Below are 115,343 nucleotides of genomic sequence, written 5' to 3' on the forward strand. Positions count from 1 at the left end.
TGTTTGCGCACGGCCCCTTCACCCGCGTTATACCCGGCCAAAACCAGAATCGGATCATTCCCGAACTCTTCCATCAGCCAATTGAGGTATTTCACACCCCCGGCGATGTTCTGGTCTGGCTGAAGGCTGTCTTTCACACCAAAACGAGCTGCCGTGGCGGGCATGAGCTGCATAAGGCCCTGCGCGCCTGCGGAACTGATCGCATCTACCCGTCCTGCCGACTCGACCGAGATCACTGCCAGGACAAGTGCGGGCGAAACATTCGTTCCAACAGTTGAACGCAGAATCTCTTTGCCCTGCTGCTGCGCAATGTTCTGGAGTGTTTGCAGGCGGGGCGACCGGACATTGGTCGCAGCAAGGGCGGAAATAGCCGCATCCAGGCGCCCGGCCCCACCTTGGGCGATCTCGGGCGAGATCCTGTCCCAAAACGCCTTGTACGACCCTTTAGGATCACGCTTGGGTTTTAGGTCCGGCTGAACAGGCGGGGCAACTTCGGTGCGCGCAATAACGTCCGGCACCGAAATCTCAGCCCCTGTACTGGGTGCTGAGGGCTGCGTCGCATGTTCTTCTGCAGTAATCTGTACAGTCACCCGAGGGCGCTGCCCCGGTTGGGGCGCCTTGATCCGTTTGTACACGCCGCGCGGTTCAACCTCGGTCGCATCTACAGATGTGACACCCGATACGAGAAACGCCAGTACACCGGCGCATTGGAGTGCGGTCCGGAAATTCATTTGCCTGCCTCTTGTTTTCTTTTTAGGCGATTTGAACCCCGAATCTTCGCGCAAGGCCAGAAAAACAAAGCGAAATGGGGCAATTTCGCCTCATTTGACGCAATTTTGCACCGCCCATGATAGGAAGAACTCACCCAATCGAATTTTTAATTATTAATTTTCAATATGTTACAGATTTTCTAACCAAAAAGTTAAGTTGCACGGAAAAAAATCTGCGTTTGGCCCAATTCCTGCCACGCCCCACAGGCAAACATAGGTGCATACCGAGACGGACGGGAGCGGACTGAGAGAGAAAGCTCTGGAAGACGCCGAGGTTCATTAGACTTATTTAGATCCTTTAGGAGGGACGTAACATGATCAAGTTCATCAAGAACTTCCGCAAAGACGAAGACGGCGCAGTAACAGTTGACTGGGTTGTTCTGACCGCAGCAGTCATCGGCCTGGCAGCAGTTGCATACCAGCAGATCGAAGATGGCGCCACTGGCCTGGCAACCGGCGTGAACGAAGCGCTGAACGCCGCATCGCTGAGCACCGGTAGCAATAGCACCTCCGGTGGTATCACTAGCGAAGGTAAAAGCAACTAAGCTTTTAACCTAGCAGAATTCAGAGGCCGCGCCGCATTGGCGCGGCCTTTTTCATTTAAGGTGATATGCGCGTACCCCATGTCCCGCCACAACGATACGCAGACTGAATCTTGGAGTTGGACCAGGAAACTCTGAGCGATAACCACCACCTGCCTGATGAAGGCCAGAGCAAAAAAGAAATCTGCCCAAATTCAAGCCAATAAAACCTACGTTTCGCCCAATTTCCGCCATTCCCGCGCAATCATTTTTGTCAAAACTATTGCGAACACTGTGAAAAGAAATTGGAGACACAGACATGTTCAGGTTCCTTGACCGATTCAAGTCGGACGAAGCAGGAGCGGTGACAGTTGACTGGGTGGTGCTGACGGCAGTGCTCATTGGATTGTCTGGCGCGACTTACCTTGTGATTAGCTCCAGCGTTGACAGCCTCGGCGGCAATGCCAACGAAGCCATGAACGCTGCCGTTGTCAGCACCGGCTCGAATAGCGCGCCCGGCGGTATTGTGACAGAAGGCACGGCAGGCGGCGGAGGCTAAGCCCGGTCGCATCTTGCCTGCACCTGCCTAAGCTGGATAGGGTTATCGGCGTGCTAAAAAAACGCGACGTCCTTTGGGACGTGGCGTTTTTTTTTGCGTACACTGCGAACCAAGTTCGCTCCTATAGCCCAATATCCCGAGCAGAAAATTGTACGAATTTTGGCGTAGAAACTGACAAACAGACATATTTGTCCCACATTTCGACACAATTTGCTTTTAAGAATTAGGCTGTTTCAAAGCGACCTATTGGCCGTTTAGTGTTCGACCAAACAAAATAAAGAGGTACTCGCATGCGAGCGGTATTCGGACTTGTCCTGATTGTCGGCGTAGCTCTGGCCGGTGGCGCAGTCTATATGGCGCGCAACTATATCTCGGCCTACCAGAACGAGCTGGCGCGTCAAAGGCTGGCCGCAGAAGAAGCTCTGGCCAACGCCCAGGTCGAGGTGATTCCAACGGTAACTGTCTTTGTCTCGAATCGCGCACTGAGATATGGCGAACGTCTGACCCAAGAAGACATCCGTGCTGTGGATTGGCCGGAAAACGCGATTCCGGAAGGCACGTTCTCGGAGCTCACCGCATTGTTCCCTGAAAGTGGCCCCACTGAGCGTTTCGTGCTGAGAACGATGGAAAAAGACGAAGCAATCATGGCTGTCAAAATCACCGAGCCCGGTGAAAAGGCGGGGCTGACTTCACGCTTGGAAAAGGGAATGCGGGCATTCGCAATCAGTGTTGACGTTGCCTCGGGTGTTTCGGGCTTTTTGCGTCCAGGTGACAATGTTGACATCTACTGGACCGGCACCAGCGGCACCCTTGAAGGAAGTAGCAATGGCGGGATTACCAGATTGATCGAAGCCAATGTACAGCTGATCGCAGTCGACCAGACAGCAGGTTCCGACGTAACCAGCACGACAATCGCCCGAACGGTCACAGTTGCAGCAACACCTCAGCAGGTTGCAGCACTGGCTCAAGCCCAGAACTCCGGACGACTGTCTTTGGCACTTGTTGGTGTCGCCGATGAATCTGTTGCGTCAACGATTGAAGTCGACCAACGCACGTTGCTTGGTATTCAAGCTGCTGCTCCGGAACCAGAAAAAAAAGTTGAAGAGGTTTGCACAACCCGCATCAGACGCGGCGGTGAGATCGTCAACGTGCCTATTCCCTGCACAAACTGACGCCAATTCAGAACCTTACAAGATCAGAGCCGCACCTTGGGTGCGGTTCTTTTTTTATGGTTGTTGCCAATTCTCCACATAAGGAACAATCCAGAAACCATTGATTATTGCAATAAATTTGGAATTCGCGCAGTCTGTTTTTCTATAGGGCATAAGACCCAAAAAAACGAGGCGTGATCGGAGAGGCAGGTCACATGACAATACGTTCCTGGATCAGCGCAACCCTGCTGGGGTTGTCGCTTGTTGTTAGTCCGGTTGGCGACGCCGCCTGGGCTGAAACTTTGCGCGTGGTAAAAAAGGGTACAGTGGAAACGCTGGATGTCCCAATGAACCGCGCAATCGTCGTTGAAAGCGAACAACCCTTTGCAGAGCTCAGCATTGCAAATGCGGGCATCGCGGACATCTCGTCGTTGTCGGACCGGACAATTTATGTTCTGGGCAAGGCCCCTGGCCTAACGACACTGACGCTGTTTGACGGGGCTGGCAACTTGCTGGCCAACGTACGCGTACGCGTTTCACCAGATGTTACAGAGTTTAAAGAACGCTTGCGTCAGATTCTACCGGATGAACCCATTGAAGTTCGGACCGCAAATGACGGCATCGTCTTATCCGGGACAGTTTCAGGCTCGGCCAAACTGGCGCGTGCTCTGGAACTGGCCGAACGCTACGCACCAGAACGCGTCTCGAACCTGATGTCGGTCGGTGGCGTTCAGCAGGTAATGCTGAAGGTTCGGTTTGCAGAAATGAACCGGTCTGTGGCGAAAAGTCTTACAGCGTCACTTGGTTTTGGCGGTGGCGACACGACTGGTGGCTTCAATACACTCAACAACCAGTTCGCCCTGAACAACGCCTTGAACAACAACATTCCGGCACTTCAGGCGAACACAGGTGCGATTCTATTTGGCTTTGGCGCAGGCTCGACGCAGGTTCGGCTGTTGCTGGAAGCCCTTGAAACCAAAGGTCTTGCCCGCAGCTTGGCGGAACCCAACCTGTCGGCCTTGTCCGGGCAAGAGGCATCCTTCCTCGCCGGTGGTGAGGTCCCAATTCCGGTCCCGCAAGAAGAAGGTGTCGTGACCATCGAATTTAAACCCTTCGGTGTTGAGATGGACTTTATCCCCCGCGTGGTGGATGGCGACCTGATCAACCTGGAAATGGCCACTGCGGTCTCAAGCATCGATGACAGCTCGGACTTCACCATCAACGGTGACTCGGTTCCCAGCTTCATCACGCGCCGTGCAAAAACCACGATTGAATTGCGTGACGGTGAGAGCTTTGCCATTGCGGGTCTGATCCAAGACGACTTTGCGGATCTGAGCAACCAAGTTCCGTGGCTGGGTGATGTCCCGATACTGGGTGCACTGTTCCGCAGCGCTGACTACCGACGCGAGCAGAGCGAGCTTGTGGTCATCATCACTGCGCATCTGGTCACACCTACACGCGGTGAAGCACTGGCGCTTCCAACCGACCGGGTCAAACCGCCCAGCGAATTTGATCTGTTCGTTAACGGCCAAGTTGCACGAACACAGCGTGTCGGAGCTGGAGGCGCATCCGAGGTTGCCCGTCAGGACTTCGGTAGCTCCTACGGCTATGTCCTAGATTGATCAGGAGGATCGGACCAATGCAGAAGTGGATAATCACACTGGGTCTTACGGTCGCTGTTGCCGCATGTACGCGTGAAGCAGGATACGAGATCGATGCTGGAACCTTCGGAAACGCGACACTGAACAATATCCAGGTTCAGAATGGCGAACTGACATACGCCCAGATCCTCAGCCGTCGATTTGCTGCGGATGTACCAAGCCAAGTGAACTTTGCCTTTAACAGCTCACAACTGGACGCATCCGCCCAGCGGATTCTGCTGCAACAGGCCGACTGGATCAAACAATTCCCTGAGGCCCGGTTCCGAGTTTATGGTCACACCGATGCCGTAGGCTCGACCAGCTACAACAAAAGTCTTGGTATGCGCCGGGCTCAGGCCGTCGTGAGCTTCCTTGAACGGCAAGGGATTTCACGATCCCGCTTGGAAGCCGTCGTGTCCTTTGGCAAGGCTCAGCCTTTGATCGCCACCCAGGAACGCGATCGCCGTAACCGCCGGACTGTGACAGAAGTTTCGGGCTTTGTTGATGGCAACCGACAGCTTCTCGACGGTAAATACGCCGAAGTCATTTACCGCGAGTACATAGAAAGCGCGACCGCAAAAAGCTTGATCGAAGACGTGACAGCAGAAGACGGCGAAGGTGGATAATTCACTCGAAATGGGCGGCATCGTCGCCCATTTCCCTACAATTGGTTCTTTTGCGCCCAATTCTCGCCCAACTTCAAAGCAACATTGTGAACAATAGGGTGACCTGCGGCCAAATTTGACCGTATTGGGGCGACAGCACATCAATCTGGCGGATTTCGTTCATATGACATGCTGAGCCCTCACGACGAGGATAGTGTTTATGACCAGCGCGACGCCGCAAGATGACGAAACAGCAATTTTGGCCTGCACCATCAGCCGGGATGTCCAGAATTTCGATCTTTTGATCGAAGACATGGAGGCCATTCTGGGAGAGCGTTGGGGTGATCTGGGCTTTGCCGAGGCGCTGGCCTTTTTTAGCCAACCAGAAGCTGAAACACTTGAATTCGTAGCATTGGCTATCGACGGCGAGGATGAAGACAGTCTCTCGCTGATGGGTGAGATCATCACACAAGCCAAGGAAAAGAAGATCAAAGTTGTCCTGATCGCCGAGGATGTAACTCCCGCCTCGCTGCATCAACTGCTGCGTAAGGGCGCTGACGAATTCGTCCCCTACCCGCTTCCGGAAGGTGAATTGCAGGAAGCGATTGAGCGCATGAAACAGCCCGACCCCGTCGCAGTCGCACAGGCCGCCGCAGTGCCTTTGGCCAAAGGGGACTCAAAGGAAGGAGCGTTGTTCGTCGTACACGGGCTGGCTGGCGGTGTGGGCGCGACCACTATGGCCGTCAACCTGGCCTGGGAGCTTGCCTGCGCGTCGGACAAGGATGCACCGTCTGTTTGCCTGATCGATCTGGATCTGCAGTACGGGACCGTGTCCACCTATCTGGATCTTCCGCGGCGCGAAACGGTCTTTGAGATGTTGTCAGACACAGAGTCGATGGACAATGAAGTTTTTTCACAAGCCCTTCAAACATATGAAGAAAAGCTACAAGTACTGACAGCGCCGTCCGACATGGTGCCTTTGGATCTGATTACGCCAGACGATATTCAGCGTGTCATTGACATGGCGCGTGCGCATTTTGACTACGTGATCGTCGATATGCCCAAAACGCTGGTCCTGTGGTCCGAAACCGTGTTGCAGGCAGCACATGTGTACTTCGCTATGATCGAACTGGACATGCGTTCTGCTCAGAATGCATTGCGTTTGAAACGCGCCTTGCAAGCAGAAGAGCTGCCGTTCAACAAACTGCGCTTTGCGCTGAACCGCGCGCCCAAGTTTACCGATCTCAACGGTAAGAGCCGGGTAAAGCGTATGGGCGAAAGCCTTGGTATCTCAATTGATCTGCAATTGCCCGACGGGGGCAAACCAGTCATGCAAAGCGGTGACCACGGTCTCCCGCTGGCAAACTCGGCCGCCAAAAATCCATTGCGCCGGGAAATCGCGAAACTGGCGAAATCGCTTCACAGCCTTGGTAGCAGCAGCGCCGAAGAAGCTGCGTAACAACTTACCAAAGGGGTACCTGCCGTGTTTTCAAGATATAAAAAACCGTCCGCTGCACAGCCCGTGAAAACGCCGGCACAAACTGCCGAGCCGGCAGCGCCCGTTGCAGAGGCCCCCGCGACTACGACTGCGGTTGCACGCAAACCCCAAAAGAAGAAACCCGGCGAGGTTGCGGGTTCTGATCGTGATCGCAAACGCAAGGAACGGCTGGGCGAGATCAAAATCGAACTGCACCGGGAACTGCTGGAGAACCTGAACCTTGCCGCGTTGGAAAACGCGGGCGAAGCTGAATTGCGTGCTGAAATCAGCGCAATTGCCAGTGAGGTGCTGGAAACCAGGAATATTGTTCTGAACCGCGAAGACCGGTCGCAGTTGAACAAGGAACTATATGACGAGGTGACGGGCCTCGGCCCGCTCGAAACTCTGCTGCAGGACGATACGGTCAACGATATTCTGGTGAACGGCCCCCAGCAGATTTTCGTGGAACGCGCCGGTAAGCTGGAACTCAGCGACATTACGTTCAAGGACGAAAAACACCTGATGCGGATCATCGACAAGATCGTGTCCGCTGTGGGCCGTCGTGTCGACGAATCAAACCCTTACGTTGACGCCCGACTGGCGGATGGATCGCGTTTTAACGCCATGGTTCCACCAATTGCCGTGGATGGATCGCTGGTTTCGATTCGTAAGTTCAAGAAAGACAAGCTTGGCATCGACGATCTGGTCAATTTCGGCGCGTTCACCGAAGAAATGGCAGCATATTTGCAAGCCGCAGTGTCAACCCGCCTGAACGTGATCGTTTCCGGCGGTACCGGTTCGGGTAAAACCACGACGCTGAACGCGCTTTCCAGTTTTATCGATGATGCCGAGCGTATTCTGACCATCGAGGATACGGCAGAACTTCAGCTGCAACAGACACACGTGGGTCGGATGGAAAGCCGTCCGCCCAACGTGGAAGGCAAAGGCGAAGTCAGCCCACGCGACTGCCTGAAAAACGCCCTGCGTATGCGCCCTGACCGCATCATCGTGGGTGAGACGCGTGGCGCGGAAGTGATCGACATGTTGCAGGCGATGAACACCGGCCACGATGGATCAATGACCACGATCCACGCCAACTCGGCCCGTGACGGTATTTCGCGTCTGGAAAACATGATCGCCATGGCCGGGATCGAAATGCCGATCAAGGCCGTCCGCAGCCAGATTTCGTCCGCTGTGAACTTGATCGTACAGGCAAGCCGTCTGCAGGACGGTTCGCGCCGCATGACCTCGATCACCGAGATTACGGGCATGGAAGGCGATGTGATTTCGATGCAGGAAATCTTTCGTTTTCAACGTGTTGGCCTGACACCCGACAACAAGATCATCGGGCATTTCACCGCAACCGGCGTGCGCAGCCACTATTCGGAACGCTTCCGTTTGTGGGGCTTTGATCTGCCTGCGTCGATCTACGACCCAACCACAATGTAGGAGAACCGGGTATGCAATTGCCTATGGAGGCGATCATTTATGTCGCCATCTTTGTGGGGGTTCTTGCCCTGGTTGAAGGGATTTATCTTGTCGCCTTTGGCAAGTCCATCAGCCTGAACAGCCGAGTAAATCGCCGCCTGGACATGTTGGAAAAGGGTGCCGGGCGCGAACAGGTGCTGGAACAGCTGCGCAAAGAAATGCAGCAGCATATGAAATCGCAAAGCATTCCCTTGTACTCCCTGCTCGCGGACAAGGCTCAGAAGGCGGCGATTGCGTTTTCACCTCGTCAGTTGATCATGATCATGGCTTTGGTGTCCGGCGTCGCTTTTGTCGGGCTGAGCATCGGCACAGCCACAGATACCGCGCTGCGGGCAGCAATCTCGATCGCGATTGGTATCGGCGGCGTTTACGCGTGGGTCAATCACAAGGCCAAGAAACGCATGAGTATGATCGAAGAACAACTGCCTGACGCGGTTGAACTGATGGTCCGCTCGCTGCGCGTCGGCAACCCATTTGTTTCGACCATTCAAGTAGTTTCAAACGAAGTCCAGGATCCGCTTGGCACCGAATTTGGGGTCATTGCAGACGAATGCGCCTATGGCCGCGACGTTGGCGAGGCGTTGAAAGATATGGCCGAGCGCTTGGACATGCAGGATCTACGCTTTTTGGCCGTAGCTGTTGGCATTCAGCAGCAATCAGGGGGTAACTTGGCTGAAATTCTGGCCGGCCTCGCCCAAGTGATCCGGGCTCGCTTCCGCCTCTTCCGCCGTGTGAAGGCCATCACCGCCGAGGCCCAGTGGTCCGGCAAGTTTCTGTCAGGCTTCCCGCTTGCCTGCTTGGTTTTCATCCTGGTCAAAGACCCGGGCTATTATGACGACGTATTGGACCATCCCTGGTTCATTCCCGCCTGTTTCGTTGTCGCCATTATGCTGACATTGAACCTGATCGTCATGAAGATCATCACAAACATCAAGGTCTGAGGGCGCATCATGGAATTTCTGACCAGCATCAATGACCTGTTGACCCAGCATCTGGGCGAGTTCGGGCCACTTATCGTTGTCGGCATCCTGGGTCTGATAATGATCCTCGTGGCAGTTTCTCTGATGATGAATCAGCCGGAAGACCCGTTGAAGAAACTGCAAAGATCAAACGCAGCCCCCAAAAAGCAAACAAAGGACAAAAAGGAACGGCTTCGCAACTCAAGCCGCAATGAGCAGCTTGAGAAATTTGCAACGTTCCTTGAGCCGAAAAACGAAGAAGAATACTCGGCCGTTGAACTGAAACTGCGCCAGGCCGGTTATCGGTCGAAAGACTCGGTGCGTTTCTTCCATTTCGCGCAGTTTTCGCTGGGTATTATTGGTATCCTGGTCGGAGTTCTTTTGATTACGGTGTTTTCCGGCGGTCAGGAATTCACCGGCCAACAGATGATTATCCGGATCTTTGTTCCAGGCGCGATTGGTTACTTCGCACCCAAGTATTGGATCACGCGTCGGGTAGAAGAACGGAAAGAGGCCATTACCGCAGGCTTTCCTGACACGCTTGACCTGATGCTGGTTTGCGTGGAAGCCGGACAATCACTGGATCAGGCCATCGTTCGAGTGTCGAGCGAAATGAGCGCCTCCTACCCCGACATCGCGCAGGAATTCGAAATCGTCGCCCACGAGATGAAAGCCGGTAAGGACAAAGACACTGTTCTACGTGACTTCGGCACGCGGTGTGGTGTGCAGGATGTGAACTCGTTTGTGACTGTGATGATCCAGTCGGCGACTTTTGGTACATCCATTGCCGAAGCTCTGCGGGTTTACGCTGGTGAGATGCGTGACAAGCGCGTCATGCGCGCCGAAGAAGCTGCGAACAAGTTGCCGACAAAGATGACTCTTGTCACAATGATGCTGACCGTACCGCCGCTGCTGATTATTCTGATTGGTCCGTCGGTAAGGGTCATTTCGAGTTTTGGACGCGCGGGCGGATAGAACCCTATGAAAGCTGAATTCAGGTGCTTCCCTCTCGGGGTTCGCCGAATACTCTGGGCCACCACAGTTTGCGCTGTGGTGGCTTCCTGCACGGAAGGGCCGTCATCGAACGGTCTGGATGCACCGGGTGTTGATCACAATGCCCAAGCAGAAGACAGCATAACGGTTGGCAACAGGTTAATGGCCGCCGGAGAATATGAACTGGCATTGGAATCCTTTTCCCGCGCGGCTTTGGATCAGGGTATGACAACTCAGATCCTGACGTCTCTGGGTACAGCCAATCTTGGCTTGCGACGACTGGGCCAGGCTGAAACGCTGCTGCGCCGCGCCGTTGAGGACGATCCTGACTGGCCGGTTGCCTGGAACAATCTGGGCGTTCTGCTGATGGAAAAACAGGAATACCCCGAGGCCGCACAGGTGTTTCAACGGGCGTTTGCTTTGGACAATGGCGAAAGTGACGCAATCCGAGACAATCTGCGCTTAGCACTCGCAAAAATGGAAAATCCTGTTAATACTACTGTTCAAGAACAAGAATACACACTGGAACAGCAGGGCGATGGGCAATTTACGCTCCGCAAGATCCAGTAATTGAGGCAAGAGCAGTAAAGGACGCAAAAAATGCGCCAGCAATTCTTGATTCCGACTGTCATTATCAGCGGTCTGATCCTTTCGGCCTGTGCAAAGGAAACCGAAGAGGAAAAGGTTGAACGCACCTTTCAAGAGGTGAACGTCATTGACGAAACAAACTTGAACGATGTGCTTCTGAACGCAGCAGACCCCAATGAGGCTGTGACCTATTTCCATGGTGCCGCGAGCAAGAACCCTGACCGGATTGATCTTCAGCGCGGACTGGCTATTTCACTGGGCCGGGCCAAACGCACGACCGAAGCCGCCACCGCCTGGAAACGCGTGACGACTATGAAGGGCACGAACGCCGCTGACAAAGTCGAATACGCAGACGCATTGGTTCGCAACGGCGACTGGGCACAAGCCAAGACGGTGCTGGATTCCGTTCCACCGACCTTTGAAACCTTCAAACGGTACCGCCTTGAAGCAGTGGTTGCGGATTCACGCAAAGAATGGAAGCGGGCAGATCACTTTTATGAAACCGCTGTAGGTCTGACCACTCGGCCAGGCAGTGTGATGAACAACTGGGGTTATTCAAAACTGACCCGTGGGCAATATGCCGAGGCCGAACGCCTGTTCACTGACGCTATCCGTCAGGACAGTTCTTTGTTCACTGCCAAGAACAATCTTGTCCTCGCTCGGTCGGCGCAGGGAAATTATAGCTTGCCGGTCGTTCCGATGAGCCAGATCGAACGCGCACGGCTGTTGAACACGATGGCCATTTCAGCGGTCAAGCAAGGCGACGTTACCACCGCCAAGAACCTGTTCCGCGAAGCGATCGCAACGCATCCGCAGCATTTTGACGAAGCGGTCCGCTCGCTTCGTGCGCTTGAAGGGACCTGATACATGCACATCCCCGCAGCCGCCGCGGCTTGGTTTTTGCCGTTTGTGCTGCCGATCTGTTTTTACGTCGCCTTCACCGATATGCGTGACATGCGGATCAAAAACCACGCAGTTTACGCGCTGGCGCTCGTCTTTGTGGTGGTTGGTCTGATCGCGCTTCCACCCTGGTCCTCGGAATGGCTGAGCGGAAGTCTGGGGCCTCTGTCTGTGTCGTTGCCGGTATATGGCTGGCAACTGCTTCATATCGTTGTGATTTTGCTTTTAGGTATCGTTCTGAATGCCGCAGGAGCCATGGGCGCAGGTGACGCCAAGTTTATGGCGGCAGCGTCAGCCTTTCTCTGGTCGAACGACTTCATGGTTATCGTAATGATCCTTATGGCCTGCATTCTGGCTGCTGTTGTCACACATCGGCTGGCCAAGCACACACCGCTGCGGGCCATTGCACCACATTGGGAAAGCTGGGATCGTGGCAAACAGTTCCCAATGGGTCTGGCTCTGGCAGGCTCACTGGCCATGTATCTGATTTTGGGCACTGTTCTCGGATCGTAAACTATCATCAGCACGCCTTGCGATTGCCTTTGTCCCGCCACAAAGCTGGGTCACTTTTTCTCCAAACCGCCCCCATTCGGGCATTTGGCGTGACAATTTGACGAACGAGCAACGCGCATGAATATGCAGACTTCCGCAGTTATGGCCCCCCCTGCCCCAAAAGGCCTGGGTGAAATGAGACTTCCGCTGGTGATGATGCGGGACATTATGCTGAAAACCGTCTTCCGCAAAAATGCCAGCACCGTTTCTGAAATCGCAGAAGCCATCTGTCTGCCTGGTGCTGTGACGCAGGAATTGGTCGACATAGCACGTGACCAGAAACTGCTGGAAGCGACCGGAACGCTGAATGCCAACAGTGGTAACGAGATGGGGTATCAGCTGACCGATGCCGGCAAGGCCCGTGCATTGGACGCGCTCAGCCAATCAGAGTATTTCGGCGCAATGCCTGTTCCGCTGGACGTGTATCGCGAGCAGGTCAAACGCCAGTCTATCCGCAACATCCAAGTCACCAGAGAGCAACTGGTTGGTGCAATGGGTCATCTGGTTCTGCCCGACAGTCTGCTGGACCACTTGGGCCCTGCGGTCAGCGCAGGCCGGTCGATCCTTATGTACGGCCCTCCGGGTAACGGTAAATCCTCGATTTCGAACGGTATCCGCGACGCGCTTGGGGACAACGTCTATGTGCCTTACGCCATCGAATATGCCGGTCAGGTGATCACCGTCTATGATCCGATCGTACACACTGCGATCGAGCAAGAGCCAGACGACCCCAACAGCCTGCGTCGCCGCAAACGGTTTGATTCGCGCTACGTCCAATGTGAACGACCCACGGTTGTGACCGGTGGTGAACTGTCGCTGAGCATGCTGGATCTAGTCTACAACCCGACCGCGCGCACATATCAGGCCCCACTGCAGCTGAAATCGACCGGCGGCATCTTCATCGTGGATGACCTTGGCCGTCAGGCCGAACCACCACAGGCGCTGGTGAACCGTTGGATCGTTCCGCTGGAAGAGAACAAGGATATCCTTGGCCTGCAATCGGGTGAGAAATTCGAAGTGCCGTTTGACACGCTGGTCATCTTCTCGACCAACTTCCACCCGAACGAGATCTTCGACCAAGCGGCGTTGCGCCGGATCTTCTTCAAAATCAAAATCGACGGTCCGAACCAGGAAAACTTCCTGAAAATCTTTGCCATGGTGGCCCGCAAACGCGGAATGCCGCTGGATGAGGCAGCGCTGGTGCACCTGCTGAAGGTCAAATACCCGACCATCAACAACATCTACGCAAATTATCAGCCGATCTTCCTGATCGATCAGATGATCTCGATCTGCGAGTTCGAAGGCATCCCCTATCAGATGAGCCCCGAACTGATCGACCGTGCTTGGGCCAACATGTTCGTAAAAGACGAAAAAATCGTCAAATAACGCCATGCCAATTCCTCCGCCGGGCGGGTAATCTGTGTTCATGACGCAGATTCCCGCTCGGATTGGCACATGGTTTTCCGCCAAAGGCTGGTCCATTCACCCGCATCAGCATGAGATGTTCAACCGGGCGCAAGACCCCGCGACCTTGCTGATCGCGCCGACGGGTGGCGGAAAGACCATGGCCGGGTTTCTGCCAACATTGGCAGAGCTTTCTGACGGCCTTCATCGCGGGCTGCATACGATTTATGTTTCACCCCTCAAGGCACTGGCGGCGGACATTAAACGTAATCTGCGTACGCCTGTGGACGAAATCGGCCTGCCCATCCGGATCGAGGATCGCACAGGCGACACCTCAGCCACTCAAAAGAAACGCCAACGCGTAGATCCGCCTCATATCCTGCTGACAACGCCCGAAAGTCTGGCCCTTTTGACCTCTTACGAGGATGCGCCACGTATGTTTGATGGGGTGCAGCGGATCATCGTTGATGAAATTCACGCGTTGGCAGAAAGCAAACGCGGTGATCAGCTTATGCTGGCCTTGGCGCGCCTGCAGCGCCTCAACCCCGATCTGCGCCGCGTTGGTTTGTCGGCCACGGTCGAGGACCCTGGTGCAATTGCCCGTTTTCTTGCTCGCCATCCTGACCCATGCCAGATCGTGCAAGCAGATCCCGGCCCGGACCCGGACATCCGAATGTTGGAAACGGTCGAGATGCCGCCGTGGTCCGGTGGTGGCGCGGCCTATGCGATCCCCGCCGTGCTCGAACAGGTCCGCCAACACAAAACTACGCTGATCTTTCACAACACCCGCGCGCAGGCCGAAATCTTCTTTCACAATCTTTGGCTGGCAAACGACGACGGCCTGCCGATTGGCATCCATCACGGCAGCCTGGACCGGCAACAGCGTGAGAGGGTTGAGGCTGCGATGGTCCGGGGCGACCTGCGCGCCATCGTTTGCACAGGCTCTTTGGATCTGGGCATTGATTGGGGCGATGTGGATCTGGTGATTCAGATCGGCGCACCCAAGAACGTCAAACGTCTGGTGCAACGGATCGGACGCGCCAACCACCGCTATAACGCGCCGTCCAAGGCCCTATTGGTGCCTGCCAACCGGTTTGAGGTGGTCGAATGCATCGCCGCGCTGGAGGCCGCAAAAGCCCATGATCTGGACGGTGAACCGCGTGGTCCCGGCCCTCGCGATGTCTTGTGCCAACACATCCTGATTGCCGCCTGTGCCGGACCGTTCGACGCCGATGACCTTTACACCGAGATGTCATCTGCCGGGCCTTTTGCAGGATTGGCCCGGCCCGCGTTTGACGCGTGTCTCGATTTCTGCGCCACCGGTGGCTACGCACTCAGGGCTTACGACCGTTGGCAGCGTTTACAACAGCGTGCCGACGGGCAATGGCAGTTGCGTGACCCCCGCGCGGCTTCGCGCATTCGTATGAATTTGGGGACGATTCAAGACACAGACACCCTTAAAGTGCGTCTTAAACGCAGCCGGGGCGGCAAGCCGTTGGGAGAGGTTGAGGAAGCATTTGCAGCCTCATTAACGCCCGGCGACACCTTTTTGATTGGCGGGCAAGTCGTGCGATATGAGGGCCTACGCGAAATGGTGGTCGAGGTCAGCCGCCGCGTTGATCGCAAGCCTAAGATCGCGACCTTCTCGGGCACAAAATTCGCGACCTCTACCCAGCTCAGCGACCGCATTCTGCGCATGTTTGCCCAAAGGGACTGGCCGCAACTGCCCTCTCATACTGCGGATTGGTTAGCCTTGCAGCGGCAGATCTCGCGCCTGCCCCAGCGCGACCGCTTGCTGATCGAAAGCTTTCCAAGCGACGGCCGGGAGCATCTATGCGTTTATGGTTTCGCCGGCCGCAACGCGCAGCAAACACTCGGCCTGCTACTAACCAAACGGATGGAAGATACCGGCTTGGCCCCGATGGGCTTTGTTGCGACTGACTACGCCACGCTTATCTGGGGTCTGGATGCTGTCACCGACCCTACCCCGTTGTTTCAACGCGACGCGCTGCGCGACGGGTTGGACACCTGGCTGGCTGGCAATGCCGTGATGAAACGCACCTTTCGGGCCTCTGCCACCATAGCGGGCCTGATCGAACGCAATACGTTGGGACAAAAGAAAAGCGGGCGGCAGGCGACGTTTTCGTCTGACATCCTTTACGATACCCTGCTGAAATACGATCCTGATCACCTGCTGATGCAGATCACCCGTGAAGAAGCCATGCGTGGACTGGTTGATTTTGGCCGGATCGAAGCCATGCTGGACCGGATCGGCGACCGTGTGGATCTGCTCCGCCTGGATCGTGTCTCGCCGTTGTCTGCTCCGTTGTTTCTTGAGGTCGGGAAAGTGCCCGTCAAAGGCGCGGCAGAGGAGCGTTTGCTGGCCGAGGAAAGCGCGCGTCTGATGCAGGCGGCCGGTCTTGATCAGCTTTGATCCCCTTGCGCCGGATGCAAAAACGCGTCAAGAACGTATCATGAACATATGCGAGTTTTCTTTAGCAGGACAGCGTCTCGTCGCGTTGCCATCGGGCGCACTGTGGTGGCCCGAGCGCCAACTACTGTGCGTCTCAGACCTGCACCTTGGTAAGTCCGAACGAATGCTGCGGCGCGGTGGACCCGCATTGCCCCCTTATGACACAAGCGAAACATTGGATCGGTTGGCAGATGACTTGGAACGCACCAACGCGGAAACTGTTCTATGTTTGGGTGACAGCTTCGATGACCTTGAAGCCGCGCGGGCGTTGCCTTCAGCGGAAAGGCTTCGGATTTCTACCTTGCAGGCCGGGCGCAAATGGATATGGATCGAAGGCAACCACGATCCTGGGCCGATTGAGCTGGGCGGTACACACTTGTTCGAATGGCGCTGCGATCCGCTGGTCTTTCGCCATATCGCAGAGGACCATCCGCAAGGAGAAGTCTCTGGCCATTACCACCCAAAAGCGCAAATTCGTGTGAAAGGAAGACATATCTCTCGGCCCGCTTTTCTGTTGGACAGCAACCGGTTGATCCTGCCAGCTTACGGTGCTTTCACGGGTGGGTTGCGCAGCTCAGACCGGGTTCTGGCCGACCTCATGGACCAGAATGCAACAGCAATCCTGACCGGCCCGCACCCGCACATGATACCGATGCCGCGCTGAGGTCAGATCAAACCGTCCTGTTCCAGCATTGGTTTGTACTTGCGACTGACGGGAACCAGATCGCCGTTGACCAGCTTTAGAAAAGTCTTGCCGCCTGTTTTCTCTACACCAGTGATGGAGTCATCAGTCACCCAATGTGAGCGGTGCGAGCAATGACCGGGAACCGGTTCCATCTCGGCGATGGCATCCGTAAACCGTGACCGGAGCGTAAAAACACCTTCTGAGGTCACGACATCCACATTGTGATCCCGAACAGTCAGGCGATAGATCTGCCCATCGAAATCAGGCGGCAAACGATTGACAAGTCTCGGTTTTTCATCCTTGAACGTAGGTGCCACTGCAGCCTGCAATTCATGACGCTGCACAAAAACCAGACCTGTGGCCAACAACACCCCATAAACAGCCACGGTTTGCGCCCCCGGTGCCATTTGGCCACCACAAGTGAACAAGATCCACGCCAACAGCCAAAGCGACGGCGTAAAAATTGTCAGGATCAGAGCAGCGAAGGCTAAATCACGGGCTGGAATGTTTAACAGCAGAGGGCTGTTTAGCATCAGTTTCCGAACCAGCCCAGTTACAGAAAGCGCCAGAACCATCACCCCGACCCAAAATAACAGACGCAAACCAAAATTTAGCTCGGATACAAGAAAAGGTGGAAACGCATAGGCCAGCAAAGGAAGAAAAACCACACCCGCTGTAACTCTCTGCGGAGTACATGCATTTCGAATTAAACTTAACTTAGACGTCATACTGCTTTTGTACGTACATTGCCCGAGTGCAATACACACAAGGGAAACTAACCTGTAAACAACTGAGAATACAGGCTTATCACGATTTTTCAAGCTGGGGAAGTCATTCAAAATCCGATCGCCCCTGACGCTTTGGGGCAGTCCGATCTTATATTGCGCTCAAGGGACGGGTGTTGGGCCGCTTAGCACGGCCCGACCCACAATTCGAACTTAAGCAGTCAGACCTTCAGGCTCTGGCAGACCGTTGGACCGGCAACAGGCGGTCAGAGTGTTGGCCAGTAGGCACGCGATGGTCATCGGACCCACGCCACCCGGAACCGGGGTGATTGCGCCCGCACGTTCAGCCGCGCTTGCGTAATCCACATCGCCAACCAGCTTGTTCTTGCCGTCGCGCTCGATACGGTTGATGCCCACGTCGATAACCGTGGCGCCTTCCTTGATCCAATCGCCCGGTACCATCTCGGGACGGCCGACAGCGGCCACAACAATGTCCGCGCGACGTACAACGTCCGGCAGGTCTTTGGTGCGCGAATGCGCGATGGTCACGGTGCAGCTGTCGCCCAGCAGCAACTGCGCCATCGGTTTACCCACGATGTTCGAACGGCCAATCACCACAGCATCCATACCCGACAACGAGCCATGATAATCGCGCAGCATCATAAGGCATCCCAGCGGCGTGCAGGGGACCATCGATTTCTGACCGGTACCCAGCAGACCCACATTCGAGATGTGGAAGCCGTCCACATCCTTGGCCGGGTCGATCGAGTTGATCACCAGATCTTCGTTCAGGTGCTTGGGCAGCGGCAGCTGAACCAGAATACCGTGTACGGCAGGATCGTTGTTCAGTTTGTCGATCAGGGCCAGAAGATCTTCTTCCGATGTTTCGGCATCCAACTTGTGTTCGTACGAGTTCATGCCAACTTCGACGGTCTGCTTGCCCTTTGAGCGGACATAGACCTGACTGGCCGGGTCTTCACCGACCAGAACCACCGCCAAGCCGGGGGTGATGCCGTTTTCTTCTTTCAGCTTAGCAACCTGATCAGCCACTTGCGCGCGCACTTTGGCCGCAAATGCCTTACCGTCGATAACCTGCGCTACCATCCTTTGATCCCTTCTTTCAAAAACGGATCGGGCGCAAAATGCGCCCGGTCAGTCAGTCAGAGCCGAGCACACGCTCTTCGCGGGCAATCGACCAGTCTATCAAAATACGCCAGAGTTCTTCGGCAAGATCAGGGTCCATGCCCAGTTCATCGGAACTCTTGCGCACGCGCTGTACCACTTCTTCGACACGGTCCGGGATTCGGGCGGGCAGCCCCTCGCCGGGTTTCAACTGGGACGCGCGGTCGATGTAACTGGCACGTTTCACCAGCACTTCGATCAGTTGGCGGTCCAGCCGGTCGATCTGAACGCGCAATTCCTGCATCGTGTTACAGTCTTGCGGCGGTGTCAGAGTGGGCATCGCGGTCTCCTCATGGCCCGGGGAAGTCCCCGGACCACGAGATGGTTCAAAATGCGGCTTAGAACAAGCCCTCGATCTCACCTGCGTCGTTAAGGCAGATGGTTTCAGCAGCCGGTTTGCGGGGCAGACCGGGCATTGTCATGATCTCACCGCAGACAACGACGATGAAGCCAGCACCTGCGCTCAGGCGAACCTCACGTACCGGAACCGAGTGGCCGGTCGGTGCGCCGCGCAGTGTCGGATCGGTCGAGAACGAGTACTGGGTTTTCGCCATGCAGACCGGCAGGTTACCGTAACCGGCTTCTTCCCACTCGCGCAGCTGGTTGCGGATCTTGTTGTCGGCCAGAACCTCGTCCGCGCGATAGATTCGCTTGGCGATGGTTTCAATCTTCTCGAACAGCGGCATGTCGTCGGGGTAGATCGGCGCGAAGTTCGCGGAACCACCTTCAACGATTTCGACAACCTTTTCGGCCAGCGGTGCAGACCCTTCCGAACCCAGTTCCCAGTGACGCGACAGAACCGCCTCGACCCCGTGCTCGCCGCAATAGTCTTTCACGGCCTGAACTTCGGCGTCGGTGTCGGTGACGAAGTGGTTGATGGCAACGACGACCGGCACACCAAACGACTTCACGTTCTCGATATGACGACCCAGGTTGGCACAGCCCGACTGAACTGCGTCGACGTTTTCGGCACCCAGATCGGCTTTCGCAACGCCGCCGTTCATTTTCATCGCGCGTACAGTGGCAACCAGTACAACTGCCGACGGGGCGATGCCCGCCTTGCGGCATTTGATGTTCATGAACTTTTCAGCGCCCAGATCCGCACCAAAGCCCGCTTCGGTCACGACATAGTCAGCGACTTTCAGAGCGGTCTTGGTCGCGATGACCGAGTTACAGCCATGCGCGATGTTCGCGAAGGGGCCACCGTGAACAAAGGCCGGGTTGTTTTCCAGCGTTTGCACCAGGTTCGGCTGCATCGCGTCTTTCAGCAGAACGGTCATCGCGCCTTCGGCCTTGATGTCGCGGCAGTAGACCGGTGTCTTGTCGCGGCGGTAAGCAACGATGATATCACCCAGACGCTTTTCCAGGTCTTTCAGGTCGTTGGCCAGGCAAAGGATCGCCATGACCTCGGACGCCACGGTGATGTCGAAACCAGCCTCACGCGGATAGCCGTTCGACACGCCGCCCAAGCTGGCAGTGATCTGACGCAGCGCACGGTCGTTCATGTCGACCACACGACGCCATGCGACACGGCGGGTGTCAATCTCGCACTCGTTGCCCCAGTAGATGTGGTTGTCGATCATCGCCGACAGCAGCGAGTGGGCTGAGGTGATGGCGTGGAAATCGCCGGTGAAGTGCAGGTTCATTTCCTCCATCGGAACAACTTGCGCGTAACCGCCACCTGCAGCGCCACCCTTCATGCCGAAGTTCGGGCCAAGCGAGGCTTCGCGGATACAGATCATGGCGTTCTTGCCAATGCGGTTCAGGCCGTCACCCAGACCAACAGTCGTGGTGGTTTTGCCTTCACCTGCAGGGGTCGGGTTGATCGCAGTCACCAGAATCAGCTTGCCGTCTTCGCGGCCCTGAACCGAGTTGATGAAGTCCTGGCTGACCTTGGCTTTATCGTGGCCGTAGGGCAGCAGATCCGCAGAGTCGATGCCAATTTTGGCACCGATTTCCTGAATCGGCTTTTTGTTCGCTTCACGTGCGATTTCGATATCGGATTTGTAGCTCATTGGCCGGGGTCCTTAATTGAATACCGTGCAAAGCCGACGCAAAACGTCGGCGCTGCGCATTCCATACCCTTGTGTACAATCTCAATAGCCATGGATTCCGACATTCTGGTGTCGCGAAGCGTCGTAAGGTCATTTCGTGGGTTTCTAATCGGAAACCTGACCCGTTTAAGGTGCCCAGTTGGGTTGATCCGGAACAAACAAAGCCAAGCGATCGCCAAGCTCAATCCGCCCCGGGCGTTCGATCCACCCGGTTATGCCCCGACGCCCCGCCGCAGCAGGTTTGAACGCGGCGCCATGCCCGGGTTGATCCGCCTCGATCTCGCGCCCCGGCAAAACGCAAGGCGCGTTCTCCATGTCTACAGTTATCGTCAAACCACCCCCCGCCTGTAGCCGAGAGGACGGGGGAACGTGCGAGAAATCGGGGATACCCTTCAGCACGATCGATGCACCAAGGTAAGCCGGATCAAGCGCATCTAGACCCATCTCAAGAGCAATCTGTTCAAGTTCTTCCACAGAAAGCACCGACAATTGACGGACGTTGCGGATTTCGGTGCCTTGAGAATAGAGATTCTTGACCCGCACACAGGATGCACGGTTGAGACCCGCGTGCCGTTCACCCTCCACGCCATCGAATCCCAGGTCCAGTGCTTGGACCGTTTCGGCGCGCAGCGATTGCCCAGCAGGGACATAGCCGAGCCAAACCACTTCGGCTGCGTATTCAGTTTCCCGCAAAAACGGCATGTTGTTTCCCTGTTCCTTGGCACTTACGGGCGCATATTGCCCGGCAAGGACCTGAAGAAAAGAAAAGAGACCCGGGCCTCGGCCCGGGTCTTTGGTGATTATGTGGTGGGTTCAGGCTCCATCCCGCCCTCGGGCGGGGACTTCTTTGCCTTCGTCTTGGGAATGGCCGTAACGCTGGGTGCATTGCCTTCGTCCGGCTTGTCGCCTTCGTCATCGCCTTCGGTCGGCGATTCACCATTCATGACGCGCTTGATCTCGTCGCCGGTCAGGGTTTCGTATTCCAGCAGACCTTGTGCCAAACGCTCCCATTCTTCGTTCTTGTCTGTCAGGATCTTGTGAGCGCGCTCATAGCCTTGCTGGATCAGGCGCTTCACCTCTTCTTCGATCAGCTCTTTGGTATGCGCGGACACCGAGAACCCGGCAGTGTTGCCCTGATAGCCCTCATGCGCCTCGGCATAATCGATGTTGCCCACCTTGTCTGACATCCCCCATCGCATCACCATCGCGCGCGCCAATTGACTGGCCTGCATGATGTCACCGGCGGGGCCGTTCGAGACGTGGTCTTCACCGTATTTGATCACCTCAGCCGCTTTACCGGCCATGGTCATCGCCAGTTTCTGCTCACATTCATCGCGGTGGTAATTCAGGCGGTCCATTTCCGGCAGCGAAACAACCATACCCAGCGCACCGCCGCGCGGGATGATCGTGGCCTTATAGACCGGATCGCACAGCGGCAGTTCCAGACCGACAACAGCATGACCGGCCTCGTGATAAGCCGTCTTTTCCTTCTGGTCCTGCGTCAGCACCATCGAGCGGCGCTCGGCCCCCATCATCACCTTGTCTTTGGCGTTCTCAAAGTCTTCCATGGTGACAAAGCGACGACCCACACGAGCGGCCATAAGCGCAGCCTCGTTCACAAGGTTCGCCAGATCAGCACCCGAAAAGCCCGGCGTGCCTCGTGCAATGATGCGCAGATCGACATCGGGGCCCAGAGGTGTTTTGCGCGCGTGCACGCCCAAGATTTTCTCGCGCCCTTTGATGTCGGGGTTCCCGACGGTCACGTTGCGGTCGAACCGGCCCGGACGCAGCAGCGCGGGGTCCAGAACATCTTTACGGTTGGTCGCCGCCAGGATGATCACACCTTCGTTTGCCTCAAACCCGTCCATTTCAACCAGCAATTGGTTGAGGGTCTGTTCGCGTTCGTCGTTACCGCCGCCGTAACCGGCACCACGGTGGCGGCCCACAGCGTCGATCTCGTCGATGAACACAATACAAGGCGCGTTCTTCTTGGCCTGTTCGAACATGTCGCGTACGCGGGATGCACCAACACCCACGAACATCTCAACAAAGTCCGAACCGGAAATGGTGAAGAACGGAACACCCGCCTCACCTGCAATCGCGCGGGCCAGAAGTGTTTTACCTGTACCCGGAGGGCCAACCAGCAACGCGCCTTTTGGAATCTTGCCGCCGAGGCGGCTGAACTTCTGCGGGTTACGCAGAAATTCCACGATCTCTTCCAGCTCTTCCTTGGCTTCGTCGATGCCAGCCACGTCGTCAAAGGTCACACGGCCATGCTTTTCGGTCAGCATCTTGGCCTTGGACTTGCCAAAGCCCATCGCACCGCCTTTGCCGCCGCCCTGCATCCGGTTCATGAAGTAAACCCAAACGCCGATCAGCAGCAGGAAGGGCAGCAGCGTGATCAGGAACGACTGGAACCCAGACTGCTGTTGTTTGACCGCTTGAACTGGAATGTTCTCATCGATCAGCAGCTTTGTTACCTCGGCGTCGCCGGGCTTGATGGTGACATAGGTCGCACCGCTTTCGGTGGTATAGCGAATCTGCTCGCCATCCAGCGTCACGTTTTTGACTTCACCACTTTGGACGGCACCGACAAAGTCGGAATATGTTCTCTCATTGCTCTGAAGCGTTCCGCCCGGTCCACTGAACAGATTGAACAGTGCCAGAATAAGCAGGAACAGAACGACCCAAAACGCGATATTGCGAGCGTTGCCCAAGGAAAATCTCCCAAAAGATTCGGCAGGTGAGGAACTGCCAAGTTGTCTCTTAAAATAGAGAGGATTGTTCTATGTTCAATGCGATAAAAAAGATGCGTCAAACGTGGGCCAATCCGACACAGGATCAGCCTGCCATCCATTGGCAAATCCCGCAAGTGGGGCTGCAAGCACCGTTTCACCCGCCCAAACGGCAGGCGTTGCGGTCAAAGCAAGCCTGGGACGCCCTGTGGCGCGCCAATCCGGAACCTGCTGCAACCCTTTTTCGCCCAACGCCCGGATTTCCACGTCTGGGGTATCCGGGCCGGTCAGCACCCATTTGCTATCCCAAACAGTGCCAGATGCGGCAATTTGGCCCTCCACGGCCTTAAATTCCCTGCAAATCCAAACACTCGCGCCTTTTGGCACGAGCAGACATCCGGCAATTGACACGGCTTGACCGTGAATTACCGCATCCATAGCCTGCTCCAAAGCCGACTGGCGCGGGGGATAGCCCTGCCCCGCAATCCATTGAAGTGATCCCAGCAACACGCGTCTCTGGATTTCCCGCGGCAACGCGGCAAAGCCAGCCTGGTCCACCCTCACATCGCTGTGGTCAACCTGTGCCACATTCCGCGCGGATTCCTGCGCAAACACGGCCAACGCCCTATGCGCCTGAGCCAAATTTTCCGCCACACGAGATAAAGACAGCGCATCGATTCCCAAGGACGAAAGGCTTTGCAAGGCATCGCGGGCCTTGATCCGGTCAAATCGCATGTCCTGATTCGATGGATCCTCAACCCAACTCGCTCCGATTTCAGTTAGGTAGGCGCGCAGCCTGTCGCGAGTGATCCCCAGCATTGGGCGCAGCAACGTTACCCCATCCCTTTGCCGCACGGGCGACATACCTGACAGACCCGTCACGCCAGAGGATCGACCCAACCGCATCAGCAGTGTTTCGGCCTGATCGTCTGCTGTGTGTCCCAAGGCAATTGCACCGATATCACGGGCCTTCGCCCAGTTTATCATCAGACTGTACCGCGCTTGTCGCGCTTGATCCTGAAGATTGCCTTTTTCGTCCCAACCCGACCACCTCAAAATGTCGTGCTGCACTCCAAGAGCCGCCGCCTCACGGGCCACAGCCTCGGCCTCCTGCGCGGCTTCCGGGCGCAAACCATGATCAACTGTGACTGCGTAAAGAGTGATTGCCTCGGTTTGCGCAACTGTGTGCAAAAGATGCATCAAAGCGACGGAATCTCCACCACCTGATACTGCTATCCCCAATTTGCTGGGCAAATTGTCCGGCAACCGATTCCGAAGGTCGGAAATCAGGCTGTCTGGCTGAGTGCTCAAGAACACCCCAGGGCAGTCATCTCTTGCGTGGCATTCGACAACGCGGGCGCAGAGGGGAAACGCACCCCGACCTCATTCAGCGTGATGCAAGCCTGATCGGTTTGTCCCAATCGGCCCAATGCCGCGCCCAGCTCGTACAGAGCCTCGGGGGCAAAGGCCCCCTCGGAATCACCGGTAAAGCTGGCCAAAAAGGCACGGGCCGCTTCGCGGGTGTCGCCCAGACCTTCAAGGGCGTGGCCTCGTTTAAGGTTCGCTTCAGGGGCCAGAGGGCTGCCGGGATAATTTGCCTCGAACTGCGCGAACATGGTGGCGGCGGTCTGGAAATCTCCATCGGTCAAAGCTTGCGACGCCGTATCGAAATCTGCGCGCTCGCCCACGGCAAGCTCGGTTTGGTCAGTTGCAGGTGTCGTTGCAACGTTCGCCGAGCCTGTTTCTGACACAGTGTCACCGCCCAAAGTCGATGTTTCCTCAAGCGCGGACAGGTCTCCGCCTTCCAGTTCGACCAACCGGAACTCCAGGTCACCAATCCGGTTTGTGCCGTCAGTGACGATATTCTGGACCCGTTGGTTCAATTGCTCTGTCTGGCGCGTCAGACGCTGAAGCTCTGCTTCAATCGCGTCGACACGCTCAAGCACCGAACTGCCGGACAGGTTTGGCGCAGGCGACCCGGTGGTGGAAAACTCGCGCTTCAGGCGCTGTATCTCGACATGCAGCACAGTCAGCTCCTGACGAATATCCGCCAGGGTCTGCTGATCCTGTGCCTTAGCCACACCCGCCGTCGCCATGACGGCTGCCAAAACCCATCCTGCAATACGCATCGTCTTACCCCAAAGTTGACCCGGTCAGCACCGTCACCGCGCGGCGGTTTTTGGAATAGCAGTCCTCGGTGCTGCAAATCTCGATCGGGCGTTCCTTGCCGTAGCTGACTGTTTTAAGACGGTTGCCCGCCACCCCACGGGAAATCAGATACTCGCGCGCAGCGTTAGCCCGGCGCGCACCCAGTGCAAGGTTGTATTCCCGCGTCCCCTGCTCATCCGCGTGCCCTTCGATGGTTGCAACAAAATCAGGGTTGGCCAGCAGCCATTCAGCCTGCCCTTGCAGCACGGTTTGTGCCTGCGGCGTAAGGGTGGACTGATCAACCGCGAAAAGGACACGGTCGCCAACCGTCTGCTGGAAATACGCCGGCGAACGTGGGTCGCTTGGCGAGCCCGGCACGATAGCGCCAGTGCCACCTGCGCCACCGCCCCCCAATGCGGAAGGGTCGTTATTTGAACAGGCGGCAATCACACTCAGTGCGCCCAGCGCCAGAACTTTGCTCAATACGTTCATTTCAAGTGCCTCGTGTTTTGATTATTGCCGCCTGTCTACCACAGGCGCGATTCGTTGTGAACTTTACTGCGATCAATTCTGCAATGGGCCCCATGACGGGTCGCTGCCGCCATCCGGCGTGCGTACCGGGCGCAGGTTGCGGCCCGATATATCCACTGAATATAGCGAGGCCCGCCCGCTGGCCCCCTGCGTTTCGCGGGTAAACATTATGACGCGTCCATTGGGCGACCAGGTGGGGCCTTCGTCCAGGAATGACGCAGTCAGCAACCGCTCTTCCGACCCGTCTGTGCGCATGACGCCAATGTGGAACCGGCCTTTGTTTTGCTTGGTAAAGGCAATCAAATCGCCGCGCGGCGACCAAACCGGGGTGCCATAGCGCCCCGCGCCAAAGCTGATCCGCGTTGCCTCACCCCCGTTTGCGGGCATCACGTAGAGCTGCGGCGTGCCCGACCGGTCGCTTTCAAAAACGATGCGGCTGCCATCCGGTGAATAGCTGGGTGCCGTTTCGATTGCAGGCGTGTTGGTCAGGCGTGTACTTTGACCCGAGGCCAGATCCATCTTCCACAAATCCGTGTTCCCGCCCTGAATCAGCGAATACACGATCGACCGACCATCCGGCGAGAAACGGGGCGAGAAGCTCATGGTGCCGTCCTGGGTCTTGAGTTCCTGCCGTTTCACGCGTCCGACATCCAGAACATAAATGCGCGGGGCGCCGCTTTCATAGCTGGTATACAGCAACCGGTCACCTGTGGGTGAAAAGCGCGGTGCCAGCACGATGGCGGAACTGTCGGTCAGGTACTGCACATTTGCGCCGTCGTAATCCATGATCGCCAACCGTTTGAGGCGTTGATCCTTGGGTCCGCTTTCCGACACAAAAGCCACGCGGCTGTCGAAATACCCTCCTTCGCCCGTGATCCGGCTATAGACCTGATCAGCCACCTTATGCGCCATGCGACGCCAACCATCAGTCGTACCTGCCAGTTGCAGTCCGGTGCCCAGCTCCTGACCCGAGAACACATCCCAGACACGGAACCGAACCGTCAATCTTTTGCCCGAGACATTGACTGCCCCGGTGACCAGTGCATCTGCGTTAATCGCTTTCCAGTCAGCGAACTGAACCGGCGCTTCAAAACTGCTGACCCGGCTGATGAACGCATCCGATGAGATTTCGCGAAACAGGCCTGTCCCGGTCAAATCCGCTGCCACCACACGCGAAATATCCTGCGCGTATTGTGCCGCCGAGGGGCTATCGGGCACGAAATTGGGAACCGCAAACGGCAAAGGCTCGATAATACCCTGGTCCAATTCCAGTCGCAGGGGGCCATTTTGTGCGTAAACCGGCGCAGACATCAGGGTCAGACCGACAAAGAGGCTGGTCAGAAGTTTCATCATTTGATCCGCATCCTCTCGGGATTGAATGTAATCTCAACATCCTGCCACTGAGCGTATTTGTCAGCAGGCAAGTCATATCCTTTGGCGCCACAGCGCAAAATCGCGCGTCGGGCAGCCTGGTAAGCCTGATTGGCGGCACTGGCAGACCCGCCCGAGCTGTCCAGCATCCGAATACTGCCGCCTACAACTGTACCATCACGGTTCAGCGAAAACGCAACAACAACCACCGTGTTCAGTGCATCTGTAGACAGTGAACCTACGTTCCAGCATCTGGACACAGCCAGTCGCATTGCATCTTTTTCGCCGCTGGTGAGCGGAGGACCTGAAGGCTCGGTGCCAGCACCCAGAGCCTCAGCCAAGGCATCGTTGATCGCAGTTTCGTCTGCCTGTGTTTCAGGTTCCGGGGTCGCCTCGGGCGTTTCAGCAACTTCTGGTTCCGGCGGCGGGCTGGGCCGGTTGGGGCGTGTGCGCGGACGAGGTGAACTGAGAAGGGGTTCCTTGGTCTCTTCCGCCTCGGTTACAATTTCCGGCGCGGCCTCTTCTGGCGCGGTCTGATCTTGCTGTTCCTGCTGCACCTCAGCGCCCTCACCCAAGGACACCGGTGGCGTTTCAAACTCATCCGGCGTTGCCTCGGGCGGCGGCGGCGCAATCGCCTCAGGCGCAACGCGGTCAGCAGGGCGCGGCTGCGCCTCAGGCTCGGGCTGCACGGGCTGTGCAACGGTTTCCACCTCAGGCTCGGCCAATGAAGGTGGCTCTTCCGGCAGCTCGGGCTCTGGCGGGGCTTCAACGATAACGGGCGCAGGTTCAGGGTCAGGTTCAGCAGGAACCACGGGTTCGGGGCGCGGCTGTTCCTCAACCACCGCCTCCGGAGCGGTGGTTTCGGTCTGCTCAGGTTCGGGTGGTTGCTGCAGAGCAGCCGGTACTTCGGAAACGTCAGGCGCGTCGCGCTGCGCAGTCATGGCCGCAAACTGTTCAGCGGTAATCACGGAAACATCCTGCACGGCCATCGGCAACGGTTCGGACCGGAAGGTGCCGCCAAAAAGCGCGACGCCAATCAGGCTGACATGCGCAATCGCCGAAATCTTGGTGCCGGTATCCACCGTGCGACCTCACTCTCCACCTTCATCCAGCGTCGGCCCGCCCGTATCGGTCACAAGGCCAACGTTAGAAAACCCGCCCGCATTCAGCGCGCCCATGACCTGCATCACCTGCGCGTAGGGAATTGCACCATCAGCGCGCAGGAACACACGGTCACTGCTCCGCTCTGCCGCAATCGCGCGCAGCTTGCCAATCAACTCTTCGCGCAAGACATCCGTCGTCTGGATTTGCACGCGCCCATCTGCGGTGAGCGTCACGGTCAATGGTTCCTCGTTGTCACCGGGCAAAGCGCTTGCCGCAGTCTTAGGCAGATCGACAGGAACACCCACGGTCAGCAGCGGTGCCGCGACCATGAATATGATCAGCAACACCAGCATGACGTCCACAAACGGGGTCACGTTGATCTCGGCCATGGGCTGAGCGCGCCCGCGACGCCGTCCGCGTCTGCGCCCGTTGCCACCCGAAGATTGCTGAACCGCCGCGCCCATGGTCAGCTGTCCAACTGACGCGACAGAATGGTGGCGAACTCATCGGCAAAAGCCTCATACCCGCCAACGATCCGATCACTATCCGCACTGAGCTTGTTGTAGAAAATAACCGCCGGGATCGCGGCCAACAAACCCAGACCCGTCGCCAACAGCGCTTCGGCAATACCAGGGGCGACAACGGCCAGATTGGTGTTCTGCTGCTCGGCAATTTCGATAAAGGCGTTCATGATGCCCCAGACGGTACCGAACAGGCCAATAAACGGTGCGGTCGAGCCCACCGTGGCCAAAATGGGCAACCCTTTCTGCAAGGTCTCTGCCTCTTTTGCGATGGCAACATCCATCGATCGGTCGATCCGCGCAGTTGCACCGGCGATCAGGCCACCATCATTACGGTGTGACCTTCGCCATTCGATCATACCTGCGGCAAAGATCTTTTCAGAACTGCCGTCCGGTTGCGTTCCGATCTGCTCAAACAGCTCATCCAAAGGGTTGCCCGACCAGAAACTTTCGTCGAACACCTGCGCCTCACGACGCGCGGCCCGATAGTTGATCAGCTTTTGGATGATAATGCCCCAGGACCAGATCGATGCACCGATCAGCATCAGCATCACCAATTTGACGATAAAGGTCGCGCGGGCATACAGCCCCCACATGGAGAAATCGATCTCCTGCGCCAGCGCCAGCGTTTCAGCTTCCATGAACCTGCTCTTTGTTTTTGCCTCACGGCCGTTTTCTTGGCCTTGTTTTGCCAAACGCTAACGCAGTTGGGGTTGAAAAGCCAACAGAACCACCCTTGGTCCGCAAATTGTTACATCAATGCGCGAATCTCTGCCGGAAGGCGGATCGGTTTGCCATCCTTGTTGATGCACACGGCCGTCACCGAGGCGCGAAAGATTTCGGTTTCCCCCCGCCGAACCAACTGCGCCATGGTCAGGCGCACGCCGGAAATCTCAGTCACTTCGGTTTCAACAATCAATTCGTCATCAAACTTGGCAGGCGAAAGATAATCGGCCTCAACCCGCCGCACGACCCAAACAATGCCTTCCTCGCGCATTGCGTTCTGATCATTGCCCAGATTGCGCACCCAATCCGAGCGGGCACGTTCAATGTACCGCAGATAATTCGCGTGATAGACGACACCACCCATGTCGGTGTCTTCATAGTAAACGCGAACCGGGTACGTGTGTTTCATTGTGGCAGCTCCAGCCGGGCAAACAGCCTGAGTGCATGAGACGCATCCTGCGCCGCCCCGGGTAGGACCGGATCATAAGCGGCCCGGATCAATGCAGCAATGTCAGGGCGCAGGATCGTTGCCTCGCCTGCGACAGCCAGCGGTGATTGCGTGCGAAACGCAGTATCGGACCAAAGCAAGGCTGTCTGCACCACCTGGCTAAGGGCAAGCGTTTCCGCCGGAACCTTGGACAATTCCTTGTCCATGCGTAGGAACACAAAGGCTGCGCGAATTGCGCCGTCTTCCTCAAACCGGAATATGCGATACTGATTGGCATCCGCAGCCACCAGGCGTTCCACCAATGGCCCAAGGTCCGGGATCAGTCGATCAAGATCCGGCACTTCCAGCAATTCCTGCCAGTCCCGAAAAAAGAAGACCATGCAATTGGCACCAAGCTCTGGATCGGTTTCTGCCATCTGATGCCCAGCCAAAGTGACAACGGCCTCAAACGCACCTTTCACCGTGGCCAGCGTCTCGTCTTCAACACCAAACACGATTGGCACAATCGGCCGCCCCCAGCGGGCAAACAGAAACTCACCGCTTTCGCGCGTGAACAGCGCCTCGATCTCTTCCGGTGTCACGCCCAACCCTTCATCTTTTCAAAAATACTCTCGCGGAAGGCTTAGAATCTCTGCGCCCGGGCTTCAACCAAACAGATCGCTCTGCCGCTTAGGTGCAGCCATACCCAAATGGGTCCACGCCTTTTGCGCCAACATCCGCCCCCTCGGGGTGCGTTGAATCAATCCCTGCTGCAACAGAAAGGGTTCGATAACTTCTTCCAGCGAGTCGCGGCTTTCAGACAAGGCCGCCGACATCGTCTCGATCCCAACGGGACCGCCACCATAGTTTTCAGCGATCAGCTTCAGATACCGACGGTCCGCGCCATCCAGTCCCAAATGATCCACACCCAGCCGTGTCAAAGCTCCGTCCGCCAGTTCGCGCGTGATCCGCCCGTCGCCTTCAACGATGGCAAAGTCCACAACCCGCCGCAGCAACCGCCCCGCAATCCGAGGGGTGCCACGAGACCTTCGCGCAATCTCTCGTGCGCCATCATCATCTGCAGGCGCGCCCAGCTTCCGCGCGTTGCGCGTGACGATCTCATGCAATTCATCGACCGTATAAAATTGCAGTCGCGTCGGGATGCCGAACCTGTCGCGCAGTGGAGTCGTCAGCAGCCCCATCCGTGTGGTGGCCCCCACCAGCGTGAACGGCTGCAACTCGATCCGCACGGTTCTCGCCGCAGGTCCTTCGCCGATCACCAGATCCAGCTCGAAATCCTCCATCGCGGGATACAGCACCTCTTCCACCGCCGGGTTCAAACGGTGGATTTCATCGATGAACAGCACATCGCGTGCTTCCAGATTGGTCAGGATCGCCGCCAGATCACCCGCCTTGGCCAGAACCGGGCCAGAGGTCATACGAAAGTTGACACCCAGCTCACGCGCCATGATCTGCGCGAGAGTCGTTTTCCCCAATCCCGGCGGGCCATGGAACAAGGTATGGTCCATCGCCTCGCCCCGTTGCTTGGCAGACTGGATAAAGATGCGCAGGTTAGCCCGCGCCTCGGCCTGACCGATGAATTCGTTCAGCCCCTGTGGGCGCAAGGCGCGGTCGTTGTCCTCGGGCAGAGGATCTGGGCGCAGGGTGGGATCAGCGTCTACCATTCACTTACCCTTTCGGAGCCAGAAGTCTGAGCGCGGCTCGGATCAGATCAGCCTCGCCCGCTTCGGGCTGGCTTGCCGCAGCTTCAGCTACAGCGGCTGCTGCGTCAGACGGTCCATATCCAAGATTGGCCAACGCCGACAACGCCCCGGCAGACGCTGCTGCAGCCCCCGATGGAGGTTTCGATGACCGTTTTGGCGCTGGCGCGGGTTCGGCCAGTTCCACTACCTCAAGCGCTGGCCCATCCAGCGCCTCGGCGACCGTGCCGCCCATGGCCATGACACCCGGCGCTTTGTCCTTGAGGTCCAGCACAATCCGCTGCGCCGTTTTAGGCCCTACGCCTTTGGCCGCTTTGACTGCACCCCAATCGCCCAGGGCAATGGCGCGGCTTACACCATCCGGCCCCAAAGCGCTGAGGATTGCCAATGACACCTTTGCACCAACGCCCTGAACCGAGCACAAAAGGCGATGCCATTCCTTTTCGACCAGCGACAGAAACCCATAAAGCTGCATCAGATCTTCGCGCACGACCATGTCGGTATAGATCGAGACGGCCTCGCCCACGCCCGGCAACGCGGCCATGGTCCGGTCGGAGCAATAAACGATATAGCCTACGCCTCGCACATCGATCAGAACGTGATCTGCTGCTCGGTAATCCAGCCGCCCTGTCAGTTTGCCAATCATGCCCGCACCTCTTTCACACGCGCCTGCTGTGTCTTTCCGTAATAGGCGTGACAGATGGCAATCGCCAGCGCATCTGCAGCGTCGGCACCTTTCGGCGAACACCCCGGCAACTGCAGCTTGACCATATGGATAACCTGCTCTTTCTCGGCGTGGCCAACGCCAACCACGGTCTTCTTGACCCGATTGGGAGCGTATTCGCCAACTGGCAATCCAGCCTGCGCCAATGTCAGCAACGCAACGCCCCGCGCCTGACCCAGTTTGAGCGTCCCCGCCCCATCCTTGTTCACAAATGTCTGTTCGATCGCAGCCTGATCCGGCCGGTGATCGGCGATCACCTCAACAATTTGGTTGTGCAGCGACAGCAGACGCTCACCCAGATCATCCCCATCTGACTTGCACAATCCATTGGCAATATGGCTCAGTCGGCTGCCATTTGATTCGATGACGCCCCATCCCAGGGTCCTAAGCCCCGGATCAATGCCCAGAATTCGCATGTTGTGCCTCGGCCTGCTCGGGTTTTGTGATCTTTTTTCAACGCCTAGCACGAAGCGTGAACATTTTCCAAGCGAATTGACCTGAAGTCTGAAAGCGACACCTGTATCTCAGTCGCGACCCCAAAGCAGATTTACGACGTCAAAAAGGTCTGAAAACGGCACCTTTGTTAACGCAAATTTACCAATAAATTAAGGGGGTTTCAGCATTTCAGAGCATTGCAAAAAATGCATAGGACACATGCAAAAACTGTACTTGTACACACTAATTGGCGGCACTAGATGCCGCTCAGATCGCAAGATTGAAAAGTGAACACAAACCAGAAGGAAACAGGATATGGCTGCACTGGACACTACCCGCATCGCCACCACTGGCTCGTTCGGCCTCGTTGGCCGTATCGGCGCGTATTTCGTATCGGCCGTGAACGCCGCAATCGAATGGAATGACGCCCGCGTAACCCGCAACGCGCTGATCGTTCTGAGCGACCGCGAACTGGAAGACATCGGCCTGTGCCGTGGCGACATTGACGCCATCGCCGAAGGCCGTCGGTAATCCTGACCACCACTTACACGCCCCTGGCTTTTTCGTCGTGAGGGCAAAAGAAACACCGCGCGCCCGAACGGCACGCGGTGTTTTTTTGATTAATGCTTAAAATTCAGAAGAGCAGCTTGTTCATTTGCTGGGACAGAGCCTGAGATACAGGATCGATCTGCATCACCCAAGCCCCTGCCTGTTCCACTTTGGTGCCTTCGTTCAGGCTGTCGATTCTGTATTGATATCCCGTCGGCCCAAGGTGAGACAAAAGAAACGCTTTGAACACAAAGAACGCAACAAGCGTGAACAGCAGGACCCGTACTGGCACGGCAGAACTGACCCGTTGCGGCCTCATGACCACCAGACCATCCTTGCGCATCGTTGCGCGATAGCCCCGGCTCATCTTCTGATGCTTCTTGTTCAGGCGATTAACGCGCTGATTGAACTCCAGTTGTTTACCCGTCATGGCAGCCTCCAAAAACCGCCCCCCTCGACTTTGATCAGAAAACGGTAATTAGAGATTGCGACAAAAGCGTGGCAAAATTCCACAAAACTCCTGCAAATGGCCTAATTCGCGCCCTGTTTGCTTAAAATTAGGGTCGTCCATTCACCAATCTCACCCCTGTGCGTAAGATTGAACTCGTTTTGAGAATAAACGGAAACCACATCATCTGCCTGCTCGTTAAGGATTCCCGACAATATCGCATACCCTCCGGGGCGCAGATTCGCGGAGATTTCAGGCGATAGCGCCACCAGCGGACCCTTCAGAATATTGGCAAAGATCAGATCAAACGGGGCGTGTGCTTTGAGGTCAGGATGATCGAAGCCAGCGGCCTCGACGCATTTCACTGCACCTGACATACCGTTTGCCTTCAGGTTCGCCTCGGCCACGTCAACGGCGACTTCGTCGATATCGCTGGCGATGATGTCACCATCCCAGACCCGAGCGGCGGCCATGGCCAAAACAGCCGTACCACAGCCAATATCCGCCACTTTCGATGCAGTAAATCCTTCGTCCAACAAGCGATCCAATGCTTTCAAGCATCCCAATGTCGTGCCGTGATGCCCGGTGCCAAAGGCCATTGCAGCCTCGATCAGCAACGGAATGCGGCCTTCGGGCAGCTTGTCGGCATCATGGCTGCCGTAGACAAAGAACCGCCCTGCTTCGACTGGCGCAAGCTCGCGGCGCACATGTGCGACCCAGTCGGTTTCGGGCAGCTCAGACACGACAAAGGGCTTCGCCTCGAACGCAGCCGCAAGGACCGCCAGCGCGGTTTCGTCTGGGGCTTCGGTGAAAAAGCCGCCCACTTCCCACAGGCCCGAACCGTCCTCGACCTCGAACACACCAACACCGATGGGTTCCGGCTCCAAACGCTCCATGGCTTCGCCCAGACCTTCGGCGGCCTTCTTACCTGTCAGCGTAGTCAGCGCGGTGAATGTGGGCATCTGGGCCTCCTGTCTCAGTTGGCACAGCGCCTAGGACGCCGCGCCGAGAAGGTCAAGCCGCCCAGCCTATTCCGCAGGTGCTGGAGCGTATTTGGTCAGGGTTGTCTCATTGCCCGGTTCGGGATGGCGCGGGATCAACAGCGACAACAGAAGTGAAACAATCGCCATAGCTGCCGCCAAACCAAACACTGCGCCCGGCGAAACCACCCACAAAAGCCCCAGCAATGCAGGCAGGAAAACAGCGGCGATGTGGTTGATCGTGAAAGCCACGGCCGCTGTCGGAGCAATGTCCGCCGGGTCCGCGATTTTCTGAAAATAGGTTTTCAGCGCGAGCGCCAGTGCGAAGAGCACATGGTCGATCACATATAGGATCGCCGCCAGCAACACACCCCAGCCAAACCAGTAGATACCGCCATAAGCCGCAAACACGATAGCCAGCCCGGCATATTCGAAGATCAGGGTGCGCCGCTCGCCAAACTTTGCCACAGCTTTGCCCAGCAAAGGCGCGGCCATCATGTTGATCATCAGGTTGATCAGGTAAAGGCTGGTCAGTTCATGCACTTTGAAACCGAACTTTTCGACCATCATGAACCCGGCAAACACAATAAAGATCTGCCGCCGTGCGCCGGCCATGAATTGTAGCGCATAGTAGAGCCAGTACCGGCGACGCAGGATCAGCTTTTTGGTCTGCGGTGTTGGGGCGTCAAACTGAGGATAGGCGATCAGGCTGAACAGGGCCAACAAGACCGTCACGCCGCCTGCAGCCATGAAAACGAAGTTGTAGGACAGATCAAAGCGTTCCCAGGTCAGAACGATCAACCCGTAGACCACCGCCGTTGCTGCCGACCCCATCGCAACCAGCCATCCCAGAATTTGCGGCGCGCGATCCTTGGGCAGCCATTGAAGCTGCAGCGACTGATTTACCGTTTCATAGTAGTGAAACCCGATCGAGCTGAACAGGGTCACAAACAACAACCCACCCAAGCTGGGGAACCAGGCTGTTACAGCGGTTGCCACCCCAAGCATCATCAGCGAAATCATTGCCAGAACCTGCTCGCGGATGAAAATGATGACAGCGATCACACCAATCGCCAGAAAGCCCGGAATTTCACGTACCGTATGCAGCAGGCCAATATCGGCCCCATCAAAATTCGCCACCTCAATGACGAAATTGTTCAGCAAAGCACTCCACGCGTTAAACGCGATGGGCATAGTCATGGCCATCACAAACAAGAGCGTGACAGGACGACGCCAGAACGGAAGGCTCTGCGCCTCGTTGAGGGGCATGGGATTTAGCATATTGGTCCTCTACGCCCATTTAGTCGTCTTGGCGAGAGGGAAGCCGTTGGCGCACAGCCGCCCTGCGCTGATGCAGAGGTCAGTAAAAGCTCTGCGGGTCGATATCGACAGTCAGGCGGATGTCACCTTTCAGACGCAAAGGCGCGATCCAGCGGGCAATCGCGTCCTGAATAGGGGCCCCTTTTGGGGCTTTGACCAGAAGGCGCACACGGTGCCGTCCGCGAATACGCGCAATCGGCGCTGGTGCAGGGCCAAAAACTTGCCCTCCCACATCGCGCACAGGGGTATCGTTGCGGGCCATCGCGTTGCCGATATCGAAGACCGGGCCGACCTCCGGCCCCGACAACACAATTCCGGCCATGCGCCCATAAGGGGGAACCCCCGCCGCCTGCCGCCCAGCGGCTTCGGCTTTCCAGAATCCTTCCTCATCGCCTGACAGGATCGCCCGGATCACGGGGTGTTCTGGTTGGAACGTCTGCAACAACGCCTGCCCCGGCTTATCCGCCCTGCCAGCACGCCCGGCAACCTGTCGCATCAATTGAAACGTTCGTTCTGCTGCGCGCAGATCGGCACCGTGCAGTGACAGGTCCGCATCAATAACGCCGACCAAGGTGAGTTTGGGGAAGTTATGCCCCTTGGCGACCAACTGAGTGCCGATGATGATGTCCGCATCTCCTGCGGCAATCTCTTCGATCTTGGCTTTCAGCGCACGGGCCGAGCCGAAAAGATCGGAACTCAGCATCGCAATCTTAGCATCCGGAAAGGTCGCCTCGGCCTCTTCTGCCAGCCGCTCGATCCCCGGCCCAACCGGGGCCAGTTTGCCTTCTACGCCGCAGGACGGACAGATTTCGGGCATCGGCTTGGTCTCACCGCATTGGTGGCACATCAGGCGTTTCAGAAACCGATGTTCAACCATGCGCGCGTCGCAATGGTCGCAGGCGATCTGCTCACCGCAAGCCCGGCACAGAGTTACGGGCGCATATCCACGACGGTTTATAAACAGCAGCGATTGTTCACCCTTTTCAACCCGCTGCCGCACCGCCTGTCGCAGGGACGGAGAAATCCATGTTCCGGGCTGCATCTGTTCAGCGCGCATATCAATGGGCTTCATCTCAGGCAGGACCGCCGCGCCAAAGCGCGAGGTCAGATCCACCCGCTCATATTTGCCTGCTTCGGCATTGGCCCAGCTTTCCAACGAGGGCGTGGCGCTGGCCAGAATCACCCGCGCACCACAAATGGCCGCACGCAGAACTGCCATATCCCGCGCGCTGTAGTGCACGCCGTCTTCCTGTTTGTAAGAGGTGTCGTGTTCCTCATCGACCACCACCAACCCCAAATCGCGGAACGGCAAAAACAATGCAGATCGTGCACCTACAACCAGCTGTGCATCCCCCTGCCCAACCATCCGCCAGACCCGGCGGCGTTCCGTCATTGTCGCGCCCGAGTGCCATTCGGCCGGTCGCGCACCAAACCGCGCCTCGACACGTGTCAGGAATTCAGCGGTCAGCGCAATTTCAGGCAGCAAGACCAAAGCCTGGCGTCCCATCCGCAAGGCTTCGGCGACGGCTTCCAGATACACTTCGGTCTTGCCCGAACCTGTAACGCCTTTCAGCAATGTTGTGCCATAATCACCCGTCCGCTGTCCGGCCTGCAATCGGGTCACAGCCGCCGCCTGATCTTCGGTCAGGTCTTTACCCGGCAGGTTCGGATCAAGATGCGGGTACGGCAGATCGCGCGGGCTGTCCTCTTCCCGGACAGCGCCTTGTTTGACCAACCCTTTGACAACAGAGGAGGTTACACCTGCCTGCTCGGCCAGTTCCTTCAGTGTAAAGGCGAGGCCACCATAGTCTCGCAAAACCTCCAGCACACGGGATCGCGCATCGGTCATCCTGTCCGGTTCGCCATTGCCAAGACGATACACTTTGCGCATTGACGGAGGGTCCCCCAGCCCCGGCGCACGGGTTGCCAAACGCAGCATCGCTGGCATCGGTGTCAGCGTGTAGTCGGCGACCTTACCCAGAAACACCTGCATCTCTTCGCGCATCGGTGCAACCTCAAGTACCCGGATCACGGACCGAGCCTTGCTCAGATCAAACCCGCCCTGCCCAGGGCCCCAGACCACGCCAAGAACCTTACGTGGCCCCAAAGGCACTTCGACAAACGCACCCAGAAAACACCCGCCTTCGGGCGCTTTGTAATCCAACGTCCGGTCCAGCGGCTGCGTTGTCAGCACCGCAATCAGCTCTCCTTGGTCGAAAAATACGTTAGCGCTCACAGCATATCCTTAGCAGGGGGTTCCAGCATGGCTCACTTTGAGGTAAAGCCATCCGCGACCAAGGCCAACCCATCAAAGGACTGCCCTCATGAAATTCTTCGTAGACACCGCCGAGATCGACGCCATCGCCGAACTGAGCGATCTTGGCATGGTGGACGGCGTAACCACCAACCCTTCGCTGATCCTAAAGTCGGGTCGCGACATTCTGGAAGTAACCAAAGAGATCTGTGATCTGGTCGACGGTCCGGTTTCGGCCGAGGTTGTCGCCACCGAAGCTGACGACATGATCGCCGAAGGCCGCAAGCTGGCCAAGATCGCGCCAAACATCGCAGTGAAAGTGCCGCTGACATGGGCTGGCCTGAAAACCTGCAAAACGCTCAGCGACGAAGGTCAGATGGTTAACGTGACGCTTTGTTTCTCGACCAATCAGGCCATTCTTGCTGCCAAAGCAGGTGCAACTTTCATCTCGCCTTTCATTGGTCGCCTCGACGACATCAACCTCGACGGCATGGATCTGATTGCCGACATCCGCCAAGTCTATGACAATTACGGGTTCGAGACTGAAATCCTGGCCGCCTCGATCCGCACCGTGAACCATGTGACCGACAGCGCCCGCATTGGTGCCGATGTCATCACTGCTCCGCCAGCCGTGATCAAAAAGCTCGCTGACCACCCGTTGACCGACAAAGGTCTGGAAACCTTCCTGGCCGATTGGGCCAAGACAGGTCAGAAAATCCTCTGACCTTTTGCAAGACCGCGCGGTGCTTTCAGGCACCGCGCCCGGCCCAACGGCCCTTTGCTTGATCTGTGATCAGGCATGGCGGGCGGGAGCCCCTTCGCCACAGCACTCAAGGAAATCCACCTTTGCGTGCATTTTTCCCAAGGCAAAACCGGTCTGGCATGTTATAAGCCGCTCAACAAAAAAAGACCGGACGGGACATGAGCAGCAACCCCAAACTCGAGGATAACCTCCGCGCGGCGATTCTGGCCGAGCCTGACGTCGTGTTGGATGACAAGGATCTGATGCAGGCGCTGGTCACTGCCAATGAACGCGCACGCGGCGACAATGTGATCGATCTGCGCGGCATCGCCATGCAACGGCTCGAAGCGCGGCTGGACCGGTTGGAAGACACCCATCGGTCTGTGATTGCAGCAGCCTACGAGAATCTGGCGGGCACAAACCAAGTGCATCGCGCAATTCTGCGCCTGTTGGAGCCCGTTGAATTCGAAGATTTCCTGCGCGCGCTTGGCGCGGACGTTGCCGATATTTTGCGCGTTGATCATATCACTTTGGTTCTTGAAACAACCGTGGTTCAGGACGATCCAGCAGTCGATACGTTGGGGGGCGTTCTGACAATTGCCGAACCCGGCTTCATCGACCAGTACCTGACCATTGATCGCGGCGGACCAGCCCGCGACGTCACACTGCGCGAGGTACATCATCCCAACCGCCGCATTTTTGGCGCGCTTGCAGATCAATTGCGGTCCGAAGCCTGCCTGAAGCTTGACCTCGGCCCCGGTCGTTTGCCGGGAATGATTGTCATGGGTGCGCGGGATCCGCGGCATTTCACGCCGCAGCTTGGCACCGACCTTTTAAGCTTTTTTGCTGGCGTGTTCGAACGCTCGATGCGCCACTGGCTGTCGTGAGCCTGATCTCACCCGCCTGCCGCGATGCGCTGCAGCATTGGCTGGACAGCTTAGGTGCGCTGGCAGGTAGATCGCAGAACACGCAAACCGCCTATCGCGGGGATGTGACGGATTTTCTGTCCTTTATGACGCTGCACCACGCTGAACGGCAGGGGTTGAAAGCGCTGGAACGGATCACTGTGTCAGATATGCGTGCCTGGATGGCGGACCAACGCAGTGCGGACGTAAGCGCACGATCACTGGCGCGCAAACTCTCAGCCGTCAAAAGCTTTTACCGCTGGCTGGCCGAACGTGAAGGCTTTGAACCCACTGCTGTCTTGTCCACACGCGCACCAAAATTCACCAAGAAACTGCCCCGCCCCCTGGCCGAAGACGCCGCCCGCGCCATGATCGACACGGTCGAGTTGCAATCCAGTTCGGATTGGGTCGCCGCGCGGGATGTGGCCGTGGTCACGTTGCTCTATGGGTGCGGACTGCGCATATCCGAGGCGCTGTCATTGACTGGTGCAGACGTACCTTTACCCGCCACCTTGCGCATCGTTGGCAAGGGCGACAAAGAGAGGGTCGTACCGGTTCTTCCTGCTGCCCGTGAAGCCGTCGACCGGTACGTAAAACTCTGCCCGCACCCGAAGGCACAGGGCGCGCCTTTGTTCCGCGGTGTCCGCGGCGGGGCGTTGAATCCACGTGCGATACAGGGCGTTATGGCCAAAGCGCGGATGCAACTGGGCCTGCCTGCAACCGCAACACCCCACGCCATGCGGCACAGTTTCGCCACGCACCTTCTGTCGGCCGGAGGCGACTTGCGCGCCATTCAGGAACTCCTGGGACATGCGTCGCTTTCAACCACCCAAGCCTATACTGCCGTGGACACGGCGCGGTTGATGGAGGTCTACAACCGTGCGCACCCCAAGGCCTGACACACACATCCATCAAAACCGCACGGCTTTTGGTTTGCATCTCAGGCGTGCATCAGTCATGACGCGTGCATGACACTCAGATTCAAAGCTCTTTCCGTCCATCTCTTCACTGCTACCGGCGCTGTTTTTGCCATGCTCGCCATGCTGGCCGCCGTCGAAGAGAAATGGAGCCTTATGTATCTTTGGCTGGTTGTTTCTTTTGTCGTGGACGGAATCGATGGCCCTCTGGCGCGTCATTACCACGTCAAAAAGAACGCCCCGGAATTTGATGGTGTTCTGCTGGATCTGATCATCGATTACCTGACCTATGTGTTCATACCGGCCTTTGCCCTGTTCAAGTCCGGGCTGATGGACGGCTGGACGGGATGGTTTGCGATCATCGTCATAACTTTTGCCAGCGCGATGTATTTTGCGGACACCCGGATGAAGACCAAGGACAATTCCTTTTCCGGTTTTCCGGGATGCTGGAACATGTTCGTTATCGTGATCTTCGCGCTTGAACCTAATTTCTGGATTATTCTGCTTTTGGTAACACTGCTGTCGCTTGCGATGTTCCTGCCGCTCAAGTTTGTTCATCCCGTACGTACCGAGCGTTGGCGCAGCCTGACGCTGCCTATGGCTCTGGCATGGACGTTCTTTGCCGGTTGGGCGGCCTGGGTCGATTTTCACCCTGAAAGCTGGGCGCATTGGGGTCTGGTGATCACCAGCCTGTATCTGACTTTTGCAGGCATCGCGCAGCAAATCATACCGCAGCGCCGCGCCTGACGCAGCGCTGCCGACAGTCGAGCTACATGACGTCTTGCACCTCGAACTCGGTGCCGTTGTGAGTAAAGACATCGCCCTCTTGCAGGCCCACCATGGCCAGATAAATCGGGCTTTGTGTTGAAATGCCCATATAGGTCTTTCCGTCCACCTCGAACCGGGTGGTCGAAACGCATACGACAAATCTGCGATTGTTGAATTTAATCACTGCGCCGGGTTGAACCGTGTCGGTCAGACCGAAATCGGTGTTTTCAATCACGTCGATCTTAGCGTGGTGTGCATGCACAGGGGCGTCAAACGCAGCCGCCAAGTCAGCGTTTTCGCGTGAGGCGGCAAGGTCATCCTTGTCGTGACCTTCCCGATCATCCAGCTGAGCGTCCTTCAAAAACGCATCGTAATGCGCCTGCGCCGTTGCAAGCTCTTGCGCTTCAAGTGACATCAACCTGTCAATTATGGCCTTCTTTCGGGCGGCGCGATCTTGATCCGTGGTCATGCAATGCGGTCCTTCAAATTCAACAACATATATATGGTGTGCCCGCCGCAGACGGATTGCAACCGAATTTCACAGGTCAGATCAAAAGCCCGGCGGCCCTCTCATGGCGCAACAGGGCCACTTTGGTCTCGACCCCGCCGGCGCCGGAAAAGCCACCAAGACCATTTGCTGAGAGCACCCTGTGGCAGGGAATGATCACCGGAATGGGATTAGCGCCACAAGCCTGGCCTACGGGTTGCGCGGGCTGCCCAAGCTCTTTGGCGATATCTCCGTAAGTACGCGTTTCGCCCAGAGGAATCGCATACATCAGATCGCAGACCTGTCGCTGGAAGTCAGACCCTGCGACGCGGTAAGGAAGGTCAAACCGGTCCAGTTGCCCGGCGTCATACGCTTTCAATTGCGCGGCGGCTTCACGCAACAGATCCGTCGGCTCTCCCACATCGCGGCCATCCCAGACCAGGCGCGTGAGGGCTCCGTCTGTTTCTTCGACACCCAGACATCCAAATTGGGTTTCTACGGCAATCATCGGCATAGGCGCAGCGTTTCAGATCACCAAAGCTGTTGCAAGCAGGGAAAGAAAAACCCCCAGCCGATGGGCTGGGGGCAAGTGTTAACCAAGCGCGTCGTTGCAGCGGCTGCATACACCCGGATGCGTGTGGCGGCCCACGTCGGGCAGGATTTTCCAGCACCGCTGACATTTTTCGCCTTCGGCTTTTTCGAAGACAACACCAACGCCTTCAATCTCCGGGACACGGAAAGCCTCCGCCGGGGCCGGATCCCCCGAGACCGCCAAACCGGAAGTGATGCACATGTCATCTACATCGAACGTCTCCAGAAGATCGCGGGTTTCCTGATCTTCGACATGCACGATCGGCGCAGCCTCAAGGCTGGAACCAATCACTTTGTCCTGACGTTGAACCTCGAGCGCGGCGGTCACGGCGCGGCGGACGCGACGCACTTTGGCCATGCTGGCTTCCAACTCGTCATTGCGCCAGTCGACAGGTGTGTCTGGGAAATCCACCAGATGGACCGAGCTGTCATCGCTCGGGAAGCGTTCCAGCCACACCTCTTCCATGGTGAACACCAGAACCGGAGCCAACCAGGTTGTCAGGCGATGGAACAGAATGTCCAGAACAGTGCGCGACGCACGACGGCGCAGGCTGTCGCCATCGCAGTACAGCGCATCCTTGCGGACGTCGAAGTAGAAAGACGACAGATCAACTGTGGCGAACGTGAACACGGCGCTGAACACGCCCTGAAAGTCGAAGGACGCGTAGCCCTTGCGCACCTGCTCATCCAGTTCGGCCAGACGGCTGAGGACCCAGCGTTCCAGACGCGGCATATCCTCGGGCGCGACCCGATCCGCTTCGGTGAAATCAGCCAGTGAGCCCAGCATGAACCGCATGGTATTGCGCAGGCGACGATAGCTGTCGGCCGTGCCTTTCAGGATCTCAGGCCCGATCCGCTGGTCGGCGGTATAGTCGGTCTGCGCCACCCACAGACGCAGGATATCGGCGCCGTATTGCTTGACGACTTCTTCCGGCACAATCGTGTTGCCCAGCGATTTGGACATTTTGTTGCCTTTGGCGTCCAGCGTGAATCCGTGGGTGACAACGTTCCGATAAGGCGCGCGGCCCTTGGTGCCGCAGGCCTGCAGCATGGACGAATGGAACCACCCGCGGTGCTGGTCGGTGCCTTCCATGTAGACGTCGGCGATGCCGTCCTCGGTGCCATCCTCGCGGTCACGCAGAACGAAGGCGTGGGTCGAGCCCGAGTCGAACCAAACATCCAGCACGTCGAACACCTGATCGTAGTCATCCGGGTTGGCGATGCCGTCGAGGATCTTTTCTTTGAAGCCGTCGGTGTACCAGACGTCAGCGCCATCCTTCTCGAACGCCGCCTTGATGCGCGCGTTCAGGTCCGCGTTGCGCAGCAGATAATCCGCGTCGGTAGGCAAAGCGCCCTTCTTGGTGAAGCAGGTCAGCGGCACACCCCAGGCGCGCTGGCGGGACAGAACCCAGTCCGGGCGGGCTTCGATCATCGAATAGAGGCGGTTGCGTCCGGTCTGCGGCGTCCATTTCACCAGTTCGTCGATGGATCGCAGGGCGCGTTCGCGGATCGTGTCGCCCATCTCGCCCATGCCGTCGTCCAGCTTGCGGTCGACGGATGCAAACCACTGCGGAGTGTTGCGGTAGATGATCGGAGCCTTCGAGCGCCATGAATGCGGATAGCTGTGCTTGATCTTGCCACGCGCCAGCAGCCCGCCGACCTCGACCAGCTTATCGATGACGGCTTTGTTCGCGTCGCCCTCGCCACCCTTGCGGGACAGGATGTATTTGCCGCCAAAGAACGGCAGATCGGCGCGGAACGAACCATCGTCCATCACGTTATAAGTGATGACCTGCTCGAGCATCCCCAAGTCACGATACAGCTCGAATTCTTCCATCCCGTGCGATGGCGCGCAGTGAACGAAGCCGGTCCCTTCGGTGTCGGTCACGAACTCAGCAGCGCGGAAATCGCGGATGTCGTCCCATTCGCCATTGCCGCCTTCGGCTCCGGCCAGCGGGTGGGTCAGTTGAACGCCTTCCAACTCATCTGCGGTCACGTCACGAACGCGGGTCCACTGGTCGTCGTTCAGACGCGCGCGACCCAGAACGTCAGCGGCCAGATTGTCGGCCAGCAGGAACTTGTCGCCTACCTTGGCCCAGCATTCCTCGGGCGCGCCGGTGACTTCGTACAGGCCGTAAGAGATGTCTTTGCCGTAAACGACTGCCTTGTTCGACGGCATGGTCCATGGGGTCGTTGTCCAGATCACGACAAATGCGTCATCCAGATCACCTGCATTCACAACCTTGAACTTCACCCAGATGGTGAAGCTTTCCTTGTCGTGATACTCGACCTCGGCCTCGGCCAGAGCGGTTTTTTCGATGGGTGACCACATCACGGGTTTCGAGCCCTGATAAAGCGTGCCGTTCATCAGAAACTTCATGAACTCATCCGCGATCACAGCCTCGGCGTGATAGTCCATGGTGATGTAGGGATCGGGCCAGTTGCCGGTGATGCCCAGGCGCTTGAACTCTTCGCGCTGGATATCGATCCAGCCCTCGGCGAACTTGCGGCATTCCTGACGGAAATCGACGATGTTCACCTCGTCCTTGTTCTTGCCCTTCTTGCGGTACTGCTCTTCGATCTTCCATTCGATGGGCAGGCCGTGGCAATCCCAGCCGGGCACATAACGCGCGTCGAAACCCATCATCTGATGCGACCGCACGATCATGTCCTTGATGGTCTTGTTCAACGCGTGGCCGATATGCAGGTGGCCGTTCGCGTAAGGAGGACCATCGTGCAGCGTAAAGGGCGTGCGGCCCTCTTTTTCACGCAAGCGGTCATAGACGCCGATGGTTTCCCAGCGCTCCAGCCATGCGGGTTCGCGCTTGGGCAGGCCGGCGCGCATGGGGAATTCGGTTTTGGGCAGGTTCAGCGTGTCTTTGTAATCAGGTGTCTGGATCGTGTCGGCGCACATTGGGGGCGTCCTTTGGATGATCTGGTCGTACTAGGATCGAAGCGGTCGGTGCGAGTTCTCAAACACCTTTGCCCGGCGTCTCAGAGGGTCAGAGCGCCGGGGATATAATTCGAATAATGATGGCCAAACGGTCATGCATGGCGGGCTTATAAGACGCCCGCGCCTAATGGTCCAGAGGTTCTGCCCCATGCGGCGAATGGCGCAGTTTGGCCCAGCGGTTCAGCCATGCCAGACCAGCCAGCGCAAGGCCAAGCGCCAGCAGCGAGAACACCCGGATCAGACCACCGAGACCCGCAATATCGATCAAGAAGACCTTGGCCACAGCCAGACCGATTACAACAAGCCCTGCTTTCCGCATCAAGTCCGACCCACGGGCCAGAGATTGATAGAACAGTGCGGCTCCGATCAGCAGCAGAACCAGCGTATAGGTGTAAAGCTCGGGCTGCGTCACACCGTTGCCTTCGAACATGCCCGCAGAGCCCTGCCAGACATGGCGGATTGTCAGGCCCAGCCACATCGCCACAAGCCCCCCTGCCACGACATAGCTTGTCATCGTGATCTGCTTGGGCATGTCCTTGATCCGCCAAGCGGACCCGGCGATGACCAGCGCGGGCAGCAGATACGCAATTGCAAGCGTGTTGAGAACCGGCAGGCCGAGCACAGGATCGGCGTTTGGGTTTAGCAGCGGGTTTTGCTCGGACACGGCAAGCAACAGATGGAACAGGCCGTGCGCCGCAAAAAACGCGGCCAACACATAGCGCGCGTAATTCAGCTTGCCGCCCAGCTCAAATCTCTGAACCTGAGCAAAGGCCAGCAGCAGCCAGATGACAGCCAGCAGACCCAGCCCCCAATGGCTGTTGTCGGCACCGCCCTCACCAAACCCTTCCAGCCAGCGCAGCAGCAGCAAGGACAGCAGAATGCCACCTGTCGCCCAGGCTGCACTCTCCAGCAACAAGGACGCCACAGGGCGCTGCAAGGGGCGCAACATCCACCAGCCGACGACAAAGCCAATCGTGGCCGAACCGTATACCAATGTCATCTCGGGCACCGGAGCCGTGTTTGCCCAGTCCAGCCCCGGATCAAGCACCAGTCGAACGGTGACGGTGAAGACACCGGCCCATATGAACCAGCTCATCGGGGGCAAAGCGAACCTGCGGTCCAGAGCCGCCGCCACCACGACGCTTGCCACAAGCGCCACCGTCAGCGCCGCCGCGCTGAGCACGATGACGCAGGCAAAGACCAGACAAGACAGCGCAGACAAAGTGGCCAGCGCAGCACGCATCCGATCCTCTCCGTCGACACGGGCAAAACGTTCCGCAAGAACCACCATCAGGACGGCCAGCGCCACAGCGTGTAATGCCCAGGGGTATGCCCCGACCACAGAAGCCGGATGCCAGCCGACCTCCAGTCCGATAGCCATTGCCGGGGCAAACAGAGCGGCCCCTCCGGCCCAGATCGCGCGAAACTGGCTTGCCTGTGCAGACCGCCACGCCATCAGGATTGAGATCAAAGCTCCCAACGCGACCAACACCGTGACGACCATTGGATAGTCGGCCTCAACTGTTTCCGCATAGGTGACAGCAAAGTCACGAAGAACCGCGCCCTGATCAAGCCCATGCGACAAGACATAGAAAACAAGCCCAACCGCCGGCAGGACGGTCAAATCCTGAAGTGCGGGAGCATCCTTGGCCCAAAGCAACAGGGCCAGCACAAGGGCGGTCAACAAGGTGACACCCAGCCAGAACTCGGCCGCCGAATCCGCCCAATGCCAGGACAAGATCGCCGAACTGACTGCAACGGCCCCTGCCGCCAGTCTGGTTGGAAAATCTGGCCAAGGGCGGGACCTTGGATGGCGGATCATTTGAGAGATCATAGGGCCCGCGTGATCCGGCCATATGCGACGCGCGGGAATAGCCATCACCATAACCGCCAGTATCAAAGCGGCGACCAGATAACTCGGTTCTGTGTTCGGCGCGCCCGCCACCAGCAGCAGGTTCGCTGAATAGGCCCCAAACACGGTCAGAACAGACACCCACGCCCAACGCCGCACCGTGTCGATACCAAGCCCCAAAACGGCAACCAGCAGGAAATAGGCATAAAGCCACGAAGGATCCTCGGACGAACCACCGACCATGAAGGGGGCCGCGAATGCTCCGACCAATCCGACCGCCGCCAACAAGGGGCCATGAAACCAACCCAGTACAAGACCAATTAAAGCGACGGCAACCATCCCCGCCAGCGCCGCTTCGGCACCAATCAGGTTGTACAATTGGCGCGCGGCCAGAATTGCCCCGAAAAGGGTAACAAGCCCGGCCCCGGAAAAGACGGATGGCAAATAGGCAGTGGACGCATCCTCATCATCTCCGAACTTCCGGCGCAGAACTTCACCCGCAACGATCAGAAGTGACCCGAACCCAAGTGCTACGAATACGCGGGCCGCCGGAGGCAGCAATCCGTTTTCAACACCGTATTGCACAAGGAATATCCCGGCCAACGCCAGTGACAAGGCTGAGACCACATAAAACCAGTTTTCGCGCATCCATGCGCCCAGCGCGGTAAACCGGTCAGAATTGAATACGACGGCAGGAGAAGGCACGTCCGCCTCAACAGGGGTATCTTCTTCCTGTCGTTTCGGCGCGGCCCATGGGCCGGGTCTGCGCGCTTCTTTTGCAACGTCTGTCTGTAGATCAGGCTCCTTTACCTCGTGGGTTTCAGAACCCACGTTGTCACCTGCCGAGAGATTCGAAATCCGCGCCTCCAGCTCTGCCACTCGGCGGCGCAATCGGGTTTGTCCGACCATCAGCGCGACCAGCGTGACCGGGATTGCCAGAACAATCAGGCCGACAAGAACAAGTAGCGATTCCAAAGCAATCTCCGATCTAAGTCTCGCGGCAAGGCTATCTTGGGGCGATGGCCAATAACAGTCAGGAAAGCTGCAGACCTTCCTAAAACACAGAAATCGCCGGGCGCGCGATCATCAACCACAGGATGACCAACACCGCAAGAAAGGCAGGCACGCCACAAGCGAACCAAAACCGAAACAAACGGTAATAGTCTTGCGGCAAAGACGACCCCTGCTCTGCCGCTGTTCTGGCATAATCCCGCATTCGAAGTTGCACCCAAACCACCGGCAACCAGAAAAGACCGGTCAACACGTAAAGCACCAGGGACAATGCAATCCATCCTTCGCTTAACGACCACCCAATACGCCAAGCCAACAGAGTGCCAGTAATGGGTTGCAGGATGACTGCTGTTGTCGTGAACAAAAGGTCGGCCAGCGCGACGACACCCGCCGTGTGCGCGACGATTTTCGGATCATTGCTGCGATGTGCCATGAGCATGAAAAAGGCAATCCCTGCTCCGGTCCCCAGCAGGACACAGGCGCCAATGACGTGCAACCAGCGCAGGATCAGATCAGGGTCCGTCATCGACTTGCCAACATGGGCAACGCGACAAGGGATAAGACCATCGCGGGCAGGATTTTCACCAGTGGGCCCAGCGGGTCGGTCCAAAATTCCGGTGAGGTAATTGTGGCGGCACCCATGTAGATAACGGCCACGCCAAACTGAGCCCAACAGGCCCGCGTAGCCCATTTACGCCATAGGATGGCCAACCCCAATACGATGTCGACCAGAGACAAGAAAACGACGGCAACCGTGGCCGCAGGCGTTGACCAACCAGCTCCTGTCAGTACGCCCGAGGCTTTGGACAGGCCCGACAACCCGAACAGGCCCGACAGAACCCAGAACAGGCTGAGCGTTGCAACAACCATCGGCATCAACAGCGTCATTCGTGCGGTAAGGCGGTGTTCCCGGGCACAGGGAAGCGATGCGTAGATGTCGGGCAAAGGTGAAAACTTGCGCCCCGTGGCAGCCCTGTAAGGCGCGGGATCTCCGATCACGCCGTCCGCCATGACCGTCATCGCCGTGCTGCGTAGAGGTGATCGCCAGCCAAACCAGGCCAAACCATCGGCTAACGCCGCAACGGCTTTGGTCATAACCGGCGGTAAACTTACTGAGAAACGCGCCGCAGGAAACCCTAGCCATTGCCGGGTGTGGCGCACCACGTCCGACAGGCTGTGCGGGCTGTCCTCGACAAGGTCATACGTGCCTTGCGGCAAATCCCCCGCAATGGCATCGACGACCGTGGCGCAAAGGTCAGGCATCCCCACGCACTGCACTGGCGTATTGGGATAGGCCAAGGGTTGAACCCAAGGCACAGCGGCCAACATGCGCAGCAGTGCTGTGCCGCCAAAATCCGTCTGTCCGATAACAAGCCCGGGCTTCAGCACCCAAAGCGGAACGCCCGACGCACGCAGAGCCTGATCTCCGGCCGCTTTGGTGCGCAGGAAATGCGTGCTTGCTGCAGGTTCCGCACCGATGGCGGAAATCTGGACAATACTGATCTTCTGATCCGCGCAAGCGTTGGCCAGGGCCGCGATCGCTGTGTGGTGCACGGTTTCCAGATCGTCTTTGGCATTGTCCTGTAAAGCACCGGCGCAATTCACGACGACATCGACGTTTTCTAACAGACCCAGCCAATCTTGCGTGTGAAGAAGATCGCGCATTTCAGCCTGCTTAAGCGGAACACCCGGCAAGATCCGTGCCCCTTGCGCAAGGTTGCGTACAGCGCCTTGAACCGAGGCACCTTCGGCTTGCAACGTACGCGTGACTGCCGCGCCAATGAAGCCGTAAGCGCCCAGAACCAATACGTGTTGTTCAGATAAAGAGAGACGTGGCATCGGTTTTCGCACCCGTTTTTGGCCACTCTACCCAAGTGCTGCATATTGGCCAGCCGCCACAGCCGCGCTGCGACAATTAAGGATGGAACAGAGACCCGACCAGATACGCGATCAGCGCAGCCAGCCCTCCGATCAACAGCGTCTCTATCCCTGACCGCCACCATGGGGACAGAGACCAACGACTTTTGAGTGCACCTATCGCAAAAAAGACTCCCATGGTCATCCAGGCGGACATCGCAAATGCGTTCGGAACCGAAGCCAGAAAGGGCAACAGGGGGATCATCCCAGCCACGAGGAAGGCAAAGAATGTGGCCAGCGCCGCCTTCAACGGATGCGGGTCAACACTGCCCAACCCATACTCTCCTTCGATCATCAGGTTGATCCAGTTTTCGTGACTCGAGGTGATCTCGGCCGTGGCTTCGGTCAAAACGTCGCCCGACAACCCCTTTTGCGCAAGGATCTCGCGCACTTCTTCCCGCTCGCCATCGGGGTACAAGGCTATGTGGCGTTCCTCGACCGCGCGGATGCGCCGAATGTTGTCCAGTTCCGCCTTGGTGCCCGAGTAATTGCCCGCAGCCATGGAAAACCCGTCAGCCAGCACATTCGCCAAACCCAACGCAACGATCACAAACGGGGAAAGCCCTGCCCCCGCGACCCCTGCCACGATGGCAAAGGTGGTAACAGACCCGTCGATGCCGCCATAGACAACATCGCGCAACACACCACGACCAGGCGGTGCATTGATCCGTTCGGCGATTTCCTGCGGGCTGTGACCGTGATCCGTCATGGCTGGCTCCTCCGACACTCCTAGTGTGACGAAGGGTGGGCTATGACGCTTTGCTTTGGATCAACCCTTGGAAAACAGGCCCTGCAAGGCGCGTTTGATGATACCGCGCGTTGACGGTTTGTGCCGTTCAGAGAATGGCAGCGGGCGACACACCTCCATCGCGGCCACTCCCACACGTGCGCTGAGCGCCCCGTTGACCAACCCCTCTCCGAACCGGCGAGACAGTTTGCTGAGAACGGATCCGCCCAGAACAGGCTCCAGCAGATCGTCGCCGACGGCCACCGCGCCTGTGGCGACCAGATGTACAAACACGGCACGGGTCAAACGCCAACTGCCTAGCGTACCGGCCCGACCGCCGTAGATTTCCGCGACCCGGCGGATCATCCGAAGCGACGCGGCCAGCGCTGTCACAACATCTGCCAAGGCCAATGGGACTAAGGCGGTTACGGTTGCGACCTGCCGGGCCGCAGCCTCAACTTCTCGGCTGGCCGCTTCGTCTAGCGGAGCCAGCAGCTCATCTTCGGCAAGGCTCAGCAACGCCGAGGCATCAAATTGATCCCCCATACGCTCTGCCAGTCGGTCGCGGCCCCAGCGGGTCTCTTCCCGGCCTTTGTAAAAGGTGATCAGACGATTGGTGACAACACGGGCCTGTGCCAGATCGGCATCCGTCAAGGCCGTATCCGCCGCGCGGCGCATTCCATCGACCCGCGACAACCGCCCCAAAGCTGCCAATTCGCGGATTGCAATGATCAATCCAACCAGCACCAATGCCGCCAGCAGGCCAACTACGACCCACCCCAGAATTGGCGTCCGCGCCACCAGTGAAGTTGCAAAATCCCAAGCTGCAACAGAGATTGCCGCGCCAACAACAGCCAAGGCCAGCCCCCAAAACCAACGCGCCAAGACGGATGGTTTTCGGGCGGCAAGCCTCGCAGCGCTCTGCATCGCTTGCCCTTGAGGCTGCGCCACATCTGGCACCGGAGGGGCCTGCGCAACATCAGCGGCGGGATCATCCGCTTCAAGATCGATCAGAACCGGGCCTTTAGCCATGGGTCATACCTTTGCTATGCCAGACAAATTTAATATCCGGCAGGTTTTCGTCATTATCCGCGCCATCGCTGCACGCTGCTTCGGCAAAGCCGTTGCGCTCATAAAATTCACAAGCCCCTGTGTTGGCCTGAAACGAATACAAGCTAAGCCGGGTTTGTCGCGATTTCGCGTGATCCAGCAATTGCCGCCCGATCCCTCGCCTTCGCGCCTGCGCGTCCAGATAAAGCGAATGGATTTCGGTACCGTTGAGCGCCAGAAACCCGACCACGCCCAAGTCACTTTCCGCAACAGTTACCCAATCCTGATCGATCATTTTACCGCAAAAGGCGATGGTTTCAGCGCAACTGTGCAGATTTGGCATCCAGTCATTTTCCACGGTGAAACCGTGCAGGATTGTCCCGATGGTACCAGCATCTGTGGTACGTGCAGGGCGCAAGATAACGGTCACAACCTGTCTCCGATCAGGAACTGAGCTGCGCGATCCAAACGGATATGCGGCGGCCCGTCGCCGGGTTTCAGGGTTAGATGCGCAGGGGCAAATGCCATGAACCCATAATCTTCATCCAACCAACTGTGCGCCCCATTTCGCGCCGGACCCAAAAGATGCGCTGGGTCTTCAGGCAATTCGCCGGGATAGAACGCAGCCTGTTTCCCGCTGTCCAACAGAGTGCCCCTTACACATGGCAGCTCCACCCCATTGTGCTGGCGCATTTCTTCGGTCGTGGCGCGCAGCGAGGCTAGGGACAGAGCTGCCGTTTGCGCCCCCGCGAAATTCGCGCGGTCTCGTGCCTCGCGTGTCAACGCTTCGATGATCGCCGTCATGCGGGGATGTTGTGTGTGGTGCAAATGGTCGGCTTTAGTCGCCGCAAACAGGATGCGTTCGACCCGCTTGCCCAACAGTAACTGGCTGAGCCACGCATTCCGACCGGGGCGAAAGGCCGACAATATATCGGCCATCGCGCGGCGCATATCCTCAACCGCCTGCGGGCCTTTGTGGATCGCGCCCAGTGCGTCGACCAAAACCACCTGCCGGTCGATGCGCGAAAAGTGGTCGCGAAAAAAGGGTTTCACCACCTGAGACTTATAAGCCTCAAATCGCCGCTCCATCTCACGCTGAAGAGTTTTGCGGCGCGACGGTCCGGACACAGCCAAAGGCGCAAAGGTCAAAACCGGTGAGCCCGCCAGATCACCCGGCAACAAGAAACGCCCCGGGGTGCAGTCATAAAAACCAGCTTCACGCGCCTGATTGAGATAAGCCGTGAACGCCGCCGCCAGAGCTTGCGCCGTCGGCTCGTCATGCGCACCAGACGGGTCTGTGGCCTTGACCAGCGCCAGATACTCGGCTGCCTCGGCACGGGTCTCGATGCGCGTCAGTGTCTCTTGCGACCAATCTTCGTAAGATTTGTCCAGCAAAGCCAGATCCAGCAGCCACTCACCGGGGTAGTCCACGATGTCCAAATGCACTGTTCGCGGCCCCTGCAACCCGGCAAGTAACCCTGCGGGGCGCGCCTTGAACGACAAACGCAGTTCGGACACAGCGCGGGTGCTGTCGGGCCAATGCGGCGTGGGGCCCGTCAGAGCGGACAGGTGGCTTTCATAGTCGAACCGGGGCACCGTATCGTCCGGCTGTGGTTGCAGATAAGCGGCGTTGATCCGCCCTTCTTGCTGCGCGGTCAGGCCGGTCATGCGGCCCCGGTCCAACAGGTTGGCCACCAGCGAGGTGATGAAAACCGTCTTGCCCGATCGCGCCAGCCCGGTGACACCCAGACGGATGACCGGCTCGAAAAACGTCTCGGACACGGTATCGCCGATGGTTTCGACGCCACGCACAAGACTGTCTGCCAGTGATGAGATGACCAAACTGTCGCCCCGCAATTATCCTTTTACCCAAGATAGGTAGAGGGTGCGGCACATACCAGCGCTTTCGCCCCCTTGCCCGTTCCGGCCTTGCGCGTTACCAGCGGCGCATGCCCAGATATGCGTTAAAAGTCGAATACCAAGGGGAACCGTTTGCCGGATGGCAGCGGCAAAAGGATCAGCCGTCCATTCAGGGGGCCATTGAAGAGGCTCTGTCGCGTATTCAGCCGGGTGCGCATACAATCGCCGCCGCAGGTCGCACCGATGCCGGGGTTCACGCGCTTGGTCAGGTTGCCCATTGCGACATGGCCAAGGAATGGGACCCGTTCCGCCTGTCCGAGGCACTGAACTATCACCTCAAACCGCAGCCTGTGGCGATTGTGAAGGCCGCTCGGGTCGATGAGGATTGGCATGCACGCTTTTCAGCGGTTGAACGGCAATATCTGTTCCGCATCCTGATGCGCCGCGCCCCGGCAACGCATGACCGGGGGCAGGTTTGGCAGATCAACCATCAGTTGGATGTTGATGCGATACAGGACGGGGCAAACATGCTGCTGGGACGGCATGATTTCACCACGTTCCGGTCTTCGATCTGTCAAGCGGCGAGCCCTGTTAAAACTCTGGATGAGCTGCGGGTCGAGGAGGTTCCGGGTTTTTCCGGCCCCGAGATCCATTTCCACGTGCGCGCCCGATCTTTCCTGCACAACCAGGTCCGCAGTTTCGTGGGCACTTTGGAACGTGTCGGCGCCGGTGCCTGGACGCCTGAGGATGTCCGCGACGCGTTGAACGCTGCTGACCGTGCGGCTTGTGGGCCGGTCTGCCCGCCGCAGGGGCTGTATCTGGCGCGGGTCGGTTACCCTGAACCGGTGTTTGACTAAATCGCGCGCATCAGCAGACCACCGGCAATCACTGCAATGACAAGCCCCGCAACCAGTTCGATGGTTGGGGCCAGCACGGACGCAAAGCGTGTGGCCGAGGCTGAGGCCAGCAACCCCCCGCGCAGGCCGAAAGAGGTCCAGCCGACCAGCGTTGTGACTGTAGCCGTGCCCAGCGCCATAGCAAAAGCCCCGGCGACACCGACCATTGCGATGCCCATCTGCCAGGTCAGGATCAGCACGAACAAAGCACCCGTACAGGGCCGCGCGGCAATACCTGCGATCAGGATCATAGCCTCGCGCAGAGTGCCCACATTTGCGACCTCTTCCGCCGTTGGTCCATGCCGATGGCCACAATCCGAGCAGACACCGTCATCATGGTGATGGTGATGTGCATGGTCATGGTGGTCATGATTATGGTCGTGATCATGTTGGTGCGCGTCGGCGTGGTGATCGTGAGCATGGTCATGATCATGCGTCGGTTGGCTTTTTTGCCGCCGCGCAAAACTGCGCAAAGCACGAAACACTAGCCACAACCCGATCAAAGCAATCGCGCCATAGCTTATGGGGGCCATGACCTGCTCGGTCGCGCCGACAAGGCTTTGGCGGGACATCTGAAACACCAATATCCCGGCATAAACCAGAACGATGGCCGTTACGGCCTGCCCCAGGCTGGACAGCACGCTGATCGCCGAAAGCCGCCAGAAAGCCACGCGCCGACCCAGCCCGTACCCGCCGATCAGAACCTTACCGTGACCCGGGCCGATGGCATGAAAGAAGCCATAGGCAAAACATACGGTCAGCAGCGTGGCAACGGCCTGCGGCTGCTCGGCGCGTGCGGCACGCAGCGAGCGGGCGATCTGGTTCTGAAATTCGCGTTGCTCGCCTGCTGCCCAGGCTGCAAGAGAGTCAAACCCGCCACTGCCCCAGAACCAGAGCAGCAGTCCACAGGCAAGGGCAACCGGAACAATCAGGTAGCGGGACATGAAATGCGAATCTCGGTAGCAAAGTTCTCTCCGACCAGAGGAATGTCGTTTTCCTCAAGGTCGTAATCTGCATCCAGCGTCAGCAGAAACGCCTGCATCTGGGCCAACTGACCGTCAATATCCGGATCGAAACGTTCCATCTGGCAGGTGGCGGAGCCTGTGACGATGACAGGGCGTGTCACTTCGTAGGCTGTGTAATAGGTCTCATCGAACGCCTTCGCCGACAAGGCGCTGGCGGGCACTGAACCCCCTTCGACCGCGCGCAGATGCGTTGTGACGATGCGGCCATCTTCGGTTGTGGCATGAGGCGACAGCGGGCCCGAAAGGTCAACTTGTACTCCTCCGGCCGTCACAACCAGATCACCGTTATACCCTTCGATCCATTGCGCATCGAACCCGGTAAGGATCGCTTCTTCGCCTTCGGTCAGCGCGCCATCACCGTCCTGATCCAGCCGCATGTCTTCCAGTTGCAGTAAGGAAAACAGCTCATCATAGGCCCAGGTCACTCGGACATGAGTCAAGTTACCACTTTCATCCACGATGAACTCGAGCCCAGTGTCGATAAAGACGTGCGGGTGAGCCAAGGCCGGGATAGGCAGGCAACAGGTTATAGCGGCAAGCATCCAACGCATGATTGCAAGATAGGTCTGCCGATCTGCGGCGGCAACGGCTTTTACAGTCAGGATGCAAAAACCAGCCGAGTGTCAGCCGGGCGGGAACAAAACCAGTGTTTGCAAAGCGGTTCCAACTGGACCTTGCGTGTCATACAACACCGACTGTGACATCCCGATACCTGACGTCTGCCAATGCGAGACAGAGTCTGAGGCCAACCAATCGGAAACCGGCTCTCGATGGATGTTCACTGTCAGGTCGGTATTCATGAATCCCATTTCCGAGGTTGGCGCGTTCCATGAGATGCCATTGCCGCAATCCGCCAGTGGACACAGGGCCTGAATGGGCGATTGCGCCTCGCCCTGCAAAAGTTGCGGTGTCCGCATCCAAACCGTTTTGGGTCCGGCCCCCTGCCTGCCGCCTTTCGGGTAGCGAATATCGCTGTAATGGGCAAAACCGGGCAACTCGTGGCGAATCTCGCCAATTGGAAACGGGCCGTCGACGGCATCCTCGATCCGGGGGGCTGTGCTTTCAACATTTGCAACCGGTCCAAGATCGCGACGCACCAGATGCATGGTCGAGGCCGTGGCACATAGCGCGTCGTTCAAATCGTGAACCGTAACGCGCGTGGTCGCCAACGTCTTGGTGTGGCGGGTTGTTTCTGCCGCAACCCGCAAACCGGCCAGCGGTAAAGGGCGTAACAGGTCGACGGTCAAACGGGTCAGCATCTTTTCCGGGCCGACTTCGGTTTCCGCCGCCCGCACGATCAGACCACTCACAGGCCCCGCATGGCAGTGATCAGCAGACCACGGGCCACGTGCGGGATCGTTGCCGACAAATGCCCCGTTTTCTCGTTGACTAAAATAGGCTTTGTCGGCGAAATCGAGCGCTGCTGCCATCGGCCCCTCAGATCTTTTCCTGCGTGTATTTCTTTAGCTCGGCCCGTGCCACCTGACGGCGATGCACCGCATCAGGCCCATCAGCCAATCGCAGGGTCCGCACATGGGTCCAGGCCGTCGCAAGCGGTGTGTCCTGACTGATGCCCTGCGCACCGAACATCTGCACTGCTTCGTCGATCACCTTCAGCGCAACTTGTGGTGCGACGACCTTGATCTGGCTAATCCAAGGTGCGGCTGCCCGCGCGTCGCCCTGATCCATGTACCACGCGGCTTTCAGGCACAGCAGCCGGGCCATTTCGATCTCCATCCGGCATTCGGCAATGATGTCGTAATTGGCCCCAAGCTGGGCCAGTTTCTTGCCAAACGCCTCGCGTTGCAGCGATCGTTTGCACATCTGCTCCAGCGCACTTTCAGCCTGCCCGATGGCGCGCATGCAGTGGTGGATGCGGCCCGGCCCAAGGCGACCTTGCGCAATCTCGAACCCGCGCCCTTCGCCCAGCAGGATGTTTTCAGCCGGAACGCGAACGTTGGTAAACCGGATATGCATGTGGCCGTGAGGTGCATCATCGTGGCCATAGACCTGCATAGGGCGCAGAACCTCGATCCCTTCTGCATCCGCAGGCACCACAATCATCGACTGACGCTTGTGTTTGGGTTGTTCATCGCCGCCGGTTTTGACCATGACGATATAAACCTTGCATCGCGGGTCGCCCGCGCCCGAAGACCACCATTTTTCACCATTTAGGACATAGTCATCCCCGTCCCGCACACAGGACATCGACACATTGGTTGCGTCAGACGAGGCCACGTCAGGCTCGGTCATCAAATAAGCTGATCGGATTTCACCTTCTAGCAAGGGCTTCAGCCATTGCTCCTTCATCTTCGTGGAACCGTAGCGTTCGAAAACTTCCATGTTGCCGGTATCCGGGGCCGAGCAGTTGAACACTTCGGCCCCAAGCGGGGTCTTGCCCATTTCTTCGGCGAAATAGGCGTATTCCACGGTGGTCAGGCCAAACCCCTTGTCGCTGTCGGTCAGCCAGAAATTCCACAGCCCCGCTGCCTTGGCCTTGGCCTTCAGCCCTTCAAGAATTTCGGCTTGGCGCTGTGTGTACTGCCAGCGGTCGCCCTTGTTGATTTCGGCGTGGTATTCTTCCTCCAGCGGCATGATCTCATCCCGGATCATTTCCGAAACACGTTCCAGAAGAACGCGGTTTTCCTCGCGCAGGGTAAATGACATGTTCACGGAAGCATCCTCCTCAGACGTCGGAACCGGGCTATACTTTTGCTGCAAGGATGGCTTAACTGCCCCGAGCCTGTCCACCACAGTGACGGTACGTCACCACACCAAATTCTACGCAGGAGCCGCGCATGGCGTTGTTGATCGAAACCGGGTTGTCCGATTGGATAGGCGATGAAGAAATTGCTGCCAAATTGAAGGCCGCAGCGCCGGATGCAGATATCCGCACGCCCCAAACGCTTGGGAACCCGGAAGACATCACGATGCTGGCGCTGGTCGGCATGCAAAGCGACCACCCCGCGCGACTGCCCAACTTAAAACTGGTTCAGAAGTTGGGGGCTGGCGTGGAAACCATTGTCAGCCATCCCGACCTTCCGGCCCATGTCCGCATCGCGCGCCTGAAACCGGATGCCCCTGCACAGGGTATTGCCGAGTGGTTTGTGGCATACATCCTGCGCCACCAACGGCATATGGCGTTCCATGAGGCCGCCCAAGCCCGGTCGGAATGGTCGCCGCGAGAGCCGATCTTTACACCAGACACCGTCGTTGGCGTCCTGGGTCTGGGTCATATCGGTGCGCGTACTGCACTGATGCTGCGGGCCGTCGGGTTTCAGGTTATGGGCTGGAGCCGTACAGCCAAATCCATAGAAGGTGTGACCTGTCTGCACGGGCAAGACACCCTGCCTGACCTTTTGGGGCAATGCGATCATGTGTGTGCGATTTTGCCTTCGACACCACAGACCGTTGGTTTGTTCGATGCAAAAACACTGGAGACGATGAAACACGGTAGCCAGTTGCTGAACGCCGGGCGCGGGGATCTGATTGACGAAGCCGCCCTGATCGAAGCGTTGGATAAAGGCACACCGGGTCACGCCGTGCTGGACGTTACATCAGTGGAACCACTGCCACAGGACAGCCCGTTATGGGCCCATCCCGGCGTGACGATCACACCGCACGTCTCGGGCTGGCATCTGGGTGACGCGCTTTCAGATGTTGCCGAGAACTTTAAACGGCTCAACTCTGGCGCGCCCTTGCTGCATGAGGTGGATCGGGCTCAGGGCTATTGAGGCCCATACCGCAGATCAGGGCGTGAGAATCCAGTTGCCACTGCCGTCGTTGCACCGGCGGGTTCTGATCTCACGGCTCTGATCCCCGCCTTCCGGCTGAACGACGTGCTGCAGACTGACGCAGTTGCCCTGCACATTTTGCACCCGGATCGTGCCTTTCGATCCGGTATCGTCGTTTTTCCAGGTCCTTTCCTGACCAACAGAAGGCGTACCACTGGTCAGCATCGTGTTCGCGGTTGCGTTGACCACTTCGAAATCCGCAGGCGACAAGCCCATCTCTGCAATGATTCGCGACAGTGGCTTGGCGTCTGCCAAACTGGTCATCAAAAGAACACCACAAGCGGCGATTGCGGGCAAAAACTGGGCTTTCATAGCGGCCTCACAGAACTGAAATCATTTGTGTCCAAGGATATACCGCTGCCGCTGCAGGGCCAAGCCCCTGGCATCGACCTTCAAATTATCCCGAACAAACCTATCGCGCCGGTGGACCTATCTGCGCCCGGTCTTTGCGCTCATAGTGCCGTACAAACGACCCCGAGGCTCATGATGACCAACCCAACCTATTTCGCCCCGACCGGGGGCCATCCCGGTCAGGACCAACTGTTGACTGACCGCGCTATGTTCACGGACGCTTATGCGGTCATTCCCAAAGGCACGATGCGCGACATCGTCACCAGCTCCCTGCCTTTCTGGGAAGGCACGCGCCTGTGGGTTCTGTCGCGTCCGCTCAGTGGTTTCGCCGAAACGTTCTCGCAATACATCATGGAGGTGCAACCCGGCGGTGGCAGCGACCAGCCTGAAACCGAAGCGCAGGCCCAGGCCGTTCTCTTTGTGGTCGAGGGGGCTGTCACCTTAACCCTGAATGCCGAAAAACATGTATTGGAAACAGGGGGTTATACCTATATTCCACCAGGAAGCGACTGGACATTGCACAACACGGGTGACGCAGTCGCCCGGTTCCATTGGGTCCGCAAGGCCTATCAGTCGGTGCCTGGGCTGCCTTTGCCCGACCCGATCATAACCAACGAGCGTGACGTGACACCTGTGGAAATGCCGGGAACACAGGGCCGCTGGTCGACCACGCGGTTTGCCGATCCTCAAGACCTGCGCCATGACATGCATGTGAACATCGTCAATTTCGAACCCGGCGGGGTCATACCATTTGCCGAGACCCATGTGATGGAGCACGGGCTTTACGTGCTGGAAGGCAAAGCTGTCTATCGCCTGAATCAGGACTGGGTCGAGGTCGAAGCGGGCGATTACATGTGGTTGCGCGCCTTCTGTCCGCAAGCCTGTTATGCAGGTGGTCCGGGGCGGTTCCGGTATCTGCTGTATAAGGACGTCAACCGGCACATGCCGTTGTCTTTGCCTTAGGGTAAACAGGTGGTCCGCGGGGGTGTGCTGTGAATTTCTGGCTTCGGGGCTTCACACGCGCGCCGGAATTTGCTGAAATCCAAGCAAATTCTGATTTTAAGCATTGGAGATTGTTCCATGAAACTGCGCCCTGCCCTGCTGGCCATTGCCGCACTCGCCGCATCTGCGACCCTTTTCACCTCGCCCCTTTCCGCCAAGGAAGAGACCAAATCCGTATTTGTCATGAGCCGCACCTGGGCAGTGACGCAAGTCTCGGACGCGCCGGTTGTGTACCGCGCCACGCGTGACAACAACAATCTCAACCCGTTTGGCCCCCCACCACGTCTGCGCACCCTTCAGGCCATCGCCGCCATTCAGCAGGCAACCGGGTGCAAACCCATTGTGGCCAGCATGTATCAGAACATCTCGGGCCAGTTCTTCTCGCAGGTCAGCTGCAACTGACAGTACGTCAGTTAAGGCATTGAGGTCGCCTGAACGGCCTGCCATAGCTTGCGCATGAAACTCGCGATTAACGGATTCGGCCGCATCGGCCGTACGATCCTGCGGCAGGTTCTGGCCCTGCCGGAAGGGTCAGATATCGACCTGGTGCTGATCAATGACATCGCACCGCTGGAAACCTGCGCTTACCTCTTCAAATACGACAGCACGTTCGGCCCCTACCCCGGCGATGTGTCCGAAGGGGATGCCGCGCTGATTGTGGATGGGCGGACGATTCCCATGACCCACAGTGCCGATCTGACCCGCGTTGATCTGTCGGGTGTCGACGTGATGCTGGACTGCACGGGCATCGCCCGCAGCTCTGACGTTGCGCGTCGCGGTCTTACCGCGGGCGCGGGCAAGGTGCTGATATCTGGCCCTTCGCCTGCAGCGGATGTGACCATTGTTCTAGGCGCAAATGAGGATCAACTGGGCAGCGCGAGGATTGTATCCAACGCCTCGTGCACCACCAACGGGTTGGCACCGCTGGTCAAGATGATCGACGACATCGCAGGCATCGCCTCTGGGCATATGACCACCATTCACTGCTATACCAATAGCCAACCGATGGTGGACGCGCCGCGCGGCGACCTCGCCCGTTCGCGGGCCGGAGCGCTGTCAATGGTCCCCACGACGTCAAGCGCCATGCATCTGATCGATGTGGTTCTGCCGCATCTGGCCGGACGCATTTCCGGCGCGGCTGTCCGTGTGCCGACGGCCAGTGTTTCCGCCGTGGACCTAATCGTGACACTTGAGCGGGGCCTCAGCATAAGTACTTTTGACCAAGCGCTGAAAGAGGCCGTTTCTGCCTCGCCCGTGCTTGGCTGGACAGATGTGCCGCTGGTCTCGTCTGACTTGCGCGCCCGCCCGGAGTCATTGGTCATCGCCGGGCCGGAAACCCGCATGGTTGGGGAAAATCAGGTTCGGATCTTCGGCTGGTACGACAACGAATGGGGCTTTTCAGCCCGGATGCTGGACGTCGCCCGCTTTATGGCGACGGAGTAGCCGGATCGCGCCCCTAACGGATGGCACGTGATCCGGCGGGGAACAGGTTACTTATGTCCAGGCAAACTGCCTGCACCATGCCCGGACATTCCACCCGATACTTCTTCGGTGGCTTCGTCAGTCAGTTCTTCCGGCAGGATGAGGTTGAGCACGATCGCAATAATCGCTGCTGGCAGAAGTCCACTTTTCATTAGGATACCCAGCGTGTCCGGCAAGTGCTGAACCGCGTCGGGTTCAAGCTGTAACCCGAATCCGATGGACAGCGAGATCGCAAAGATCACCATGTTGCGTCTGTTCCAGTCTACATCTGACAGCATCGAAATACCCGCAGCCACGACCATCCCGAACATGACGATGACGCCCCCGCCCAACACCTCAATTGGTATGGTCCGGATGATTGCACCGACCTTGGGAACCAACCCGCACAGGATCAGGAACAAGGCACCAATGGTCACGACATGGCGGCTCATCACGCCTGTCATCGCGATCAAACCGACATTCTGACTGAAGGACGTGTTGGGCAAGCCACCAAACACACCGGCCAGTGCCGAACCGTAACCGTCAGCATAGGTTGCACCGGCAATCTCTTCATCCGTTGCCTCACGTCCTGCACCACCCTTGGTCACACCCGAAACGTCGCCAACGGTTTCGATGGCCGACACAAAGGCCATGAGGCAGAAACCGATCACGGCCGCAAATGAGAATTCAAACCCGTATTTGAATGGAACAGGCAGAGCAAAAGCCGAAGCGCGACCCCAGCTTGCACCAATCGCTTCAAAGGTCACCATTCCGACCATCAATGCATAAAGGTATCCAACCGCCAGACCAATCAGGACAGCTGAAACTGAAAGCATACCCCTGGCGAAGAATTTCAACGCAAGCGTTACAACAACAACGACCATCGCTGCTGACCAGTTCAGCATTGACCCGTATTCTGGCGTACCGATTGCCGGAACTCCTCCGGCAGCGTACTGGATACCAACTTTGACCAACGCCAGACCGATCATCGTGACCACAAGACCGGTCACCAGCGGCGGCAGAGCGAAGCGTATCTTACCGATGACAGCCCCCAGACAGGCATGGAACACACCGCCGATGATCACGCCCCCGAACAAAGCTGCCAACCCGTCGACCCCTTTACCCGCCACAAGCGGGATCATAATTGGCAGAAACGCGAAACTTGTCCCCTGAACAATCGGCAACGCAGCCCCAACCGGACCCAGAGTGACCGTCTGCAACAACGTAGCCACGCCAGCGAACAGCATCGACATCTGGATCAAGTACAAAAGCTCCGGGAAATCGGGCGAGTTAGAACCAAACCCGAACCCAGCTGCGCCAGCGACAATGATTGCAGGTGTCACGTTTGAGACAAACATCGCCAGAACGTGCTGAATACCCAGTGGAATCGCTTTGTGAAGCGCGGGTGTGAAATTCGGATCCCGAAGTTGTTCGGGTGTTCCAATTGAAGTTTCGGCCATGGGCACTGTCCTCTCAGTCGGAGTTCACGGGGGTATTGCCGCTTATCCCGCGGCTTCATTGGGTTTCGGCACCACCTCGTAAGGTGTGTCGAACCAGTGTTCTTCCAGATTTGATCCGGTGCCGATCCTGTCCACCACCGCAAACAGACCCGGGCCATGTAGAGGTGTCAGGACGCCATGCCACGTACCGCGGTGGTAATTCACCGTCTGCCCCGGCTTGGTTATGAACGCGCGCGGAACGCCCGGTTTCCCGGCGTTGTCTGCCGCGACGATCACCAGAAAGGGCTTATGCGTCATGGGAATGAAAGCCTGACTGCCGTCAGGATGGCGCTCGACCATCTCAAGCGTGTAGGGCAATGAACGGGGGTTGGCGTTGAACAGGCTCAGCCCAGCCCGACCATCAGAAAATTCCAACTGCGCGCGGTCATTAAACCGCCCGCATTGCCCTTGGTTGATGATCTTGTCGGGCGGTCCAGACGCCTCGATCAAATCGCCGAAAGGGGCAAATGCGTCTGCCGAGATTATTTCTGTCACGATCTGCTGGGTCATGTGGGCAACACATCTCGCAACCGAAACTCGGCGATCCGTTCAACCTGACGGCAGGCTTCGGCAAATTCTGTCGCGCGATCCTGTTCGATGCGCCGCTGGAAGGCTTCGAGGATCGACGCTTTGTTATGGTCCCGTACCGCAATGATGAAGGGGAACCCGAATGTCTGCGTGTAGCGCTGGTTCAGATTGGTAAACGCCTCTCGCTCTGCATCGGTCAGCGCGTCCAAACCGGCCGAAGCTTGCTCAGACGTGCTTTCCTGTGTCAGCCGTTTGGCCTGCGCCAGCTTGCCCGCCAAATCCGGATGTGCGGTCAGAACGCCCAAACGCTCGTCTTCTGAAGCCGAACGGAACATGCGCGTCAACGCGTTGTGCAGCCCACCGGCCGTGTCATGTGCCGGGCTCAGCTCCAGATCAAAGGCGCGTTCAGCAATCCAGGCCGAATGCTCAAAAATACCGCCAAAAGCATCGACAAACGCGGTGCGGTCCATCTGTGACGGACGCACGCGATGCACTGGCGGGTGGGTGGTTGCCCAATGTTGCGCGATTTGCAATCGCGTTGCGAACCAGACATCGGCAAATCCCCGTGCATAGTCCAAGAACCGTTTCAGCGCCATCACACGCCCCGGTCGGCCAATCAGGCGGCAATGCAAACCGATTGAGAGCATCTTGGGAACGCCCGCCTCACCCTCAGCGTACAGTGCATCAAAACTGTCTTTCAGGTACGCGAAGAACTGATCACCCGAATTGAACCCCTGCGGGGTGGCAAAACGCATGTCGTTGCAATCCAGCGTGTAAGGCACGATCAACTGATCCCGCCCTCCGGTCTGCATCCAATAGGGAAGGTCGTCCGCATAGGTGTCTGCAACATAGGCAAACCCGCCCTCTTCCGCGACCAGACGCACTGTGTTTTCGGAACAGCGCCCCGTGTACCAGCCGCGCGGGCGTTCACCGACAACTTCTGTGTGCAGACGTATGGCCTCGGCTATTTGTGCACGTTCTTCGTCTGGGGTCATATCTTTGTGTTCGACCCATTTGAGGCCGTGGCTGGCAATTTCCCAACCAGCGGATTTCATCGCCGCCACTTGATCGGGCGAACGCGCCAGAGATGTGGCCACGCCATAAACCGTGATCGGAAGATCCTTCATCAGCCGATGCAAACGCCAGAAACCGGCGCGCGCGCCGTATTCATAGATCGATTCCATATTCCAATGCCGCTGACCCGGCCATTGCGCGGCCCCCACGATCTCGGACAAAAACGCCTCGGACGCGTCATCGCCGTGCAGCACGCAGTTTTCGCCGCCTTCCTCATAATTCAGCACGATCTGCACAGCCAACTTGGCCCCGCCCGGCCACTTCGCCTGCGGAGGGTGTGCTCCGTATCCGATCATGTCCCGGGGGTAACGCGGCGGCTGCATGGTATGGTCCATTTCTATTTCTGTTTCCAACAGACTTACCCCAGAACACAGCCTTTGATTATCAAATCAATCCGAACGCTGTTTCCGGTTCTTTCGGCATTTCAACTGTTTCGAACTTTGCGCCAGACTGTCAAAAATCAAAAGGCACATGATAGGAGAGACCGGTGGCAGGCTATTTGACAACCCATGTTCTGGATACCGCACGTGGCTGCCCTGCTGAGGGGCTGAAAATCGCGCTTTACCGCGTTTCCGGCAACTCTCATCGCAAACTAGTTGAGATGGTAACCAACGCGGATGGCCGAACCGACAGCCCAATATTGCCGCAGGACGCATTTAAAACAGGCACTTACGAACTGATTTTCTTTGCAGGCGACTACCTGCGTGCAACAGGTCAGGACGGAGACGATCCCTTGTTTCTGGATCAGGTACCCATCCGGTTCGGCATGTCCGATGCAGAGGCGCATTACCATGTCCCGCTTCTGCTTTCGCCCTACGGCTATTCGACCTATCGCGGAAGCTGACTGAGAGCCGGGGGGCTTAAGCGGGTAGCTCGGCACTGCGGACGATTTTTCCGATCCGTTCGATCATGAAATCCATGAACAAACGCGCCTTCGGGTCTTGATGTCGCCGGTGCGTGTAAAGACATGCCATCTGCACGGGAACCGGTGGTGTTGCGGTTGCAACCGGAACAAGACGCCCGGATTTGAGGTGTTCGGCGACCTCAAAAACGGGTTTCATTGCAATCCCTTGCCCTGACAAAGCCCAATCCGTCAACACGTCTCCGTCATCACATTCAAACCGACCCGACACCGCAAAACGTTTCGGTCCCTCGGGGGTTTCCAGCATCCATTGAAACTCAGCCGCCCCCGGAAAGCGCAGGTTCAGGCATTCGTGCTTGTCGGCGACCAGATCAGCCCCGGTTGTTGGCATTCCGCGCCGCAACACATAGTCGGGGGCGGCACAAAGCACGCGCTGACAATCTGCGATCTTACGGATGCGCAGGGTGCTGTCTTCTGGTTGACCAATGAAGAACGCCAGATCCAGCCCTTCGGTTGTCAGATCGACAGATCGGTCCGTCAGGCGCAAGCGCACGTCTACTTCTGGGTACGCAGCCAAGAAATCAGGCACATGCGGCGCCAGCAGACGGCGACCCACCCCCAGAGGCGCCGCCGCAAACAATGATCCACGTGGGGCTTCGGTCAAATGGGTCACCTTAGCCTCGGCATCATCCACCGCGTCCAGAACCGCTACCGCACCGGGATAAAACACTTTGCCTTGCTCGGTCGGAGACAGATTGCGGGTCGTACGCTGAAAAAGGCGTACGCCTAAGTGATCCTCAAGCTGAGAAATCCGCGCTGAAGTCACAGCCGGAGAAATTCGCAGGTCTCGCCCCGCGGCGGACATGCTGCCCAGATCGTAGACCCTGACAAAGGTGCGGATGTTATCGAGATAGGACATCTTTTCGTTTTTTTTGATACAGTTTGACAATATACGGGAATACCGAAGAAAAGCCTGTTTGCCTAGTGTGGTGGCAACCAATCGGAGACCTCTGAAATGTACGACTTTGCCGTGTTCTGGGACTGGATGGCGTTTGCCGTGCGCTGGTTGCACGTGATCACCGCCATGGCCTGGATCGGATCCTCATTTTATTTCATCGCGCTCGACCTGGGTTTGAACCGCAATATTCCGGGTCCAGCGGATGGCGAGGAATGGCAGGTGCATGGCGGCGGCTTCTACCATATCCAAAAGTATCTGGTGGCCCCTGAACGGATGCCGGATCACCTGACCTGGTTCAAATGGGAAAGTTATTCGACATGGCTCAGCGGTGCCGCGCTGCTGATGATCGTTTATTGGGTCGGTGGAGAGCTGTATCTGATCGATGTGGAAAAGGCTGATCTGGCCCTTTGGCAAGGCATTCTGATCTCGGCCGCCTCGCTGACGGTTGGATGGCTTGTCTATGATTTTCTGTGCAAATCAGGGCTTGGGGAACGCCCCACTTTGCTGATGGTTTTGCTGTTCGTTTTGTTAGTGGCCATGGGTTGGGGGTACAACCAGATCTTCACCGGGCGTGCGATGATGCTTCATCTGGGCGCGTTCACTGCCACGATCATGACGGCAAACGTGTTCTTCATCATCATGCCCAATCAACGCATTGTGGTGGATGATCTGAAAAACGGGCGCACACCGGATCCGAAATACGGCAAGATCGCCAAGCTGCGCTCAACCCACAACAACTACCTGACATTGCCCGTCCTGTTCCTGATGCTGTCCAACCATTACCCGCTGGCTTTTGCGACGGAATACAACTGGATCATCGCAGCGCTGGTTTTCCTGATGGGCGTGACCATCCGGCACTATTTCAACACCCGCCATGCCCGCGCCGGTAATCCCACCTGGACGTGGCTGGCCACCGCACTGCTGTTCATTGCCATCATGTGGCTATCGACAGCCCCCATGTACCAGCCGCTGGAAGAGGCAGAGGCACAGCCGCTAACACCTTATGAACAGAAATTTGCTGATGCGGACGGGTTCGAAGACGCCCATGACATTGTTCTTGGGCGTTGTTCAATGTGTCACGCGCGCGAGCCGGTCTGGGAGGGCATTCTTTGGGCCCCGAAAGGTGTGCTATTGGAAACCGAGGCCGATATCGCCCGAAACGCGCAGCAAATCTATCTGCAGGCTGGTGTGACGCATGCGATGCCTCCGGCAAACGTAACCTATATGGAACCTGAAGACCGCCAAGCCATCATCAGATGGGTGCGCAACGCCGGACTGTAGCACAAACGCAATTTACCCTAAATTTTCGCGTCAGGCGCATAATCTCTTTCCCAGATCGCATTCAGATGCTCTAACCTGAATGCAAAGGACCGCGGCAAACGCGGTGTATGATATTTGGAACTGGGACATTTGGGGCAATTCATGCAAGGGAGCAAGCCGCAAGGCCGTCTGAGGCGCTGGCTGAGTGTCGCTGTTGTGGCGTTGGCTCCAAACGTGTCACTGGCATTGGAAACCTCTCTGACCGCACCGGGTGCGTCCAAAGAACTGGTGGAGCGTCTGAAAGAGACGTCATCCGTCACCACCGCCGAAGAGCGCGGCCTGGATACCCCGCTTGAAATCCTGTCCGCCGCATTGTCGGATTACCGCACGATTGTGCAGATCCTGTATGACGAGGGGTATTTCAGCCCTGTCGTCAGCATCAAACTGGACGGCCAGGAAGCCGCGGAAATGAGTTCGCTGACCGTTCCGGCAAAGATCGACCGGGCGGCGATTAACGTTGAAACCGGGCCCAGCTTTAAATTCGGCACCGCCACTGTACAGCCGTTGGCGCCTGACACCGTTCTGCCGGAAGAGTTCGCAACCGGCAAACTGGCAACAACCGGCGCTATTCAACAGGCCACTTCAGCTGGCGTGCAAGGGTGGCGGGATGCAGGCCATGCCAAGGCTGGGGTCGCGGGGCAGAAAGTCATCGCACGGCATTCTCAGGCGCAGTTGGACGCTCAGGTCACGCTGGAACCGGGGCGCAGGCTGACATTCGGTAAAATGTTCATCAAGGGCGACACGGATGTGCGCCACAGATCCATCGAAAAGATCGCTGGGTTTCCAAGTGGAGAGGTTTATTCGCCTGAAAAGATCCAAAAGGTCGGAACACGTCTGCGCCGCACCGGCACGTTCAACGTCGTTTCACTGCAAGAGCGTGAGACACCAAATCCAAATGGCACGTTAGACTTTGATGCAACTTTCGAAGACCTGCCCAAACGTCGCATAACCTTTGGTGTTGAAATCGCCTCGCGCGATGGTGTTGACGTGACAGCGACCTGGGCCCATCGCAATATGTTCAAACGCGCGGAACGTTTGCGCTTTGAAGCCGCGATACGCAACATCGGCGGGGCCGAGAACATCGACGGCCGGATCGGCTTGCGTCTGGATCAACCGGATCGCCTCGGCCCGGACGACAACACATTCTGGAGCGCGCTACTGGAACGGCGCAACACTGAAAACTACAACGTGTCGGTTGCGTCGCTGGCCTACGGTGCGCGTCGCACCTTCTCGGACAACCTCTATGCCGAAGCCTCTGCCGGTTTTCAGTGGTCGGATGCTGATGATGCGTATGGAAGCGGTCGCAAGTTCAGGTATTTCATCGTGCCGTTCCGCTCGGAATGGGACGAACGCGACAGTAAAGTCAGCGCCACACGGGGCTTTTATCTTGATTCACAAGTCATGCCCTTTGTTGGTATTTCCGGTACCGACACGGGCATCCGCCTTTTCTTTGATGGTCGGGCTTATACCAGCTTGGGGACAGGGGGCCGGATCGTTTTGGCCGGGCGCGCGCAGCTGGGTTCCGTAATTGGCCCCCCTGCCGATGGCGTCACGCCTGACTTCCTTTTCTTCTCGGGCGGTGCGGGAACCGTTCGCGGGCAACCCTATGAAAGCCTTGGCATTCCGGTTGGAACCGGCATAGCAGGCGGCAAGTCTTTTATCGGCCTGTCAGGTGAAATCCGCGGCAAGGTCACCGATAGCCTGTCACTGGTCGGGTTTTATGATTACGGTGTTGTCGATACGTCTTCGTTCATCGGCAGCGGTGCCGAAGACCACGCTGGCGCCGGTATTGGTGTAAGATACGATCTGGGCGGATTTGGACCTTTGCGATTTGATCTCGCCTATCCAGTGAGTGGTCCCACCGGCGACGGTCTGCAGTTTTACATCGGGATCGGACAGGCGTTTTGAGACGGTTTCTTTCATACCCTCTGCTGATCGGCACTCTGCTGCTTGCACCAACGGCCGGGCAAGCGCAGGAGGACGAAGGCGGCAGCATGATCGAGCGGTTCCTGCAGGATACGCTGTCAGGTGACGATCAGAACGTAACCGTCACGGGCCTTCAAGGCGCGCTGAGTTCGCGGGCCACCATCGCCGAGATTACGGTTGCCGACGATGACGGGGTCTGGCTGACCATTAAGGATGCGGTGCTGGACTGGAACCGTCTGGCGCTTATCCGTGGCCGGTTTTCCGTCAACGCCCTGACCGCAGAGGAAATTGACATCGCCCGCACCCCGGGCACCACCACCAAAGATACGCCGCCCCCCGCAGCTGAAACGCAAGCCTTTCAACTGCCCGAACTTCCTGTTTCCATCGAAATCGGTGAAATCAGCATCAGCGAACTGTCTCTGGGCGAGCCACTGATCGGCGTTGCCGCAGAGTTGGCAGTGACCGGAAACCTGTCACTGGCGGATGGCACGCTGGATACAAATCTCGACATCACCCGCCTGGACCGCGCCGGGGATGAAATCAAGCTAAGCGCGGGGTTTCAGAACTCTGACAGTCAAATCGATCTCGATCTTCAGGTGACCGAAGCGGCGGGCGGCCTGATATCTACGGCTCTTAAAATCCCGGATAGCCCACCCATTGGGCTGACCGCAAAAGGGTCCGGGCCGGTGAGCGATTTCACGGCGGATATTGGCCTCAGCAGTGATGGCCAACCACGCGTGACCGGGCAGGTGCGCCTGCGTTCGGCCCCGACCGCAGCGGCAAGCGCCGACGAGGGCATCGCCTTTACAGCCGATCTCGGTGGGGATCTGACGCCCTTTGTAGCCGAAAACATGGATACGTTCTTTGGCACCAAGACACAGTTGTTGGTGGACGGGCGAACCGAAGCAGATGGCGCGCTGACCATTAGTGATCTTGAGCTGACCTCTCAAGCGCTGAACCTCAAGGGTGAGCTGCAACTGGCCGCCGGTGGGCAACTGCAACTGGCCGCCTTGCAAGGGCGGATCACACCGCCGGACGGGCAAAAAGTGGTACTGCCGGTTTCGGGCGGCGACACGTCCATCGAAGCGGCACAGATTTCGGCGTTGTTTGACGAGAAAAACGGCAATCTGTGGGACCTGAGCCTTACGGCCAACGGAATAAAGACGCCACAGATCGATTTGCAACGTGCTCAAATCTCGGCGCAGGGGACGCTGGAACAAGGGACGGCCCTGCAACTGGATGGCGATCTTCAGGCTGCTCTGGACGGGATCGACTTGGCTGACGATGCGCTGAACGCAGCCGTGGGCGAGCGCGTCACGCTGGATGGTGTGTTCGCCTATGGCAGTGATCAAACGGTCAATCTGTCCGGCGTGGAGCTGGTTGGTTCTGATTACGAACTGGGGCTGGACGCGGTGATCAGCGGCCTGTCCACAGGTCTGGCCGTAGATGGCACGGCCACGTTGCAGGCGACGGACTTGTCGCGGTTTTCGGATCTGGCGAAGATGGATCTTGGGGGCCAGGCGTCTGCACGGCTTGTGGGGCGAGGCTCTCCGCTGGAAGGCAGCTTTGACGGCAAGCTAGAGGTCGAAGGAAATGACCTGTCCACCGGACGCGACGACATCGACCCGGTCATTCGCGGTAACACCACAATCACTGTAGACGCCAAGCGGGGTGCAGATGGCGTAACGATCCGGGATTTCACACTGATCGGGGACACCCTGCGTGCACAGGCTGACGGCACAGTTACCACGCCCGGTGGCAATCTGACCATCGACGGGCAGGCCACGGTCAATGCTCAGGACCTCTCCATCTTCTCCGGCCTTGCAAATCGCGAGCTTGGCGGTGCCCTACAAGCAAAGCTCAACGGTAAGGGCGCGGTTCAGACGCTGGAATTCGATGGCACCGCCAGCGTGACGAGCCGGGACATCAAAACCGGCATGTCTGAAATCGACCCGCTGGTTTCGGGTCGAACCGAGATCACCTTTGACGGTGCGCTCAGTCAGGATCAAATCGTGATCCGCGACGCCAAGGTGAACGGAACCGCCGTTACGGCACAAGCGGCAGCCACAATCGACGATCCGACAAGTGCGCTGGCTGTGGATGGCGAAGCCAGCCTGAACATCCCCGATCTGTCTCTGTTCTCGGGCCTTGCCAAACGCGACCTTGCCGGGTCAATCAAAACCGATTTTTCGGGCAAAGGTGCGTTAGGAAGCAAAAGCTTTGATGTGAAAGGCAAACTGGATGCGAACGACATCCAGACCGGAATCGACGCTGTCGACAAACTGATCCAAGGGCGCACCACCCTGACTGTGGATGCGCAAAATGGCGATGAAGGGCTTGATATCCGCGGTTTCCGATTGAAGGGAACCGCCCTGTCGGCTGAGGCGTCTGGTAAACTCGATCGGGATGCCGGGGGGTTGAGCTTTACTGCTGCGCTGGACGACTTGGGCCGACTGTCTGACACTCTGACAGGGCCATTGAAACTGGATGGAAACGTCGCGCCCACAAGCACAGGTTTTGAAGGCACAGCCAATCTACAAGGGCCGGACAGCTCATATGCCAAAGTCGCGGGTTCGGTCGATACGAACGGCTCAGCCGACTTGGACTTCGACGCAAAATTCAACCGTATTGAGCGGTTCGTCCCTGATTTCCCGGGCACCATCGCAGCGACGGGCAATGCAAAGCGGGACAATGGGCTTTGGACCATCGATGCCAAAGCCGAAGGGCCCGCCGACATCACCAGCACCGTTGCCGGAACCTTCGACGAAACCAGCACTGAAGCCGATCTTAAGGCGCAAGGCGGCGTCAACCTTGGGATAGCAAATATCTTTATTACACCCAACAAGATCGACGGGTCGGCACGTTTCAATTTGGCCCTGAAAGGGGCACCTGCGCTGGCGTCGCTCAGTGGATCTGTCACGACCTCTGGCACATCACTTGCTATTCCAGATGCAGGCCAAACGATCACCGGTATCAGCGGCCAGATCGATCTGGCGCAAAGTCGTGCAACCATCAACCTCAGTGGTGGAGTGCGCGTGGGCGGTGGCTTTACCGTTACCGGACCTGTTGACCTTACACCGCCTTTCAACGCCCAGATCACGACGGCGTTGAACAGCCTCGTGCTGACGGATCAGCTGCTTTACGAAACCACCCTAAACGGCCAGATTGCAATGACCGGAGCGCTTGCCGGAGACAGTTCGATTGCCGGGCAAATCACGTTCGACGAAACCAACATCAATCTCGCGGCCGCTTCCGGCGCGGTCGGGGCGGCACCGATCCCCGAGATTGAACATGTCAATGAAAGCCGCCCGGCCTTTGTCACCCGAGAACGCGCGGGGCTGGTTGTCACGGAAGAAGCCAGCCAAAGCAATTCCAGAATTGCGCTGGACATCAGCCTGCTGGCCCCCAAGGCCGTGTTCGTCCGAGGACGGGGCGTAAACGCAGAGTTGGGTGGCCGGATCTTCATCGGCGGCACCACCACTGCCGTCGTTCCGTCGGGCCAGATCGAACTGATCCGAGGCAATTTCGACATTCTGGGCCGAAGGCTGGCCCTGACGAAAGGCATCGTTACCCTCCAAGGCGACCTGACGCCATATATCGAGTTCGAATCTTCGGCCAGTACTTCGGACGGAACTGCCACAATCGAAATTGCGGGGCCTTTGGATTCGCCCGAGGTCAACGTGTTCTCTGACCCCGAACGCCCAGCCGAAGAAGCGCTTGCGATGCTGCTGTTCGGGAATCGGTTCTCGGAGATTTCACCATTCCTGATTGCGCAGATGGCCGCCTCGCTGGCCCAACTCAGCGGCGCGGGTGGTGATGTAACCAAGGGCCTGCGGGACTCCACCGGCGTGGATACAATCGATGTCGGCGCTTCGGAAAGTGGCGCGGGTCGGTTGGGGGCTGGCGCGTATTTGGGTGAAAACCTGTACACCGACTTCACGGTCAATACCGAAGGCGATACCGAGGTGAACCTGAACCTGGATGTGACAGACAATTTCACGGTCAAGGGCACGGTTGATGGCCGCGGCGAAACCGGCATCGGGGTGTTTTTCGAACGCGATTATTAAAGCGTCATTTGCGGCGAATACCAATCGGCTGCCCAATCTGGGGCGCGGGTGGCAAAGACGCGTGATCCGACACCATCCGTGCCAACCGAGTGACCGCCCAATCCGGATAGGGTTCGGACCGACCTGTTCTGTGGCTGACATTCATGAACAGCACTTCTTGCGTGGCGCATACAGTCTGGTCGGGGGCCGAGATCATTTGACCGAAATAGTGCCCCCGTTTGTGATCTGCATCCAACAATCGAAACTGGAAATAGATCGTCATGTCGTCGGTCACTTCGCGCAGAAACTGCATGTGGGATTGCAGGACGTACGGCCCCTGCCCCAACGCCTGGACCTGAGGCTCGCCAAGGCCAAGATGATCGACAAGCAACCGTTCAAAAGCCATATCGAACGCGACGCCGTAATAGCCCACATTCATATGCCCGTTGTAATCGATCCAGTCTGGGTGCAGCGCAAACTCGTGAATTTCAACGGGCGCATCGTACGGACCATCATGGCCACCTAAGGGCTGTGTTTCTTGTGGCATGGCAACAGTCCTCACTCGTCCGGATCTTCAAAGATCGCAACGGCGCGGATGAACCCGGCCGACGCACCTTTGATCTTGAAGGGAAAACAGGAAATCTCAAACCCTGCCGGCGGAAGCGTTTCCAGATTAGTCAGCTTTTCCATGTGGCAATACCCGATCTCCATCGAGGCACGGTGCCCTTCCCAGATGATCGAGGGGTCTTTGGTCTCCGCATATTCCTGCGCGGTCAGCGGGAAGGGTGCATCCCAACTCCAGGCATCTGTTCCGGTCACCCGCACCCCGCGTTCGGTCAGGTACAAAGTCGCCTCACGGCCCATACCGCACCCCTTCATCAGATAGTCGGGTTGGCCGTACTGCGTTCCTGCCGAGGTGTTGACCACCACGATATCCAATGGGTTCAGCCTATGACCGATCCGCTTCAGCTCAGCTTCGACATCCGCTGCGGTGACCACATAGCCATCCTCGAAATGACGGAAATCCAGTTTGACACCGGGGTTCATGCACCATTCCAAAGGAACCTCATCAATCGTGATCGCCCGCTCGCCTTTGTTCATTGTAGAATGATGGTGATAGGGCGCGTCCAGATGGGTGCCGTTGTGGGTCGCGATTTGCAAACGTTCCAACGCCCAGCCCTCGCCACCCGGTAGGTCTTCTTTGGCAAGACCGGGAAAAAAGGACATGACCTGCTCGGCAGTTTGGTCATGTGTCAGGTATTCGATCTCGGGCAGCATGATCGGCGGGTCCGATACAATGCCGGTTTCCAGCGGGACGGACAGGTCCACAAAACGCCGCGCCATAGCATTCTCCGTTTTTGATCGTTGGTACAGGGTTGGCCGCGCGTAAGCTGCTGTCAAGACGCGAAAAAGGCGGCCCACTTAGACCGCCTTTTCGAAAGAGTGACTGGCGCAGAGGTTATTCCGCTGCGATGGCGTCTTCGATCTTTTCGACCTTTATCGCCGAGAACTTGAACTCGGGGATCTTGCCATAGGGGTCGATGGCCGAATTGGTCAGCATGTTCGCAGCCGCCTCGACATAGGCAAACGGGATGAACACCATGTCTTCGGCAATCGCCCGGTCGGCACGCACCATGATCTCGATGGAACCGCGACGGGTCTTCAGACGGATCATCTCGCCCGGTTCGATCCCCATCAGCTTGAGCGTACGCGGATTCATCGAACAGTTCGCTTCCGGCTCTACGGCATCCAGAACAGTGGCGCGTCGGGTCATTGAACCCGTGTGCCAATGCTCCAACTGGCGACCCGTTGTGGCGATCATCGGATACTCTTCATCCGGGGCCTCATCCGGTGGGATGATGCTGGCCGGAGTGAACTTTGCCTTGCCGTCGGCCCGCGGGAAGCCGTCGCCGAACACGATGGACTGGCCCGGGTCGGTCTCGCTGAGTGACGGGTAAGTGATCGTCTCGGTTTCCAGACGTTCCCACGTGATGTTGTCCAGCGACTCCATGGTCAGCTTCATCTCGGCAAAGACCTGAGACACATCGGTGTACTCCCAGTTCAGACCGATGCGCTGCGCCAACTCAACCGTGATCGCCCAATCCTCGCGCGCCTCACCCGGAGGTGCCACGGCCGGACGCACACGCTGTACCTGACGGTTGGTGTTCGACACAGTGCCGTTCTTCTCATACAGCGCCGAGGCGGGCAGGATAATGTCGGCATAGTTCGCCGTCTCGGTCAGGAAAATGTCCTGCACGATCATCAGATCCAGCTTGGCCAAAGCATCACGGGCGTGGTTTACATCCGGGTCGGACATGGCCGGGTTTTCGCCCAGAATGTACATGCCCTTGATGTTGCGCGCATAGATCTGATCAATGATCTCGGTAACGGTCAGGCCCTTCTCGTTCGAGAAATCGTCCGAACCCCAGACATCGGTGAACTGAGCCCGGATGTTGTCATCCGTGACGGTCTTGTAGTCCGGCAGGAACATCGGGATCAGACCCGCATCGGAGGCACCTTGAACGTTGTTCTGGCCACGCAGCGGGTGCAGACCCGCGCCGGGCTTGCCCACGTTGCCGGTCATAAGCGCCAGGCTGATCAGGCAGCGCGAGTTGTCGGTGCCGTGGATATGCTGGCTGACACCCATGCCCCAGAAGATCAGACCGGCCTTGGCCTGCGCAAAGGTGCGGGCCACGCGGCGCAACTGATCTGGTTCGATGCCACAGATCGGAGCCATCGCCTCGGGCGTGAACTGGCGCAGGTGCTCTTTCTCAGCCTCCCAGTTCTCGGTCCAGCGGTGAATGTACTGGCTGTCGTAGAGTTCCTCTTCGACAATCACGTTCATGATCGCGTTGAGCATCGAGACATCAGCACCCGGGCGGAATTGCAGCATCTCATCCGCGAATTTGCGCATCCCGACGCCGCGCGGATCCATCACAATCAGTTTGCCGCCGCGTTTGGTGAATTGCTTGAAGTAGGTCGCAGCAACGGGGTGGTTTTCAATCGGGTTGGCCCCGATGATGATTGCCACATCCGCGTTTTCGATCTCGTTGAAGGTCGCGGTCACAGCGCCCGATCCCACGTTCTCGATCAACGCTGCAACGGACGACGCGTGGCACAAACGGGTGCAGTGGTCGACGTTGTTGTGCTTGAATCCCTGACGGATGAACTTCTGGAACAGATAGGCTTCTTCGTTGGTACACTTGGCCGAGCCAAAACCCGCAACGCTGCGCGGGTCTTCGTCGCGCAAGGCTTTTAGCTTGGTGGCGGCCAGATCCATCGCCTCTTCCCACGTTGCTTCGCGGAAATGAGTCGACAGGTCCGAAGGATCGACGTTCAGACCCTTTTCAGGGGCATCTTCGCGCCGGATCAACGGCTTGGTCAGGCGGTGCGGGTGGTGGATGTAGTCAAAGCCAAAGCGGCCTTTGACACACAGACGGCCTTCGTTAGCGGGGCCGTTGATGCCCTCGACATATTTGACCTTGCCGTCTTTGACCTTCAGCGAGACTTTACAGCCCACACCGCAGAACGGGCAGACGCTTTCGGTCTCGGAATCGTAGTCCTTGCTGTCGCCCAGTTGCTGATCATCCAGCACGGTGGCGGGCATCAGCGCACCGGTCGGGCAAGCCTGAACACATTCACCACAGGCCACGCAAGTTGATGCGCCCATTGGGTCGTTCTGGTCGAACACCACCTGCGCGGTGTGGCCGCGACCAGCCATGCCGATCACGTCATTCACCTGCACGTCACGGCAGGCACGGACGCAAAGGTTGCAGTTGATGCAGGCGTCCAGATTGACACGCATCGCAACGTGGCTGTCATCCAGCAAAGGGATTTTCTCGGCCTCTTTTGCAGGAAATCGGCTGTCGCTGACATCGTTCAGCTTGGCCATGTCCCAGAAATGGCTTGAGGCATCATGCGGTTGCTCGGGCTGGTCGGCCACCAGCAGTTCCATGACCATGGCACGAGATTTCTCGGCGCGGTCGGTGTCGGTCTTAACGACCATCCCTTCGGCCGCCGGACGAATGCATGAGGCGACCAGAGTGCGCTCGCCTTCGACTTCGACCATGCACGCGCGGCAGTTGCCGTCTGGTTTGTAGCCGGGTGCCGGTTTGTGGCACAGGTGGGGGATCACCAGTCCACGGCCATTGGCCGCTTCCCAGATCGTGGTGCCCTCGGGCACAGTGACGTCATCGCCGTTCAGGTTGAAGGTGACGGTCTTGGTTGGGCTTGCGTCAAGCATGGCTCTGTCTCCCTCAGATTTCGTCAGCGAAATGTTTCATGACCAGGCGGATCGGGTTTGGGGCCGCCTGCCCCAGACCGCAGATCGAGGCATCACCCATGACCTGACACAGATCTTCCAACAGTTCGGTATCCCATTTATCGGCCTGCATCAGCTTCACCGCTTTTTCGCAGCCTGCGCGGCAAGGCGTACACTGACCGCAGCTTTCATCTTCGAAGAACCGCAGCATGTTCAGCGCAGCGTCGCGAGCGGTGTCCTGATTTGACAGAACCACAACCGCAGCGGAGCCGATGAAGGTGCCCAGTGGTTGCAAAGTGTCAAAGTCGAGCGGGACGTCGTCGATGCTGGAAGGGAGAAGACCTGACGACGGCCCGCCCGGTTGATACGCCTTGAACACATGGCCTTCGGCCATGCCGCCGGCGGCATCAATCACATCAAGAATGGTCGATCCTGCGGGCAGCAGGTACACACCAGGCTTTGCTACCCGGCCCGAGACCGAATAGCTTCGTAGGCCGGTGCGGCCATTCTTTTCGGTGCTGTTTAGGCATTCCGGCCCTTCACGGCACACTTTGGTGACCCAATACAGTGTTTCGACATTGTGCACCAAGGTCGGGCGGTTAAAGACACCAACTTGCGCCACGAACGGAGGACGGTGACGCGGCAGGCCCTTCTTGCCTTCAATCGACTCGATCATCGCGGATTCTTCACCGCAGATATAGGCACCAGCACCCCGGCGCAGGTCGATGTAACCTTTGTCGACAATACCCGCCTGTTCCAAGGCAGCAATTTCACGGCGCAGAATCTCCAGCACTGCCGGGTATTCATCGCGCATGTAGATAAAGCAGGTCTCAGCCTCGACCGCCCAGGCGGCGATCAACATGCCCTCAAGGAAGACATGCGGCGTGCGTTCCAGGTAGTAACGGTCCTTGAACGTGCCCGGCTCGCCCTCATCTCCGTTTACGGCCAGATAGCGTGGACCTTCGTTCATGCGAACAAAGCCCCATTTCTTACCCGACGGGAAACCGGCGCCACCCAGACCACGCAGGCCCGAGGACAGCACGTCTTCTTGCACCTTTTCCCAATCGCCGCCGTCGCGCAGCTCTTTCAGCTTGGCGTAACCGCCATTGGCTTCATAGGCGGCGAAGGCTTCATAATCGGGCAGATGGGCGTGGGTGTCGCCCGCTGCAATCGCAGCCTGTACCTTTTCGGGTGTCGCATGATCGATATGGTTGTGACCGATCTCCAACACCGGAGCGGTATCACAACGGCCCATGCACGGCGCACGAACAACGCGGACCTCAGTCGGATCCAAGCCGTCTTCCAGAGCTTTCTGCAGCTGCTGGGCACCAGCCATTTCACAAGACAGGGAATCACAGACCCGGATCGTCAGCGCGGGCGGAGGCGTCTCGTCCTCTTTTACCACATCGAAATGGGCATAGAAGGTGGCGGTCTCATAGATCTCGGCCTGTCCGACACGCATCTCAACAGCCAGCGCAGCGATGTGGTCGGCGCTGATATGGCCGTGTGCGTCCTGAATCAAATGCAGAAATTCGATCAGCAGATCACGGCGGCGCGGGCGATCGCCCAGCAGGCGGTGAATCTCTGCCTGCGCCTCATCCGTGAATTGACGGCCTTTGGGCGTGTGCCGCCCCTTGCCTTTACCTGACTTCCAGACGCCCTTGGGTGCGTCTGATGGCTTGGTGTCTAATGGTGCCATGATGCCCTCCGATTGAGGCTCCGTGTCTCATCAGAATAGCATATCGTCAAATCTCTTGTCGCTATCGCACGATAACGACAGCTTATCACCGCAAAGACGTCACCACAGCACGCAAAGCCTGAACCGTCGGCAGTTCCGGATCACGGTTGAGGGTCGCCAGACAAATCGGTTTGCTGACAATGGGATCGACCAGGGGCAGCACCTTGGTCCCCCTCAAATCGCCCAGCGCGCGCACCAGAACGCGGGGGACAACGGTGGCCGCCAGCCCCTCACGCGCCATCACCATCGAGGCAGTGAACCCGCTGGTTTCGGCCACAACATCTGGATGCAGGCCCATTTCGGCGAATATCCGGTCCAGAATCCGCCGGTTCTGCATCTGCGGTTCCAGCAGGCTGAGCGGAAATTCTGCCACCAGCGCCCAAGGGATCGGGCCGGTCTCGTCGGTCATATGTGACGGAATCAGCAGGACATAGGTTTCTTCGTACAGAGGCTGCACCTGCCGCAGATCGGTGCCGATGCTGTCGCCATAGGTGATACCTGCATCCAGACTGCCCTCGTCCAGCCGATGCTGGATCGCGGTCGCTGACATGGTTTCGATCCGCGTGATGATGCGGGGATGCGCGTCGCGCAGCCGTTTGATCAGGCGACCGGTGAAGGCGATCGCGGTGGGGATCACGCCAAGGATCAGCGTACCGGTGATCTCACCCTTGGCGGCCAGCACCTGCTGTTCCAGCGCCTTGGTATCATCAAGAATACGCCGCGCGCGCTGGACGATCATCTCGCCCTCTTCGGTCAGGCCCTGAAACCGGTTGGCCCGGCGCACGATGGAGACACCCAGCCGGTCTTCGAGATTGCGAATGCGCATCGAGAAGGCAGGCTGAGAAATCCCGCATTCCTCGGCTGCTTTGGCGAAATGCCGATGCCGCGCCAAGGCGCTGAGGAGTTGGAGGTCGCGGATTTCGATCATTTAGGATATTCTCGAATGGCATGCTAAGAAATTACTCTAGCGAGGTTTTCAATGCGTAGAAACGCGTGATCTGACTAGAATCTCTGCCCAATACGAGTACGCAAGCAAAATACGAGCAGGCAAACTCCCCGAGATGGTATCTGAATGTCAGAAAAGCGGACATAGCAGCAGCCGCAACTTGAAAGAACACGTAGTACAATGACCGAGCTTAAACGGAGGGTCTTTAGAGATGGCGAAATTCTCACGCACTTTCATATTGGTCTTTTTTGCCTTGGTCACCGTAATGCCAGCTAACGCGCAAAGCGAGGAAAAAGAGCCGGCAACAAACCCCGCTTTGCTTCCAGATTGCCCGCCACAACTTGCAAATCGCGGTGACACGCAACCTTATTCAACAGAGCCCTTCAATTGTCATTGCTCTGCTGAAGCCAGAAGACTTAGAGGTGGCTATGCGTACGGCAGTGGTCCATACGACGGGATAAGCAATATCTGCATGGCCGCGCTTCATGCCGGAGCAACAGGAAAAAAGGGAGGTGACGTTCGTGTCATCCCTGGACCTGTTCAGGAGAGCTTTGTGGGCACCCTTGCGAACGGAGTTTTTAGTTCAGACTGGGACCATCCAAGCCAGTTCGGCAGTTTCGACGTAGAGCGATTTGTGGGCCACTAGTCACAAGTGCTCGATGGGGATCTTGCGCTACAAAAACAATTTCTATGGAATGGGCCAATTCCCGGATTGGGCTCAAAGCGGTCATGGCTCTGGTGCTCGCGCAATGACATCCCAGAATTGAAGCAGAGAAGGTGCCGCGGCTTAAGTATTAAATAAAAAATGCATCACATCGCCATCCTTGACGATGTAGCCCTTACCCTCAGCCCGCATCTTGCCTGCCTCTTTTGCACCCTGCTCTCCATTCGCGGCGATGTAGTCGTCATAGGCAATGGTCTCGGCGCGGATGAAGCCTTTCTCGAAGTCCCCATGGATCACGCCAGCGGCCTGTGGCGCGGCAGTGCCGGTGCGGATGGTCCAGGCGCGGGCCTCTTTCGGGCCGACAGTGAAATAGGTTTCCAGTTTCAGCAAGTCGTAACCCGCGCGGATCAGGCGGTCGAGGCCGGGTTCTTCCAGACCCATTTCCTCGAGGAACATCTGGGCTTCGTCTTCTTCCAGCAGGCTGATCTCTTCTTCGATCTTGGCGCTGATGATGACGTGAGAATTGCCCTGCGCGGCGGCCATCTCGGCCACTTTCGCTGAATATTCGTTGCCCTCAGCCGCCTCTTCCTCGGATACATTGCAGACATAAAGCACCGGTTTGGTGGTCAGCAGTTGCAGCATCTTCCATGCCTTGGCGTCTTCGTCGCTCACTTCTACCAATCGCGCAGGCTTGCCGTTTTCCAGCATAGCCTGTGCCTCGGCCAACAGGCGATCCTGCTGCTGCGCTTCTTTGTCATTGCCCTTTAGCTTGCGCACCAGATTGGCGCGGCGCTTTTCGATGCTTTCCAGATCGGCAAGCATCAGCTCTGTCTCGATGGTGTCGGCGTCCGCAACGGGATCGACGCGGCCATCCACGTGGGTCACGTCACCGTCTTCGAAACACCGCAGCACATGTGCAATGGCGTCGGTCTCGCGGATGTTGGCCAGAAACTGGTTACCCAAACCCTCACCCTTTGAGGCGCCTTTGACCAGACCGGCAATATCCACGAACGTCATCCGCGTTGGAATAATCTGTTTCGACGCAGCAATCGCGGCCAGCTTGTCCAGACGGTCATCCGGCACGGCCACGTCGCCCACGTTTGGCTCGATGGTGCAAAACGGGAAGTTCGCCGCCTGCGCGGCTGCGGTTTTGGTCAACGCGTTGAACAGGGTCGATTTGCCCACATTCGGCAGACCCACGATTCCCATTTTAAAGCCCATCACGGCCTCCTGCATAGAATACGAACGCAGCTTCTATGCATGTCAGCCTCAATGCGCAAGCCATTGCTGGACTTGCCACGGCTGAGTCCAAATCGTCACATCACAAAAACGTTCCAAAAACGTGTTCTTGGCTGAATTGAAAAAATGGCCCTACGATAACCAACTAGCATTGAACGACGAGAATTCACTGGCAAAATAAAATGAAACAGCTTTTACTTGCGACCGCGTTGACAGTTTCCACATATGCGACAGCCCAAGCCCAACAAGTCATATTTGGCGCTGGATATGCAGACTTCTCTGACAATGCATCCGAGGACCAAGCGCTTTTCTCCCTTGAATACCACCATAAGCCGTTTCACGAGGCGACCCGGTTCAGCGTGGGTTGGGGAACGGCATTGTCTCTACATGAGAATGGCGATTTTCACATCGGCCTGGGGGTGGTCGGACTGTATGCGCTGAACGAACGCTGGTTTGTGGAAGGCAGCGTCATGCCAGGGTATTTTAACCCAAGTATTGATCTGAACGACTTGGGGGGTGACTTTCAGATCCGCAGTCTCCTTGGCCTGGGCTATGCACTGGACAACGGAAACAGTGTGTCGTTCGCGATCACACATAAATCCAACGCCAGCACAAACGACGATAACCCTGGCGTAAACGCGGTGCTGCTGCGCTATCATCTTGGCTTCTGATCTATTCCTGCCCTGGCGGGATTGATTTTCGGGCAAACTTTCTGCACACGGGTCCAAACCCGAGTGCAAGGACATCCGATGACCCGTATCGACGCAAAGTTTGCCGCCCTGAAAGCCGAAGGAAAGAAGGCTTTTGTTGCCTATGTCATGGCCGGAGACCCCGACTATGATACCTCACTTGAAGTGGTCAAAGGTCTGCCGGGCGCAGGCGTCGACGTCATCGAACTGGGCCTGCCGTTTACCGACCCGATGGCCGATGGGCCGACAATTCAGGCAGCGGGTCAACGCGCTTTGGATGGCGGCATGACGTTGCAACGCACATTGGATCTGGCCCGCACATTCCGGGAAACGGACGATACGACTCCGATTGTCCTGATGGGGTATTACAACCCAATATACAGCCGGGGTGTAGACGCATTTCTGGCCGATGCAAATGAAGCCGGGATTGACGGTTTGATCGTTGTGGACCTGCCGCCGGAAGAAGACGAAGAACTGTGCCTGCCCGCTCAGGCGGCGGGTCTGAATTTCATCCGTCTGGCAACCCCAACCACTGACGACAAGCGCCTGCCGCGCGTTCTGCAGAACACATCCGGTTTCGTGTATTACGTCTCGATCACCGGGATCACCGGCGCGGCCGAAGCTCAGGCAACGGATGTTGGCCCCGAAGTCGCTCGCATCAAAGCCGCGACAGATTTGCCGGTGATCGTGGGTTTTGGCATCAACACGCCCGAGAAGTCCCGCAATATCGCATCCGTGTCCGACGGTGCCGTTGTCGGATCGGCGATCGTGAGCCAGATCGGCGCAGGCAAACCGGTAGCCGAAGTACTGGATTTTGTTAAATCTCTGTCAGATGGGGCGCACAGCGTCTGACCTAGAGAGCGCATTTCAATAACTAACAAACCGCCGCAGAATGCCCTGCGGCGGTTTTTTTGACGGCCGGTCACGTGGTCAATCCATTGCAGGCCTTGGAAGGGATTGGTAAGGAAAATTAACCAGAAAACCCAGAGGTCCTCAGCCATGCCCGTAATTACCAATATCGAAGACCTCAGGCGCATATATGAACGTCGTGTACCACGGATGTTCTATGACTACGCCGAAAGCGGCAGTTGGACGGAACAGACGTTTCGCGAAAACAGCAGTGATTTTGAAGAAATCCGTCTGCGCCAACGGGTAGCGGTTGATATGTCCGGGCGTTCGACATCATCACAGATGATTGGCGAGGATGTTTCGATGCCTGTTGCACTGGCACCGGTCGGTCTGACGGGGATGCAGCACGCGGATGGAGAAATGAAAGCGGCCAAAGCGGCCGAGGAGTTTGGCGTACCTTTCACCCTGTCCACCATGTCGATCAACTCGATCGAGGACGTGGCAGAACAGACCAACAAGCCATTCTGGTTCCAGCTTTATACGATGAAGGACACGGATTACGTCAGCCGACTGATCCAGCGCGCCAAAGACGCCAAATGTTCAGCGCTGGTAATCACTTTGGATCTGCAAATTCTTGGTCAACGCCACAAGGACCTGAAAAATGGCCTTTCTGCCCCTCCGAAACTGACGGCAAAAACCATCGCCAACCTGATGACCAAATGGACTTGGGGTGTCCAAATGCTGCGCGCGCAAAGACGCGAATTCGGCAACATCGTAGGGCATGTAGAAGGCATCTCAGACGCTTCGTCGTTAGGTGCCTGGACCGCCGAGCAGTTCGATCCCAGCCTGGATTGGGCCAAAGTCGAAAAACTGATGGAACAATGGGGCGGCAAGGTCATCCTGAAAGGGATACTGGATGCCGAAGACGCCAAGATTGCTGCCAAGCTGGGCGCAGACGCCATTGTTGTGTCCAACCACGGGGGGCGTCAACTGGACGGTGCCCTGAGTTCGATCCGCGTGCTCCCCGAGATCATGGATGCTGTCGGTGGAGATATCGAGGTGCATTTGGACAGCGGCATCAGATCCGGGCAGGACGTTTTAAAGGCATTGGCCTTGGGGGCGAAAGGCACCTACATTGGGCGCGCTTTTGTTTACGGTCTGGGCGCCATGGGGCAAAAGGGCGTGACCGCGGCGCTGGAAGTAATCCAAAAAGAACTGGACACCACAATGGCACTTTGCGGTGAGCGTAAAGTGACCGATCTTGGCCGCCATAACCTTCTTGTGCCCGAAGATTTTGGCGGTCGCTGGCAAGACTGAACCAGTTGTTAAAGGGAGGCTCTGCCCCCGGTCGCCCGATGGGCGCCTCCCCCGCGATATTTATAGCCAGATGAAGCAAGGATCCTTTATTCATCTGGCCGAAAATACCTCGGAGCGCGAGGCAGAGCCTCGCAAAAAGGAAAACGGCTAAAAACCTCTTTTCAAACCCAATGAATCAAGCTAAGGACGCGGCTTCACGCGGGCATACAGCCTTGGAGGATGCCCGCCCTAACATTGGAGAATTATCATGGCTGGAGAGATTCCTGATCTCGTAGCTCTGGAACGGACGGGGACAGGCAAGGGCGCCGCTCGTCAGGCACGCCGCGACGGCATGGTTCCGGGCATTGTTTTTGGTGGCGATAAAGAGCCGCTGCCGATTCAGATCCCGTTCAACGAGTTGTTCAAGCGCCTGAAAGCAGGCCGCTTCAAGTCGACTCTGTGGAACCTGAAAGTTGACGGCCACGAAGATGTCCGCGTCATCTGCCGCGATGTCCAGCGTGACATCGTCAAAGACTTGCCGACCCACCTGGACCTGATGCGTCTGCGCCGGACCACCAAAATCGCGCTGTTTATCCCCGTTGAGTTCATCAACGAAGACGAAGCGCCCGGCATCAAGAAGGGCGGCGTTCTGACTGTTGTCCGTCCGGAAGTCGAACTGGTCTGCACCGCGGGTGATATCCCTGAGAAGATCACCGTGGATGTGACCGGTCTGAACATCAACGACGTTGTCACCATTTCGTCGGTCGACCTGCCCGCAGGCACCAAACCTACCATCGACCGTGACTTCGTGATTGCTAACATTTCGGCACCAACAGGTCTGTCCACAAGCGACGACGAAGAAGGTGAAGAAGTTGCAGCTGACGAGGTTGAAATCGTCGGTCAGGATGCGGAAGAAGAATAAGCTCGAACTTAAAGAGTTCGGATTTTGGAAACGGGGCCCTGTCGGGCCCCGTTTTCTTTTGCCGCTCGGGCTGGAAACAGGTGGCATTCCGTGCCATCAACCACCTGCTTCGCACAAGGATGAGATTATGAAACTGTTTGTCGGATTGGGGAACCCGGGGTCGAAATACGCCCGCAACCGGCACAATATTGGCTTCATGGCCGTGGAACGGATCGCCGAGGATCACGGCTTTGGCCCATGGAAATCCAAATTCCAGGCCGAAATCGCCGAGGGGCGTTTGGGCGATGAAAAAGTTCTGCTGATCAAACCGCAGACCTTCATGAACCGGTCGGGTCAGTCGGTAGGAGAAGCGATGCGGTTCTACAAACTGGATTCAACCGATGTGACCATCTTTCACGACGAGCTGGACCTCGCCCCCGGCAAAGTCCGCGTGAAAGCGGGTGGCGGCCATGCCGGGCATAATGGCCTGCGCTCGATCCATGATCATATCAGCCCGGCTTATGACCGCGTGCGGTTGGGGATCGGGCATCCGGGGCGGAAAGAGATGGTCTCGCCCTATGTTCTGGGCGATTTTTCCAAGGCAGATGCCGACTGGCTGGATGATGTTCTGCGCGGGGTTTCAGATGGCGCGGCATATTTGGCAAACGGAGATGGTGGCAAATTCATGAATGCGGTCGCGCTGCGCACTGCTCCACCGCGATCTTCAAAGACCCCTGCCCCGAAGACCCAGGCAAAGCCTGATACACCACTAGAACCAGTGGTTGATGACCGCTCTGCCATGCAGAAGCTGTTGGACAAATTCAAATAGCAGGTCCAAAACCTTCCGTTACGTAGCCATTGCAGAATGAAAGCGGCCGCGATCCAATACCGTGGACCAAGGGAGGCTAAGGGATGAGAACCTTCTTGAAATGGGTGCTGCGCATCGGTGTAGCGCTGACTTTGGCAGCTGTTGCCGTAGGGTTGTGGAAACGTGAAGAGCTGCAGCGCCTGATGGCTGTGAACTCGCTGTTTTCCGAAGAAAAGATCGTTCACAATTTTTCGCATATGGACGCGGCTTTTTTAACTGTTGATCTGCCCAGTGGCGACGCTCCGGCATGGGAGCTGCCTTATGGCGACGGGTTTGATTTGCCGGACGGCACCGACGCCTGGATCGATGAACGCTCTGTCACCTCGTTGCTGGTGATGCAGGACGGCGATATCCGGTTCGAGGAATACTATCTGGGCACCGGACCGGATGACCGCAGGATCTCGTGGTCGGTGGCCAAGAGTTATTTGTCAGCTCTGTTTGGGATTTTACTGGATGAGGGCGCAATCGAGTCGCTTGATGACCCGGTGATAAAATACGCGCCAAAACTCAAGGGCAGCGCGTATGAAGGCGCGACAATCCGCAATGTGTTGAACATGGCCAGCGGGGTCACCTTTGACGAGGATTATCTGGACCCGAATTCCGACATCAACAGGATGGGGCGCGTCATAGCCTTAGGTGGTGAGCTGGACGATTTCGCGGCATCCTTGCAGGACAGCTTCGCGACGCCGGGCGAAACCTGGCAATACGTCTCAATCGACACACACGTCCTGGGCATGGTGATACGCGGCGCGACCGGGCAGAGCGTTGCAGATCTGCTGACTGAAAAAATCATTCAACCCTTGGGCCTGGAACGCGACGGATACTACGTTACCGACGGTACCGGTGTTGCTTTTGTTTTGGGCGGCCTGAACTTCACCACGCGTGACTTTGCACGGTTCGGGCAAATGATCCTGCAAGACGGCGAAGTGAATGGGCAGCAACTGGTCCCCGCCGAATGGATATTCGAGGCCACGCAACCCAGCGCCCCGACGGCACAGGGCAAAATCGGGTATGGCTATCAATGGTGGATACCCCGCGGCGCACATGAGGGAGAGTTTCTGGCCCGTGGCGTTTACGGTCAGTATATCTATTTCAATCAGCCCCGCGGTGTTCTTATCGTCTCGACCGGTGCAGACCGTCTGTTCCGTGAACCCGGCGTAAATGATCAGAATATCGAAATGTTCCGAAAGATCGCAGAAAGCCTGTAAGGTAGCCTCATGCAAAAGCAAGACAGTATCAATGTGCTGGGTGGTGTCCTCGCCCCCTGCTCAAGAGATCCCCTAACCGGCTTTTTCCGGGACGGCGCTTGTAACACCTGCCCTGAAGATCAGGGCAGCCATACCGTTTGCGCGGTGATGACAGCCGAGTTTCTGGCCTTCTCGAAATATGTCGGAAATGATCTGAGCACTGCGCGGCCCGAATTCGACTTTCCCGGTCTCAAGCCCGGTGACAGCTGGTGCCTTTGCGCCAGTCGCTTTCTACAAGCCCATGACGAAGGATGTGCGCCTCAGGTCCATCTTGAGGCCACGCATCAACGCGCGTTAGAGATCGTGCCCCTTGAAGTTTTGCGACAGCACAAAGCGGAAAAGTGAAAGCCTCAGAAGAGCCATGTCTGATCCACTCAGAATGGTTCAGAAGGACATTTGCCAGAGCAGGTTAACGCTGTAGTTCTCGAACCCGCTTTCACCAATGCCGTCATAAAACACGTTAGCCGCAAGCAAACTGTTATTCTCTAGTCGGTAGTCAAAGCCCAAATCCGCACGGGCACGGGCCGTATCGCCAATCGGTGTCACGCCGGGGACAGTGCCGGTGCCCGAGGTTGTACTCCAGATCCCTGACAATCCACCGGTTAGCTCCATGGCACCACGCGACACCTGGATAGGGTGACTGAAATCCATACCCAACCGCGCCGTAGTGAGGCTGAAGTCCTGCTGTGGAATGAGGTTCCCCAAACTGTCAGTGTACGCCTTCTGATCATCGCTGGCATAGCTGACATCCAGCAATGGCATCAAAGTCAGGGCTCCTCGCTTGATTTCGCCAGTGACGCGCGATTGCACCAACCAGCGATCGCTGTCGAAACTATCAGTATAGGTCCCAAGTGGAGAGATGTCGTTGTCAGCCTGTCCATACAGAGCGCGCCCTTCAAAAAACACCGGCTGGCTGGGCAACTTGGCGACCACGTAAGGGCCAATCAGCCACCCCGTGCCGTCAACGCTGGACGGACCGTTTTCTGTTTCGGCATAGTCGAGTTGCAGCATAGCGCCGATCAGAAGGTTCGAATTGACCTGACGATGCGCGCCCAGAACAGCCAACGCATAAGAGCTGTCGAAATTGTCCTGTGAACTCCAGTTGCCGGTCAGATTGAACCAGACCGGGTTGGATGGATCTGAGGCAAAGTTCAGATAACCCGAACCTTGCGTTACCGAGGTGTCCAACACGCCAGAACCCGAACGCTGCAAGAAACGGGTCAATCCCGGCTGGTTGGTCGCAAGGCTAGTGGCCCGCGCGTTCTGAAACGCCTGTATCAGACGCTGCGTATTTGTCACCGCCTGTACCGTCGTCACAGTGTTGGAGGCCAGGTTCAGATTGCCCGCCGCATCAGTAAATACACCGGCCGGAATGAACAGCTCGATAGTACCGTTGTTCTGCGGTGTCAGCGTTGCAACATAGTTGGTGCCGGACCCAGTTAGGGTGGCTGTAGCGTTTGTCACCGACAGGTCACCCACCGTGAAATCAGTACTGGGTTCGCTGAGTGTGATCGTCGCTTGAAACGTGCCGCTTCCTGTAGCCGTCAATGCTCCGATTGTGGCCGTTGGTTGCGTTGTATCCACCAGTGTTCGCGTGTTGATAATTTGAGTGGTCGTGACGCCAGACAATGCGATCTCATAGCGATACAGTGGGCCGCCAACGGTTTCCTGAGCTGTGAAAACCACGCCAAGAAACCCATCCGCCGCATAGGTGGAATCTGCACCATTCTGACTGATGATGGTTGCGTTAAGGTATCCCAACGCCGCCAATCCGCCGGGTGTGACCGCACTTGCAGGCAATGTTCCAAAATTGAAATAAAAAGATCCTCCCGGAACTTCCCCGGAGCCACTCAATGACATAAAGGCCGTTTCGCTCGCTTGGAGGTTGCTAAAAAAAATCTGCCCACCATTCGGGGTCGTTACGGTCTGGGATGGAAAGGAAGGGCCCCCAAATGCAAGACCTTCTTTAGCGTTTGCAGCAATAAGCGCCGAAACCAGGAAAACCAGGCTCAACAACCTTACTATCGCGACCCTTACCATACTACCTCCTACAACACCGCATGGGCGCCAAACAAAGGGGCGCTCAGGTTCGACAAGCAACCCACGCGTGTTGTCACTGGTCCAAACATCGCAGAGACATCCCCTAAAACCGGCCCCCATAAACCAGTTTACAAAACGTTAAATCAATTCTGAGAAGTTGTATAGAATGTGAGATTGCTCAACTGAGCGCCAACAACGGCGGATTTGTCTTGCGTTTTTCGCGGTTTGGTTATGCTACATCAAGGAACCACTAGCTTTTCAAGGTTTTTAGCGCAGAACTGGCGCGCAAAAGCAGATGGCGGAGCAGGTGATTTGAAGAAACGGAACACGCGCAAAATCAACAAAAATGCAACAGTTCACGCGATTGCTTGAGACTGTTGTTAGCCAAGAAACACAATGCATCTTAGCCAAAGAGTAAGCCTAAAGCTCTGCGATTCATCGGCTCTGACCACTCAACTGATTGGCGAGTACTTGAAAATACAAGCTTCAAAGTGAAAACCGGGGCACAGCGCCCCGGTCTTACTTCAATCGGCCGTTCGACCTTCGGTGTCTGACATGTCGAAGTTGAGGTATTTCGCCACGGTCTGAACGTCTTTGTCGCCGCGCCCGCACATGTTCATGCAGATCAGGTGATCCTTGGGTAGATCCGGCGCAATCTTCATCACATGAGCCAGCGCGTGAGACGGCTCCAGCGCGGGGATGATGCCTTCGGTCGCACAACACAGTTGGAACGCCTCAAGCGCCTCTTTATCGGTGATCGAGACATAGTTGGCGCGGCCAATGTCGTTCAGCCAGGAATGCTCGGGCCCAATGCCCGGGTAATCCAGACCAGCCGAGATCGAATAGCCTTCCAAAATCTGACCGTCGTCATCCTGTAACAGATAAGTACGGTTGCCGTGCAGCACGCCCGGACGGCCTCCGGTCAGCGAAGCGCAATGCTCCATCTTCTCATTCACGCCTTTGCCACCGGCCTCGACGCCGATGATGTTGACGTCTTTGTCGTCGAGGAACGGGTAGAACAGGCCCATTGCATTCGACCCACCACCGATGGCAGCGATGATCGTATCGGGCAGACGGCCTTCGGCCTTCATCATCTGCTCTTTCGCTTCCTTGCCGATGATCGACTGGAAATCGCGAACCATAGCCGGATAGGGATGCGGACCGGCCACGGTGCCGATGCAGTAGAACGTGTCGCGCACATTGGTCACCCAATCGCGCAGCGCGTCGTTCATCGCGTCTTTCAGCGTCCCACGGCCAGACGTGACCGGGATCACTTCGGCACCCAACAGGCGCATACGGAATACGTTCGGGGCCTGACGCTGAACGTCATGCGCACCCATGTAGACGATGCATTTCAGGCCGAATTTGGCGCAGACGGTGGCCGTGGCCACGCCATGCTGCCCCGCCCCGGTTTCAGCGATGATCCGGGTTTTGCCCATACGCCGCGCCAGAATGATCTGGCCCAGCACGTTGTTGATCTTGTGTGCGCCGGTATGGTTCAGCTCATCACGCTTCAGGTAGATCTTTGCACCGCCCAAATGCTCGGTCAGGCGTTCAGCGTAATACAGCGGCGAGGGGCGGCCCACATAGTTGGCCCATAGATCGTCCATCTCGGCCCAGAAGGTGGGGTCATCCTTGGCTTTGTTATATTCCTCTTCCAACGACAGGATCAGAGGCATCAGCGTTTCACTGACAAACCGTCCACCGAAAATGCCGAAACGTCCCTGCTCGTCAGGGCCGGACATGAAGGAATTGAAAAGATCGTTGGCCATGGGTGTCTCCACTCGTCGTACCCGTTGTTCATAGGAGGTGGCGGCGGGATTTGCCATGGGCAAAACGCATCATTTCGCAACCTGCGTGTTTTGACGCCAGACCTGAATAGCCTGGTCCGAGGTTGGGACACCGATGCAGCTAAAATGGTAAAACCGGTTCAAATCCGCCAATCGATCTGCCGCCATCATGACGCGACGATGAGGACCGGATTGCGCGAAGGTCAGCATCGCCTCAATATCGTGCCAAACGCTGAGTGAGAAATAGAGACCGTCCTGCCGAAAAACTGCCGCATGAAGGCACAAGGGATCACCTTTTGCTTGATGATATGCCTGCCGCGCGCGCCAGAAAAACTCGGGCGCGTTGTACCAGTGTTTTAACGAGATTCCGCCGATTGCTGCTAACATTTTCCATCCCTCCGTATCGGGGGATACGCAGCGAATTCGAAATCAGATCACACCAGAGCAGCAGCAAACGCACGGATCAGCGTGGCATCCTTTTGGCCCGGCGCGCTTTCGACACCGGAAGAGACATCAACCTGCCGCGCGCCGGTCATCCTGGCGGCTTCAGCAACATTTTGCGGAGTCAGGCCGCCAGCCAGCATCCATGGGCGTCGCCAGTATTTCCGACCCGCCAGCAAGCGCCAATCGAATGCTAACCCATTTCCACCGGGCAATTCCGACTCCCTCGGCGGCTTTGCATCAATGAGCAATTGGTCTGCCACCTCAGAGTACAGATCTATTGCAGTCAGATCCTCAGCTTCGGCCACACCGATTGCCTTCATCACCGGCAATCCGAAACGGTCACGAACCTCAGTCACCCTATGGGGTGATTCCTTGCCGTGCAATTGAAGCATGTCCAGCGGAACTGCGGACACGATACTGTCCAGTTCTTCGTCAGTCGCATTTACGACCAATGCCACCTTCGCCACGCCCGGCGGTACCAATTGCGTCAATGCCGCAGCTTGCGCGGTCTCCAGATGGCGCGGCGACTTTGGAAAGAAAACAAAACCCACATACCCTGCTCCGGCGTCAACAGCCGCGCGCACGTGGTCAGGTGCGGTCAGGCCGCAGATTTTGAACCTAACATCTGACATGGGGTGGGCTCAGCTTGCCTCATCCAGAAGGGCCAGAACGTCATCTTTGCCCTCATTTTGCTTGTTCTTGAGCTTTTTGACCTCTCGCTCAAGCTTGCGCACTTCGCTTTTCTTCGCCGTTGCGTCACGGCGATGCTTGTGTTCACGCATCCATTCCCAAATGAATCCGATGATCAGGCCAGCCACAACGCCGCCCAGAACCACAAGGAACAAAGGAAGCGAAGCGGTCAGGTTGAACCCCAGCAACTCAGCCAGCGGGTCTGGCATCAGTTTAAGTTCAACCGACTCAACGTTAGCCAAGGACACCGAAATCAGGATGATCCCAAGTGTCCCAAGAAAAGCGTATCGAATGTAGCGCATCATAGGGTCAGGCTTTACCGTTCAATCGGTCCCTTAGCAACTTGCCAGTTTTGAAAAACGGTACACATTTTTCCTCGACCTGAACCGTCTCACCCGTGCGAGGGTTCCGGCCCACACGTGCATCGCGCTTTTTGACCGAAAACGCGCCGAAACCACGCAGTTCGACACGGTCGCCTCGTGACATGGCATCGGTGACTTCTTCGAACACGGTATTCACAATCCGCTCAACATCACGCTGATAGAGATGCGGGTTTTCGTCAGCGATTTTCTGAATCAATTCTGAACGGATCATGCGTGATACCCTCCCAGGCAGCCGGTGTGTCAGGTCTACTGATTTGACAGTATAGGAAAAAATCCGGTTTGGGGGAACGCATACTCTGCGCGCTGAGGCTTTATTTTGCCATATTCTCACGCGAATTTTTGCCGGACAGCGGATTTTGCACACTTAAAGCGCGAACAATACCGCGAATAAGCAAGCCATTTGGAACATATTGATTCGCAACAAAAACGGCCCCGCGCTGATGCGCGAGGCCGAAATTCTTTCTTGGGATGCGCCCGGGGCTTAGTCGCCCGACTTCAGCGCTGCACCCAGGATATCGCCCAGCGACGCGCCCGAGTCGGAAGAACCGTACTGTTCCACGGCCTCTTTCTCTTCGGCGATCTCGCGTGCCTTGATCGACAGGCCCAGACGGCGGGTCTTGCTGTCGACGTTGGTGACGCGGACGTCGACCTTGTCACCGACCGAGAAACGCTCGGGGCGCTGTTCGGAACGGTCACGCGACAGGTCCGAACGACGGATGAACGACTTCATGCCTTCGTATTCGACCTCGATGCCGCCATCTTCGATAGCGGTCACTTCAACGGTGATGACCGAGCCACGCTTCACGCCGCCCACGGCTTCGGCGAACTTGTCACCGCCCAGGGCTTTGATCGACAGCGAGATACGCTCTTTTTCAACGTCAACTTCCGAGACAACGGCCGAAACCATGTCGCCTTTGCGGTAGTTCTGGATCGCATCCTCGCCACGCTCGTCCCAGGACAGGTCGGACAGGTGAACCATGCCGTCGATGTCGCCTTCGAGGCCAATGAACAGACCGAATTCGGTGATGTTCTTGACTTCGCCTTCGACCTCGGTGCCCTCGGGGTGTGTTTCTGCAAACACTTCCCATGGGTTGCGCTGAGTCTGCTTCAGGCCAAGAGACACGCGACGCTTGGCGCCGTCGATTTCCAGAACCATGACGTCGACTTCCTGGCTGGTCGAAACGATCTTGCCGGGGTGGACGTTTTTCTTGGTCCAGGACATCTCGGACACGTGCACCAGACCTTCGACACCGGCTTCCAGCTCGACGAACGCGCCGTAATCAGTGATGTTGGTGACGCGACCCTGATGGACCGAGCCCAGCGGGTATTTCGCAGCAACCAGATCCCACGGATCTTCTTGCAGCTGCTTCATGCCCAGGCTGATGCGGTGGGTTTCTTTGTTGATCTTGATGACCTGAACCTTGATGGTTTCGCCGATCGTCAGGATCTCGGACGGGTGGTTCACACGACGCCATGCCATGTCGGTGACGTGCAGCAGGCCGTCAACGCCGCCCAGGTCAACGAATGCACCGTATTCGGTGATGTTCTTGACAACACCCTCGACGGTCTGACCTTCGGACAGGTTGCCGATAACTTCGGCACGCTGTTCGGCACGCGATTCTTCCAGGATTGCGCGGCGCGACACAACGATGTTGCCACGGCGGCGGTCCATTTTCAGGATCTGGAACGGCTGCTTCAGACCCATCAGCGGGCCAGCGTCGCGCACGGGGCGGACGTCAACCTGCGAGCCGGGCAGGAACGCAACTGCGCCACCCAGATCGACGGTGAAGCCACCTTTGACGCGACCAAAGATAGCACCTTCGACACGCTGGTCGTCGGCATATGCTTTTTCCAGGCGGTCCCATGCCTCTTCACGGCGGGCCATCTCGCGCGAGATAACGGCTTCGCCGCGGGCGTTTTCTGCGGCGCGCAGGTAAACTTCTACCTCGTCACCAACAGCGATTTCAGGGGCTTCGCCGGGATTTGCGAATTCTTTCAGATCAACGCGGCCTTCCATTTTGTAGCCTACGTCGATGATGGCTTGACCGGCTTCGATCGCCAGAACCTTGCCTTTGACAACAGAACCCTCTTCGGGCGTGTCCATTTCGAAGCTTTCGTTAAGGAGGGCTTCGAATTCCTCCATGGATGCGTTAGCCATGTGGCGTTGTTTTCCTTTACAGTACGTTTTTGCTGGCCGAGCGGTTGTCTCCGCCGGTCTTGTTTCATGATGCCGTCTGGCGTGACCCGGTGCGCCCCTAAGCAAACAAACACAAAGGGCCGAGGTAACCCGGCCCTGCTCAGAAGCGTCATCCGGACGTTGACCGCCCTTGTATCGACAGCGCGCGTATAGGCGGATTCCCTGATATGTGCAAGGGCAAAGCCCATGTTTTCAAGGTTCGGCAGGTCATTGCTGCTGCAATTCGCCTATCTGTTCGCGCCCCACACTTGAGCGTCGCGTTGCAACATGGCCCGTTCTACCGTCTCCAGACGACCAATTGCGACCAACGGGTCGTGACCACCCCCGGCCTTGTTCCATATCTTCAAAGCCGAGCTTGGGCTCCAAGGCAGGCAGGCTTGCGCCAACCATTGCCGCAACTCCTGAGGTAGCGCGTCATAAGCCTGCATCGGTGGGACGTTCCGCCTGCGGCGCTTGAGGGTGCTGCGCAGGTTGCGATTGGATTCGCCCTTTGGGAAAGCCCGTTGCTGGGTTCTGCTCAAGTTCATGCTCTTTGCGGTCCAATTTTTGTGATGATATTACATCTCAAAGAGCCAAGTGCAAGATGACCAGAGCCACAAGGAACCCACCTAATGCCGGCTCACTCACATTCCGTTGATAACGCTGAGGGTTTGTTGAATCACCGCTTGCAACAAGGCACCAGTGGGGCTGCTCAGAGACGTACCGGAGATGTCAGATCATGGAAGAGTTCAACCTCATCGTCGCCCAACAGCCTCAGTGGATTCAGATTTGGTTAAACGTCCTGAGCTTTGGGGCCTTCCTCCTCCCGATCTCTCTCTTGATTTGGAAACAAACGCGCCTGACAGCGATCATCACCGTCGTTGGCAGTGTGCTCGCCGCGGTCGGGGTTTTGCTGATCTTCAACCAGCTTGGCTATGTCCGGCTAATGGGGCTGGGCCATGTCGTGTTCTGGACGCCAGTTGCCTGGTATCTGTGGAGGCAACAGGCACGTGAAGACATGCCCGTTATCCCCGGATGGATCATCCGCGCGGTCTTATTGACCATCGCGATTTCATTGGTCTTCGACTATGTGGACGTGATCCGGTACCTGATGGGAGATCGAACGCCGGTTCCAGTACCGGCGTAAGGCGCACCCCCATCAAGACATCTGCACAATCGGCAGCCGTTCTTTAGAACAGTTGCAAGTCCTTGGCACCGCTTTGGATTTCGGCAAAATTGGGCATGTTCTGGATCCTGACCGGAGCCGGAGCAGTGCCCGGCATCGCGACAGTTGGCTGCGCAACCTTCGCCTTGCCAAAGGCCGGACGCTCTAGCTCGCCACGGATATCGCGCAGCAGCGTTTTGTGATCGGGCATTGTTCTGATGATCTGCGCAAGATCCTCTTTCGCGCGCTGCATTCCCTGATACCAGATCACCTTCTTCAATGGTCTCACCTGATCCCGGATACCCGGCCCATAGCCTGTGTCATAGACCTGTTTACCCAACAGAACTGTCTGATACACGCGATGATCAAACAGCGTTGCGAACTCGACATCGTGATCCATTGGCAGACGGTGCTGCCACAGCTCCAGGTTCTCGGCCAACCGGTCCGGCACCTTCATCTGTGTCCGCGCATCGATCCAATAGGGATCGTCCGTGCGATTGCCCAAGCGATAGTGCAGGCAGATAAACTCCAGCACCTCGTTGTACATCTTGTCCATCTGCCGGTTGTATCTTGCCCGCAGCGATGGCTCGATGGCGCGCGTTGGCAAATGCTCGGCGAACCAGCGCACCGCATGATCAATCATGTGGATCGCGGTACTTTCCAGCGGTTCGATGAATCCGCCGGACAGACCAATGGCGACACAGTTTTTGACCCAGGCATTGCGCACGCGCCCGACGCGCATCGGAATAACGCGCGGTGTCAAACCCTTGCCACTGTCCCCCAGCCATTCAAGATACTCATCTGCCGCCTGATCATCCGTGCGATGCGCCGATGAGAACACATATCCCGTGCCCACGCGGTTATAGAGCGGCACCCGCCACGTCCAGCCTGCCCCAAGTGCAGTGGATCGTGTCAGGCTCTCGATCTTCTTCGGATTGGGATGCTCGACTTGCAACGCCATGGCGCGGTCGTTGGGCAGGTAGTCAGAATAATCCAGAAACGGCTCGCCCAGCGCCTTGTTGATGATCAACCCGCGGAAGCCGGTGCAATCAACAACCATCTCGATGTCATAGCGGCCCCTGCGCTCCAGCATCAAATGGCTGACGTTACCCTGTTCATCCAGCTCAACCGATTGCACCTCATCCCGAATATGCTCCACACCGTTTTGGGTGCAGACCTTGGTCAGCATTCCAGCAAACTTCACTGCATCCAGGTGGTAAGCATAGCCAAAGCGCTGTTCGAATTCGGGTTGCCCCAGCTGCCGCGCGCCTTTGCAAAGACGGCCCAGATCGTCATGAGGCGAGATAGACTGCGTAAAATCCCGATCCCCGTTACCAAAGCGCAGGAAGTACTCGGCGGCATCCAAGCCTTCCAACATCTGCCCATGGGCAAAAGGGTTCACATAATCGATGCGTTTTCCCTTGCTGTCCTTGTTCCAGTTGCAAAACTTTACACCCAGCTTGAACGACGCGTTGGTCTCGCGGAAAAAATCTCGCTCGGAAATGCCTGCCTGGCGCAGCGTGACCGGCATGCGCGGCACCGTCGCCTCACCCACACCAACGGTCGAGATATTGGGGCTTTCAATCAGACAGATGCGCGGGCGATCCTTTTGCGAGGACGTCCTGGAAAACACCATGTCCAGGATCAACGCGGTCATCCACCCCGCCGTGCCGCCGCCCACGATGGTGATTTGGTTCAAACGATTATTCATATGATTTTGTCCCTGTTGGCTTTGGGGATTTTACGGCGGCCTCCCTTTTTATTGGGGTTATGTGGCAGCTCTCCCTTTTCGCTTGAGGGAAACTATAACAGCTTTCCTGCGTCCATCTAGGGCTTTAACCGCAAATTACGCATACATATGAGCTGGTCAGATTTCTTCGCCCTTTTTCAAAAGCTCTTCAATCAAAGCACGCTGAAGATCGGTGCTGTCGCCCCCACCAAACTCTGCAGCCCCACCGGTGTACAACGTGCCATACGTCTTTGCGATATTCACAGTCTGGGCCAGCCCCGAAATCAACTGATCTTTCTCCAGCAAAGACAGAGGGTGAATGAACGCAGCCCACAGGATACCATTGGCAATTGCGTAACGCGCATCCAGCGTACTGTCGAAATTGGCCTGCATCACGCGGATCAAATCCTCTTCCGAAAGGTCTGCAGCATTGCCGATGGCGATCATGGCGCGCATTCGGTCCGCATTAACGTCGGTGATCACCAAAACCTGCTCGTCAGCCACGGTCATCTGGAAGCCAGGACCAAACGGCTCGGCCTTGGGATCCAACGCAAAGAGGATGTTACCCAGCCGCTCATATGTCATCGGCGGCTCAGCCTCCGGGACCTTCGGCTCAACTTCCTGAGCGGCAAGGCTTCCAGAGATGAAAATCAGAATGAGGGCTAAGCGAAACATGAGGTCACTCCTGCAGACACCCTTTGACCATACGAACCGCGATACGAACTGGCCAAACAAAGCTTAGTGATCTGGGGCACCATATCATTCAGCGGATTGTACGATCTGCAAAGATAAGTGTCTCTTCTGCGATTAAACGTTCAATCGCTTCGCCTTAACTGTGTGTCATCGGCCAGCACAGTGCCTGGCCCGAAACCGAAACCAAAAGGAAACACACGATGAAATACATTGTTCTGACTGCCCTGACGACAGCTATTGCCCTGTCCACTCCGGCCTTTGCGGCCGACGAGATCAACGTATCAAACGGCATTTCTGCCGCTGGGGCGCCGCTGGCCGCACATGGCGTTGATCTGGTTGCTCTGGTCAACGACGGCAATCCGGTCGAAGGCTTTGCCACACACTCGGCAACCTATGACGGAGCCTCCTACTACTTCACGACCGCTGCGAACCGCGAAGCCTTTGAGGCAAACCCCGCTGCGTATTTGCCGCAGCATGGCGGGTTCTGTTCGTTCGGCGTGTCAGTTGGCAAGAAGTTCGACGGTGATCCCGATCAGTACCTGGTAGCCGACGGCAAACTGTACCTGTTCCTGAACGCTGAAACCCGTGCAGCCTTTCTTAAGGACGTTGTCGGCACCGCAAAAACAGCTGACGATCAGTGGGCAAACATTAAAAGCGTCGCCGTGGGCGAGCTTTAAATCCCTACCCTTTGCCTGCGGCGCTAGCGTGTCGCGGGCAATTTTGCGTTGATGACCTCAAGCGCTTTTGCCAATGCGGCCTCGATGCTCAAGTCGGTTGTGTCCAACTGAACCGCATCCTCGGCAGGCTTCATCGGTGCAGTGCTACGCTCTGCATCGCGCGCGTCGCGCTCTTTGACATCTGCCAGAACCTGATCGCGTGTCACATCGGCACCTTTGGCGCTAAGCTCAAGATACCGGCGTTCAGCGCGCACTTCGGCGCTGGCTGTCACAAACAGCTTTATCTCGGCATTTGGACAGATCACCGTCCCGATATCACGCCCATCCAGAACGGCCCCCCCGGCCCTGCGGGCAAAGGCGCGTTGAAAATCCACCAACGCGGCACGAACCTCGGGGATGACCGCCACTTTGGACGCGGCCTGTGCGATATCGGCGGTACGCAGGTCGCCTTGCTCCAACTCCTCGGCGGTCAATGCCTTTGCTGCGTCGATCGGATCGGCGCCCTTCAAAACACTTCGACCCACCGCACGGTAGAGCAGCCCTGTGTCCAGATGGGCAAACCCAAAATGCGTCGCAACGGCTTTTGAGATCGTGCCTTTACCCGCTGCCGCAGGCCCGTCAATCGCGACTGTGAAGCTCACGAGCGTTCGACCTTAGCACCCAGCGATGCCATCAACGGTTCAAAAATCGGGAACGACGTTGCAATCGGGCCGCCATCGTCAACTCTTACTGGCTTCTGCGCGCCCATGCCCATCACCATGAACGACATGGCAATGCGGTGATCCAGAAAGCTCTCGCAGGTGCCGGCCCCGGGAACGTTGCCGATACCCAGCCCCTCGACCGACCACCAATCGTCACCCTCATTTACCGTCACACCGTTTGCGCGCAGGCCACGCGCCATGGCGTCGATACGGTCGCTTTCCTTGACGCGCAGCTCTTTCACACCGCCCATCATCGTGGTGCCGGTGGCGTTGGCCGCAACCACGGACAGCACAGGATATTCATCGATCATCGAAGCCGCGCGTTCCGGCGGCACGGTGATCCCTTTCATGTTCGGCGAGTATTTTGCGCGCAGATCGGCAACAGGTTCGCCACCCTCTTCGCGCTCATTCTCGTAAGTCAGGTCTGCACCCATCTCACGCAGTGTGGTGAACAGGCCAGCGCGGGTCGGGTTCAGGCCAATGCCGGGCACGAGCACATCCGAGCCGGGTGTGATCAGCGCAGCGCACACTGGGAAGGCCGCGCTGGACGGATCACGCGGCACGGCGATGACCTGCGGCTTCAGCTCGGGCCGTCCTGTCAAGGTAATAACGCGGCCTTCTTCGGTATCTTCAACCGTAATCTCTGCGCCGAACCCGGCCAGCATCCGCTCGGAATGGTCGCGTGTCGCTTCTTTTTCGATCACAACGGTTTTGCCAGGGGCATTCAATCCCGCCAGCAAGACGGCTGATTTGACCTGAGCCGAGGGTACGGGCACTTCATACCGCACAGGTGTCGGGTCCGCTGCACCCACGATGGTCATCGGCAAACGCCCACCGGACCGACCAAACGATTGCGTGCCAAACAGGGCCAGAGGGTCAGTCACCCGCGCCATCGGACGTTTGTTCAGGCTTGCATCTCCGGTAAACGTCGCCGTGATCGAAGAGGTTGCTATCGCGCCCATGATCAATCGCACACCGGTGCCTGAGTTGCCGCAGTCGATCACCTGATCCGGTTCGGCAAACCCACCGACGCCCACGCCATGCACGGTCCATTCCCCGCCACCGTGATCCGTGACCTCGGCCCCAAAGGCCCGCATTGCCTTGGCGGTATCCAGAACGTCTTCGCCCTCCAGCAGGCCCGAGATCCGGGTCTCACCCACAGCCATCGCGCCAAGGATCAACGACCGGTGCGAGATCGACTTGTCACCAGGCACCTCGGCCGTGCCGGTCAGCGGGCCGCAGGGATGCGAAGTCATCGGGATGGGCGTGCCGTGTCCGGACATGGGGGCTCCTTTTGCGCTATCAGTTCAAGGCGGATTAGCGAATTGGAGCGGGTTGGTCCAGCGACAATGAGCGCAAAGCGGTCTCTCAGGCTTCCCCCAGCCATTTCGCCGGGTTTTCTTCAGCGATCTGCCGGAAAATCTCCTCGCCCAAGATGTTGCGCAACCGAAAACAGACCGCCTTTTCTGACAGCGCTTCTTGCCGGGTCATGTAGTAATCTGATCCAAACAGGACACGCGACCTGAGACGCTCACTTTCTTCATCTTCGCCGGTCAGGAAAATGCGCAGGAACGGGGCGTAATCCTCGAACTGGAACAATGTGTAAGAGATATCCGCCCAGAGGCCGGGGTAGTTTCCACTGCCGATCATGCGCCGGATTGCCACCTGCCAGTTCCGGTTGAAGGCGTCATCCAGCGGGTTCTTGCGATCCGGATTGACATAGGCATCCCAGTCGCGCTGCCCGCCAAAATGCGCCAGGCAAATCCGTAGCTTGGGATGAGCACGCATTACGGGAATAAACGCCTCGGGCTCGGTATAGCGGTCGGCCCAATAGTCCGAAAGATAGCGCCCCTGAACGCCGCCGCGTGAGCAATGGGACATGACCGGCAGGTTCAACTCTTCTAACCGCGGGTAAACATGCTGCATAAGAACTGGATCGTCCGGCGCGAACCCCAGACGCGGATAGAGCTTCAGGCCCCGAAACTTCAGACCATCTATGGCCCGCCAGAGTTCCGTCGCCTGAGGATCGGCACGCGGGTCAATCGTTGCAAAGGGTATTACGGACCTGCCGACATCCGGGTCGCCAGACAACTTTGCCAGTTCGTCATGTTGCGCGCTCAGCGGAACCTCCGGCGCGCCGAACCCAAAGGCTGACATCTCCATTGGCAACACAACAAAACGGGTATCACTGGGATAGTGTCGCCGCATGTTGTCCAGAATATCGCGCTGGCTGCCCGCGTCCGTTTCCTGCTGAAAGCGGTAAAGCCTGTCCAGTTTTTCGGCGGCGGAATGCTGACCAATCAGGCGCGCACCAAAGGCCAGAGCCTTGATCAGCCAAGGCATCTTTTTGAATGGCTTGAGTGCCGGATAGGGGTAATCCTCTGGCACATGGCGCGCGTGAAACAGGTGCGTGTGGCAGTTCGTGATCCGAATATTAGACATGGCAATCCCGGACAAAAGGCTGTGCTAAAATAAGGGCGTCACGCACATTCTAGCATAGCGTTCAGGATTGCAGAAATCTGGCGGTGATCAGGATTCCGTCCTGCGGAAGGTCAAATAATGCGGCACCCGCCCTTCGCGCAGGGCCTTTTGCTCATAGCGGGTTGAAATCCAGTCGTCCCAAGGCTCACGCCAGTCGGCAGGGCGTTCCGCCAGCCATTCAAAACCGGCGCGAGGAACTTCTTCCAGCGTCTGGCGCACATAGTCGGGAATGTCGGTGGCGACGCGAAAGATCGACCCGGGTTTCAGAACTTTCGCCAACGGCTCCAGATGCTCCGGCGTCACAAAACGGCGGCGATGATGACGGGTCTTGGGCCATGGGTCCGGATAGAGCAGAAACGCGCGCGAGATACTGGCTTCGGGCAGGACATCGAACAAATCACGCGCATCGCCGGGATGCACGGCAAGATTTTCGGCCCCCGCTTGCCGGATTTTACCAAGCAGCATCGCAACGCCGTTGATGTAAGGCTCTGCCCCGATGATGCCGATATCCGGGTTGCTTTGCGCCTGATGCACCAGATGTTCACCGCCGCCAAAGCCCACCTCAAGCCAAACCGGCTTGCCGCCAAACAGACCATCCAGGTCTAAGGGCTTGCGTTCGGGGTTCGTCTCCCAATCCACTGAACCCGGCGACAGCGCGGCAAGATCTTCGTTCAGATAGGTCTTTTGGCTGGGCTTCAGGGTCTTACCTTTGAAGCGGCCATAAAAATTTCTGCGCGGGCGTTGTGGGGTCTCGGTGCTCATGGCGGTGGCCATACTGCGCCGGCCTTAGTGTTGCAAGTGCGCGCCGCCCCTGCAAAGAAAAAGCGCGCCCTACAGGCGCGCTTTCTTTCTGTTTGGATCAGACTGCCGCTTTCAGTGCGTCAACCAGATCGGTACGTTCCCAGCTAAAGCCACCGTCTGCATCGGGTTCGCGCCCGAAATGGCCATAAGCAGCGGTGCGCTGATAGATCGGCTTGTTCATCTGCAGGTGCTCACGAATGCCACGCGGGGTCAGATCCATGACCTGCCCAACGGCTTTTTCGATTTCGGCGTCTGAAACGTGACCCGTTCCATGCGTATCGGCATAGATGGACAGCGGTTTGGAGACACCAATCGCATAGCTCAGCTGGATCGTGCAACGCTCTGCCATGCCAGCAGCGACAACGTTCTTGGCAAGGTAACGCGCGGCATACGCAGCCGAACGGTCCACCTTGGTCGGGTCTTTGCCCGAGAACGCGCCGCCGCCATGCGGGGCCGCGCCACCATAGGTGTCCACGATGATCTTGCGACCGGTCAGACCTGCGTCGCCATCCGGACCGCCAATCACAAATTTGCCCGTTGGGTTTACGTGCCATTCGGTGTCAGCAGTCAACCAGCCTTCGGGCAGAGTTTCGCGAATGTAGGGTTCGACGATTTCGCGGATGTCATCTGATGTCAGCGCTTCATCCAAGTGCTGCGTGGACAAAACGACCGAGCTGACGCCAACCGGTTTGCCATCACGATAGGTGACGGACAATTGCGACTTGGCATCAGGACCCAGCGCAGGTTCGGCACCGCTTTTGCGCACTTCGGCTAGACGACGCAGGATAGCGTGCGAGTACTGGATCGGTGCGGGCATAAGCGCGGGGGTTTCTGTCGTGGCGTAGCCGAACATGATGCCCTGGTCGCCTGCCCCTTCATCTTTGTTGTCAGCCGCATCAACCCCCTGCGCGATGTGAGCGGATTGTTCGTGCAACAGGTTGGTCACCTCGACCGTTTCGTGGTGAAACTTGTCCTGCTCGTAGCCGATATCTTTGATACAATCGCGAGCAATCCTTTCGATACGCCCCATGTAGTCATGCAGCTTGTCTTGATCCGACAGACCAACTTCACCGCCAATAACGACGCGGTTGGTTGTGGCAAAGGTTTCGCAAGCCACGCGTGCTTCGGGTTCTTCATTCAGAAATGCGTCAAGGACGGCATCCGAAATGCGGTCACAGACCTTGTCTGGGTGCCCTTCGGAAACGGACTCCGAAGTAAATGTATAGTTCTGTCGGGACATAAATGTGCTCCATTAGGGTTTCTCTGCCACGCCAGGAAGCCGTTGTAACAGGTCAGAGACGCATACGCCCACCCGAAGATGGGGTCAATCGCTAATAGTTCGCGCGCCAGCGGGCACTAAAGCGGATAATGGCGCCGAGAAACAAAAGGGTCAAAAAAATGACACTGTCGCCTGTTCGCGAATAGATCGTCGGCTGTAGCGGCAGTGGCAGAATGGCATCGACATATCCAGCTTCGCCCAAAGGCAAAGAGGCCGTGACACGGCCCAGAGGGTCGATCATAGCCGATATGCCGGTATTTGCTGCACGGATCATCGGCAGGCCCTGCTCAATCGCCCTCATCCGAGCTTGAACCATGTGCTGATACGGGCCTGATCGGGTTCCGAACCAAGCGTCATTGGTGATCTGCAACAGGAAATCCGCCCGCCCCGGTGCACCATTCACATCCTGCGAGAACACGGCCTCGTAGCAGATCAACGGCAAGGCTTGCCCCAAGCGCCCCAGATCCATCAACTGCGGGCCCGGTCCCGCGCTGAACCCGTGGCCCGTTGTGGACGCTAATCCGTGAATGCCAAATCGCCCCATCAAATCGCCGAAGGGAACGTACTCTCCGAAAGGCGCAAGATGGTGCTTGTCGTACAGACCAGCCTGGTTCCCGCTTTCGTCAAGGTAGACCATCGAATTGAAAATCCTCGGGCCATCTCCGCGCTGAATACCCAGGATCACCGGAGTGCCCTGCGCTGCATCCGCTATTGTGGCCAAAATCGGTTGCGCACTGCCGAGCCAGGCGGGCACTGCAGTTTCGGGCCATACGATCAGATCAGGTCGCGGCTGGGCAGCTGTGTAGTCAATCTGGCGCGAAAAGAACAAAGGGGCGTAGGCCGGATCCCATTTTTGATTCTGAGGTGCATTTGGTTGTACAACCCGCACGACATGAGGACCATCGTGAACTGTTGGCCGCATCGCGGCATAGCTCAACGCGACAATGGCCAATCCGGATGTAAATACCGTTGATTGCACCAGCCCTCGAAAAGGTCTGGGGTGCATCGATGCCGAACCGATTGGGAATGTCGCTGCGAACGTTAGGGCGTTTAACCCAAATGGCCCGAACAAAGACAACATTTGCGCCACCGGGGTATCGATCCAAATCTGCGAAACCCCCGCCCAAGGGAAACCGGTTAGCACATAGCCTCGGGCCAGCTCAGCCAAGGACAGGGTAACGATCAAGAGCAGGCATTGGCGAAAAGAAGACGCGCCCGGGCGGCGAGACATCCAAAAAGAAACGGCCGAAAACAGCGCGAGGCCACCTGCCATAAACACCAGCGCAAACGGTGCCATCCAGGCGTGGCGTTCAGCGTCCACCTGAAACGGTTCGACAAGCCAACTGAGAGCGTGCACAAAATAACCGGTGGCAAAAACCCATCCAATCCAACCAGCCCGCGCGCGGGTTTCGCTGGACAGGAACAGCGGCACGATCAGGACCAGAGACAGGATCGTCAGCGCCCAATAGCCATAAGGCGCAAAACCAAACCCTGCCACTCCGCCCAATATGGCGGCGGCCAGTAGTCTCAGCGGGAAAGGCAAGCCCCGCAGGGGGGTCATGCAGCGATTTCCGGCAGCATGACACGAAGCCTTTTTATGCGACGCGGATCGGCGTCGAGGACTTCAAATTCAGGACCTTCGGGGTGGATCACAACTTCTCCTCGTGCAGGCACACGACCCGACAGCATGAACACCAAGCCGCCCAAAGTATCAATTTCTTCTTCGTCCACGTCTTCATGGCTGGTCAACGAGCGGCCAATCTCGGCCTCGAAATCCTCAAGCGGGACACGGGCTTGCACGACATAACAGCCGGGTTTCTCCTGCACCCACAACTGATCTTCGTCGGCATCGTGCTCATCAGCGATTTCACCAACGACTTGTTCGATCAGGTCTTCGATGGTAAGCAAGCCATCAACACCGCCATATTCATCAATCACCAACGCCATGTGCCGCCGCTCTGTCTGCATCTTAGTCAACAAGATTCCGATCGGCATTGACGGCGGTACAAACAACAGCGTGCGCAGCATCGAGACAAGATCGAAGCTACTGCCCCCGCCGTTGAACCCATGGGTCAACGCAAAGTCTTTGAGATGGACAAAACCCAGAGGCGTATCCAGGGTGCCTTCATAAACCGGGATTCTGGACAAGCCACTCTCACGGAATACATCCGCAAGCTCGTCTTTGGTGATCGTAGAAGGCACCGATACGATTTCGGCAGTCGGAATAGCGACGTCTTCAACACGCATCCGCCGCAGGTTAATCATCCCACGGGACTGAGACGCCGTTCCATCCTGTCCGTTCGCCACCGGTTGCGGTTGAGCCTCATCGCCCGAAAACGCATCAAAAATTCGAGAAAAAAATCCGCTTTTCTCTTCGATCGTATTGCTGCCGTCCTGTGGTTGCGCGCTGTGCGCCGCCCTAGAACTGCCGTCTGTCTCGCCCATTATCCTGTTCCAACTGATCGGGTCATCTGACCCCTTCATACCTTATATGGGTCATCGATACCTAATTTGCCAAGTATCTCGACCTCAATCCTTTCCATCAGGGTGGCATCGGGATCACGAATGTGATCATACCCGAGCAAATGCAACGTTCCGTGAACAAGCAAATGGATCACGTGATCGTCCATGGCTTTGCCCACGTCAGTTGCCTCACGTAAGCAGGTGTCAAAGGATATTGCGATGTCGCCCAATGGGATTTCCCCGGTGAAATCTGGTTCGGGCGCATTCGGCACCTGCCCAGGCTCATCAGGGGTCAGATCTTCGGCCGGCCAACTCAGGACGTTGGTGGCGCTTGGCTTGCCGCGAAACTCTGTATTCAGGTCAGCAATCCGTGCGTCATCGCAGCCCAAAACGCTGACTTCACAAACCTCAGAATCCAGTTCGACAAACGCCAAAACAGCAGAAATCGCCTTGTGCGACAAGGCCTCAAGACCTTGCCACCGATTGTCTTCGACAGTGAGTTCCAGGTTCATCTTACCGCACAACAGCCCTTGCAAAGGGCCTTGCACTCAACTGCTAACGCGGCCCGCATCGGCCTCATACGCCTCGATGATGGCGGCGACAAGCGGGTGACGAACGACGTCTTTTGACGTGAAATAGTTGAAGCTGATATTTGGTATCGTTTTCAACAACCTTTCAGCATCCGCCAGACCGGATTGCACTCCGCGCGGCAGGTCCACCTGCGATCTGTCGCCGGTGATAACCATACGGCTGCCTTCACCCAGACGGGTCAGGAACATCTTCATCTGCATGGTCGTCGCGTTCTGGGCTTCGTCCAGAACCACGAAGGCATTAGCCAGAGTTCGACCGCGCATAAATGCCAGCGGGGCGATTTCGATTCGTTTTTCTTCGATCAGTTTGGCCAGTTGCTTACCCGGCAGAAAATCGTTCAGCGCATCATAAAGCGGCTGCATATAAGGATCGACCTTGTCCTTCATGTCACCAGGCAAATAACCGAGCTTTTCACCCGCCTCGACCGCCGGGCGGCTCAGGATGATTCGATCCACATGGCCACCGATAAACATCGAAACACCAACAGCAACCGCCAGATAGGTTTTACCTGTTCCCGCAGGGCCAATGCCAAAGGCCAATTCGTTCTGAAACAACGACTGAACATAGGCTTTCTGAGCGTCTGTACGTGGTTCGACCAGTTTCTTACGGGTCTTGATCTCGACCGAGCCACCCTTGAACATCTCAAGCTGATCGCCGTCGCGCGAGCCCGTACCTTGTTCCGAAGCACCCATACGCAGCTCGCGATCCACATCTGCGGCTTCGACCTCGCGCCCCCCTTCCAGGCGGGTATAAAGCGATTGCAGCACTTCTACGGCCTGTTTCTGAGCATCTTCGTCGCCCATGACAACCAGCTGGTTGCCACGGCGTACAATCTGGACCGAAAGCTTACTTTCTATATCGGTCAGATTGCGGTCGTACTCGCCGCATAGGTCAATCAACAATCGGTTGTCGGGAAATTCTACAAACGCCTCACGCTGGGGCATTTCATCTTGCGGTGGGGTCAGGGCACCGATGGCCAATCCGTTCTCCTGTCTTGGCTGTTCACCCTGAGCGTAGACAACAAAACTCGGTGGGCGCAAGCCACAGATTCAAAATTTAGCGCAGGGATGACAAAACAGCCGAAAAACGCCGTTCCAGTTGGCATCAGAACGTATAGTTCAGCCCGAATCTGAGGCCGCCGTATTTTGGCGTCGACTTTGTAGAAAAGCCTGAGCTGAACTGGACGGTTTTCGAGTCGAACTGGACGTATTCATATTCACCGGTAATCGACCAATTGTCGGTGAGTTTATGTTCAGCCCCAATGCTGGCAGAATATCCGTTCCGCCGATCTGTTACCGCGAAGTTCTGCGTCGAACCGCCAAATGTGATGCTGTTGGTCGTTTCAATGTCACCCCACAAATAGCCGACACTGACGAAATACAGGATTCGACCGCTGCGGTTGGTCAGACCATTTTTAAACCGGATCGCCAGTACATCGGACACCTCGGTGCCACCCTGAACATCGACGCCGCCAATCTGGGTGCCAACGCTGTCATCAAAGGATCCGAACTGGTACCCGATTTCGAAACCATAAACGTAATCACGGCCACCTCTGGCAGGCAGGATACCGCGCCAGCCGCCACGAATCTCACCGTAAGAACCAGACAGATCCTGTTCGCCGACATCGAACAACCCGGCGGGTGTTCTTAGGCCGAAGCGATCATCGCCCCCCGAGCCATAACCGCCGGCCAATCCCAGATAAAAAGCGCTGACATCGCTGCCGAAACTAGTCGGGCTAATCACTTCAGGCTCGGTTACAGTGCCCTTCAGATCACCTGCAATTGTTGTACTAGCCAGAAGAGTGGCAAGTGACGCCGCAGGAAGTGTTCTGCCAAGTTTTGAAATCCTGAAGTTCTTAAGGGTCGTCACTCGTGCCTCCATCACTCCGGTCGCAACACCGGCCAAAAACCGTTTTTTAACGCATAACTTTACGCCCGGAAAAACTTGGCTCTTCTCCGAACATAGTTCCAAGCAATAAATCAAGGGTAAATTTTGGAAACAAACACCAACTATGGTGGCTGACCGGTGGATACTTGCCGATCTACAGCAGCTCTCCGGCCAACGAATTGGCACCCGACTCGGTGATCCGAACCTCTTTCAAATCTCCAGTCTCGATCTCGGGGCCTTTGACGTGGACCGAATGAAGATACTCAGACTTTCCGACCATTTGACCCGTCAGGCGTCCCGGCTTTTCGAACAGAACACGCACGGTTCGGCCCACCATGCTATCCTGAATCTCCCGCTGATGCCGGGTAATCAGGGCCTGAAGTCTTTGCAACCGTTCATCCGCCGCCGCAGGGTCAACCTGTGCCCGCTCGGCTGCGGGCGTTCCGGGGCGGGTGGAGTATTTGAACGAATACGCGTAGCCGTATTTGACCTCTTCGACCAAATCCATCGTTGCGTAGAAATCCTCTTCGGTTTCCTCGGGGAACCCGACAATGAAATCGCCAGACATCACAATATCCGGGCGCGCCGCGCGGATTTTTTCGATCAGGCGCAGATAGCTTTCGGCTGTATGGCTGCGGTTCATCCGTTTGAGAATGCGGTCCGAACCTGACTGCACCGGCAGGTGAAGATAAGGCATTAGCTTGTCGCAAGTGCCATGCGCCTCGATCAGGTCATCGGCCATGTCATTGGGGTGCGACGTCGTAAAGCGAATCCGCTCCAGACCGTCGACCTTGTTCAACTCCCAGATCAGACCCGCCAGTGTCATGTCGCCGGTCGGGCCTGCGCCGTGATAAGCATTCACATTTTGCCCCAGCAATGTGATCTCGCGCACCCCGCGTTCAACCAGGTCATGTGCCTCGCGAATAATTCGATCGGCCGGGCGACTGACTTCGGCACCACGCGTATAGGGTACAACGCAGAAGGCGCAGAACTTGTCACAGCCTTCCTGAACCGTCAGAAACGCCGTCGGGCCACGCTTGGCCTTGGGGCGGTTCTTTAGCTTCTCAAACTTGTCCTCTTCCGGAAAATCCGTATCCAGCGCCTTTTCACCAGCGCGGGTCTTGGCCTCCATCTCGGGTAAGCGATGATAGCTTTGCGGGCCAACAACCAAATCGACCAGAGGCTGACGGCGCATGATCTCTTCGCCTTCAGCCTGCGCGACACATCCCGCGACGCCGATTTTCAGATCCGGTTTCTCGGCCTTCAGACCCTTGAACCGGCCCAGTTCAGAATACACCTTTTCCGCGGCCTTTTCGCGAATATGACAGGTGTTCAGCAGGATCATATCCGCATCATCAGGTGTCTTGGTTTCGACATAGCCCTGCCCGCCCAGTGCCTCGGACATGCGCTCGCTGTCATAGACATTCATCTGACAGCCATAGGTCTTGATAAACAGCTTCTTCGGTTCGGACATGGATCGGGCCTTTGCATTCGCGGGACCGGCGTCATCTATATGCTTCGAACGCCGCTTGCAATGCGGGCGCAATTACCCGAATTTGGCGGGACTTTCCAGCAAGGCAAAACCGAAAACACGCGATGAAGTACGAATCCCCGGACCATTTTCTGAAATCGGGTCAGACTGCATTGGCCAAAGGGCCCATCGCATTGATTTTTGCCGAAGACGAGGTCGAGCTGGACAGCACCGTGCGGCATCACCTGCAGTTGGGGTTCAAGTCGGTGCTTGTTTTCATGCCTCAGGACCTCGCTCTCGACGCGGACCTCACTGATCTCGTGCACCGGGTCACGCTGAAATGCACGCCCCGATCCATGGTGTTTGACACCATAAACAGGATTATCCAGGCCGCGCCGGGCGTTTGGATGTATTACTGTTACAACGCCGAATACCTGTTCTTTCCTTTCTGCGAAACGCGCAGCGTTGGTGAAATGCTGGCCTTTCACAGCGAAGAAAGGCGCAATGCCATGCTCAGCTATGTCATTGACCTTTATGCCGATGATCTAAGCACCAATCCCAACGGAGTCGCGCCCGATCACGCCCTCTTCGACAGCACGGGCTACTATGCTCATACCCGCCACGACCCAAGCGGCCAGCCTTTAGACCGGCAGTTGGATATTTCGGGTGGTTTACGCTGGCGGTTTGAAGAACACGTTCCATACGAACGCCGCCGGATTGACCGCATCGCCCTGTTCAAATCGCAAAAAGGGCTGGTCTTGCAGCCTGACCACACATTCAATGAACCGGAATACAACACCTATTCCTGCCCATGGCATCACAACATGACTGCGGCCGTATGCTCATTTCGGGCGGCAAAAGCCCTGAAGACAAATGCAGGGTCTACTTTTGACATCCCCAGCTTTCGCTGGCGGAACTCAGTGCCGTTTAAATGGCAGTCCCGCCAGCTGCTGGATCTGGGTCTGATCGAATCAGGTCAGTGGTTCTGAGTCGCCTCAGCGCTGCAACAGCATAGGAAACCAGTCCTCGCGCAGGCGCTGACCCGGTGTCATGTCGTGACCGGGAAACGGGGGCGAGGTGCGGCCCGGGCGTTCAACATAGCGTGCATCATCCCCAACCAGGCGCAGCGAGAACGCGCGGCGACGGCTGTCCGACTGGTTGCCTCGCGCGCCATGCAAAGTGCGATAGTTGAACGCCACGGCGTCACCCGGCTCCATTTCGAACTCAACAACCCGCATCCCTTCGGCATCCGGGTCCGGAACTTGAATGTACTGACCTTCATCCGGGAAGAAGCCTTCCTCTGACACCCAACGGGTCGGCAGAACCTCTTTCTCCCACCGATGCGATCCGGCGACACAGCGCAGCGTTGCCTGGCGGACTGGATCCAGCGGAGACCAGAAGCTGATGGTTTGCTGTCCCTCGACGAAGTAATACGGCCCGTCCTGATGCCAGGGGGTGGCCATCGATGTGCCCGGCTCTTTGACCAGCACGTGATCGTGGAACATCTGAACACTTTGCGATTGCATCAGATCGGCGGCAACCTCGGCAGCCGATGAGTTTTCGATAACTTCGCGGAACTGAGGAATTCGGGTCCAGTTGCAATAATCGTCGAAAAACCGCCCGGTTTCGCCCGACTTTTTATTTTCCGAGGCAAAGGGGCCAGGCTCAGCCATATTTGCTGCCACGCCCTCGCGCAGCTGATCCACGTGATCCGCGAACAGTCCCTTGATAAGAACAACACCATCTTGCTGATAAGTGTCGATCATCGCTTGAGATACGAGTGGGTGTGGCATCCGGGTCTCCTTTGGCTTTGCCCCGTTTTGCTTTGAATATGCATTCTGTTCAAATCATATCTTCCGAAGCTATAAATAACTTCATGTTATATATTTCCCTTCGCCAATACGAATATGTCTGCGCGGTCGGACGCCATGGAAGCTTGTCC

At 57.3% G+C, this 115,343-nt stretch carries 111 protein-coding genes and 1 riboswitch (2 of these 112 running past the window's edge); of the genes, 41 read left to right on the forward strand and 70 right to left on the reverse strand.

The features are described from left to right. On the reverse strand, nt 1–731 hold the 5' portion of the coding sequence (locus tag GS636_RS09460; RefSeq protein WP_171669273.1) for a lytic transglycosylase domain-containing protein. Its footprint begins 136 nt before the window's first position; the window shows 731 of its 867 coding nt (coding positions 1–731); its start codon is at nt 729–731; its stop codon lies off the left edge, out of view. A gap of 353 nt (nt 732–1,084) precedes the next feature. Here GS636_RS09460 and GS636_RS09465 point away from each other — a divergent pair, with 353 nt between their 5' ends. The 15 genes from GS636_RS09465 (at nt 1,085) to pdeM (ending at nt 16,744) form a co-directional block, all read left to right on the forward strand. Further along, nucleotides 1,085–1,315 carry a Flp family type IVb pilin gene (locus tag GS636_RS09465; protein ID WP_171186875.1) on the forward strand — a complete coding sequence of 77 codons (231 nt, stop codon included), beginning with the start codon at nt 1,085–1,087 and terminating at the stop codon, nt 1,313–1,315. A 295-nt stretch (nt 1,316–1,610) separates the two neighbouring features. After that, nucleotides 1,611–1,850 carry a hypothetical protein gene (locus GS636_RS09470; protein ID WP_171186689.1) on the forward strand — a complete coding sequence of 80 codons (240 nt, stop codon included), beginning with the start codon at nt 1,611–1,613 and terminating at the stop codon, nt 1,848–1,850. A 290-nt stretch (nt 1,851–2,140) separates the two neighbouring features. Beyond that, complete coding sequence (gene cpaB / locus GS636_RS09475; RefSeq protein ID WP_171669274.1) at nt 2,141–3,022, forward strand: Flp pilus assembly protein CpaB; 882 nt, start codon at nt 2,141–2,143, stop codon at nt 3,020–3,022. 194 nt (nt 3,023–3,216) lie between these two features. Further along, complete coding sequence (locus GS636_RS09480; RefSeq protein WP_171669275.1) at nt 3,217–4,623, forward strand: type II and III secretion system protein family protein; 1,407 nt, start codon at nt 3,217–3,219, stop codon at nt 4,621–4,623. Nucleotides 4,624–4,640: 17 nt separating this feature from the next. Next, entirely contained in the window at nt 4,641–5,267 is a 627-nt protein-coding gene (locus GS636_RS09485; RefSeq protein WP_171669276.1) for an OmpA family protein, read from the forward strand. A 199-nt stretch (nt 5,268–5,466) separates the two neighbouring features. After that, the gene (locus GS636_RS09490) at nt 5,467–6,705 is read left to right on the forward strand and encodes an AAA family ATPase (RefSeq protein ID WP_171094169.1); all 1,239 of its coding nucleotides are present in this window, start codon (nt 5,467–5,469) and stop codon (nt 6,703–6,705) included. A 24-nt stretch (nt 6,706–6,729) separates the two neighbouring features. Beyond that, nucleotides 6,730–8,172, forward strand: a complete 1,443-nt coding sequence (locus tag GS636_RS09495) for a CpaF family protein (protein WP_171094170.1) — start codon at nt 6,730–6,732, stop codon at nt 8,170–8,172. 11 nt (nt 8,173–8,183) lie between these two features. Beyond that, nucleotides 8,184–9,152, forward strand: coding sequence for a type II secretion system F family protein (locus GS636_RS09500; protein ID WP_171186884.1), 969 nt, complete (start codon nt 8,184–8,186; stop codon nt 9,150–9,152). 9 nt (nt 9,153–9,161) lie between these two features. Further along, the gene (locus tag GS636_RS09505; protein WP_171186886.1) at nt 9,162–10,145 is read left to right on the forward strand and encodes a type II secretion system F family protein; all 984 of its coding nucleotides are present in this window, start codon (nt 9,162–9,164) and stop codon (nt 10,143–10,145) included. Between the two features lie 6 nt (nt 10,146–10,151). After that, entirely contained in the window at nt 10,152–10,733 is a 582-nt protein-coding gene (locus tag GS636_RS09510; protein ID WP_171186887.1) for a tetratricopeptide repeat protein, read from the forward strand. Nucleotides 10,734–10,763: 30 nt separating this feature from the next. After that, the gene (locus GS636_RS09515) at nt 10,764–11,615 is read left to right on the forward strand and encodes a lipopolysaccharide assembly protein LapB (RefSeq protein WP_171186889.1); all 852 of its coding nucleotides are present in this window, start codon (nt 10,764–10,766) and stop codon (nt 11,613–11,615) included. A gap of 3 nt (nt 11,616–11,618) precedes the next feature. Then, the gene (locus GS636_RS09520; protein WP_171669277.1) at nt 11,619–12,164 is read left to right on the forward strand and encodes a prepilin peptidase; all 546 of its coding nucleotides are present in this window, start codon (nt 11,619–11,621) and stop codon (nt 12,162–12,164) included. A 117-nt stretch (nt 12,165–12,281) separates the two neighbouring features. Further along, a complete protein-coding gene (locus tag GS636_RS09525) occupies nt 12,282–13,589 on the forward strand; it encodes an ATPase (protein WP_171669278.1) in 1,308 nt (435 codons plus the stop codon). Nucleotides 13,590–13,629: 40 nt separating this feature from the next. Continuing rightward, nucleotides 13,630–16,041 carry a ligase-associated DNA damage response DEXH box helicase gene (locus GS636_RS09530; protein WP_171669279.1) on the forward strand — a complete coding sequence of 804 codons (2,412 nt, stop codon included), beginning with the start codon at nt 13,630–13,632 and terminating at the stop codon, nt 16,039–16,041. A 40-nt stretch (nt 16,042–16,081) separates the two neighbouring features. Further along, entirely contained in the window at nt 16,082–16,744 is a 663-nt protein-coding gene (gene pdeM / locus GS636_RS09535; protein WP_171669280.1) for a ligase-associated DNA damage response endonuclease PdeM, read from the forward strand. Between the two features lie 2 nt (nt 16,745–16,746). On the opposite strand, the gene GS636_RS09540 is transcribed toward pdeM, so the two are convergent. The 18 genes from GS636_RS09540 to ruvC all read right to left on the reverse strand — a co-directional run bounded on the left by GS636_RS09540 (nt 16,747) and on the right by ruvC (nt 33,150). Further along, nucleotides 16,747–17,604, reverse strand: coding sequence for a LytTR family DNA-binding domain-containing protein (locus tag GS636_RS09540; RefSeq protein WP_253762724.1), 858 nt, complete (start codon nt 17,602–17,604; stop codon nt 16,747–16,749). A gap of 99 nt (nt 17,605–17,703) precedes the next feature. After that, nucleotides 17,704–18,594, reverse strand: a complete 891-nt coding sequence (gene folD / locus GS636_RS09545; RefSeq protein WP_171669281.1) for a bifunctional methylenetetrahydrofolate dehydrogenase/methenyltetrahydrofolate cyclohydrolase FolD — start codon at nt 18,592–18,594, stop codon at nt 17,704–17,706. A gap of 52 nt (nt 18,595–18,646) precedes the next feature. Beyond that, a complete protein-coding gene (locus tag GS636_RS09550) occupies nt 18,647–18,952 on the reverse strand; it encodes a chorismate mutase (RefSeq protein ID WP_171669282.1) in 306 nt (101 codons plus the stop codon). Between the two features lie 58 nt (nt 18,953–19,010). Next, nucleotides 19,011–20,687 (reverse strand): formate--tetrahydrofolate ligase, encoded by a 1,677-nt coding sequence (locus GS636_RS09555; RefSeq protein ID WP_171186903.1) that lies wholly within the window; start codon nt 20,685–20,687, stop codon nt 19,011–19,013. Between the two features lie 165 nt (nt 20,688–20,852). Beyond that, nucleotides 20,853–21,428 carry an MOSC domain-containing protein gene (locus GS636_RS09560; protein ID WP_171669283.1) on the reverse strand — a complete coding sequence of 192 codons (576 nt, stop codon included), beginning with the start codon at nt 21,426–21,428 and terminating at the stop codon, nt 20,853–20,855. 98 nt (nt 21,429–21,526) lie between these two features. Further along, entirely contained in the window at nt 21,527–23,443 is a 1,917-nt protein-coding gene (gene ftsH / locus GS636_RS09565; RefSeq protein WP_171094198.1) for an ATP-dependent zinc metalloprotease FtsH, read from the reverse strand. A 75-nt stretch (nt 23,444–23,518) separates the two neighbouring features. Then, on the reverse strand, nt 23,519–24,778 hold the full coding sequence (gene tilS, locus GS636_RS09570) for a tRNA lysidine(34) synthetase TilS (protein ID WP_371808714.1): 1,260 nt from the start codon (nt 24,776–24,778) through the stop codon (nt 23,519–23,521). Continuing rightward, nucleotides 24,769–25,590 (reverse strand): tol-pal system protein YbgF, encoded by an 822-nt coding sequence (gene ybgF / locus GS636_RS09575; RefSeq protein ID WP_171669285.1) that lies wholly within the window; start codon nt 25,588–25,590, stop codon nt 24,769–24,771. The genes tilS and ybgF overlap by 10 nt, the downstream gene beginning before the upstream one ends. Before the next feature lie 4 nt (nt 25,591–25,594). Beyond that, entirely contained in the window at nt 25,595–26,101 is a 507-nt protein-coding gene (gene pal / locus GS636_RS09580; RefSeq protein WP_171094203.1) for a peptidoglycan-associated lipoprotein Pal, read from the reverse strand. Nucleotides 26,102–26,173: 72 nt separating this feature from the next. After that, a complete protein-coding gene (tolB, locus tag GS636_RS09585) occupies nt 26,174–27,493 on the reverse strand; it encodes a Tol-Pal system beta propeller repeat protein TolB (protein ID WP_171094205.1) in 1,320 nt (439 codons plus the stop codon). After that, entirely contained in the window at nt 27,490–28,593 is a 1,104-nt protein-coding gene (locus GS636_RS09590; protein WP_171669286.1) for an energy transducer TonB, read from the reverse strand. Before GS636_RS09590 ends, tolB begins: the two co-directional genes overlap by 4 nt. A gap of 9 nt (nt 28,594–28,602) precedes the next feature. Then, nucleotides 28,603–29,079: a protein TolR gene (tolR, locus tag GS636_RS09595; protein ID WP_152457226.1), complete on the reverse strand. Its 477-nt coding sequence runs from the start codon at nt 29,077–29,079 to the stop codon at nt 28,603–28,605. 2 nt (nt 29,080–29,081) lie between these two features. After that, on the reverse strand, nt 29,082–29,777 hold the full coding sequence (tolQ, locus tag GS636_RS09600; RefSeq protein ID WP_171186917.1) for a protein TolQ: 696 nt from the start codon (nt 29,775–29,777) through the stop codon (nt 29,082–29,084). Nucleotides 29,778–29,887: 110 nt separating this feature from the next. Beyond that, nucleotides 29,888–30,271 carry a tol-pal system-associated acyl-CoA thioesterase gene (gene ybgC / locus GS636_RS09605; protein ID WP_171669287.1) on the reverse strand — a complete coding sequence of 128 codons (384 nt, stop codon included), beginning with the start codon at nt 30,269–30,271 and terminating at the stop codon, nt 29,888–29,890. After that, on the reverse strand, nt 30,268–30,891 hold the full coding sequence (locus GS636_RS09610) for a hypothetical protein (RefSeq protein ID WP_171669288.1): 624 nt from the start codon (nt 30,889–30,891) through the stop codon (nt 30,268–30,270). Before GS636_RS09610 ends, ybgC begins: the two co-directional genes overlap by 4 nt. Before the next feature lie 63 nt (nt 30,892–30,954). After that, nucleotides 30,955–31,974 carry a Holliday junction branch migration DNA helicase RuvB gene (ruvB, locus tag GS636_RS09615; RefSeq protein WP_171094214.1) on the reverse strand — a complete coding sequence of 340 codons (1,020 nt, stop codon included), beginning with the start codon at nt 31,972–31,974 and terminating at the stop codon, nt 30,955–30,957. Nucleotides 31,975–31,978: 4 nt separating this feature from the next. Further along, complete coding sequence (ruvA, locus tag GS636_RS09620; protein WP_171669289.1) at nt 31,979–32,656, reverse strand: Holliday junction branch migration protein RuvA; 678 nt, start codon at nt 32,654–32,656, stop codon at nt 31,979–31,981. After that, nucleotides 32,653–33,150, reverse strand: coding sequence for a crossover junction endodeoxyribonuclease RuvC (gene ruvC, locus GS636_RS09625; protein ID WP_171669290.1), 498 nt, complete (start codon nt 33,148–33,150; stop codon nt 32,653–32,655). The genes ruvA and ruvC overlap by 4 nt, the downstream gene beginning before the upstream one ends. Nucleotides 33,151–33,484: 334 nt before the next feature. Between ruvC and GS636_RS09630 the strand changes: the two genes are divergently transcribed. Next, nucleotides 33,485–33,700: a DUF1127 domain-containing protein gene (locus GS636_RS09630; RefSeq protein WP_171186923.1), complete on the forward strand. Its 216-nt coding sequence runs from the start codon at nt 33,485–33,487 to the stop codon at nt 33,698–33,700. A gap of 103 nt (nt 33,701–33,803) precedes the next feature. Here the strand turns inward: GS636_RS09630 and GS636_RS09635 are convergent, their stop codons facing one another. From GS636_RS09635 to GS636_RS09650, 4 genes are all read right to left on the reverse strand, one after another. After that, nucleotides 33,804–34,148, reverse strand: a complete 345-nt coding sequence (locus GS636_RS09635; RefSeq protein WP_171235318.1) for a hypothetical protein — start codon at nt 34,146–34,148, stop codon at nt 33,804–33,806. A 101-nt stretch (nt 34,149–34,249) separates the two neighbouring features. After that, the gene (locus GS636_RS09640; protein WP_171669291.1) at nt 34,250–35,128 is read right to left on the reverse strand and encodes a 50S ribosomal protein L11 methyltransferase; all 879 of its coding nucleotides are present in this window, start codon (nt 35,126–35,128) and stop codon (nt 34,250–34,252) included. A gap of 66 nt (nt 35,129–35,194) precedes the next feature. Then, nucleotides 35,195–36,427 (reverse strand): MFS transporter, encoded by a 1,233-nt coding sequence (locus GS636_RS09645; protein ID WP_171186929.1) that lies wholly within the window; start codon nt 36,425–36,427, stop codon nt 35,195–35,197. Nucleotides 36,428–36,506: 79 nt separating this feature from the next. Beyond that, nucleotides 36,507–38,702, reverse strand: coding sequence for a primosomal protein N' (locus GS636_RS09650; RefSeq protein WP_171669292.1), 2,196 nt, complete (start codon nt 38,700–38,702; stop codon nt 36,507–36,509). A gap of 88 nt (nt 38,703–38,790) precedes the next feature. On the opposite strand from GS636_RS09650, the gene fsa reads away from it, so the two are divergent. The 4 genes from fsa (at nt 38,791) to GS636_RS09670 (ending at nt 42,031) form a co-directional block, all read left to right on the forward strand. Continuing rightward, on the forward strand, nt 38,791–39,444 hold the full coding sequence (fsa, locus tag GS636_RS09655) for a fructose-6-phosphate aldolase (protein WP_171669293.1): 654 nt from the start codon (nt 38,791–38,793) through the stop codon (nt 39,442–39,444). Between the two features lie 197 nt (nt 39,445–39,641). Next, nucleotides 39,642–40,349 (forward strand): DUF484 family protein, encoded by a 708-nt coding sequence (locus tag GS636_RS09660; protein WP_171094228.1) that lies wholly within the window; start codon nt 39,642–39,644, stop codon nt 40,347–40,349. After that, entirely contained in the window at nt 40,346–41,266 is a 921-nt protein-coding gene (locus GS636_RS09665) for a tyrosine-type recombinase/integrase (protein ID WP_171669294.1), read from the forward strand. The genes GS636_RS09660 and GS636_RS09665 overlap by 4 nt, the downstream gene beginning before the upstream one ends. A gap of 69 nt (nt 41,267–41,335) precedes the next feature. Further along, a complete protein-coding gene (locus tag GS636_RS09670) occupies nt 41,336–42,031 on the forward strand; it encodes a phosphatidylcholine/phosphatidylserine synthase (RefSeq protein ID WP_171094233.1) in 696 nt (231 codons plus the stop codon). Nucleotides 42,032–42,053: 22 nt separating this feature from the next. Here the strand turns inward: GS636_RS09670 and GS636_RS09675 are convergent, their stop codons facing one another. From GS636_RS09675 to GS636_RS09720, 10 genes are all read right to left on the reverse strand, one after another. Next, the gene (locus tag GS636_RS09675; RefSeq protein ID WP_171094234.1) at nt 42,054–42,521 is read right to left on the reverse strand and encodes a hypothetical protein; all 468 of its coding nucleotides are present in this window, start codon (nt 42,519–42,521) and stop codon (nt 42,054–42,056) included. Nucleotides 42,522–42,597: 76 nt separating this feature from the next. Beyond that, nucleotides 42,598–43,053, reverse strand: coding sequence for a methylated-DNA--[protein]-cysteine S-methyltransferase (locus tag GS636_RS09680; RefSeq protein WP_171094236.1), 456 nt, complete (start codon nt 43,051–43,053; stop codon nt 42,598–42,600). 78 nt (nt 43,054–43,131) lie between these two features. Continuing rightward, the gene (ileS, locus tag GS636_RS09685) at nt 43,132–46,044 is read right to left on the reverse strand and encodes an isoleucine--tRNA ligase (RefSeq protein ID WP_171669295.1); all 2,913 of its coding nucleotides are present in this window, start codon (nt 46,042–46,044) and stop codon (nt 43,132–43,134) included. 163 nt (nt 46,045–46,207) lie between these two features. Then, a complete protein-coding gene (locus GS636_RS09690) occupies nt 46,208–48,910 on the reverse strand; it encodes a DUF2339 domain-containing protein (protein WP_171669296.1) in 2,703 nt (900 codons plus the stop codon). Between the two features lie 79 nt (nt 48,911–48,989). Then, nucleotides 48,990–49,472 carry a DUF2269 domain-containing protein gene (locus GS636_RS09695; RefSeq protein ID WP_171669297.1) on the reverse strand — a complete coding sequence of 161 codons (483 nt, stop codon included), beginning with the start codon at nt 49,470–49,472 and terminating at the stop codon, nt 48,990–48,992. Next, nucleotides 49,469–50,785 carry an SDR family oxidoreductase gene (locus tag GS636_RS09700; RefSeq protein ID WP_171669298.1) on the reverse strand — a complete coding sequence of 439 codons (1,317 nt, stop codon included), beginning with the start codon at nt 50,783–50,785 and terminating at the stop codon, nt 49,469–49,471. The genes GS636_RS09695 and GS636_RS09700 overlap by 4 nt, the downstream gene beginning before the upstream one ends. 76 nt (nt 50,786–50,861) lie before the next feature. Further along, nucleotides 50,862–51,572 (reverse strand): VIT1/CCC1 transporter family protein, encoded by a 711-nt coding sequence (locus GS636_RS09705; RefSeq protein ID WP_171094246.1) that lies wholly within the window; start codon nt 51,570–51,572, stop codon nt 50,862–50,864. A 60-nt stretch (nt 51,573–51,632) separates the two neighbouring features. Next, nucleotides 51,633–52,622 carry a YcjF family protein gene (locus GS636_RS09710; protein WP_171669299.1) on the reverse strand — a complete coding sequence of 330 codons (990 nt, stop codon included), beginning with the start codon at nt 52,620–52,622 and terminating at the stop codon, nt 51,633–51,635. Further along, the gene (locus GS636_RS09715) at nt 52,615–53,070 is read right to left on the reverse strand and encodes a GNAT family N-acetyltransferase (protein ID WP_171669300.1); all 456 of its coding nucleotides are present in this window, start codon (nt 53,068–53,070) and stop codon (nt 52,615–52,617) included. The genes GS636_RS09710 and GS636_RS09715 overlap by 8 nt, the downstream gene beginning before the upstream one ends. Next, complete coding sequence (locus GS636_RS09720) at nt 53,067–54,482, reverse strand: YcjX family protein (RefSeq protein ID WP_171669301.1); 1,416 nt, start codon at nt 54,480–54,482, stop codon at nt 53,067–53,069. Before GS636_RS09720 ends, GS636_RS09715 begins: the two co-directional genes overlap by 4 nt. Before the next feature lie 107 nt (nt 54,483–54,589). Here GS636_RS09720 and truA point away from each other — a divergent pair, with 107 nt between their 5' ends. Continuing rightward, nucleotides 54,590–55,357 (forward strand): tRNA pseudouridine(38-40) synthase TruA, encoded by a 768-nt coding sequence (truA, locus tag GS636_RS09725; protein WP_171669302.1) that lies wholly within the window; start codon nt 54,590–54,592, stop codon nt 55,355–55,357. Here the strand turns inward: truA and GS636_RS09730 are convergent. The 4 genes from GS636_RS09730 to GS636_RS09745 form a co-directional block, all read right to left on the reverse strand. Then, nucleotides 55,354–56,340, reverse strand: coding sequence for a nickel/cobalt transporter (locus tag GS636_RS09730; RefSeq protein WP_171669303.1), 987 nt, complete (start codon nt 56,338–56,340; stop codon nt 55,354–55,356). The two genes, truA and GS636_RS09730, sit on opposite strands and share 4 nt — an antisense overlap. Further along, nucleotides 56,325–56,972: a DUF1007 family protein gene (locus tag GS636_RS09735; RefSeq protein WP_171669304.1), complete on the reverse strand. Its 648-nt coding sequence runs from the start codon at nt 56,970–56,972 to the stop codon at nt 56,325–56,327. Before GS636_RS09735 ends, GS636_RS09730 begins: the two co-directional genes overlap by 16 nt. 72 nt (nt 56,973–57,044) lie before the next feature. Continuing rightward, entirely contained in the window at nt 57,045–57,851 is an 807-nt protein-coding gene (locus tag GS636_RS09740) for a thioesterase family protein (RefSeq protein ID WP_171669305.1), read from the reverse strand. Between the two features lie 7 nt (nt 57,852–57,858). After that, nucleotides 57,859–59,088 (reverse strand): acyl-CoA dehydrogenase family protein, encoded by a 1,230-nt coding sequence (locus GS636_RS09745; RefSeq protein WP_174825490.1) that lies wholly within the window; start codon nt 59,086–59,088, stop codon nt 57,859–57,861. Nucleotides 59,089–59,219: 131 nt separating this feature from the next. On the opposite strand from GS636_RS09745, the gene GS636_RS09750 reads away from it, so the two are divergent. Beyond that, nucleotides 59,220–60,155, forward strand: a complete 936-nt coding sequence (locus tag GS636_RS09750) for a glyoxylate/hydroxypyruvate reductase A (RefSeq protein WP_171669306.1) — start codon at nt 59,220–59,222, stop codon at nt 60,153–60,155. A gap of 15 nt (nt 60,156–60,170) precedes the next feature. Here the strand turns inward: GS636_RS09750 and GS636_RS09755 are convergent, their stop codons facing one another. Continuing rightward, a complete protein-coding gene (locus GS636_RS09755) occupies nt 60,171–60,527 on the reverse strand; it encodes a hypothetical protein (protein ID WP_171669307.1) in 357 nt (118 codons plus the stop codon). Between the two features lie 174 nt (nt 60,528–60,701). Between GS636_RS09755 and GS636_RS09760 the strand changes: the two genes are divergently transcribed. From GS636_RS09760 to GS636_RS09770, 3 genes are all read left to right on the forward strand, one after another. Further along, nucleotides 60,702–61,529, forward strand: coding sequence for a bifunctional allantoicase/(S)-ureidoglycine aminohydrolase (locus GS636_RS09760; protein ID WP_171669308.1), 828 nt, complete (start codon nt 60,702–60,704; stop codon nt 61,527–61,529). A gap of 117 nt (nt 61,530–61,646) precedes the next feature. Further along, on the forward strand, nt 61,647–61,970 hold the full coding sequence (locus tag GS636_RS09765) for a hypothetical protein (RefSeq protein WP_171669309.1): 324 nt from the start codon (nt 61,647–61,649) through the stop codon (nt 61,968–61,970). Between the two features lie 54 nt (nt 61,971–62,024). Then, complete coding sequence (locus GS636_RS09770; protein ID WP_171669310.1) at nt 62,025–63,011, forward strand: type I glyceraldehyde-3-phosphate dehydrogenase; 987 nt, start codon at nt 62,025–62,027, stop codon at nt 63,009–63,011. A 47-nt stretch (nt 63,012–63,058) separates the two neighbouring features. Here the strand turns inward: GS636_RS09770 and GS636_RS09775 are convergent, their stop codons facing one another. From GS636_RS09775 to puuE, 3 genes are read right to left on the reverse strand one after another with little or no spacing between them, the layout of a single operon-like run. Then, the gene (locus GS636_RS09775; RefSeq protein ID WP_171669311.1) at nt 63,059–64,489 is read right to left on the reverse strand and encodes a uracil-xanthine permease family protein; all 1,431 of its coding nucleotides are present in this window, start codon (nt 64,487–64,489) and stop codon (nt 63,059–63,061) included. Between the two features lie 42 nt (nt 64,490–64,531). Beyond that, on the reverse strand, nt 64,532–65,038 hold the full coding sequence (locus tag GS636_RS09780) for an ureidoglycolate lyase (protein WP_171669312.1): 507 nt from the start codon (nt 65,036–65,038) through the stop codon (nt 64,532–64,534). Beyond that, a complete protein-coding gene (puuE, locus tag GS636_RS09785) occupies nt 65,035–66,453 on the reverse strand; it encodes an allantoinase PuuE (protein ID WP_171669389.1) in 1,419 nt (472 codons plus the stop codon). The genes GS636_RS09780 and puuE overlap by 4 nt, the downstream gene beginning before the upstream one ends. A 164-nt stretch (nt 66,454–66,617) precedes the next feature. Here puuE and uraH point away from each other — a divergent pair, with 164 nt between their 5' ends. Next, nucleotides 66,618–66,974 carry a hydroxyisourate hydrolase gene (uraH, locus tag GS636_RS09790; protein WP_171186974.1) on the forward strand — a complete coding sequence of 119 codons (357 nt, stop codon included), beginning with the start codon at nt 66,618–66,620 and terminating at the stop codon, nt 66,972–66,974. 16 nt (nt 66,975–66,990) lie between these two features. On the opposite strand, the gene GS636_RS09795 is transcribed toward uraH, so the two are convergent. After that, entirely contained in the window at nt 66,991–67,911 is a 921-nt protein-coding gene (locus GS636_RS09795; RefSeq protein ID WP_171669313.1) for a LysR family transcriptional regulator, read from the reverse strand. A gap of 96 nt (nt 67,912–68,007) precedes the next feature. Here GS636_RS09795 and GS636_RS09800 point away from each other — a divergent pair, with 96 nt between their 5' ends. From GS636_RS09800 to GS636_RS09810, 3 genes are all read left to right on the forward strand, one after another. After that, nucleotides 68,008–69,231 (forward strand): urate hydroxylase PuuD, encoded by a 1,224-nt coding sequence (locus tag GS636_RS09800; RefSeq protein WP_171647563.1) that lies wholly within the window; start codon nt 68,008–68,010, stop codon nt 69,229–69,231. A gap of 141 nt (nt 69,232–69,372) precedes the next feature. Next, entirely contained in the window at nt 69,373–71,178 is a 1,806-nt protein-coding gene (locus tag GS636_RS09805) for an autotransporter assembly complex family protein (RefSeq protein ID WP_171669314.1), read from the forward strand. Then, entirely contained in the window at nt 71,175–75,263 is a 4,089-nt protein-coding gene (locus tag GS636_RS09810; RefSeq protein ID WP_253762726.1) for a translocation/assembly module TamB domain-containing protein, read from the forward strand. Before GS636_RS09805 ends, GS636_RS09810 begins: the two co-directional genes overlap by 4 nt. Nucleotides 75,264–75,267: 4 nt before the next feature. Here the strand turns inward: GS636_RS09810 and GS636_RS09815 are convergent, their stop codons facing one another. The 5 genes from GS636_RS09815 to GS636_RS09835 form a co-directional block, all read right to left on the reverse strand. Continuing rightward, a complete protein-coding gene (locus GS636_RS09815; RefSeq protein ID WP_171669315.1) occupies nt 75,268–75,789 on the reverse strand; it encodes a thioesterase family protein in 522 nt (173 codons plus the stop codon). Nucleotides 75,790–75,800: 11 nt separating this feature from the next. Then, nucleotides 75,801–76,586, reverse strand: coding sequence for a cyclase family protein (locus GS636_RS09820; protein WP_171669316.1), 786 nt, complete (start codon nt 76,584–76,586; stop codon nt 75,801–75,803). A 115-nt stretch (nt 76,587–76,701) separates the two neighbouring features. Then, nucleotides 76,702–79,485: a formate dehydrogenase subunit alpha gene (fdhF, locus tag GS636_RS09825; protein WP_171669317.1), complete on the reverse strand. Its 2,784-nt coding sequence runs from the start codon at nt 79,483–79,485 to the stop codon at nt 76,702–76,704. Between the two features lie 13 nt (nt 79,486–79,498). Next, nucleotides 79,499–81,202 (reverse strand): NAD(P)H-dependent oxidoreductase subunit E, encoded by a 1,704-nt coding sequence (locus GS636_RS09830; protein ID WP_171669318.1) that lies wholly within the window; start codon nt 81,200–81,202, stop codon nt 79,499–79,501. 85 nt (nt 81,203–81,287) lie between these two features. Next, entirely contained in the window at nt 81,288–82,169 is an 882-nt protein-coding gene (locus GS636_RS09835) for a LysR family transcriptional regulator (protein WP_171669319.1), read from the reverse strand. Between the two features lie 229 nt (nt 82,170–82,398). Between GS636_RS09835 and GS636_RS09840 the strand changes: the two genes are divergently transcribed. Next, nucleotides 82,399–82,833, forward strand: coding sequence for an LCCL domain-containing protein (locus GS636_RS09840; protein ID WP_171669320.1), 435 nt, complete (start codon nt 82,399–82,401; stop codon nt 82,831–82,833). Between the two features lie 141 nt (nt 82,834–82,974). Here GS636_RS09840 and ychF read toward each other — a convergent pair whose 3' ends face one another. After that, complete coding sequence (gene ychF, locus GS636_RS09845) at nt 82,975–84,072, reverse strand: redox-regulated ATPase YchF (RefSeq protein WP_171094301.1); 1,098 nt, start codon at nt 84,070–84,072, stop codon at nt 82,975–82,977. Between the two features lie 200 nt (nt 84,073–84,272). Between ychF and GS636_RS09850 the strand changes: the two genes are divergently transcribed. The 7 genes from GS636_RS09850 (at nt 84,273) to GS636_RS09880 (ending at nt 90,285) form a co-directional block, all read left to right on the forward strand. Next, entirely contained in the window at nt 84,273–84,761 is a 489-nt protein-coding gene (locus tag GS636_RS09850; protein WP_171186995.1) for an acyloxyacyl hydrolase, read from the forward strand. Nucleotides 84,762–84,839: 78 nt separating this feature from the next. Further along, nucleotides 84,840–85,631 carry a tryptophan synthase subunit alpha gene (gene trpA / locus GS636_RS09855; RefSeq protein ID WP_171669321.1) on the forward strand — a complete coding sequence of 264 codons (792 nt, stop codon included), beginning with the start codon at nt 84,840–84,842 and terminating at the stop codon, nt 85,629–85,631. A gap of 147 nt (nt 85,632–85,778) precedes the next feature. Then, entirely contained in the window at nt 85,779–86,945 is a 1,167-nt protein-coding gene (locus tag GS636_RS09860; protein WP_171669322.1) for an alpha-hydroxy acid oxidase, read from the forward strand. 247 nt (nt 86,946–87,192) lie between these two features. Continuing rightward, nucleotides 87,193–87,846: a 50S ribosomal protein L25/general stress protein Ctc gene (locus GS636_RS09865; protein WP_171669323.1), complete on the forward strand. Its 654-nt coding sequence runs from the start codon at nt 87,193–87,195 to the stop codon at nt 87,844–87,846. Nucleotides 87,847–87,973: 127 nt separating this feature from the next. Next, complete coding sequence (gene pth / locus GS636_RS09870; protein WP_171669324.1) at nt 87,974–88,654, forward strand: aminoacyl-tRNA hydrolase; 681 nt, start codon at nt 87,974–87,976, stop codon at nt 88,652–88,654. Nucleotides 88,655–88,737: 83 nt separating this feature from the next. Next, nucleotides 88,738–89,901, forward strand: a complete 1,164-nt coding sequence (locus GS636_RS09875; protein WP_171187006.1) for a serine hydrolase — start codon at nt 88,738–88,740, stop codon at nt 89,899–89,901. 9 nt (nt 89,902–89,910) lie between these two features. Beyond that, complete coding sequence (locus GS636_RS09880; RefSeq protein WP_171187008.1) at nt 89,911–90,285, forward strand: DUF2237 family protein; 375 nt, start codon at nt 89,911–89,913, stop codon at nt 90,283–90,285. Nucleotides 90,286–90,324: 39 nt separating this feature from the next. Here the strand turns inward: GS636_RS09880 and GS636_RS09885 are convergent, their stop codons facing one another. The 8 genes from GS636_RS09885 to GS636_RS09920 all read right to left on the reverse strand — a co-directional run bounded on the left by GS636_RS09885 (nt 90,325) and on the right by GS636_RS09920 (nt 98,005). Next, nucleotides 90,325–91,701: an Ig-like domain-containing protein gene (locus tag GS636_RS09885; RefSeq protein ID WP_171669325.1), complete on the reverse strand. Its 1,377-nt coding sequence runs from the start codon at nt 91,699–91,701 to the stop codon at nt 90,325–90,327. Between the two features lie 803 nt (nt 91,702–92,504). Next, nucleotides 92,505–93,752 carry a tryptophan synthase subunit beta gene (gene trpB / locus GS636_RS09890; protein ID WP_171669326.1) on the reverse strand — a complete coding sequence of 416 codons (1,248 nt, stop codon included), beginning with the start codon at nt 93,750–93,752 and terminating at the stop codon, nt 92,505–92,507. 69 nt (nt 93,753–93,821) lie between these two features. Continuing rightward, nucleotides 93,822–94,157, reverse strand: coding sequence for a DUF3291 domain-containing protein (locus tag GS636_RS09895; protein WP_171669327.1), 336 nt, complete (start codon nt 94,155–94,157; stop codon nt 93,822–93,824). A gap of 47 nt (nt 94,158–94,204) precedes the next feature. After that, nucleotides 94,205–94,846 (reverse strand): phosphoribosylanthranilate isomerase, encoded by a 642-nt coding sequence (locus GS636_RS09900; RefSeq protein WP_171669328.1) that lies wholly within the window; start codon nt 94,844–94,846, stop codon nt 94,205–94,207. A 9-nt stretch (nt 94,847–94,855) separates the two neighbouring features. After that, nucleotides 94,856–95,206: a lipopolysaccharide assembly protein LapA domain-containing protein gene (locus tag GS636_RS09905; RefSeq protein ID WP_171094325.1), complete on the reverse strand. Its 351-nt coding sequence runs from the start codon at nt 95,204–95,206 to the stop codon at nt 94,856–94,858. Between the two features lie 7 nt (nt 95,207–95,213). Then, entirely contained in the window at nt 95,214–95,498 is a 285-nt protein-coding gene (ihfB, locus tag GS636_RS09910) for an integration host factor subunit beta (RefSeq protein WP_008758048.1), read from the reverse strand. Nucleotides 95,499–95,768: 270 nt separating this feature from the next. Beyond that, entirely contained in the window at nt 95,769–97,445 is a 1,677-nt protein-coding gene (gene rpsA, locus GS636_RS09915; protein WP_171094327.1) for a 30S ribosomal protein S1, read from the reverse strand. Nucleotides 97,446–97,711: 266 nt separating this feature from the next. Then, a complete protein-coding gene (locus tag GS636_RS09920; protein WP_256369062.1) occupies nt 97,712–98,005 on the reverse strand; it encodes a DUF6525 family protein in 294 nt (97 codons plus the stop codon). A gap of 197 nt (nt 98,006–98,202) precedes the next feature. Between GS636_RS09920 and GS636_RS09925 the strand changes: the two genes are divergently transcribed. Further along, nucleotides 98,203–98,610 (forward strand): hypothetical protein, encoded by a 408-nt coding sequence (locus GS636_RS09925; RefSeq protein ID WP_171094329.1) that lies wholly within the window; start codon nt 98,203–98,205, stop codon nt 98,608–98,610. A 43-nt stretch (nt 98,611–98,653) separates the two neighbouring features. Here the strand turns inward: GS636_RS09925 and GS636_RS09930 are convergent, their stop codons facing one another. Next, entirely contained in the window at nt 98,654–100,339 is a 1,686-nt protein-coding gene (locus GS636_RS09930; RefSeq protein WP_171187019.1) for a tryptophan halogenase family protein, read from the reverse strand. A gap of 156 nt (nt 100,340–100,495) precedes the next feature. Then, nucleotides 100,496–101,032, reverse strand: a complete 537-nt coding sequence (locus tag GS636_RS09935; protein WP_171669329.1) for a hypothetical protein — start codon at nt 101,030–101,032, stop codon at nt 100,496–100,498. A gap of 218 nt (nt 101,033–101,250) precedes the next feature. Between GS636_RS09935 and GS636_RS09940 the strand changes: the two genes are divergently transcribed. Continuing rightward, the gene (locus tag GS636_RS09940) at nt 101,251–101,727 is read left to right on the forward strand and encodes a YHS domain-containing (seleno)protein (protein ID WP_171669330.1); all 477 of its coding nucleotides are present in this window, start codon (nt 101,251–101,253) and stop codon (nt 101,725–101,727) included. Nucleotides 101,728–101,750: 23 nt separating this feature from the next. On the opposite strand, the gene cmk is transcribed toward GS636_RS09940, so the two are convergent. The 11 genes from cmk to miaB form a co-directional block, all read right to left on the reverse strand. Then, nucleotides 101,751–102,368 (reverse strand): (d)CMP kinase, encoded by a 618-nt coding sequence (cmk, locus tag GS636_RS09945; protein ID WP_171669331.1) that lies wholly within the window; start codon nt 102,366–102,368, stop codon nt 101,751–101,753. Continuing rightward, entirely contained in the window at nt 102,365–103,711 is a 1,347-nt protein-coding gene (aroA, locus tag GS636_RS09950) for a 3-phosphoshikimate 1-carboxyvinyltransferase (protein ID WP_171669332.1), read from the reverse strand. Before aroA ends, cmk begins: the two co-directional genes overlap by 4 nt. Before the next feature lie 85 nt (nt 103,712–103,796). Next, nucleotides 103,797–104,870, reverse strand: coding sequence for an amidohydrolase family protein (locus GS636_RS09955; RefSeq protein WP_171669333.1), 1,074 nt, complete (start codon nt 104,868–104,870; stop codon nt 103,797–103,799). An 87-nt stretch (nt 104,871–104,957) separates the two neighbouring features. Next, nucleotides 104,958–105,671: a tRNA (guanosine(46)-N(7))-methyltransferase TrmB gene (locus GS636_RS09960; protein ID WP_171669334.1), complete on the reverse strand. Its 714-nt coding sequence runs from the start codon at nt 105,669–105,671 to the stop codon at nt 104,958–104,960. A gap of 97 nt (nt 105,672–105,768) precedes the next feature. Then, complete coding sequence (gene metK / locus GS636_RS09965) at nt 105,769–106,950, reverse strand: methionine adenosyltransferase (RefSeq protein ID WP_171669335.1); 1,182 nt, start codon at nt 106,948–106,950, stop codon at nt 105,769–105,771. A gap of 5 nt (nt 106,951–106,955) precedes the next feature. Then, a riboswitch (SAM-SAH riboswitch) is annotated at nt 106,956–107,004 on the reverse strand. A 37-nt stretch (nt 107,005–107,041) separates the two neighbouring features. Beyond that, nucleotides 107,042–108,550, reverse strand: coding sequence for an apolipoprotein N-acyltransferase (gene lnt, locus GS636_RS09970; protein ID WP_171669336.1), 1,509 nt, complete (start codon nt 108,548–108,550; stop codon nt 107,042–107,044). Continuing rightward, entirely contained in the window at nt 108,547–109,434 is an 888-nt protein-coding gene (locus GS636_RS09975) for a hemolysin family protein (RefSeq protein ID WP_171669337.1), read from the reverse strand. Before GS636_RS09975 ends, lnt begins: the two co-directional genes overlap by 4 nt. A gap of 35 nt (nt 109,435–109,469) precedes the next feature. Further along, on the reverse strand, nt 109,470–109,964 hold the full coding sequence (ybeY, locus tag GS636_RS09980) for an rRNA maturation RNase YbeY (RefSeq protein WP_171669338.1): 495 nt from the start codon (nt 109,962–109,964) through the stop codon (nt 109,470–109,472). A 36-nt stretch (nt 109,965–110,000) separates the two neighbouring features. Beyond that, nucleotides 110,001–111,023, reverse strand: a complete 1,023-nt coding sequence (locus GS636_RS09985) for a PhoH family protein (RefSeq protein ID WP_171669339.1) — start codon at nt 111,021–111,023, stop codon at nt 110,001–110,003. A 124-nt stretch (nt 111,024–111,147) separates the two neighbouring features. Continuing rightward, the gene (locus GS636_RS09990) at nt 111,148–111,912 is read right to left on the reverse strand and encodes an outer membrane protein (protein ID WP_371808716.1); all 765 of its coding nucleotides are present in this window, start codon (nt 111,910–111,912) and stop codon (nt 111,148–111,150) included. A 172-nt stretch (nt 111,913–112,084) separates the two neighbouring features. Then, on the reverse strand, nt 112,085–113,404 hold the full coding sequence (gene miaB / locus GS636_RS09995) for a tRNA (N6-isopentenyl adenosine(37)-C2)-methylthiotransferase MiaB (RefSeq protein ID WP_171669340.1): 1,320 nt from the start codon (nt 113,402–113,404) through the stop codon (nt 112,085–112,087). Nucleotides 113,405–113,526: 122 nt separating this feature from the next. Here miaB and GS636_RS10000 point away from each other — a divergent pair, with 122 nt between their 5' ends. Continuing rightward, nucleotides 113,527–114,390 (forward strand): glycosyltransferase family 2 protein, encoded by an 864-nt coding sequence (locus GS636_RS10000; RefSeq protein WP_171669341.1) that lies wholly within the window; start codon nt 113,527–113,529, stop codon nt 114,388–114,390. Between the two features lie 6 nt (nt 114,391–114,396). On the opposite strand, the gene GS636_RS10005 is transcribed toward GS636_RS10000, so the two are convergent. Further along, on the reverse strand, nt 114,397–115,194 hold the full coding sequence (locus GS636_RS10005; RefSeq protein WP_171669342.1) for a phytanoyl-CoA dioxygenase family protein: 798 nt from the start codon (nt 115,192–115,194) through the stop codon (nt 114,397–114,399). A gap of 83 nt (nt 115,195–115,277) precedes the next feature. On the opposite strand from GS636_RS10005, the gene GS636_RS10010 reads away from it, so the two are divergent. After that, nucleotides 115,278–115,343, forward strand: the start of a protein-coding gene (locus GS636_RS10010; protein WP_171669343.1) for a LysR family transcriptional regulator. Its footprint extends 831 nt past the window's final position; the window shows 66 of its 897 coding nt (coding positions 1–66); it begins with the start codon at nt 115,278–115,280; its stop codon lies beyond the right edge, outside the window.

It is taken from the genome of Ruegeria sp. HKCCD4884 (genome assembly GCF_013110855.1).
In the GTDB taxonomy this organism is placed as follows: domain Bacteria; phylum Pseudomonadota; class Alphaproteobacteria; order Rhodobacterales; family Rhodobacteraceae; genus Ruegeria.

Bases quoted from the DNA above. Each gene is read 5' to 3' on its own strand.
- GS636_RS09765 (WP_171669309.1), top strand. From the start codon at position 61,647: ATGAAACTGCGCCCTGCCCTGCTGGCCATTGCCGCACTCGCCGCATCT.
- GS636_RS09960 (WP_171669334.1), bottom strand. From the start codon at position 105,671: ATGAGCACCGAGACCCCACAACGCCCGCGCAGAAATTTTTATGGCCGC.
- GS636_RS09840 (WP_171669320.1), top strand. From the start codon at position 82,399: ATGGCGAAATTCTCACGCACTTTCATATTGGTCTTTTTTGCCTTGGTC.
- GS636_RS09875 (WP_171187006.1), top strand. From the start codon at position 88,738: ATGAGAACCTTCTTGAAATGGGTGCTGCGCATCGGTGTAGCGCTGACT.
- tolB (WP_171094205.1), bottom strand. From the start codon at position 27,493: ATGATGAAACTTCTGACCAGCCTCTTTGTCGGTCTGACCCTGATGTCT.
- pal (WP_171094203.1), bottom strand. From the start codon at position 26,101: ATGAACGTATTGAGCAAAGTTCTGGCGCTGGGCGCACTGAGTGTGATT.
- GS636_RS09485 (WP_171669276.1), top strand. From the start codon at position 4,641: ATGCAGAAGTGGATAATCACACTGGGTCTTACGGTCGCTGTTGCCGCA.
- ychF (WP_171094301.1), bottom strand. From the start codon at position 84,072: ATGGGCTTTAAAATGGGAATCGTGGGTCTGCCGAATGTGGGCAAATCG.
- GS636_RS09675 (WP_171094234.1), bottom strand. From the start codon at position 42,521: ATGACCACGGATCAAGATCGCGCCGCCCGAAAGAAGGCCATAATTGAC.
- GS636_RS09640 (WP_171669291.1), bottom strand. From the start codon at position 35,128: ATGCCCACATTCACCGCGCTGACTACGCTGACAGGTAAGAAGGCCGCC.
- GS636_RS09710 (WP_171669299.1), bottom strand. From the start codon at position 52,622: ATGGCTAAAGGCCCGGTTCTGATCGATCTTGAAGCGGATGATCCCGCC.
- GS636_RS09500 (WP_171186884.1), top strand. From the start codon at position 8,184: ATGCAATTGCCTATGGAGGCGATCATTTATGTCGCCATCTTTGTGGGG.
- truA (WP_171669302.1), top strand. From the start codon at position 54,590: ATGCCCAGATATGCGTTAAAAGTCGAATACCAAGGGGAACCGTTTGCC.
- pdeM (WP_171669280.1), top strand. From the start codon at position 16,082: ATGAACATATGCGAGTTTTCTTTAGCAGGACAGCGTCTCGTCGCGTTG.
- rpsA (WP_171094327.1), bottom strand. From the start codon at position 97,445: ATGGCTAACGCATCCATGGAGGAATTCGAAGCCCTCCTTAACGAAAGC.
- GS636_RS09490 (WP_171094169.1), top strand. From the start codon at position 5,467: ATGACCAGCGCGACGCCGCAAGATGACGAAACAGCAATTTTGGCCTGC.
- trpB (WP_171669326.1), bottom strand. From the start codon at position 93,752: ATGGCCAACGATCTTTTCAATTCCTTCATGTCCGGCCCTGACGAGCAG.
- GS636_RS09900 (WP_171669328.1), bottom strand. From the start codon at position 94,846: ATGTCAGATGTTAGGTTCAAAATCTGCGGCCTGACCGCACCTGACCAC.
- GS636_RS09470 (WP_171186689.1), top strand. From the start codon at position 1,611: ATGTTCAGGTTCCTTGACCGATTCAAGTCGGACGAAGCAGGAGCGGTG.
- GS636_RS09745 (WP_174825490.1), bottom strand. From the start codon at position 59,088: ATGTCATTTACCCTGCGCGAGGAAAACCGCGTTCTTCTGGAACGTGTT.
- GS636_RS09805 (WP_171669314.1), top strand. From the start codon at position 69,373: ATGCAAGGGAGCAAGCCGCAAGGCCGTCTGAGGCGCTGGCTGAGTGTC.
- GS636_RS09695 (WP_171669297.1), bottom strand. From the start codon at position 49,472: ATGACGGACCCTGATCTGATCCTGCGCTGGTTGCACGTCATTGGCGCC.
- ruvB (WP_171094214.1), bottom strand. From the start codon at position 31,974: ATGGTAGACGCTGATCCCACCCTGCGCCCAGATCCTCTGCCCGAGGAC.
- pth (WP_171669324.1), top strand. From the start codon at position 87,974: ATGAAACTGTTTGTCGGATTGGGGAACCCGGGGTCGAAATACGCCCGC.
- ruvA (WP_171669289.1), bottom strand. From the start codon at position 32,656: ATGATTGGCAAACTGACAGGGCGGCTGGATTACCGAGCAGCAGATCAC.
- GS636_RS09975 (WP_171669337.1), bottom strand. From the start codon at position 109,434: ATGGGCGAGACAGACGGCAGTTCTAGGGCGGCGCACAGCGCGCAACCA.
- GS636_RS09735 (WP_171669304.1), bottom strand. From the start codon at position 56,972: ATGCGTTGGATGCTTGCCGCTATAACCTGTTGCCTGCCTATCCCGGCC.
- GS636_RS09795 (WP_171669313.1), bottom strand. From the start codon at position 67,911: ATGTCCTATCTCGATAACATCCGCACCTTTGTCAGGGTCTACGATCTG.
- GS636_RS09635 (WP_171235318.1), bottom strand. From the start codon at position 34,148: ATGACGGGTAAACAACTGGAGTTCAATCAGCGCGTTAATCGCCTGAAC.
- GS636_RS10000 (WP_171669341.1), top strand. From the start codon at position 113,527: ATGAAGTACGAATCCCCGGACCATTTTCTGAAATCGGGTCAGACTGCA.
- GS636_RS09645 (WP_171186929.1), bottom strand. From the start codon at position 36,427: ATGCTAAATCCCATGCCCCTCAACGAGGCGCAGAGCCTTCCGTTCTGG.
- GS636_RS09880 (WP_171187008.1), top strand. From the start codon at position 89,911: ATGCAAAAGCAAGACAGTATCAATGTGCTGGGTGGTGTCCTCGCCCCC.
- GS636_RS09755 (WP_171669307.1), bottom strand. From the start codon at position 60,527: ATGAAAGCCCAGTTTTTGCCCGCAATCGCCGCTTGTGGTGTTCTTTTG.
- GS636_RS09850 (WP_171186995.1), top strand. From the start codon at position 84,273: ATGAAACAGCTTTTACTTGCGACCGCGTTGACAGTTTCCACATATGCG.
- GS636_RS09630 (WP_171186923.1), top strand. From the start codon at position 33,485: ATGGCTGCACTGGACACTACCCGCATCGCCACCACTGGCTCGTTCGGC.
- GS636_RS09525 (WP_171669278.1), top strand. From the start codon at position 12,282: ATGAATATGCAGACTTCCGCAGTTATGGCCCCCCCTGCCCCAAAAGGC.
- GS636_RS09550 (WP_171669282.1), bottom strand. From the start codon at position 18,952: ATGCCCACTCTGACACCGCCGCAAGACTGTAACACGATGCAGGAATTG.
- GS636_RS09515 (WP_171186889.1), top strand. From the start codon at position 10,764: ATGCGCCAGCAATTCTTGATTCCGACTGTCATTATCAGCGGTCTGATC.
- GS636_RS09480 (WP_171669275.1), top strand. From the start codon at position 3,217: ATGACAATACGTTCCTGGATCAGCGCAACCCTGCTGGGGTTGTCGCTT.
- GS636_RS09505 (WP_171186886.1), top strand. From the start codon at position 9,162: ATGGAATTTCTGACCAGCATCAATGACCTGTTGACCCAGCATCTGGGC.
- GS636_RS09860 (WP_171669322.1), top strand. From the start codon at position 85,779: ATGCCCGTAATTACCAATATCGAAGACCTCAGGCGCATATATGAACGT.
- GS636_RS09905 (WP_171094325.1), bottom strand. From the start codon at position 95,206: ATGCGCTACATTCGATACGCTTTTCTTGGGACACTTGGGATCATCCTG.
- GS636_RS09555 (WP_171186903.1), bottom strand. From the start codon at position 20,687: ATGAGCTACAAATCCGATATCGAAATCGCACGTGAAGCGAACAAAAAG.
- GS636_RS09520 (WP_171669277.1), top strand. From the start codon at position 11,619: ATGCACATCCCCGCAGCCGCCGCGGCTTGGTTTTTGCCGTTTGTGCTG.
- GS636_RS09660 (WP_171094228.1), top strand. From the start codon at position 39,642: ATGAGCAGCAACCCCAAACTCGAGGATAACCTCCGCGCGGCGATTCTG.
- GS636_RS09780 (WP_171669312.1), bottom strand. From the start codon at position 65,038: ATGACCCAGCAGATCGTGACAGAAATAATCTCGGCAGACGCATTTGCC.
- GS636_RS09680 (WP_171094236.1), bottom strand. From the start codon at position 43,053: ATGCCGATGATTGCCGTAGAAACCCAATTTGGATGTCTGGGTGTCGAA.
- GS636_RS09835 (WP_171669319.1), bottom strand. From the start codon at position 82,169: ATGATCGAAATCCGCGACCTCCAACTCCTCAGCGCCTTGGCGCGGCAT.
- GS636_RS09955 (WP_171669333.1), bottom strand. From the start codon at position 104,870: ATGTCTAATATTCGGATCACGAACTGCCACACGCACCTGTTTCACGCG.
- lnt (WP_171669336.1), bottom strand. From the start codon at position 108,550: ATGACCCCCCTGCGGGGCTTGCCTTTCCCGCTGAGACTACTGGCCGCC.
- ihfB (WP_008758048.1), bottom strand. From the start codon at position 95,498: ATGATCCGTTCAGAATTGATTCAGAAAATCGCTGACGAAAACCCGCAT.
- GS636_RS09700 (WP_171669298.1), bottom strand. From the start codon at position 50,785: ATGCCACGTCTCTCTTTATCTGAACAACACGTATTGGTTCTGGGCGCT.
- GS636_RS09865 (WP_171669323.1), top strand. From the start codon at position 87,193: ATGGCTGGAGAGATTCCTGATCTCGTAGCTCTGGAACGGACGGGGACA.
- fdhF (WP_171669317.1), bottom strand. From the start codon at position 79,485: ATGCTTGACGCAAGCCCAACCAAGACCGTCACCTTCAACCTGAACGGC.
- GS636_RS09925 (WP_171094329.1), top strand. From the start codon at position 98,203: ATGGAAGAGTTCAACCTCATCGTCGCCCAACAGCCTCAGTGGATTCAG.
- GS636_RS09465 (WP_171186875.1), top strand. From the start codon at position 1,085: ATGATCAAGTTCATCAAGAACTTCCGCAAAGACGAAGACGGCGCAGTA.
- fsa (WP_171669293.1), top strand. From the start codon at position 38,791: ATGAAATTCTTCGTAGACACCGCCGAGATCGACGCCATCGCCGAACTG.
- GS636_RS09895 (WP_171669327.1), bottom strand. From the start codon at position 94,157: ATGTTAGCAGCAATCGGCGGAATCTCGTTAAAACACTGGTACAACGCG.
- ruvC (WP_171669290.1), bottom strand. From the start codon at position 33,150: ATGCGAATTCTGGGCATTGATCCGGGGCTTAGGACCCTGGGATGGGGC.
- GS636_RS09730 (WP_171669303.1), bottom strand. From the start codon at position 56,340: ATGTCCCGCTACCTGATTGTTCCGGTTGCCCTTGCCTGTGGACTGCTG.
- GS636_RS09820 (WP_171669316.1), bottom strand. From the start codon at position 76,586: ATGGCGCGGCGTTTTGTGGACCTGTCCGTCCCGCTGGAAACCGGCATT.
- miaB (WP_171669340.1), bottom strand. From the start codon at position 113,404: ATGTCCGAACCGAAGAAGCTGTTTATCAAGACCTATGGCTGTCAGATG.
- GS636_RS09670 (WP_171094233.1), top strand. From the start codon at position 41,336: ATGACACTCAGATTCAAAGCTCTTTCCGTCCATCTCTTCACTGCTACC.
- tolR (WP_152457226.1), bottom strand. From the start codon at position 29,079: ATGGGCGCGGCGGTTCAGCAATCTTCGGGTGGCAACGGGCGCAGACGC.
- ybeY (WP_171669338.1), bottom strand. From the start codon at position 109,964: ATGAACCTGGAACTCACTGTCGAAGACAATCGGTGGCAAGGTCTTGAG.
- GS636_RS09830 (WP_171669318.1), bottom strand. From the start codon at position 81,202: ATGGCACCATTAGACACCAAGCCATCAGACGCACCCAAGGGCGTCTGG.
- GS636_RS09815 (WP_171669315.1), bottom strand. From the start codon at position 75,789: ATGCCACAAGAAACACAGCCCTTAGGTGGCCATGATGGTCCGTACGAT.
- GS636_RS09530 (WP_171669279.1), top strand. From the start codon at position 13,630: ATGACGCAGATTCCCGCTCGGATTGGCACATGGTTTTCCGCCAAAGGC.
- GS636_RS09705 (WP_171094246.1), bottom strand. From the start codon at position 51,572: ATGACGGATCACGGTCACAGCCCGCAGGAAATCGCCGAACGGATCAAT.
- GS636_RS09775 (WP_171669311.1), bottom strand. From the start codon at position 64,489: ATGGCCGAAACTTCAATTGGAACACCCGAACAACTTCGGGATCCGAAT.
- GS636_RS09930 (WP_171187019.1), bottom strand. From the start codon at position 100,339: ATGAATAATCGTTTGAACCAAATCACCATCGTGGGCGGCGGCACGGCG.
- cpaB (WP_171669274.1), top strand. From the start codon at position 2,141: ATGCGAGCGGTATTCGGACTTGTCCTGATTGTCGGCGTAGCTCTGGCC.
- GS636_RS09740 (WP_171669305.1), bottom strand. From the start codon at position 57,851: ATGGCAGCAGCGCTCGATTTCGCCGACAAAGCCTATTTTAGTCAACGA.
- puuE (WP_171669389.1), bottom strand. From the start codon at position 66,453: ATGCAGCCGCCGCGTTACCCCCGGGACATGATCGGATACGGAGCACAC.
- GS636_RS09770 (WP_171669310.1), top strand. From the start codon at position 62,025: ATGAAACTCGCGATTAACGGATTCGGCCGCATCGGCCGTACGATCCTG.
- GS636_RS09560 (WP_171669283.1), bottom strand. From the start codon at position 21,428: ATGCCGTTTTTGCGGGAAACTGAATACGCAGCCGAAGTGGTTTGGCTC.
- metK (WP_171669335.1), bottom strand. From the start codon at position 106,950: ATGTCCCGACAGAACTATACATTTACTTCGGAGTCCGTTTCCGAAGGG.
- aroA (WP_171669332.1), bottom strand. From the start codon at position 103,711: ATGTCCGGACACGGCACGCCCATCCCGATGACTTCGCATCCCTGCGGC.
- trpA (WP_171669321.1), top strand. From the start codon at position 84,840: ATGACCCGTATCGACGCAAAGTTTGCCGCCCTGAAAGCCGAAGGAAAG.
- tolQ (WP_171186917.1), bottom strand. From the start codon at position 29,777: ATGGAAGCTGAAACGCTGGCGCTGGCGCAGGAGATCGATTTCTCCATG.
- GS636_RS10005 (WP_171669342.1), bottom strand. From the start codon at position 115,194: ATGCCACACCCACTCGTATCTCAAGCGATGATCGACACTTATCAGCAA.
- ybgF (WP_171669285.1), bottom strand. From the start codon at position 25,590: ATGCGTATTGCAGGATGGGTTTTGGCAGCCGTCATGGCGACGGCGGGT.
- GS636_RS09750 (WP_171669306.1), top strand. From the start codon at position 59,220: ATGGCGTTGTTGATCGAAACCGGGTTGTCCGATTGGATAGGCGATGAA.
- ileS (WP_171669295.1), bottom strand. From the start codon at position 46,044: ATGTGCGCCGACACGATCCAGACACCTGATTACAAAGACACGCTGAAC.
- GS636_RS09940 (WP_171669330.1), top strand. From the start codon at position 101,251: ATGAAATACATTGTTCTGACTGCCCTGACGACAGCTATTGCCCTGTCC.
- GS636_RS09510 (WP_171186887.1), top strand. From the start codon at position 10,152: ATGAAAGCTGAATTCAGGTGCTTCCCTCTCGGGGTTCGCCGAATACTC.
- ybgC (WP_171669287.1), bottom strand. From the start codon at position 30,271: ATGAAACACACGTACCCGGTTCGCGTTTACTATGAAGACACCGACATG.
- GS636_RS09760 (WP_171669308.1), top strand. From the start codon at position 60,702: ATGACCAACCCAACCTATTTCGCCCCGACCGGGGGCCATCCCGGTCAG.
- GS636_RS09935 (WP_171669329.1), bottom strand. From the start codon at position 101,032: ATGTTTCGCTTAGCCCTCATTCTGATTTTCATCTCTGGAAGCCTTGCC.
- folD (WP_171669281.1), bottom strand. From the start codon at position 18,594: ATGGTAGCGCAGGTTATCGACGGTAAGGCATTTGCGGCCAAAGTGCGC.
- GS636_RS09800 (WP_171647563.1), top strand. From the start codon at position 68,008: ATGTACGACTTTGCCGTGTTCTGGGACTGGATGGCGTTTGCCGTGCGC.